Origin of the sequence: Chitinasiproducens palmae (assembly GCF_900095735.1) — a bacterium.
Lineage (GTDB): Bacteria > Pseudomonadota > Gammaproteobacteria > Burkholderiales > Burkholderiaceae > Chitinasiproducens > Chitinasiproducens palmae.
Genome location: NZ_FNLO01000004.1, coordinates 282,276 through 392,198 on the forward strand (window position 1 = coordinate 282,276; position 109,923 = coordinate 392,198).

Sequence of the window (109,923 nt, forward strand, 5' to 3'; positions counted from 1 at the left end):
CCGGCGTGACGCTGGTGCCGCACGTCGAAGCCGAAAACCCGGTGCTGGCCTCGGCCGCGATCCCGGCTGCCGTGGCATCGGAAGAAAACGCCGCCGACTCGGACGAGGGTGCTGCTTCCTGAGCGCAGTCATCCTGAAGGACGCAGCATCGACCCGCCCGGCCGCAATGCCGGGCGGGTTTTTCTTTTGAAGGAGGCAACGCCCATGATCAAGCTGATCGTCGGACTGGGCAATCCCGGTCCGGAATACGCAGCGACCCGGCACAACGCGGGCTTCTGGTTCGTCGATCGCGTCGCGGCGGACATCGGCGCGACACTGCGCCACGAGCAGCGCTTCCAGGGCATGGCCGGCCGGGGCAGGCTTGGCGGGCACGACGTGTATCTGCTCGAACCGCAGACCTTCATGAATCGCTCGGGACTGTCGGTGGTGTCGCTGGCGCGCTTCTACAAGATCCTGCCGGACGAGATCCTGGTCGCCCACGACGAGCTCGACCTCGCGCCCGGCGTCGCGCGCCTCAAGCGCGGCGGCGGCACCGGCGGTCACAACGGCTTGAAGGACATCGGCGCGCACCTGTCGACGCCGGACTACTGGCGCTTGCGCCTGGGCATCGGGCATCCGCGCGACGGCCTGCCGGCCGGCGCCAAGCCGGATGTCGCCAACTTTGTCCTCAAGCCGCCGCGGCGCGAGGAGCAGGACCAGATCGACGAGGCGATCGACCGCGCGTTGGCCGTGCTGGACGGCTTCGTGGCGGGTCAGGGCGAACGCGCGATGATGCAGCTGCATCGGCAGGGCTGAAGCCCTCGCGCAGTGGCGGCTGCGGCGGCTGCGCCGGCGCGCGGCAGCCGGACGCAGGCACCGGCGGCGGCCCGCCGGCCTGCCCGACCGCCACCCCGCCACACGCGCCTAACCGGCCGCCTTCAACGCCTTCAGGTGTTCGGCCTTGGCCAGCAGCTCGGCTTCCGTTTCGACGTGCGCCGGATCACGTGGAATGCATTCGACCGGGCACAGCATCTGGCACTGCGGCTCGTCGAAATGCCCGACACACTCGGTGCAGCGCGACGGCTCGATCACGTAGATTTCCACGCCCATCGAGATCGCATCGTTCGGACAGGCCGGCTCGCAGACGTCGCAATTGATGCATTCGTCGGTGATGATCAGCGCCATGATTCTCGCCGGAAGGTCAGGCGGCCGCGGCGACCTTCGCCTTCAGGCGCGCCTCGACCGACGGGAAGACGAACTTGCTGACGTCGCCGTGCAGCTGCGCGATTTCTCGCACCATCTGCCCCGAGATGAACTGGTATTGGTCGGACGGCGTCATGAACATCGTCTCGACGTCCGGCAACAGGTAGCGATTCATGCCCGCAAGCTGGAATTCGTACTCGAAATCCGACACGGCGCGCAAACCGCGCACGATGATGCGCGCGCCATGCTCGCGCACGAATTCCTTCAGCAGGCCGCTGAACCCTTCAACCTGCACGTTCGGATAGTGGGCGAGCACGTCGCGGGCAATCTCGAGGCGCTCCTCGAGCGAGAAGAACGGCCCCTTGTTGCGGCTCGCGGCGACGCCGACGACCAGCCTGTCGAACATGCTCGACGCGCGCCGGACGAGATCCTCGTGGCCGCGCGTGAACGGGTCGAACGTACCGGGATACACCGCAATAACCATGGCTGATATTCCTCTTGGCTTGCCTCTTGGGGATCGGTCACTGTCTCGGCCATCGGTCCCACTGCGGCCGGCAGCGGGCGTCTCCTGCCCGCGCGCGCATTATTGACTATTTTCGCAGCGCAGCAAATGGTAATGCACCGCGCCCGCCTTGTCCGAACGATCCACCCGCCAGCCGGTTTCCTCGGCCAGCGTCAACGACGCCGGCGCCTCGACATAGATCGCGCCGTCGGGGCGCGCCAGCCGCATGGCCAGCGGCAGCGCCGCCGCCAGCGCGTCGCCGCCGAACGGCGGATCGAGGAAGATCACGTCGAAACTGTGCGCAGCCAACCCTTGCGCGAAACGCAGCGCATCGGCCTCGACGATGCGCACCGCGCTCGCGTCGAGCTTTTGCCGATTGGCTTCCAGCTGTCGCGCCGCCTGCCGATTGCGTTCGACCAGCACCACCTCGCTCGCGCCGCGCGACGCCGACTCGAAGCCCAATGCGCCGCTGCCGGCAAACAGGTCCAGACAGCGTTGACCGTCCAGCCGCTGTCCCAGCCAGTTGAACAGCGTTTCGCGAACCCGGTCCGGCGTCGGGCGCAGGCCTTCGGCATCGAGCACGGGCAGGACGGTGCGCTTCCAGATGCCGCCGACAATGCGGACCTGGGCGGCGGTCGGACGACGCCGGGGCGTCGGGCGGCTGAGACGAGACATCGGGCGAAAAACGGCCGGTTGGCACCGACCGATCGTGTAGGGGAGACCGGCCGGCCATTATCGCAGGTTTGACAATCCGCTCCCGCGCGGGGGGTCTTTCCAGCGCGCCGGCGCGAGACCCGCGGGCGCACAGACGCGCGTAGACGCGCAGCGGCGCACGGCCGGCGCACGGCCGAAGCGCGGACCGGTGCGCTCAGCGCCCGCCGACGATCACCGAGACCCGCCTGGCCGGCGCCAGATGCGCGGCGAAGGCGCGCGACGCCTCGTCAAGCGCGACCGCGGCGGCACGAGCCGGCCAGCGTGCCAGCTCATCCGGCGGCAGGCCGTCGAAGCCCGTGTCGGCGACATGGCGCAACAGCTTGGCGTTGCTGTCGAGGCCGAGCGGATAGCCGCGCAGCATTTCGTTGCGCATCCGCTCGAAATCGTCGGCGTCGACCCCATCGCGCTGATACGCGTCCATGACCTCCAGCACGGCGCCCAGCGCCTGCTCGGCCTGGTCGGCGCGGGTCTTCAGCGCAACGCGCACGAAGCCGTAGCGGCTCGCCAGCAGCGTGCTCGACACATCGTAGGCCAGGCCGTCGCGCTCGCGCACCACCGCATGCAGCCGCCAATTCAACGCGCGGTTGGCCAGCGCCAGCGGGACCGCATCGGCATGGGTCGCCGGCACGGTCAACGCGCCCACCAGCACATGCGCCTGCGCGGCGTCATGGGCGACACGCTGCAGGGTTGCCTGCGCAGGCGCGAAGCGATAGTCGACTGACGTCGCAGCGCCCGGCGGCAGGCCGACGGTGAGGCGCGCCGCCAGATCCTCGGCCGCAGCCTGGGACAGGTCGCCGACGATGGTCAGAATCGCACCGGCGGCGCCGCAATGGCTTCGCCAGAACGCATCCAGGTCGGACAGCGCAATCCGCTGCAGGCTGTCCGCATCGGGTGTGCGGGCCAGCGGATGGTCGCCGAAGACGCCGGTCTCGAACGCGCGCTCGGCGACCCACTCGGTTTCGGTCTCCTGTTCCGCCAGCCACGCTTCGAGACGATCGCGCTCGCGTTCGAAAACGCGCACGCCGAAGCGCGGACGGCTCAGACCGCGGCCCAACAGCGCGATCGCCGGTTCGCGCCAGGCCGCCGCGGACAGCATGCGGAGGCCGACCGACAGGCACGACGGCCGAACGTCGACCGACAGTTCGGCGCCCAGTTCGTCAAACGCCGCTTCGATCGCTTCCTCGTCCAGCGCCGGGCCGGTGTCGCCGCGCGGTATCGCGGTGAACAGCAGACTGCGAACCAGCTCGGCGACGCCGGCACGGTCGGCCGGGTCGTGCACCGCACCCGCGTCGAAATCCAGATTCACGTCGACGATCGGCACCTCGTGCCGCGCGACGAAGCGCACTTCGACACCGTTGGCCGTATGCCAGCGCGCGACCGCCGGGGCGGCCGGCAGTGGCCGATGCTGTCTAGACATGTTCATCCTCTGGAAGCAGGGTCGCGACCGTCACGGTCTGGGTCGTGAAATATCGCTTCGCCGCCGCGCAGACCTGCTCCACGCTGACCGCGCAAAGACGCGCATCGATCTCGGCAAGATCGTCCGGACGGAAACCCAGCACGGCGAGCCGGCCCACCGCGCCGGCCTCGTCGAAGATCGAATCGCTGCGGTAGATGCGCGAGACGATCAGACGCGTCTTGACGCGTTCGAGCGCGGCACCGTCGACGTCGCCGGCGGCGATACGTGCAAGCAGCGCATGGATTTCCCGCTCGACCCGGGCCGGATCGACATCGGCCGCGGCAATCGCGCCGATCACGAACAATCCCGGTTCGCGGCTGTAGCAGTCGTACCAGGCCCACACCTCGTCGGCGACACGGCGCTTGCGCACCAGCGCCAGTTCCAGGACGCGCTGCGCGTCGAGCAGTTCGGCCAGGACCACCAGCGCGAACACGTCGTCCTGCTGCCGCGCCGTTGTGTCGCGCGCGTGCTGACCGTCGTCGGCCGGCGCGCTGGCCGTTGCCAGGCTGCTCAGGTTCGGCGCCTTGAAGCCGAGCGCAAGCTGCGGCGCCGGCACGCGCGCCAGGGTTTCGATACGCCGCGCGCCACGCTGTTCGGGCTCGCGCTGCGGCCGGCGCTGGGGCAGCGGCCGCGCGTCGATCGCGCCGTAGTAGCGTGCCGCCAGGTCGAAGGCGCCTTGCGGGTCGACGTCGCCCGCCACGATCAGCGTCGCGTTGTTCGGCGCATACCAGTCCCGATACCACGCGCGCGCGTCGTCGACGTGCATCGCCTCCAGGTCATCCATCCAGCCGACGATGGGCCAGCGCTGCGGCGACGCATGAAACGCGCTGGCAAACAGCCCCTCGTACAGCAGGCCGGTCGGATCGTCGTCATTGGTCTGACGCCGCTCTTCCATGATCACGCGCAGTTCGCGGACGAAGTCGGCCTCGCCGATGACCAGGTCGGTGATCCGTTCCGCCTCGATCGCCATGACCGCCTCGAGGGCGTCCGCCGGCGCCTCCACCGTGTAGGCGGTGTAGTCGGTCCAGGTCAGCGCGTTGGCGTAGCCGCCCAGGGCGCTGATCTGCCGGTCGTAATCGCCGACGCCATAGCGGTGCGTGCCGTTGAACATCAGATGCTCGACGATGTGCGCCAGGCCGGTGCGTCCGCTCTGTTCGTCGATCGACCCCACCCGGAACCACAGGCCGTGGGCAACCACCGGCGCGCGATGGTCCTCCATCACGATCAATCGCATGCCGTTTGCCAGCGTGCGTTCGTGGCACCGCGCGGGCACCGACGCCGGCAGCGCCCGCTGGCTCGCTTGCCGCGCCGATACTGCGTCAGCCATGCTTTCCTCTCTGCTAAAATGTGCCGGTTGTGCTGTCGGCGCCGCGCGAGCAATCGTCCCGCTCGCCGCGTACGGCAACGTCGAGGCCATGCCGCTCGCGATGCCGCCAATGCAGCACGGCGCCGACGCCAAGCTCATTTCCGCACGCCACTCGCCCGCCGCTGCGAGCGGCGCCTGCGGGTCTCGCACGATACACCGCCCGGCTCACCGACCGGGCCGGCCCGTACATAAATATGTTCAGTTTTTTCAAACGCTTCACCCGCTCTCAGAACGAAGCGGCGGCGCCAGAGAAGCGCGATGATACGCCGGCCGAGACGCCCGCGCCGGGCGAAGCCGACGTGGCGCGCGATGCGGCACCTGTTGCGCCGCTAGAGACGCCGCCAGGCACGCCGGCACCGATTCCGGCCCCCCCGTCTGCCCCGGTACCGACGGCTTCGCCGGTTCCGACGCCTACGCCGGTTCCGACGCCCGCGCCGGTTCCGACGCCCGCGCCGGTTCCGACGCCCGCGCCTGTTCGGACGCCCGCGCCTGTTCCGACGCCCGCGCCTGTTCCGACGCCCGCGCCTGTTCCGACGCCCGCGCCTGTTCCGACGCCCGCGCCTGTTCCGACGCCCGCGCCTGTTCCGACGCCTGCGCCTGCATCCGCTCCAGCCGCCACGCCTGCCACGACCGCGTCGTTTGCGCCGGCGCAGCAGCCGGCCCCGCAGCCGCAAGCCGGCTTCGAGATGCCTGGCAGCGTCTCGGCAACCACACCGGCGACGACGCCGCCCGAGCGCTCCGACGCACCGGAAGCCGCGTCCCAGGGCGGTTGGCTAGGCCGGATCTTCGGACGCGGTGGCGAGGCCGCACCGATCGAAACGCCGGTGCCGCCGCCCGTCGAGGTGCCGGCAGCGGCATCGTTCACGACGGTCGAGCGCACGGACGACTACGAGATCGTCGCGCCGCCGGCGCAGGCGCCCGCCGAGAAGCAATCGTGGCTGCGCCGGCTGCGCAGTGGCCTGTCGAAGACGAGCGCCGGCATCGCGGGCATCTTCGTCGGCGTCAAGGTCGACGAAGCATTGTTCGAAGACCTGGAAGCCGCGTTGCTGATGGCCGACGCCGGCATGGATGCGACGCAATATCTGATCGACGCGCTGCGCGACCGGGTGCGCTACGAGCGGCTGACCGACGGCGCCCAGGTCAAGGCGGCGCTGCGCGATCTGTTGGTCGAGTTGCTGCAGCCGCTGGAGCGCTCCCTGGTGCTGGGACGGGCGACGCCGCTCGTGATGATGATCGCGGGCGTGAACGGCGCGGGCAAGACCACCAGCATCGGCAAGCTCGCGCGTCATCTGCAGAACTACGGGCAATCGGTGCTGCTGGCGGCCGGCGATACGTTCCGTGCCGCCGCACGCGAACAGTTGGCGATCTGGGGCGAACGCAACAGCGTGACGGTGGTCGAGCAGGAAGGCGGCGATCCGGCCGCGGTGATCTTCGACGCCGTGAATGCGGCGCGCGCTCGCAAGATCGACGTGATGATGGCCGACACTGCCGGCCGCTTGCCGACGCAGCTGCACCTGATGGAAGAGCTGCGCAAGATCAAGCGCGTGATCGCCAAGGCCGATGCCGCGGCGCCACACGAAGTGCTGCTGGTGATCGACGCTAACAACGGCCAGAACGCGCTCGCCCAGGTCAAGGCCTTCGACGATGCGCTGGGCCTCACCGGGCTGATCGTCACCAAGCTCGACGGCAGCGCGAAGGGGGGCATCCTGGCCGCCATCGCCCGGCAGCGTCCGATTCCGGTCTATTTCATCGGCGTCGGCGAGAAGGTCGAGGATCTACAGCCGTTCTCGGCCCTTGAGTTCGCCAACGCCCTGCTCGGCGACGATTGACGCAAGCAAGACGGCCGGGGCGGCCGGGCAGCTAACGCGGGCGTGTCCGGTGCCGGCCCCCCAGGCCCCCAGGCCGGTATGGACCTGGGCGGCCTGGGGCCCGCGCCAGACGATCAGCGAACCTTCACCTCGAGGGTGTACAGCTCGTCCACGCCGAAACGCATCGTTTGTCCGCGCTTCACCGGCCCCACGCCGGCCGGCGTGCCGGTGAAGATCAGGTCGCCGGCCTTCAGCTCGAACAACGTCGAGAGCGACGCGATCGTGTCGGCCACCGGCCAGATCATTTCCTTCAGGTCGCCGCGCTGCCGCGTCTCGCCGTCGACTTCGAGCCAGATCGCGCCCGCGCTGGGATGCCCGGCCTTTGCGACTGGACGGATCGGGCCGATCGGGCCCGACTTGTCGAAACCCTTCGCCGCGTCCCAGGGCCGGCCAAGCTTCTTCGCCTGCGCCTGCAGATCGCGACGCGTCATGTCGAGTCCCAGCGCATAGCCATACACCTTGTCGAGTGCCTGCGCAGCCGGGATGTCACGGCCGCCGGCGGCCAACGCGACCACCAGCTCGACCTCGTAATGCAGATCGGCCGTTTGCGGCGGATACGGCAGTTCGCCGGCCGTGCCAATGGCCACCGGGAACACGGCGTCGGCCGGCTTCGAGAAGAAGAACGGCGGCTCGCGATCCGGATCGTGTCCCATCTCGCGCGCATGGTCGGCGTAGTTGCGTCCGACGCAGTACACGCGCCGCACCGGAAAGGTTGCCTGTTCGCCCTCGACCGGCAGGCTGGTCGCCGCCTGCGGCTCGATTACATAGCTCATGCAAATCACTCCTTGGAAAGTGGGGGCGGGCCCGAGGCGCCGCGTGCGTGCAACAATAGCACCTAGCGCGCGTGCCGGTTGCCGACGCAATGAAAGCAACGGCCTCCGGGCAACGCTTTCGTCCGGCGCAGCGATGCACTCGATTGCCACGCGCAGCGCCCCACGAGAACAGAAGGCAATGACAGAAGCAGCTTTTTCCTGCGCGCCGTACATCAAGGAGATCGGCCGTGGCGCACGTGGCGCGCGTGCCCTGTCGGGCGACGACGCGGCCCGGCTCTTCGACGCGATGCTGTCCGGCCAGGTCGGCCCGGTCGAGACTGGCGCCATCGTGATGGCCTATCGCATCAAGGGCGAGGCGCCAGAGGAACTGGCCGGCATGCTCCGCGCAGCCCATGCGCATTTGACGCCGGTCGCGGTGCCGGCGGGCGCTGGACGGGCCGTCGCGATCCCGAGCTACAACGGCGCGCGCAAGCAGCCGAACCTGACGCCGCTGCTCGCCCTGCTCCTCGCGCGCGAGGGCGTACCGGTGCTGGTCCACGGGGTCGGCACCGACCCCGGCCGGGTCACCAGTGCGGACATCTTCAGCGCGCTCGGCCATCCACCGGTCGCCAGCACGGCGGACGCGGCCGCCGCGCTGACCGGCGCGCGCCTCGCCTTCCTGCCGATCGAAGCCCTGTCGCCGGCGCTGGCGGGCCTGCTCGCGCTGCGCCGGACGCTCGGCGTGCGGAATTCGGCGCACACCATCGTCAAGCTGCTGCAGCCGTTCGATACACCCGGCCTGCGGCTGGTCAACTATACGCACCCGCCCTATCGCGACAGTCTCGCGGCCCTGTTCGCCGCCCATGCCGAGGTTGCGCAGGGCGACGTGCTGCTGGCGCGCGGCACGGAGGGCGAGGCGGTCGCCGACACGCGCCGGCAGGTGCAGGTCGACTGGTTCCGCGACGGCCAGCAACGGATCGTGGCCCAGGCGGCACGCGTCGCCGCCGATCCGACGGAAACGCTGCCGGCTTGCGATGCGCAGGCGACTGCCGGCTGGATTGCCGACGTGCTGGCGGGGCGCCAGCCGGTGCCGGCCTCGATCGCGCGCCAGGTCGAAGCCATTGTCAGGATCGTGCGGGATGCCGCCGTGGGAGACTCGCCAAGCCCCGCCCCCGTTGCGCGCACCGAGGCCATGCCGACCGGGCGGATTGCGCAAGCGCCGCCGCTTGCGGACGGCACCGCCGACGCGCCGGACAACGCAAGGCGCGACGCGCAATGACGGACTTCCTGTTCAATCTGCCAAACTGGCTGCTGTTCGTGGCCGCGATCGCCGGCCTGCTGCTGCTGACCTTCATCGCAGCGGGTCTGCGGGCGCTGGTGAACCGGCTGCTGCCGCCGCCCGCGCCGAGCCGGGTGGTGACGACCTTGTTGACGGGCCTGCTGGTGCCGACCGGTGTGCTGTTCGCGTCGATCGCCAACGACGTCTACCGCGTCGACCAGCGCGCCAACGACGTGGTCGCGCAGGAGGCGGTGGCGCTCGCCAACCTGATCCACGTGATGCAGCGCTCGCCGAACGGCCAGCCGGTCGTCGTCGCTGCGCGCGGCTATGCGCACGCGGCCGTGGTCGGCGAATGGCCGACGATGGACCGAGGCGGCGCGGATGCGGAGACAACCCGGGAGTTCGACGCACTCGGCGATGCCCTGCTCGCCCGTCTCGACGTGCCGGCCGGCCGCGAGCGGATCGACGCCGACGCCGCGCGCCGCTACTACATCCAGCTCGGCAATGCGCGCGACGAACGACTGCGCATCGCGCGCGAGCACGTCGGCGCGAAGAAGTGGCTGACGTTGCTCACCTTGCTGGCCGTCAGCGCCTATGTCGTCGCCGAGTTGCACCCGCACGGCCGGCGCGACCGCATCGTGGCCCTGGTGCTGTATGCGCTCGCCTTCGGCAGCTTGGCCTTCCTGATCCTGGTCTATGACCGGCCGTTCACCGGACGCACCATCGTCGAGCCGGTCGAATTGCACGCCCTGCTTGCCCGTCCAGCCGACCAGCCGGTGGGCGATCCGCGCGACCTGCGCTGAGGCAAACCGGCGCCGGGCCGATGCAGAACAATCGCAGGACCCTCGCAGGGCGATCGGCGGCCAGCGACGCGCCGTCGACCGGCCATCAACGGCCCAGCGACGGGCCATCCACGGGCCATCGACGGGCCATCGACGGGCCATCGACGAGCCATCGACGAGCCATTAATAGGCCGAAGCCGGCGGCACGCCCAACGGCCGTTTGACCTGCGGCGGTCGAGCTTGCTATAGTCGGTCCATGGTCTCCGCTCTCACCCCTTCCGTTTCTGTCGCGCAGCGCTGCGTTGCGCGTGCCGTTTCGTCGGACCATCGGAACGTGCATTCACTACGGAAGCTATCCGCGTCGCTATCGCGACTATCGGCACGACTATGTGACTAGGCGTCAGCCAGTCCAAGCCGCCTGCCGGATCCGCCCGAGCCATCGGGCCCCGGCAACCGCCCGCAGTACCGCGTTCCGTCTTGCCCCACCGCACTTCTCGAAGTCGCCTCGGCAATGACCGTCCAGCACCGGATAGCCATGCATTTCTCCTTTTCGATCGTTTGCCGCCCGCAAGACAGCGGCGCATCCAGCCGCTGCATCTACGCCCGCGCGCTCGCCCTGCTGCCGCTAAGAACCGGTTGACGGACCACGCGCATCAGGCCGTCCGTCAGCCCGTCGCCTGCCCTTTCATCGACGACGAGGTTCTCCATGCAAGCCCACCCGCACGGCAAATACAACGCCTTTCCCCCGGTCAAACTCGCTGACCGCCGCTGGCCCACGCGCGTCATCGAACGTGCCCCGATCTGGATGAGCACCGATCTGCGCGACGGCAACCAGGCGCTGTTCGAACCGATGGACGGCGCAACCAAGCTCGAGTTCTTCGAGATGCTCGTTGCGATCGGCGTCAAACAGATCGAGGTTGGCTTCCCGGCCGCCTCGCAAACGGATTTCGACTTCGTCCGGCGCCTGATCGACGAACGGCGCATCCCGGACGACGTGACCATCGAGGTGCTGGTGCAATCGCGGGAGGATCTGATCGCCCGGACCTTCGAGGCGCTCGACGGCGTGCCGCGCGCCATCGTGCACCTGTACAACGCGATCGCGCCAAGCTTCCGCCGCATCGTGTTCAATGCGGGCCGGGACGAGGTCAAGGCGCTGGCGGTGGATGGCACCCGCCGCATCAAGGCGCACGCGGCCCGTCATCCGGACACCGACTGGACGTTCCAATACTCGCCCGAGACCTTCAGCATGACCGAGCTGTCGTTCGCGCGCGAGGTTTGCGATGCGGTGGCCCAGGTGTGGCGGCCGACCCGCGAGGCCAAGATGATCGTCAACCTGCCGGCGACGGTGGAGGTAGCGACGCCAAACGTCTATGCGGACCAGATCGAATGGATGCATCGCAATCTTGCCTACCGGGACAGCCTCATTCTTTCGGTCCATCCGCACAACGATCGCGGTACCGCGGTGGCGGCGGCGGAACTGGCCTTGCTCGCTGGCGCCGACCGCATCGAAGGCTGTCTGTTCGGCAACGGCGAGCGCACCGGCAATGTCGACCTGGTGACGCTCGCGCTGAACCTGTACACGCAGGGCATCGATCCTGGCCTCGACTTTTCCGACATCGATCACGTCCGCAGCGTGGTCGAGCGGTGCAACCGCCTGCCGGTCCATCCGCGCCACCCGTATGCCGGCGACCTGGTCTACACCGCGTTCTCCGGTTCGCACCAGGACGCGATCCGCAAGGGCTTGAGCCAGCAACGCGCCGACCAGCCGTGGGCCGTGCCTTACCTGCCGATCGATCCGGCCGACGTTGGCCGCAGCTATGAAGCGGTGATCCGCGTCAACAGCCAGTCGGGCAAGGGCGGCGTGACCTTCCTGCTCGAACGGGCGTTGGGCGTGACGCCGCCACGCCGGGTGCAGATCGAGCTCGGCGCCTGCGTGCAGCAGATTGCGGACACGACCGGGCGGGAGATCAGCGAGGCCAGCGTGCGCAATGCATTCGAGACCGAATTCATCCGGGACGGCGGGCTGGCCTGTGCCGAGGCTGCCACGCACGAGGTGACGCTGACCTGGCGCGGTCAGGCGTATCGCGTCGCGTGCGGTCAGGACAGCGCGGTCGCCAGCGACGATGCTTTCGTACAGGCCCTGGCCCGCGCGACGGCCGCGCGCGTCGGTGACAACGTCGAGAGCCGGCATTGCGAAGTGAGCAGCACGCCGGACGGCACGGCCTTCGCGTTCGTGGCGGTGAAGGTCGGCGATGGCGGCGAGACGTTTGGCGCGGGACGTGGCCGCAGCCGTGTGCAGGCGACGGCGCAGGCGTTCGCTTCGGCGTGCAATCGCGCATTTACCGTATCGGAAGCGGAAGATGCCCTCGACGACACGGGTCGGACACCGGCAACACCGCAAATCGCCAATGCTCGGGAACTTGCCGCAGCCGACGCGGTCTGAGAATGACTGTACGTGCGCGCTTTAGCCTGGCTGAGCGCGCACCTGCCGGGTTTGCTGGTCGGCGGCGGTCCGCCCTGCTCAGAAGTTGTACTGCGCGTAGATCTGGTGGAAGTTGATACCCGGATTGGGGTGCTTGATGCCGGCGTTCGAGAGGTGCTGGAAGCGGTAGCCGACCTGATACTGCTGACGCTCACCGAACTTCGCACCGACGCCGACCATGTCGGCAAACTGGAAGCCAGACGACAGCGTGTAGTCGGAGGTGATGCGGGGATGCGAGATGAGCCGGACGCCCACGCCAGCTTCGACATAGGGCCGGATGGCGCCCGAGGATTTTTCGAACCGGAGGACCGGCGTCGCGCCGACTTCGTAAATGTTCTTGTTGACGTTGCCTTCGTCGGTGTGCCAGTAGGCCAGGTGTCCTTCACCGACCAGCGCGAAGTGCCAGCCGCCGATTTCCCACCACGTCAGATTCGGGTCCCAGACGATCCCGAGATCGACCTTGCGGACATGATGGTCGGCCGTACCGGCGGCAACCTGGAAGCCGAAACGGTCGGCGCGGGCCTGACCGGCTGTCAGTGCGAGGCATGCGCCGACGCTTACCGCAGCAAGCGTCCTGACGGACCTGCTCTTGTACATTGATGTTCCCCTCGGATGACCGGCCATGCCTTCGCGCTTTGCGCCCGACCGGTGTCCGTATTGTATTGACTTGCCTAGCTATCTGTCGCGGCAAAGTTCCGCGGAACTTTTTTTGATTTTCGCTATCAAACTTTCATATCGATAGCAAAAAGTGTTGAATCGGGTAGGGTTTCTTAGCAGTCAGGGTTTTCGAGTGCTAAGATGCTTTCTTGAAACTAGATGAGGAAATGCGTGAGCCAAGCCATGTCTTTCTCTTCGTCGGAACTTGCCGACGCCCGTCGTGAAGGTTCGCTGGTCCTGCCGGCGCGTGCCATGTTGCCTGGTCACATCGGCAACATCGACGCGTATATCCAGGCGGTCAACCGGATCCCGATGCTGACGCTGGCGCAGGAACAGACGTATGCGCGCAACCTGCGCGAAGACAACGATTTGGAATCGGCGCGTCACCTGATCCTGTCGCACCTGCGACTGGTGGTCTCGATTGCGCGCCATTATCTGGGCTACGGTCTGCCGCACGCCGACCTGATCCAGGAAGGTAACATTGGCCTGATGAAGGCGGTGCGGCGTTTCGACCCGGCGCAGAACGTTCGCCTGGTCTCGTACGCGATCCATTGGATCAAGGCCGAGATCCACGAGTACATCCTGCGTAACTGGCGCTCGGTAAAGGTCGCGACGACCAAGGCGCAGCGCAAGCTGTTCTTCAACCTGCGCAGCCACAAGCAGGGCCACCAGGCGATGACGCAGTCGGAGATCGAGGGCCTGGCCTCGGAGCTGTCCGTGAAGCGCGAGGAAGTTGCGGAGATGGAGCGGCGCCTGTCCGGCGGCGACATTGCGCTGGAAGGGCAGACCGATGACGGCGAGGAATCGTTTGCGCCGATCGCCTATTTGTCCGATACGCACAACGAGCCGAGTGAAGTGCTTGAAAACCGTCACTTCGACTGGCTGCAGTCGGATGGCCTGAAGGATGCGGTCGAGGAACTCGATCCCCGCAGCCGCCGCATCATCGAGGCGCGCTGGCTGAACGTCGCCGACGACGGATCGGGCGGCGCCACGCTGCACGAACTGGCGGCGGAGTTCGGCGTCTCGGCCGAGCGCATCCGGCAGATCGAGGTTGCCGCGATGAAGAAGATGCGGGCTTCGCTGGCGGAATACGCCTGACCGCATCAGGCCGCATGGTCGGCCGGCATGCCGCCGACGAGACCCGCTCCGAAACTCGCGCCTGAGCTAGCACCTAGCCAGCACCTGGCCAGCACCTGAGCCGGCGCCGAAACGAAAAACGGGCGACAGCCAAGCTGTCGCCCGTTTTTTTGTGCGCCCGCCGCACGCCGGACCTGGATCCGCGCTTGCGGGCCATCAAACCGGGCGCCCTCCTTCCTCTCTTTCGCTACTTCTTTTCGTCGACCAGCAGTTTGAGATCGTGGACCCACGGCCCGGCACCCTGCGCGTCGCGTGCGTATAAACGCAGCTTGCCCTCGGTGTCGAATACCAGGCTCGCGGCGGTATGGTCGACCGTATAGCCTCCCGCCTCGCCCGCGCTGCTGGCGCTAGTGGCGGTTGGCGCGGAGACAACGGTCCCGGGCGCAGCCGTCGCCGATGCGCCGGCTGTCGCTTTGGCAGCCTCGGGCGCGTTCTGCGAATAGTAGATCTTGAACGCCTTGGTGACCGCATCGAGCTGCGCACGGTCGGCGGGACGCAGTGCGACGAACGACGGATCGAAGGCATGGACGTACTGCGCCAGCACTGGCGCGGTGTCCCGCTCCGGATCGACGCTCACGAACACGACCTGAACCTGCTTGGCGTCATTGCCGAGTTGTTGAAGTGCCTGCGCCAGCTCGGCCAGCGTCGCCGGGCAGACGTCCGGGCAGTGGGTATAGCCGAAGACCATCACGACCACGCGCCCGCGATAGTCGGCAAGCGTGCGCGTCTTGCCGTCGGTGTCGGGCAACGCAAAGTCGGTGGCAAAACTCTGGTTGCCGCTGATGTCGAGATTGGTGAAGGCAGGCGGCGACTTCTGGCAAGCGGCGGTCAGCAGCGCCGTCCCGACCATCAGCGACAGCGTCGCGCGTCGCAGCCACGCTCGCGTCGTGCCCGACGCGAGGCGGCGCGATCCGAGCCAGCCCGCCGGCGCCGAGCGTGTAGGTCGGCGTGCGCCTGCGTGCGTCGCGCGGATGTCAGTCAGCCGATCCACGCTATCGCTGGCCACCGCTATGGTCGGCAGCAGTGCGCGCGCAAAGCGCGGCGAGCGCGGGACGGCGGAATCCGGCGCGGACTGGGACGGCATGGCGATCTCCTGGGGCAAATGCCGGTGCGCGCCAGCGGTCGACGCCGCGGCGCTGGCAGAAAGAAGGGATGCGGGAAAGATAACGCGGCAGGAGAACGGCCGCTCGCGACATTTCGCCCGAGGTCCTGTCGAACCCCGGCAACCATGCGGTCAGAACGTGTAGCGCAGGTAGTGATCGACCAACAGCGCGGCGAACAGCAGCGAGAGATAGACGATCGAGTAGCGGAACATCCGCTTGGCCAGATCGTCCGAGTACTCGCGCCACACCTTCCATGCATAGGCCAGGAAGATGGCGCCAAGCACCGTCGCGGACACCAGATAAATCAGCCCGCTCATGCGCGCGACGAACGGCAGCAGCGATACCGCCAGCAGCACGATCGAATAGAGCAGGATGTGCAGCCGGGTCATCTTTTCGCCGTGCGTGATCGGCAGCATCGGCAGGCCGGCGTCCGCGTAGTCCTGGCGCCGATAGAGCGCTAATGCCCAGAAGTGCGGCGGGGTCCAGACGAAGATGATCAGCACCAGCATCCACGCCTCGGCCGGCACGCTCCCCGTCACGGCAGCCCAGCCGAGGGCGGGCGGCATTGCGCCGGACGCGCCGCCGATGACGATGTTCTGCGGCGTCGCGGGCTTCAGCAGAATGGTATAGACCACCGCATAGCCGACGAAGGTGGCGAAGGTCAGCCACATCGTCAGCGCATTCGTGAAGGTGTACAGCGTCCACATGCCCAGGCCGCCGAGAATCGCGGAGAAGAGCAGGATCTGACGTTGGGTGAGTTCGCCACGCGCCGATGGGCGCCAGGCAGTTCGTCGCATCAGCGCATCGATGCGCTGTTCAACCAGGCAGTTGATCGCGAAGGCGGCGCCGGCCAGCAGCCAGATGCCAACAATGCCGCCGATCAGCACCTGCCAGGGCACCATGCCCGGCGTTGCCAGGAACATCCCGATCACCGCGCAAAACACGGCAAGCTGGGTGACGCGGGGCTTGGTCAGCGCGAAGTATTGGGCGAGGCGGTTGCCCGGAGTCTGCTGCAACGTAGTGGAGCTTTCCATGGCGGTCACGCGCCGGTCATGGCCGCAGCCTGCCGCCGGCTCGAAAGAATGCGGTAGTCTAGCATGACTAGGGTCAGCAACATCAGCGCAGCGCCGCCATTGTGCGCAACCGCGTTGAGCAGCGGCCACTGCAGGACGATGTTCGACAGGCCGGTCAGGAACTGCACGATCAGCAGGATCAGCAGCAGCGACGCGGGACGCCGCAGACTATCGAAACGCCTCAGCCGCAGTCCGAGCCAGGCGAGGTAGACGACCGTGACGATCGCGAAGACGCGGTGCGTCCAGTGGATCGCGACCAAGGCATCGGCGGTAATCATCTCGCCTCCGCTGGTCTTGCCCAGCGAGCGCCAGAGATGGAAGCCCTGGTGGAAGTCCATCGGCGGCACCCACTGGCCGTTGCAGAGCGGAAAGTCCGCGCACGCCAGCACCGCATAGTTGGTACTGACCCAGCCGCCGAGGGCAATCTGGACGAACAGCAGCACCAGCCCGAGCGTTGCCGCGGCGAAGTAAGGCCGCGTCTGTGGCTCGGGCCGGCCGGGCAACGGCGTCTGGCTGGCGGCGAACCAGCCGAGCGCGCCAAGCAGGATGACGCCGAGCAGCAGATGGATCGTGACGATCGCCGGCTGCAGCTTGAGCGTGACGGTCCATGCGCCGAACGCGCCCTGCACGCAGATCAACATCAGCAAGCCCAGGGGCCAGACGATCGGAATGCGCAGCGTGCGCCGCCGGAAGATCACCAGCAACAGCTGCGTGATGATCAGCACGCCCAGTGCCATCGCGAAATAGCGATGCAGCATTTCGATCCAGGCCTTCGCCATCGTGACCGGGCCGGTCGGCATTGCGGTTTCCGCCGCCCGGATCTCGGCGTGCGCGATGAATGGCGACGCCGTGCCGTAGCAGCCGGGCCAGTCCGGACAGCCGAGACCGGAATCGGTCAGGCGCGTGAAGCTGCCAAACATGACCAGGTCCAGCGTGAGGAAGGTCGAGACCCAGAGCAGCTTGCGGAATTTGGCCTGATTGCCCCGTACCCAGACCCAGCTGAGCGGCAGCACCGCGACGCAAAGGCCAATCGCGGCGAGTTGCAGGAAGTGTGAGGGAACCATGGCTTTCGGGTGGAGGACTGCGATCTGGCGGGCGGACCGGCGCTCATCGAGGCAGCGCATCGGCCTGGTTTGCCGGGCGCGCCCGGCGCGAGACGGTCGCCGGCGGCTGTGACGAAGCGTCGGCTGACGGCCGGGCGGTCAGCCCAGGCCGGACCACTTCAGCAGCTTGGCCAGGTCGCGTTTGATCTTGCTTGGGTCCGGGTTCTTCGGAAAGCGCATCATCAGATTGCCGTTCGGATCGACCAGGAAGATGTGATCCTCGAGCGTCGTCCCCGTGTCGACCGGCAACCAGTCGGCCAGCGCGCCGCGGTCGGCGACCAGGAACAACATGTCCTGGTGCGCGCCAGCGACGGCGGGCGGCACGGCCTTGTCGTCGGTGCGCAGCCAGACTGTCTGGATACGGTCGCGTTCAGGGCCCTGCGTGACGCGCAACTGGCGCATGAAGTAGAGCTTCGTCGCGCAGGCCTGGTCACACGCGCTGGGCGCGACGGCGAGCATCAGCCACTTGCCCTTGAACGATTGCATCGAGACGATTTCGCCATTCGGGGTGCGCACGGCCAGCGTGGCAGGTATCGGGCGCTGCGGCTCGACGAGCGCGCCGTAATTCGTCGAGCCGCCGCGCGGCTTGACAACGTAGTACGTGAAGTACGACAGCAGGACCGGCGACGCGCAGATCAGGACCAGGAACAGCAGCATCCACCGGCCACGATTCCAACTTGGCTTGCGTACCGCATCCGTCGCTTTCAACTGATTCATCCCTGTCGATCGTTTCGAGCACCGCCGCGCAGCACTCGTTCATTCTTCCGCCGCCATCCGATGGCGGCGCTCGTCGTGGCGGCTGCCGTCAAGCGCGTGTACACCGCCGGCCGGCCCCCAGCCGGCAACCCGGCCCTCCCCCCATCCGAGCGGCGCTGGCACTCGGACGCGCGTCTCTCGGCAGCAGAGCGGCGCGCTTCGGGCAAACGCCGCGTTGCTCGCACGGGCCATGGCGCTCGAAGCGCCTGTCCTGCCTGGCTCAAAGGCCGGTTCGGCGTGACGCCCGTGACCCCGGTCGCTCCGCTGTAGCGACCCGCCCCTGCCAATGCCAATCCCAGTACCACCCGAATGCCAGCCGATGCCAGCCAGCAAAGCTGCCGACAGCCGGCGCGCCCATCGTCACCAACGATCAGGACGGACAACGCCAGCGCTGCGCGCCGTCAAACCATACGGCCAACGCGCGCGCCGGCGGAACCGCGGTCCGATGACAACGTCTTGCAGTACCGCCAGCGGCCGCTCAGTCGGCAAGCTGGCGGGTCGACTTCCTGCCCGTCCGCCGGTCCGCTGGTCCCCTCATCCGCTGCGCCAGCCGGCCGCCGGAACCGGCGCAGGACCTAGCGTGTCTCCGGCGGCGGCGGCGGATCGCCGACGTGGTAGTTCGGGCGCTCGCCGCGTCCGGCACGACGCGCCGCGAACAAGCCAAACAACAACGCTGCCAAGGCCATGCCCCACCACTGCAGCATGTAGCCATAGTTGCGATCCACGTCGGCGGCCGGCCTGGGCCAGTCGCGCACCAGGCCGTCGTCGACCGCATTGGTCTGCATCAGCACATAGGGCAACAGCTTCAATCCCGTTTCACGCGCGTACTCGTCGATCGGCAGGTTCGGCCGGATCGCGCGCGCCTCGCCCGGCGTGCCGGCACGCGGTGCCTCGCCCAGTTCGTATATGCGCGTCGCGTCGGCACGTGCCACGCCTTCCAGACGCAGCGTGCCGGTCGGTGTCTGGTACGGCGCAATCGCCGAGCGCTGGGCGAGATTGCGCGGCAACCAGCCGCGATTGACCAGCAGCACGCGACCGTCGTCCAGTTGGAACGGCATCACGACATAGAAGCCGGGCTGGTCACGGTACGGCCGGTTGTCCAGATAGACGACGCGATCGGCAAGGAAACGCCCCTGCGCCAGCACGCGATGATACTCGACGTCGGCCAGGCGGGGCGACGGGACGGCTTGCGTCAGATCGATCGGCGGGGCCTGCTCGTACATCACGAGCTGGTGTTGGCGCGCTTCCTTCTGATGTGCGCGATCGCGTTGCCAGAAGCCCAGCGCGGTCGTCACCGCGATCACCACGGCGATCAGGAGAACGGGAACGAGGCGGAATTTCAAGACAGTCACCGCGGCAATACGCCGCCCGGAAGTGAGATAATGCCGGCTTACCTGCCGAGAGCCGAGTCGATGAGGATTGTCGTCGCCATTGCCTTCCTACTCATCATCGCCAGTCTTGGGTCGGCGCTGGTCTTCATGATGCGCGACCGGGGCAACAGCAAGCGAATGGTGTATTCGTTGACGGTCCGTATCGGACTGTCGGTGGCGCTGTTCCTTTTCATCCTGTTCGCGAACTGGATGGGCTGGATTCACAGCACCGGCCGACTGTATTGAGCGGCCTGGCGCCCGCCTCGCGGCGCCGGCGCATCGCCGGGCGGCTGCCGGGCGGCTGCCGGGCTAAGGCGAAGCGGATGAAAAAACGGGGCGCCTGGCGCCCCGTTCTGCTTTCGCCTTACAGCCAATACACGACGACGTACAGGCCCAGCCAGACGACGTCGACAAAGTGCCAATACCAGGCGGCACCCTCGAAAGCGAAGTGGTGGTCTGCCGTGAAATGGCCGCGGATCAGGCGGATCATCACGACGAACAGCATCAGCGCGCCGAGCGTCACGTGGAAACCGTGGAAACCGGTCAGCAGGAAGAACGTCGAGCCGTAGGCGCCCGAAGTCAGCCGCAGGTTCAGTTCATGGTACGCGTGGAAATACTCGTAGCCCTGGCAGAACAGGAAGATCAGGCCCAGCAGCACCGTCGCGGCCAACCAGATGATCGCCTTGCGACGATGATTGTCGCGCAGCGCATGGTGCGAGACCGTGAGCGTCACGCCCGAGGTCAGCAGCAGCGCCGTGTTGATCGTCGGCAGCGGCCACGGCGTCATCGAGCGGAACTGGGCAACCAGGTCGGCGGGACCGTTGTTCGGCCAGACCGCCGCGAAATCCGGCCAGAGCAGCTTGTTCTCGAGGTTGGCGAACGTGTCGGTCGCGAAGTGGCGGGCGTAGAACAGCGCGCCGAAGAACGCGAGGAAGAACATCACCTCGGAGAAGATGAACCAGCTCATGCTCCAGCGGTACGACTTGTCGACCCGCTTGCCATACTGACCGACCTCGGATTCGAAGATCGCGTCGCCGAACCAGTGGTAGAGCACCCAGAACAGGAACAGCAGGCCTGCCGCAAAAGTCAGCGGTGCCCAGCTGGCGCCGTTCAGCCAGGCAGCCAGCGAACCCATCATGACCAGCAGGCCGAGCGACGCGGTCAGCGGATGCCGGGACGGATTGGGTACGAAGTAATACGGCACTTGTTGATTCTGACCGCTCATCGTCGATTCTCCACTTCCTTCATTTCTGTTACTTCCGTTCTGTTCAGCTGCGCGCTCAGCGCGTCACCACCGACACGATCGCCACCAGCACGCCGACGAAGATCACCGCGCACAGCACGGCGGCAATGATCACGTGCAACGGCCGCAACTGCGCAAAGTCCTTCTCTCGATCCCGCCCTTTCCGTACCCCGAGAAAGGACCACAACACTGCGCGGAACGAATTGATGAAACTCGACATCGTCTTTCCCTGCTCCGTGACGCGCCGCAACGCGGTCTGTTCGCCGCCCTGCGATCCCGCCGCTGCACCGCCCACACCGGCACTGTGCCAGCACGGGCCGATCCGGGCCAGTCAGCCGAACAGCGTGTGCTGGACGATGACCCCGACGAAGAACACGGCGGCGATCGAGAGAAGGATCAGGCCCATCCTCAAGTTCTGTCCGCGCTTGCCGGCGGTCCGGCGATCATCCTGTGTCATGCGCCTATTCAAATAACGGCCCCGGCCTGAGCCGGGGCAAAGCCATGTTTGGCAACCCGACGCCGCGTCTTACTCGACCTTCGGCGGCGTTTCGAAGGTGTGGAACGGCGCCGGGCTCGGCAGCGTCCACTCCAACCCCTGCGCGCCTTCCCACGGCTTGTCGGCCGCTTCGACCAGGCCGGCTTCCTTGCTGCCGCGATACGTCGGCAACGCGATCAGGAACAGGAAGTACACCTGCGCCAGACCAAACGCAAAGGCGCCGTAGGTTGCCAACTGGTTGAAATCGGTGAACTGCGCCGGGTAGTCGGCATAGCGCCGCGGCATGCCCGCCAGCCCGAGGAAGTGCATCGGGAAGAAGGTCACGTTGAAGCTGATCAGCGAGACCCAGAAGTGGATCTTGCCACGCGTCTCGTTGTACATGCGCCCGGTCCACTTCGGCGCCCAGTAGTACCAGCCCGCGAACAGCGCGAACAGCGAGCCGGCCACCAGCACGTAATGGAAGTGCGCCACCACGTAGTAAGTCCCGTGCATCGGGATGTCGAGCGGCGCCATCGACAGGATCAGGCCGGTGAAGCCGCCGATCGTAAACACGAACAGGAAGCCGATCGCGAACAGCATCGGCGTTTCGAAGGTCAACGCGCCGCGCCACATGGTGGCCGTCCAGTTGAAGACCTTCACGCCGGTCGGCACCGCGATCAGCATCGTCGCGTACATGAAGAACAGCTGGCCCGTCACCGGCATGCCGGTCGCGAACATGTGGTGCGCCCAGACGATGAACGACAGGATGGCGATCGAGCCGGTCGCGTACACCATCGAGCTATAGCCGAACAGGGGCTTGCGCGAGAACGCCGGAATCACTTCCGAAATGATCCCGAACGCGGGCAGGATCATGATGTACACCTCGGGGTGCCCGAAGAACCAGAAGATGTGCTGGTACATGATCGGGTCGCCGCCGCCGGCCGCGTTGAAGAACGACGTACCGAAGTGGCGATCGAACAGCAGCATCGTGATCGCGCCCGCCAGCACCGGCATCACGGCGATCAGCAGGTAGGCGGTGATCAGCCACGTCCACACGAACATCGGCATCTTCATCAGCGTCATGCCGGGCGCGCGCAGATTCAGGATCGTCACGACGATGTTGATCGCGCCCATGATCGACGAAGCGCCCATCAAGTGGATCGCGAAGATGCCTAGATCCATGCCCGGGCCCATCTGCGTCGACAGCGGCGCATACAGGGTCCAGCCGGCGGCCGTCGAGCCGCCCGGCACGAAGTAGGCAAGCACCAGCAGCGCCGAGGCGATCGGCAGCAGCCAGAAGCTGAAGTTGTTCATCCGCGCGAAGGCCATGTCCGACGCGCCGATCTGCAGCGGAATCATCCAGTTCGCGAAGCCGACGAAGGCCGGCATGATCGCACCGAAGATCATGAACAGGCCGTGGCTGGTCACCAACTGGTTGAAGAACTCGGGGCGCATGATCTGCAGGCCCGGCTCGAACAGCTCGACGCGGATCAGCAGCGCCATGATGCCGCCGATCAGGAACATCGTGAACGAGAACGTCAGGTACAGCGTACCGATGTCCTTGTGATTGGTTGCCCACAACCAGCGACGCCATCCGGTCGGATGGTCATGTGCGTGATCGTGATCGTGTTCAGCGTCGTGCGCGACCGATGACATAACAATCTCCCTCTTCCTTTACGCGGCGGCGTCGCGAGCTGCTCGCGGGATGCCGCCTCGATCAATACGGCCTAGGCCGCCGTCTTGGTACGCGCCGCCAGCGGCGTCGCATTCGTCTGTTGCTGCGCCGGCCGGGCCGGCGCTGCCGCTTGCAGCGGCTGGCCCGCGCGCACCGCCGTCACGTCACGCGGCTGCACGGTTTCGCCCGTATGGTTGCCCCAGGCGTTGCGCTGATAGGTGATGACGGCAGCGATGTCGATGTCGTTCAACGCACGTTGCCACGATGGCATCTGTCCCTTGCCATGCAGCACCAGCTTGATCTGGTCGACAGCCGGACCGTTCACGACCTTCGAACCGTCGAGCGCCGGGAATGGCCCGACACCCTTGCCGTTCGCCTGATGGCAGACCGCGCAATTCGCAATATAGACCTTCTCGCCGCGCGCCTGCAGTTCCGCGGCGCTGAAATCGCGCTTCGGATCCTCGACGACCGCCACATTGGTCTTCATCGTCGCATCGACCCACTTGGCATAGTCCGCGTCAGATACGACGTTGACCACCACCGGCATGAAAGCATGTTCCTTGCCGCACAGCTCGGTGCAAAAGCCGCGGTAGACGCCGATCTTCTCGGCCTTGAACCAGGTGTCGCGCACCACGCCCGGGAAAGCGTCCTGCTTGACGCCGAAGGCCGGCACGTACCAGGAGTGGATCACGTCGGCGGCGGTGGTCAGGATGCGGATCTTGCGGTTGACCGGCACGACCAGCGGATGATCGACTTCCTGCAGATAGGTATCGGTCTTCGGCTCGCGGCCGTCGACCTGGGCTCGCGGGGTCGACAGCGTCGAGATCAGGCGGATGCCCTCGCCCGGCCCCTTCACGTAGTCATAGCCCCACTTCCACTGATAGCCGGTGACCTTGATCGTCAGGTCGGCGTTGGTCGTGTCCTTCATCGCGATGACCGCCTTGGTAGCAGGCAGCGCCATCATCACGACGATCAGGAACGGCACGACGGTCCAGACGATTTCGACGGTGGTGCTTTCGTGGAAGTTGGCCGGCTTGTAGCCCTTCGACTTGCGGTGGGCGATGATCGAATACAGCATCACCCCGAACACGCCGATGAAGATCAGCGTGCAGATGATCAGCATCAGGTTGTGCAGGCCCCACAGGTCGCGCGCCACCGCGGTGACCGGGTCCTGGAAATTGAGCTGGTTGACGCGGGGGCCGCCCGGCGCATCGCCGACCGCGTGGGCCGAGCCTGCCGCCAGCGTGGCGCCGATCGACAACGCAACGCAGGAGGCTCGTTTGATTGCTTTCATAAATTCTTTACCCAAAATTGCCATCCCAATGCCGTCCGCCAGGCGACGCGCGATCAGCCGCATCGCCCCAACCATTCCCGCAACTCACCCGCGAAGCAAGCCCGCGTCTCCAGCGGCAGGTGCAGCCCAACTTCGAACGTACGACCGGCGTACGACAAAGCGGCGCCTGCGCCCGGCGATGACTCCGGTTCGATCCTTACCCAACGCGGATTGAATTCAAAGTGACTCAGACGATCGGCTGACATCCGCTCGACGACGAGACGATTCGGACTGAGGCGGATGTATTCGTAGTCCACCGCATGGCGAGCGTAGATCAACAACGCCACGCCCAGGCCGAGCAGTTCCAGACCAGCGAATGGCAAGACGAGCCAGGCACCCCGGACTGCGAAAAACGCCGCTATCGTCAACGAAACAAGGACCAGCGACAGATAAAATCGCAGCAACTGACTCGGCGAGACGGAACAGTTGCGTTTGTGCAGCCATTCCTTGAGCGCCACCTCGGCCGGCTCGTGTCGTTCGACCCCTTCCATCGCGTTCCTCCCGCGCGCCACCCGCACATTGCTGTGTGGGCAAACACCAGGCTCCCGCCGATAAACTGCGGCATTATAGGCTCCCAGCCATCGCCCGACAAGCGAACCGCCGTCGAGTTCCCGGCGCCGCCACGGCATGGCGGCGTGGCGCGCGCGTCAATCCGCCGCGCGTCGACGCCGGCCAATTTGGTCCAGCCGGATCACCGCGTTGCCCTGCGCGTCGCGCGACGTATCGTCCGGGCGGCGCCAGGCATGGCCATAGGCGATCTCGAAGGTCAACGGCAGCGTGCCGCTCTGGAACCGCTCGTCGAGCGCTTCGCTGAGCGCGTCGCGCAGGCGTCGCGAGCCCAGCCCGCCGGACGGCGCATCGGCCTCGGCGTCCGAGCGGTGCATCGGCACATACGCGCCGAGGCGCCGCACGTCCGCGAGCAATGCCTCCGGACTGCGATAGGTAATGGTCAGCGTCTCCATGTCCATCACCGGCGTCTCGAAGCCGTTGGCCACCAGCATGTCGCCAAAGTCGTGCATGTCCACGAACGGCAGCACATGCTCCCGAGGCGGCAGGCCCAGCCGATCTTCGGCGACGCGCCACGCGGCGCGCACTTCCTTGAGGGTGTCCGGCCCGAACACGCTGAACATCAGCAGACCGCCCGCGCCGAGCACCCGACGCCATTCGGGAAACACGCGGTCCGGGCGCGGATGCCAATGCAGCGCGAGATTCGACCAGAGCAGGTCGAACGTGGCGTCGGCAAACGGTAGGCGGGCAAAGTCGGCCTGCACTACCTGGCGCGACGACGGTATGAAACGCTTGAGCCAGCCGGGCATGCGCGACAGGCCACGTTCGGCGGCGGCGCGCGATAGCATGCGCCGCGACAGATCAACGCCAATCACGCCGGCGTCGGCATAGCGCAGCTGCAGCGCGCTCAGGTCGGAGCCCGGCCCACAGCCCGCGTCGAGCACGCGCTGCGGCTCGACCTTGATGTAGTCGAGCCGGGACGCCATGCGCGTCGCGATCTCGCGCGGCAGGAAACTGACGTCGTCGAAGGTGGCGGCACGGCGTTCGAACACGCGCCGCACCTGCGCAATCGTCCGGTCCGCGCCAGCTTGCTGATGGCTATCGGTCATGGGAGATATCCTTCGCGGCGCTGTATGGGGCGGGTGCGGCAGTATACTCGGCGGGTCGGCCGTCCGGCGATCATCGTCGCCAGCCGGCGGCGCGTGTTCAGTCAGCCTGGCCGATGCAATGTGCGATTCCTCCAGCCGTTCGACGCAACTGGACAAGGGCGAACGGACGCGCGTCGCGGACCGGTCTGAAATGGGGGCGACAGCTTCCGGTCGCGCAGTGAGAGCAAGCCCGCCTCAGACGGATGGCGGGCCGTGCACGACCTGGCGCCGGGCGCTAAGCATCGTGCTCGACACAGCGCTGCCATCCGATTGCCTGCTATGCGGCCGTATGTCACATGGCGGCGCGGCGCTGTGCGTTCGCTGCCATGCCGGCATGATTGAGCCGGCGCCACGCCGGTGTCCACGCTGCGCGGCGTTCGTTGCATCATCGTCTTCGGCGGACGCGCGGCGCGTCCCGCTCTGTGGACGCTGCCAGACCGCGCCGCCCTCCTATGACGCGGCGGTCACGCTCGCCGACTATGCGTCGCCCTACGACGCGCTGATCCTTGCACTGAAGTTTGGCCGCCAGCTTGCCGTTGCAAACACACTGGGTGCGGCGCTGGCCGAACGCGTTGCCGAGGCGCGCGACGCCGCTCGGCTGCCCCCGGTCGACTGCGTGGCTGCCGTGCCGCTAGGCCCGCGGCGCCTGTTCGCGCGCGGCTTCAACCAGTCCGAGGAACTCGCGCGTGCGCTGGCGCGCGCGCTGAGCCTGCCGCGCCGGCGCGGCCTGCTCGCGCGTCAGCGCGAGACGCCGCCACAGGCCCGGCTCACGCTGGCGGAACGGCAGCGCAACGTGCAAGGCGTGTTCACCCTGTCCCGGCACGCACGGGCGCACGATCGGCCCGCGGGCCTGCATGTCATGCTGGTGGACGATGTGATGACCTCCGGCGCCACGCTCGAGGCTGCCGCACGGACGCTGAAGCGGGCCGGTGCGAGGGCCGTGACGCTGGCGGTCGCGTTCCGCACCCGACAGTAAAGCGCTTTACGCTCCGTGGACAGGGCCGGCCACCATGCCGAGCCGACGCCGAGCCGCTGCGGCGCTGGCGTGGCGCTGGCGTGGTGCTGGCGTGGTGACGGTACGGAGGGCGCGCAGCTCTTGTCATCGGGCCCGCAACGGTTCAATCTTGGCGCCCCGCCATGCGAACCCCGCCATGTTCAACGTCGTCCTGGTCCATCCTGAAATCCCGCCGAATACCGGCAACGTGATTCGGCTGTGCGCCAACACCGGCTGCACGCTGCACCTGATCGAACCGCTCGGTTTCCCGCTGGACGACGCGCGCATGCGGCGCGCCGGTCTCGACTACCACGAGTATGCGCAGATGCGCGTCCATGCCGACTGGCAGAGCTTCCTGGCCAGCGAAAATCCCGACCCGGCGCGCATGGTTGCGCTGAGCACCAAGGGCACGACGCCGTTTTCCGCGCTGCGTTTCGAGGCGGGCGACTGGCTGGTGTTCGGCTCGGAGACCAGCGGCCTGCCGGCGGCCATCGTCGATGCGCTACCCGACACATCGTTGACCCGACTGCCAATGCGGCCGGACAACCGTAGCCTCAACCTGTCGAACGCGGTCGCGGTCACGGTTTTCGAGGCATGGCGCCAGCACGGCTACGCCGGTGGCGCCTGAGCATGCAAGCGCGGGCCGTTCTCAGCCGACACGCGCCAGCTCGCGGCGGTAAAGCGCCAGCGCTTCCTCGGAAAAGCACGCGAAGATGACTTCTTCAACGACCGGAAACCGTGGCAGCGTGGCGGCGACCGTCGCCACCGCAACTTGCACGGCCTGCACGAGCGGGTAACCGTAGACGCCGCAGCTGATGCACGGAAACGCCAGCGTGCGGCAGCCAGCGCCGGCGGCCAACTCGATCGAGCGTCGATAGCAGGAGGCCAGCAACGCGGCTTCATTGTGCGTGCCGCCTTGCCAGACCGGTCCGACCGCATGAATCACGTGACGCGCGGGTAACGCGAAACCCGGCGTCAGCTTGGCGTCGCCTGTCCGGCAGCCGCCCAGCGGCCGGCACGCGGCGAGCAATGCCGGCCCCGCCGCGCGGTGGATCGCGCCATCGACGCCGCCGCCGCCAAGCAGCGAGGTGTTGGCCGCATTGACGATTGCATCGACATCGAGGGTCGTGATGTCGACCAGACGGGCAGAGAGCATGGCATCCTCCGGGTGAATGCGGCGCGCGTCACCGCATCATGCAAGCGCCGGACCCGGCGCGGCGCGTCAAGCGGTCAGCGCTCGGGCTTCGCGTCGCGCCCGAGCAGGGTCGCGACGGCGCCGCGCGCATCGGCCCCATCGAACAGCACCCGGCACACCGCCGCGGTGATCGGCATGTCCACGCCATGTTCCCGTGCGAGCGCATGCACCGCACGCGCGCACAGCACGCCTTCGGCAACATGACCGAGGCGCGCCAGGATCGTGTCGAGCGGCGCGCCCTCGGCCAGTTGCAGACCGACCCGGCGATTGCGCGACAGGTCGCCGGTCGCGGTAAGAATCAGGTCGCCGACGCCGGTCAGGCCGATGAACGTGTCGGCACGCGCGCCGAGCGCCACGCCGAGACGGCTCATCTCCGCCAGCCCCCGCGTCAGCAGCGCGGCGCGCGCGTTCAGGCCGAGACCGAGACCGTCGGCAATGCCCGCCGCGATCGCGAGCACGTTTTTCACGGCACCGCCGACTTCGACGCCGGTAATGTCGTCGCTGGTATAGATGCGGATCGACTCGTGATGGAAGGCCCGCACCGTGACCGCACGACAATCGGCGTCACGGCTCGCCGCGGTCAGCGCGGCGGGCAGATGCTGCGCGACCTCGCGTGCAAAGCTCGGTCCGGACAACGCCCCGTTGCCGCGATGGCCGGGCAGCACCTGTGCGACGACCTGATGGGGCAGCAGCATCGTGTCCGCTTCGAAGCCCTTGCAGAGCCAGACAAAACGTTCCGGGCACAGACTTTGTGCCGACAGCGTGCCGAGCAGGCCACGCAGTCCCGCCACCGGCGTCGCGACGACGGCAAGATCGGCCGCGGCGCCATCGCGCAGCGCGCGCGCCAAGTCCGCTTCGACGCGTAGCCCGGCGGGCAGCGCGCAGCCCGGCAGATAGCTGCGGTTCTCGCGATCGGCGCGCATGGCCGACACCAGGCCCGCGTCCCGAGCCCAGAGCACCACGTCATGCCGGCGTGCGAGATGCGCCGCGAGCGCCGTGCCCCAAGCGCCGGCGCCGAGCACGGTGACCTTCATCGGCGGCTCAGTGCGGCTTGATCGATGCGCTGTCGGCGACCAGGATGTCGGAATCGCCGCCCTGTTGCGCCTGTTGTGCGGCGTGCATCGCAAGCTGCTGCTCGTAGATCGCCTGGAAATTCATCTCGGCCAGATGGATCGGCGGGAAGCCCGAACGCGTGATCAGGTCGGCGACGTTGGCGCGCAGATACGGGAAGATGATCGACGGGCAGGCGATGCCGATCAGCGGCTCGAACTGCTCGACCGGAATATGCTGGATATCGAAGATGCCGGCCTGGCTGACTTCCACCAGGAAAGCGACCTTGTCCTTGATCTTCGCGGTGACCGTGGCCGTCACGACCGACTCATAGATCGTGTCGTTCAGCCGCTCGGCCTGCACCTTCACTTCGACTTCCACCGACGGCATCTCCTGCTCGAGGAAGATCGCCGGCGAGTTCGGCTGCTCGAACGACGCGTCCTTCAGGTACACGCGCTGGATGTTGAAGACGGGTTGTTGTTCACCCGCTGCGTTCGCGGAAGCGTCACTCATTTCAGGTCTCTGACTTTTGGAATGTAATGGAGGAAACGCGCCGGACGGGCCGGCGCGAGGAAAATCATTCGATGCCGAGCAACGGCTTCAGGCCGCCAGCACGATCGAGCGCGGCCAGGTCATCGTACCCGCCGACATGGGTCTCGCCGATATAGATCTGCGGGACCGTGCGACGGCCGGTGCGCGTCATCATTTCTTCGCGACGGCCCGGTTCCTTGTCGATCAGAACCTTTTCCAGCGTGTCGACGCCGCGCTGCTTGAGCAGACGCTCGGCCATCTGGCAGTACGGACAGACCTGCGTGCTGTACATCACGACCTTGTTCATTTGGCTACTCCTGACTTGACGATAGGCATGCCCGCCTGTCTCCAGCCGACCAGTCCGCCCTGCAGAACGAAGACCTCGGCGTAGCCGGCGTTCTTGAACAGCGCCTCGGCCTGGGCCGCGCGCCGGCCATTCTCGTCGACCAGCAAGACCGGATGATTCTTGTTCTTCGCGAACTGCGGCGCCTTGGCCGACACCTCCTCGAACGGCAGGTGCCGCGCCTGCGGCAGATGCCCGCTCTGGTAGGCGGCGGCGTCGCGCACGTCGACGATGAGGGCATTGCGCCGGTTGATCAGCTGGGTGGCTTCGGTAACCGCGATACCTCGCCCCCGGCGGCTCAACTTTGGCCACGCAAGGAGCAGGCCCGACACGATGGCGACGGCGAGCAGCAGCAGGTTGGTGTAATCGGTAAAAAACTTCACGTGGAGGCCGTCGGAAAAGAGAATCCGCGCATTATAGAATAAGCCTCAATGCGCACGGGCCATTGCCGGTGCCGCGGTGCCTGCCGACGCCGATCGCGCGGCGCGGGACCGCCGACGTTTTCCAACCATCGCAATCGACACAATGCATAAGCTCGTTCTCATTCGCCATGGCGAATCGACCTGGAACCAGGAAAACCGCTTCACCGGCTGGGTCGACGTCGACCTGACGGAGAAAGGCGCCGCCGAAGCCCGCCAGGCCGGCCAGCTGTTGAAGCAGGAAGGCTATGCCTTCGACATCGCCTACACGTCGGTGCTGCGCCGCGCGATCCGCACGCTGTGGCACGTTCAGGACGAAATGGACCTGATGTGGATTCCGACGGTCCATTCGTGGCGCTTGAACGAGCGGCACTATGGCGGCCTGGCCGGCCTGAACAAGGCGGAAACGGCCGCCAAGTACGGTGACGAACAGGTTCTCGTCTGGCGCCGCAGCTACGACACGCCGCCGCCGCCGCTGACCGGCGACGCACTCGACGCGTTCCGGCGCGATCCGCGCTACGCCAAGGTCGGTGCCGACGAACTGCCGGCCACCGAGTGCCTGAAGGACACGGTGGCGCGCGTACTGCCGCTCTGGAACGAATCGATCGCGCCGGCGCTCAAGTCCGGCAAGCGCATCGTGATCGCCGCGCACGGCAACTCGCTGCGCGCCCTGGTCAAGTACCTGGACGACATCGCCGACGACCAGATCGTCGGCCTGAACATTCCGAACGGCATCCCGCTGGTCTACGAGCTGGACGAATCGTTGAAGCCGATCCGTCACTATTATCTCGGCGACCAGCAGGCGATTGCCGCCGCCCAGGCCGCCGTGGCCAACCAAGGCAAACGCGCCTGACCCGGGGCGGCCGACGACGGCCGCCGTTATACTCGAAACTTTGTAGCGGGCGCCGCCGGCGCCGCCTCCTCTGCCCTTTATGCGCAAACAATTGAAATATACGGCCCTGGTCGTGGGCGGCGTCCTGACGGGCGCCTTCGCGACGCTGCAGTTCTCGTCTGCGGCGGCGCAGGGCACGGCGGCCGCGCCGTTGCCGCTCGAAGAACTCCGCACCCTGGCCGAGGTGTTCGGCCAGATCAAGCAGGAGTACGTCGAGCCGGTCGACGACAAGAAGCTGCTCACCGCCGCGATCAAGGGCATGGTGTCGAGCCTCGACCCGCATTCGTCGTATCTCGACAAGAAGGACTATCAGGAACTGCAGGAGATGACCGAGGGCCGCTTCGCCGGCCTTGGCATCGAGATCTCGCAGGAAGACGGGCTGATCAAGGTGATCAACCCGATCGAGGACACGCCTGCGTTCCGGGCCGGCATCCGTCCGGGCGACCTGATCACCCGCATCGACGACAAGCCGGTGCGCGGCATGAATCTCGACGCGGCCGTCAAACGCATGCGCGGCAAGCCGGGCACGAAGGTCACGCTGACCATCTTCCGCAAGTCCGAGGAGCGCACGTTCCCGATCACGGTGACGCGTGCCGAGATCCGCGTGCAGAGCGTGAAGACGAAAATCGTAGCGCCGGGTTACGCGTGGGTGCGGATCACGAGCTTCCAGCAGCAGACGGTGCCGGATCTCGCCACCAAGCTGCGCGACATCGTGCGCCAGGAGCCGAACCTGAAGGGCGTGGTGCTCGACCTCCGCAACAACGGCGGCGGCCTGCTGCAGAGCGCGGTCGGCGTTTCGGGCGCCTTCCTGCCGCCGGACGCGCTGGTGGTCTCGACCAACGGCCAGGTTGCCGAGGCCCATCAGGAATACAAGGACCGCTTCAGCGACTATCGTCTGCCGACGATGAGCAACGATCCGCTGCAGGGCCTGCCGCCGGTGCTGAAGACCGTGCCGATGATCGTGCTGGTCAACGCCTACTCGGCGTCGGCGTCGGAAATCGTCGCGGGCGCGCTGCAGGATCATCATCGCGCGATCGTGATGGGCAAGGCGACGTTCGGCAAGGGTTCGGTGCAGACGGTTCGTCCGCTCGGCCCGGATACCGCGCTGCGCCTGACGACTGCCTACTATTACACGCCGAGCGGCCGGTCGATCCAGAACAAGGGAATCCGACCGGATCTCGCAGTCGATCAGTACGCGGACGGCGATCCGGACGACGCACTCGTGACGCGCGAAGTCGATTATCAGAATCACCTGGCCAACACGCAGGATCCGAACGAGAAGGCCGAGGACCGCGACCGCGAGCAGCAGCGCATGGATCAGCTGCGCAAGCTCGAGGAGCGCACCGACAAGATGACGCCGGAGCAGCGCGCGAAGGAACGCAACCGGCCGATTCCGGAGTTCGGCAGCGACAGCGATTTCATGCTGAAGCAGGCCCTCAACAAGTTCGAGGGACAGCAGGTGCAGCTGACGAAGTCGGAAAGCGAACGCAAGCTCTCGGCCGCCAAGCCGCCGCGCGACGCGTCCGCCCCGACCGTCTCCAAGCCGGCACTGCCGGCGGTGCCGGGCGCCTCCAGTCCGAAGGGTGCCTCGGCGCCGGCCGCGCGCTGATCGGCTGGCAGTCGGCGGCCCGATGCGCTGCATCGGGCCGTTTTCATTTCCGGCGGCTGGTCGGGCCATCCGCGGCGCTCCGGCAAGGCGGACTGCTTTGCGACGAAAGTCATGAACGACGAGCAACTACTGCGCTATTCGCGCCACATCCTGCTGGATGAGTGGGGCATCGAGGCCCAGGAGAAGGTGTCGGCAGCGCACGCGCTGATCATCGGCGTCGGCGGCCTGGGCACGCCCGCGGCGATGTATCTGGCGGCGGCCGGCGTGGGACGCCTGACCCTGGTCGACGGCGACACGGTCGACCTGACCAATCTGCAGCGTCAGATCGCACACACCACCGAAACGGTCGGCATGCCGAAGACGGCATCGGCCCGCCTGACGCTCGCGCGTCTGAACCCGACCATCGTTGTCGAGACGGTCGCGCAGCGCGCCGACGATGCGCTGCTCGACCGTCTCGTGCCGACCGCCGACGTGGTGCTCGATTGTTGCGACAACTTTGACACGCGCCACGCGGTGAATCGCGCGTGCGTGCGTGCTGCCGTCCCGCTGGTCTCCGGCGCGGCGCTGCGCTTCGATGGGCAGTTGAGCGCGTTCGATACGCGCAATCCTGCGTCGCCGTGCTACGCCTGCCTGTTTCCGCCGGATCACGCGCCCGCCGAGACGGCCTGCGCCACGATGGGGGTGTTCGCGCCCGCGGTAGGCGTGATTGGCACGATGCAGGCCGCCGATGCGCTGCGCATCATCAGCGGCATCGGCCGCACGATGGTCGGCCGTTTGCTGATGCACGACGCGCTCGAAACACGCTGGAACGAACTGGCGATCGACCGCGATCCGGCCTGTCCCGTGTGCGCGACGCGCGGCAGCGGACAACGCGGCTGAAGAAGTCGACCACGCCAGTGCGCTCCGCCGGGCCGCAGCGCCCGTGGCAGGTGCGGCTGGCGAGGTCGGACGCCAGGCACTCGGCATCGCCTGACGGCGGCGCCGGATAACGACCGACCGGAGCGGCGTGCGGCCCGATCCACCCTCAGCGATTACCTCACCTCACCCTGCTCCGACCTGCCCCACCTGCCCGCCTCAGGCGGATTGCAGCTCGGCCAGTGCGGCCTGGATCGCGGCAGGCTCGTACAGCGAGCGCAGGCGGCGCACGATCGGCACCAGCCGACGGCAGTCGGCGCGCAGCACCTCCTGCTTGACGTGCAGCAGCTGGCTCGGATGCATCGAGAATTCGGTCAGTCCCATGCCCAGCAGCAGCCGGGTCAGCGAAGCATCGCCAGCCATTTCACCGCATACCGCGACCGGCACGCCCGCCGCCTTGGCCTGATCGATCACCGACGCGATCAGATGCAGCACGGCCGGATGCATCGGATCGTACAGATGCGCGACCGCGTTGTCGGCGCGGTCGATCGCCAGCGTGTACTGGATCAGGTCGTTGGTGCCGATCGACAGGAAGTCGACACGGTTCAGGAACAGCGGCAAGGCCAGCGCGGCGGCCGGAATCTCGATCATCGCGCCGACCTGCAGATGCCGGTCATAGGCGATGCCGGCGGCATCGCACTGGCTCTTCGCCTCGGCGATCAGCGCCAGCGTCTGGTCGATTTCGCTCGCATGCGCGAGCATCGGCACCAGGATCCGAACCGGCCCGTGCACCGACGCGCGCAGGATGGCGCGGAGTTGCGTCAGAAACATTTCGGGCTGGGACAGGCACCAGCGGATCGCGCGCAGGCCAAGCGCCGGATTGCCGTCCGCCTCGAGCAGGTTGTCGCCGCCCAGCCGGCCGTCGAGCGGCTTGTCGGCACCGACATCGATCGTGCGAATGGTGACCGGCAAGCCCTGCATCGCCTCCAGCGCGCGGCGATAGGCTTGCACCTGCTCTTCCTCGCCCGGCAGTTCCTGTCGATTCATGAACAGGAACTCGGTGCGAAACAGGCCGACGCCCGCCGCACCCGCGCGCGTCGCGGCGACCGCATCCTGCGGCAACTCGATGTTCGCCAGCAGCGCGACCGAATGACCGTCCTGCGTGGTCGCCGGCATCGTGCGCAGGCGCTGCAAACGGTTCTGTTCGAGGGCGCGCTCGCTGCGGCGGCACTCGTACTCCTTCAACACGCTGGGCGCGGGATCGACGATCACCACGCCCTGGTCGCCGTCGATGATCACGATGTCGTCGTGGCGGATCAGCGCGCAACCGCGCTTGACGCCCACCGCCGCGGGAATCCCGAAGCTGCGCGCGACGATCGCGGTGTGGGAGGTGCGCCCGCCAAGATCGGTGACGAAGCCGCTGAAGGCCTGTGTGCGGAATTGCAGCATGTCCGCCGGCGCAATGTCGTGCGCAACGACGATCATTTCGTGCTCGGAACTGCGGTTCGCCATCAGGCTCGCCGCGGTCGGCAGGCCGGCCAGCACCTTCAACACACGTTGCCCGACCTGCTCGATATCGGCGCGCCGTTCGCGCAGATACTCGTCCTCGATGTCGTTGAAATGCTTGAGCAGCGTCGTGACGTGCTGCGTCAGCGCCCACTCGGCGTTGTAGCGGCGCTCCCGGATCAATGCCGTGACGCCGTCGACCAGCATCGGATCGCGCAGCAGCAGTGCATGCAGGCTGAGGAAGGCGCTCATCTCGCCGGGTGCGTCGTCCGGCAGATCGGCGCGCAGCGTGTCCAGTTCCTCGATGACCGCGGCCTGTGCCGCGAAGAAACGCCCTATCTCCCGATCGATGTCGTCGGCCGACACCAGATAGTGGTCGACCTCGACGGCGGCGCTGCCGATCAGGTAGGCGCGCCCGATCGCCACGCCGCGCGATACCGAGATGCCGTGCAGAGTAAAAGACACGCACGCCTCCGAGAGCTTTATTGTTAGTAGAGTCGGCGTCGAGCGCCGGAACCGCAGGTCAGACCCTGCCGGCTCCGTTTGGTTCGGCCCATTTTCCGGATAGCTTGCGCCTTGGCGACATCGTTGGCAATGCGTCAAAGCCCCGCCCATCGCGCGGCGTCCGCACCAGGCGCCCTCATCCGGCGGACCGCGCCGGAGGCGCGCGTCGCTCTCTGTCTTATTGTCCCTCGCCGAATTTATCCGCGATCAATGCGAGCAAGGCATCCATCGCCTCCTGCTCGTCTTCCCCCTCGGCTTCGATGTCGACCGTGCTGCCGATCCCGGCGGCCAGCATCATTACCCCCATGATGCTTTTGGCGTTGATTCTTCGTCCATTGCGAGACATCCAGATCTCGCTCTTGTAGCGCCCGGCGAGTTGCGTGAGCTTCGCCGATGCACGTGCATGCAGTCCGAGCTTATTGATGATGGTGGCAGTTTGTCGCAGCATGGTGCTCGGTAGGACAGGAAAGAAGCGACGGGCTGGCCGCTTCGACGGTTTGTATTCCCTTCAGACCGCCGGCGATGGCCTTCTCCACCAGCAAGTCGAGCGGCGTCGCCCGGTAACAGACAGCACGTACGAGCATCGGCAGATTGACGCCGCACAGCACGCGCACGTCTGCCATGTCGGTCAGGCGCGCGGCGGTGTTGGCCGGCGTTGCGCCGACCACATCGCACAACACGAGCGCGCCGTTCTCGCCCTTGAGGCGGTCGATCTCGCGCCGCGCGCGCGCTTCGAGCGCGTCGACATCGCAGTCCGGCATGACGTCGATCGCACCGATGCGCGCCGGCAGGCCGCAGTAAATGTGTTCAAGGCAATCGCGCAGCGCGCCGGCGAGCGGCGCGTGCGCGATGATCAGGATTCCGGCCATATCGTTTTCGGAACACGTTCGCGCGAGCCCGCGCGAAGCGCATTCACCGTCCATGAAAATCGCCTGAGTCCGCAGGGGTGCGGGCCGCCGGCGATAGCGGCGTACAACAACGAACCAAAATAGCAACGAACCAAAACAGCAAGGCACATGACGTGCCATGGGCTCGCGCAGACGCGGCAAACCGCCGCGCGGCTGCATCCGCCCGGCACGATTGTAGCAGCGGCAACGACGGCGCAGGGTAGCCGGCCCCGCACAGCCAGGGGCGGACCGCCGGCGCTGCGCCACGGGTTCAGCGGGCGCGGGCTTCCAATGCGTCGATGAACATCGCGGCGACGTCGAAACCCGTCTGGGTCATGATTTCGCGGAAGCAGGTCGGGCTGGTCACGTTCACCTCGGTGAGCCAGTCGCCGATCACGTCCAGGCCGACCAGCAGCAGCCCGCGCGCCTTCATCGTCGGCCCCAGGGCCTCGGCGATCTCGCGATCGCGATCGCTCAGCGGCTGGGCTCGGCCCAGCCCGCCCGCCGCCAGGTTGCCGCGTACCTCGCCGCCCTGCGGAATGCGAGCCAGCGCATAGGGCACCGGCTGGCCGTCGATCAGCAGGATGCGCTTGTCGCCCGCGCTGATCTCGGGAATGAAACGCTGCGCCATGATCGTGCGCGCACCGTTGTGGCCCAACTGTTCGATCACCGCGCCGAGGTTCACTGCATCTTCCCGGATGCGGAAAATGCCCATCCCACCCATCCCGTCGAGCGGCTTGAAGATGACGTCGTGGTGCGCGGCATGAAACGCGCGCAGCCGGGCCGGATCGCGGGTCACGAGTGTCGGCGCGACGAAGCGCGGAAATTCGCCGATCGCGAGCTTCTCGGAGTGATCGCGGATCGACTGCGGCTTGTTGAAGACCTTTGCGCCGGCGCGCTCGGCAATCTCGAGCAGCCACGTCGACGTGACATATTCGAGATCGAACGGCGGGTCCTTGCGCATCAGCACCGCGTCGAAGCCGGTCAGCGGCTCGACCGCGGCCAGTTCGGCACGGTACCACTGCGGCGCGTCGTCGTCCGGTCCCGCCACGATCTCGAAACCGCGCACCGCCGCCTCGACCGCGCCCGCCTCGAAGGCGAGATGCTTCGGCTCACAGTGGAACAGCTGGTGACCGCGGCGCGCGGCCTCGGCCATCATCGCGTAAGTGGTGTCTTTGTAGATCTTGAATTCGTCGAGCGGGTCGGCGATGAAAAGAATCCGCATGGCTTGGTCTCGTACGTGAAGGGACTGGCCGACACCGGGCGGTCGGCCCTCGCGCCGTTCCGGCGCTCAGACCTGGATCGCTTCCGGATCGGTCTTTTCGAGCTCGATCGAGGCCGCGAGCAGCGCCAGCCGGGCCACCACACCGTACATGTAGAAACGGTTCGGCGGCGGTCCACCTGCCTTCGAGCGGCCGTCGGGCAGCACCGAGTGATCGTAGCTCAGCGGCACGAAACTCATGCCGGGCGCATTCAGGCTCTCGTCCCGCTCCCGTCCGTTATGGGTGCGGTAGAAACCGCCCACCACATAGCGGTCGATCATGTACACGACCGGCTCGGCGACCTTGTCCTCGACGCGCTCGAAGGTGTACACGCCCTCCTGCACGATCACGTCATGGACCTTCAGGCCTTCCTTGACGACGCTCATCTTGCTGCGTTCGCGTCGGGTCAGCGCCGCCACCTCGGACGCGTCGTGGACGGTCATCACGCCCATGCCGTACGTACCCGCGGCTGCCTTCACGACCACGTAGGGCTTCTCGGTGATGCCGTACTCGCGATACTTCTTCGCGATCTTCTTCAGCACCGCATCGATCGCGTCGGCCAGCTTTTCCTCGCCGATCCGCTCCTGGAAGTCCACGTCTTCGCAGCGGGCGAAATACGGGTTCAGCATCCATTGGTCGACGTCGATCAGCTTGGCGAACCGCTTCGCGACGTCGTCGTAGCACGAGAAATGGTTCGACTTGCGTCGCACCGGCCAGCCGGCGTGGAGCGGCGGCAACAGGAACTGCTCGTGCAGATTTTCGAGCACCGGCGGGATGCCCGCCGACAGGTCGTTGTTCAGCAGGATCGAGCAGGGGTCGAAATTGTGCAGGCCAAGCCGCCGCGGCGTGCGCACCAGCGGTTCGAGGACGATCTCCTGCCCGTCGCGCAGCGCGATGGTCACCGGATCGTCCAGGTCGTCGTTCAGCGTGCCGAGCCGCACGTTCAGGCCCGCCTGGCGCATGATCGACGACAGGCGCGCGAGGTTCTCCAGATATGCCTGGTTGCGGGTGTGCGCTTCCGGAATCAACAGCAGATTCTTCGCGTCCGGGCAGATCTTCTCGATCGAGGCCATCGCCGCCTGCACCGCGAGCGGCAGCACTTCGGCCGGCAAATGGTTGAAGCCGCCGGGGAACAGGTTGGTGTCGACCGGGGCGAGCTTGAAACCGGCGTTGCGCAGGTCCACCGAACAATAGAAAGGCGGGGTGTGTTCCTGCCACTCGAGGCGAAACCAGCGTTCGATCGCCGGCGTTGCGTCAAGAATTTTGCGCTCCAGGTCCAACAGCGGACCATTGAGCGCGGTGACGAGATGGGGAACCATATAGGCCTACGCAGGAAAAGATGCCGCCACGCCGCCGTGGCTGGCGGCGGCCGCGCCTGTCGTCGGGCGCCGGCCAAAGGCGAAATTGTAGAACAAATGCCTTGCTGCCTTCCTAAAAACCCCCGCTGGTCGCCGCAAGGCGCATGCCCGCGAGGGCTGGCGGTGCGCCCTAGCTGGGGATGAAATCTCAATAAAAAAGGCCCGCATTGCTGCGGGCCAATCTCGCTTCCTCGCTTCTTGCAGGACCAGACAGACGGGCGCGCCGCCTTGCCGGCGCCGCCGGCCTCGTCCGGCCGCCTTACTCGACGTGTTCGCCGTGCAGCACGATGTCCAGCCCTTCGCGCTCGCCTTCCTCGGTCACCCGCAAGCCGATCACCACGTCGATGATCTTCAACAGGATGAAGCTGACGACGCCGGTGTAGACGATGGTCACCACGATGCCCTTCAGCTGGGTCAGGAAGCTGCCGTCGACACCGCCGATCGCCGGCACCACGAACACGCCGGTGAGCAGTGCGCCGACAATGCCGCCGATGCCGTGCACGCCGAAGGCGTCCAGCGAATCGTCATAGCCGAGCTTGTGCTTGAGCCACGTTGCCGACCAGAAACAGACCGCGCCCGCGACGATGCCGATGATCAGCGCGCCCATCACGTTGACGAAGCCCGCGGCAGGCGTAATTGCCACCAGGCCGGCCACTGCGCCGGAGGCAATGCCCAGCACCGACGGCTTGCCGCGCGTGAGCCACTCCGCGAACATCCAGACCAGCGCGGCCGCGGCCGTCGCGATCTGGGTCGTCAGCATGGCCATGCCGGCACGACCGTCCGCCGCCAGCGCCGAGCCGGCGTTGAAGCCGAACCAGCCCACCCACAGCATGGCGGTACCCGCCACGGTCAACACCAGGTTGTGCGGCGCCATCACCTCGCGGCCATAGCCGATGCGCTTGCCGAGCACGATCGCGCAGACCAGGCCAGCCACGCCGGCGTTGATGTGCACCACCGTGCCGCCGGCGAAGTCGAGCACGCCGTCGCTGGCCAGCCAGCCGGTCGGCTCCCAGACCATGTGCGCGATCGGAGCGTAGACGATGATCGACCACAACACCATGAAAACCAGCATCGCCGAGAATTTCATGCGCTCCGCGAACGCGCCGGTGATCAGCGCGGGCGTGATGATCGCAAAGGTCATCTGGAACATCAGGAAGACCGTTTCCGGAATGGCCGGCGCGAGATGGCTCACGCTCAACATCGTCGGGTCGCCCTTCACGAACGACACGCCCGACAGGAAGGCGCGCGAGAAGCCGCCGATGAACGCGTTGCCCGGCGTGAACGCCAGCGAGTAGCCGATCACCATCCACACGATGGTCATCGCGCAGGTGATCGCGAAACTCTGCATCAGCGTGGACAGCACGTTCTTCTTGCGGACCATGCCGCCGTAGAACAGGGCCAGCCCGGGAATCGTCATGAACAGCACCAGCGCGACCGAGACCAGCATCCAGGCCGTGTCGCCACCGCTGATCTTCGACGCATCGACCATGGTCGGCTCGGTGGGCGCGGCGGCGGCCGGCGCCGCGGCACTGGCGCTGGTGGCGGCGCTCGCCGGCGCGGCCGCGCCGGCATCCGGCGTGGCGACGGTGGCGCTCGCCGTCGACGCCGGCAGCGTGGTCGCGCCGGTCGACGAAGCGTCCTGCGCGAAGCTCGAGGCTACGCCGCCCCCCAGCAGCGCCCCCGCGATGAAGATGCCCAGCAGAAATTTGCGCATTATCGTTGTCCTCGTTCTCTTCCCTTGCCGTTCCCGCTGTTTACAGCGCGTCCGAGCCGGTCTCGCCGGTGCGGATGCGGATGACCTGCTCGATGCCCGTGACGAAGATCTTGCCGTCGCCGATCTTGCCGGTGCGGGCGGCGCGTTCGATTGCCTCGATCGCCTGATCGGCCAGGGCGTCGTCCACCGCGACTTCCAGACGAACCTTGGGCAGGAAGTCGACGACGTATTCGGCGCCCCGATACAGTTCGGTGTGCCCTTTCTGTCGGCCGAAGCCCTTGACCTCGGTCACGGTGATGCCCGAGACGCCGAGCGCGGACAACGCCTCGCGTACTTCGTCGAGCTTGAATGGCTTGATGATGGCGATGATCAGTTTCATGGTGGCTCCATCGAAGTTGCGCCGCGGCCCCGCGTCCTTTCGAAGGACGAGCCGGTCCGCCGTCATGCGCGAGCGCAGACGTTCCTGATGGCCGGTTTCCCTCGGATCGCTTGTGTAGCCGTCCCGCCATGCCCGGTGCGCACGCCGTCGTGCACACCGTCCGCCAGGCGGCCAGCATTTCGCGGCACGCCTTGCGGGCGGGTGCCACATTCAGCAAGCGCTATGCCATTGGGCGCCACGCCCGAAGCGCCGCGTGGCCGGGCCCGTGCAACCTTGCAAGGCGTGCCGGCCACGCGACCGGGAAGGCCCGCCACGCCTGGGCTCCAGCGCGCGTCTGGCCGATCGGCCAGGGCCCTGCGCGCGTTGGGCACGTGCTACAGTGCGTTGCAGCAGTCCCCCGTCCAGCGCGCGCGACGCCCTGCCGCGGTGCGGCAGACGCACCATGACAGTGCACGCCAACGAAGGTACCGGCGCTGCCCCAACCTTTGTATCAATCCGCCCCGTTTCGGTGCGGCGTGGAGCTTTATATGAGACCCGACGAACTATTCAAGGATATGCAGGCCCGTATCGATGACCTGCTCCGCAACTCGCCGATCAAGGACGTCGAGCGCAACGTCAAGGCGGTGCTCAACCAAGGCATCAGCAAGCTGGACGTGGTGACGCGCGAGGACTTCGACGTGCAGGCACAGGTGCTGGCGCGAACCCGTCAGCGTCTGGAAGAACTCGAGCGCCGGGTGGCGTTGCTGGAGCAGCAAGCGGTGCAGACCGGCGCGGCGAACGCGGCCAACGACTGAGCGCACGGCCGCGCGTTCGAAACGCGCGGCGCCGCCTGAGCGCCGCGGCGCCAAGCGCACTGGCAGAGGCGTAAGGCCTAAGGCACCAGGCATCAGGCACCAGGCACCAGGCATCAGGCATCAGGCATCAGGCATCAGGCATAGGGCAGGGCGATGACAGTCGCGGTCGTCAACAGTCGAGCAATCTCGGCCGCGGAGGCGCCCGAGGTGCGCGTCGAAGTTCATCTGGCCAACGGTCTGCCGGCCTTCACCGTCGTCGGTCTCGCCGACACCGAGGTCCGGGAAAGCCGCGAGCGGGTTCGGGCGGCGTTGCAGACCTGCGGCTTCACCTTCCCGGCGCAACGGATCACGGTCAGCCTGGCGCCGGCGGACCTTCCCAAGGAGTCGGGCCGCTTCGATCTGCCGATCGCCCTCGGCGTGCTGTGCGCCAGCGGACAACTGCCGCCGACCGCTGTCGCCAATGCGGAATTCGCCGGCGAGCTGTCGCTCACGGGTGAACTGCGCCCGATCCGCGGCGCATTGGCGATGGCCTGCGCGATTGCCCGGCAATACCCGGGCGCCCAGCGCCCGACCCTGTTCCTGCCGTCGCCCAGTGCGGCCGAGGCAGCACTGGCATCGTCGGTCGCAGTCTTCGGTGCGTGCGGCCTGCTCGACCTGTGCGCACACCTGCGGCACGCCGGCAGCCCGGCCGCGACAGATTCTTCGCCTGTGACACGCGTCGACGCCGGCGCGGCACTGCTGGCAGCGCCCACTCCGCCGCCGGCCCCCGACCTTGCCGAAGTCGTCGGGCAGGCCGCGGTGCGCCGCGGCCTCGAAATCGCCGCCGCCGGCGGCCACCATGCATTGATGATGGGGCCGCCCGGCGCCGGTAAGTCGATGCTCGCCGCGCGGCTGCCCGGCATCCTGCCACCGATGACCGACGCCGAGGCGCTCGAAGCAGGTGCGTTGATCAGTCTGACGCGCCCCGGCGCGGTCGCCGAGCATTGGCGACGTCGTCCGTTTCGCGCGCCCCATCATTCGTCGAGTGCCGCCGCGCTCGTTGGCGGTGGCAATCCGCCCCGCCCGGGCGAAGTAACGCTCGCGCATCATGGCGTGCTGTTCCTCGACGAACTGCCGGAATTCGACCGTCGCGTCCTGGACATGCTGCGCGAGCCGCTCGAAAGAGGCTGCATCCAGATCGCGCGTGCGGGTCACAGCGCGACCTTCCCGGCATGCTGCCAACTGGTCGCCGCAATGAATCCCTGTCCCTGCGGCTGGTCTGGCGATCCAAGCGGCCGCTGCCGCTGTACACCCGAGAAAGCCGAACGCTATCGACGCCGCGTCTCCGGTCCGCTGCTCGATCGGATCGACCTGCACCTCGAAGTCAGTCCGGTGGCGGTGCGCGATTTGCGGCCCGGCGCCAGACACGCGGAATCGAGTGCGACCGTTGCGGCTCGGGTCAGGCACGCGCACCGCCGACAATTGGCGCGCCAGCCTGTCTGCAACGCCCGACTGTCACCGCCGGACCTGGACCGGCATGCTTGCCTCGATGCGGACGGTATGCGCCTGCTGGAAGCGGCTTGCGAACGAATGCATAGCTCGGCGCGCGGGCACGCGCAAATACGCAAGGTCGCGCGCAGCATCGCAGACCTTGCCGGCGCCGATGCCATCGGCGTTCAGCATCTGGCCGAGGCAATCCAATACCGAAGGTGGTGTTGACCACTGCCGCTGCAGTCGCCACGGTCTAGCGCAGAACGCGACATGGCGCCTGATGCCCGGCTCGGACGAATGGTCTTCTGAACGATGGCTGGCTCGCGGAGTGGCAGCCGACTATTTGTCCGAGGCGCCGGTAGATTCCGGAAAGCGGCGGCACAGCAAGTCGGCACACCAGGTCGGCACGCAGGGTGCGCGACTGCGTTGCGTCGGGGCATCGCGCCTGGGTTGCCGCGCGACCTGCCAACGCGTCGCTTCGTTGACCGACAGCGCGCCGCCGTGCATGCGGGACGTTCCGCAATATGCGTTTCGGGCCTATCGCAACGATAAATGCCTTGTCAAGACTTGACTTATACACATTTGCCTTGACCGGACCTTTCTGGCGCCGCTGCGACGATCAAGCCCGCCGCCCACCCGCGATCCATCTTCAAGTATTTGAAAACGCTCTATTTTTTGTTTCTGCCTAGAAAAATGGCAAAACAAAGAACGACCGGAAAATGCGGGGTAAAAAGCCGATAAGCAGCTTTTTTCAACAAGGTTATCCACAGCTTCTGTGGACAGCTGCAAATCATACGGAAGCGCCTGAAAATGCTGGTCTTTTTTCAGCGAAGCGAGCCGTACGGTTGGAAGGCAGCGAGGAACTGATCAGTCTCCGCAGCGGGTGGCGCCGCTTTCGAGAGCACGATGACCTGGTAGACGCGCTCTCTTGTCGCGACAAAACGTGCTCGCCACTGGCGTTTGACATTTTCGTGCGGCACCGTCCCGCTGGCTGCCCAATCATGAGTCGTCAGCACCGCCGTATTGGCCGATGGGGTACTGCTTAGCTGCGACGCATTGCCGCCAGCATTGCGCCGCAGTCCTTCTTCCAGATACTGCATCACGTGTTCGCGGAGCGTGGCGTCGTCGGCCGGCACGTCCACCGCACCGACTGCGAACACCGTGTCCGCAACGTCCGAAATGCGCATGTTCATGGTCAGCTCATGGCCATCGACCGAAATCGTGCGCGACTGAACCGCCATCTTTGCCGGAAACGAAGCAGTAAACCGCCCTTGTGCATCGCTGACCTCTCGCCAGTCGTAGCGCGGCGAACAGGCCGCGACCGCCGTCACGGCCAATGCCGCGACGCACGAACGCATGACCAGGGGGCCGCGGAGGCGATGAAAGAGGCGCAGTGACATGAGCTGACACAAAAGCGGGATCGACAAGCACGTCATGCTACGCGACAGCGCGCATTCACGCGCCCGCCCTCGAGCGCTTACAATTCCACCATTCGTCCCAAGCCCATCCAGGTAAAGCAATGGCCCCCTCTCCCGTCCGTTCCGGCCGATCGCGTTGGATCGTCATCGGCGCTCTCGTCGTCGCGGTTGCGCTCGCCGCCGCCGGGTGGGCCGCCTTTGCCGGCAAGCGGCATGTGCCGGATGCGTCCTTCACCTTGCTGTCGGGCGAGAAGATCAGCACCTCGACGCTGCGTGGCAAGGTCTACCTGGTGAATTTCTGGGCGACCAGTTGCACGACCTGCGTCAAGGAAATGCCGGAGATGGTGAAGACCTACCAGCAGTTCCACAAGGATGGGCTGGAGTTCGTCGCGGTAGCGATGAACTACGACGCGCCGATGTACGTCGCGAACTACGCGAAAACGCGCGAGCTGCCGTTCAAGGTGGCGCTCGACGACGGCTCCGCCGCCCACCAGTTCGGCGACGTCCAGCTGACGCCGACAACTTTCCTCGTCGACCGTGATGGCCGAATCCTGAAGCGCTACGTCGGCGAGCCGGAGTATGCCGAACTGCACCGATTGATCGAAGGCGCGCTCGCGAAGCAGGCCTGACCGCCACGGCGGAACTGGCCGTCGGACCAGCCAGCGCCGCGGTGGGCGCAGGGCGCGCACCGGCACTCCCCGTTCCCTCCGGGCGCACTCCTCCAAGCGGGCGCCATGACCGTCTGTCGGTCGCCGGCCGCTACCGCTCGCGGACTCTCGGTCCGCCTCCACCTGCCCTGTGCCCGCTGCGCTCCCAGTTCGTCACGCCGCGTGACGCCAGCATCGCGGCGGACCGCATCGATCCCGCAAGCCGGCGGCAGACGGTGTCGGCCTCGCCCGCGCCGCTGCGCCGACCGCGCCGGACGCCATCGCGGAGAGACGAACGAATCGCACCGGCGCCGCGGTCGACGAGCCGACGGCTTCGAACGCAGCGACAGGTCTGTTTGGCCGGACCACATCCAATCGCGAGGGCCGTGAGCGAAGGTCCGGGCGTCCGACGCAGGGGGTTTGAGCCCGAGCCCGAGTCCAAGTCGGGACTCTGCCCGCGCCAGCGCGGCGACCAACCCAGCGCCCGACGTAGCGCTCCAATCGAGACGTCGCACGCCGCCTGTCGAGAAGGCTAAGCGCATGTCGGCAACGGTGGCGGCGCTGGGCTAAGTGGCCGCGCTGCGCAAGCTACCCGCGCCTGGCTGCTCCGTCGTCCGTTCTCAGTGCTTCGTGGCTTGGCACGGACCAGCGTTGCGGAGCGGCGGCGCGCGCACCGGGCATTGCATCCAGACGCTCGGCCAGTGCCTTGTATTCGACCAGCCGTTTCAGGTGTATCGACTTGGACAGCCTCCTGCCGCCAACCTCTTCCAACGTTGCCCACTGCCGCTCGCTCAGCGTCTGCCCTTTCTTGTTCACCACGCGGCCATGCTCGGTCGGGTCGCACTCGATATAGCTGTCGAGGCGGACCGTTCCCTGCGAGTGTTTGAAAAAGACCGGTGGCAGGAATCGATCCGCGTCGCTGGCGCGCAGCCTGTCGCCCAGCGTCCCGGCCAGATTGGCTTTGTGTAGCGCCAGAATCTGATCGCGTTCCTTGAGCAGCTTTTTCGCCAGGGCCAGGCTGAACATGCCGCACTCCGCATTGCTCCTCTGAATGTCCAACGCGACCGAGACCACCTTGGCGTGCGGCAACGCTGTCCGCTTCACCGCGACCTTGATGAGCGCGGCAAGCAGACACGGCGTTGTGTGGTCGAAGGTGGTCGGCTCGAACAGCGCAACGGACACCTTGCCGTCGACAACCGCCACATCAAGCGCAACGAAGTGCGTTGCCGAGTTGCCGGAATTCACCACGTAACGCTTCGATTCGAGCCCATCTCGCCAGAACGCATCCAGCGAGTCGCACAGGTCCTTGGGAGCGGGCAGATAGCACAGATCGAGACCGGTTTTCTTGTCGTTGGCCATGGCAACCAGACCGGGCATCAGCGCTTCGTCGACTTCCGCGAAGTCCATTTCGGTCCAACTGCCGTCGTTCAGACTGCGTTCTATCTCCTCGATCTTTGCCGCAAGAAAAGACGGATCCGGCGCGGCCGCCGGCTCCAGTGACGCAGCCCGCGGCGGATCGGCTACGCCGCGCAAAGGTAATCCGGACATGGCAAATTTCAACTCCTGTAGCGGTGCCTCGAACAAATCGACAGCGATGGCACCGCACGGTTGCATGCCTGCGGCCACCTTGCTGCGGCCCGACAGCTCGGGCTTGCCCCATCCTGCCTGTCGAACAGAACGGCGCGAATGAAGCAGGCAAGAGTTATTTCTTATTCCTCGGCGAACGCAAACCGCGCTGGGCCGCACGCTGCCGCGCGGTAATCAGGCTGGGACGGTACGGTACGGTGCAAATATGCGCGCAACCATGCGGCCCGTACCTCGACGAACCTCGCGCCGAGGAGCGCACCTTGGACGAGTGCTACGAGTGCCGGGCTTGAGCGCGACTATCGGCGCCATGCCCGCGTGCCACCGTCACGACGATGAAAGCGTGGTAGCCGCTTGGTAACCGCTCAGCAGCCGCTCGGCAGCCGCCTCGGCTGATGGCCGCCATCGCGTGACCGTCATGCGTCTTGCCACGCTCGCGCTATCGCCGCAAGCCGTCGCCGCCCGGTTCAAGTCCGGAACGCAGCGGCTGCGCTCGGTGGCTTTCTGCCGTCTTCATGGCTTCGTGGTCGGCCCTGAATGCTTTCAGGTCGCGAAGTCGCGCTTCGATCTGCGCGGTTTCGTGCTCATGTATGAACGACTTGAGTTCGGCGTGGCGGCGCTCCAGTACGGCATCGTCTGCCGCGGCGCGGCGCGGGACGGATGGTTGTGCCGGCGCCGCGGCCTGTCGCCGGGGCCCTGCGTTAGCGGCCGGCGGTGTTCCGCTCACCACCGCGACGATCGGCACGGGTAAGGAAACTCGCGCTGGACGTGCAGCCGGCCGTTCGGCGCGAGCCTGCTCATAGACGGCGATCTTCCGCTCACGCGCCGCCGTGTGCAGCGCGTTGCCGACATCGAGCGCGTGTTCGGCCAGCGTTGCCGCGGCAAGCCGCTTCTGTTGCCTGGCAACGCGCTGCTGCGCATCGGCCGCTGCGAGGTGCGCGTTTGCGGCCTGTCGGCTGTCCGCCAGCGCTCGGGCCTGCTCGATCATCGCCGCGTGCGCGCGCGACACTTCCGGTGCGATCGTCTCGGTCAACGCGCTGTGCAGCGCCACATAATCCGTCGCCCCCCCGCAGGGCCGTGCCTGAGCATCCGCTGCGTGTCGGCTCAGCTCGCGGTCGTGCGGAATCAGCCCAGCCTGTCGCAATAATGCGATGGCCGTCGGATTCGGATTGAGGCGATTGGCGCGTTTCACCAGCTTGTAGAAATCGGCGGACTGCTGAAGCACAAGCTGTTTGAACGCGTATCCGGTTTGCGTCATCGAAAGGCGGCGCACGATTTCGTGACGTGTCCCGTCATCGTCAGCCAGCGCGGCGAGCAGCGCACAAAGGTGGTTCACGGCGTTCGACGGCCAGTTCGCGCCGGCCATCGCGTGGGCGAGACTGGCAACGGCGTCGCCCTTTTCGCGGGCAAGCAGCGCGGCAACGACTTCGGTCCTGGCGAGCCAGCCGTCGCGATGCAGAAGCTGGAACAGCGACACACAGGCCGCACCCAGCGACGAAAGATGGCCGCGTTGCAGCAGTTCCGCGAGGCGGCTGGCGAGATGACGGCCGTGCGCGTCACGGGCCACGGCATGTCGTGCGGCAGTTGCCGGATCGGCCGCCGCGAGCTCGGCCAGCGTGGACAGCGCGGCGGCCGCTCGCGGCGGTGAATCAATCCCGGCGAAGCCGCTGCCGTATGCCGCCAGATCACGTTGCAGGCGACTGGCAAGTGCATCCGAGCCATCGAGCGACTGCTGCAACGACCGGTATTCGGCAAGACGTTTCAGATGGATGGACTTCGACCGAAGTCCGCCCCCCACCGATACCAGCGTCCTCGCGGCACGCTGCCGAAGCGTCTCGCCCTTCTTGTTGACCGCAGCGGTCTCGGCCGCCGGCCTCGCCTGCAAATAGGCTTCCAGGCGCCGTTTCCCCTGCGCGTGCTTGAAGAACGTCGCTGGCAGCAAGGTGTCGATGACATCTTTGCCGACCACATCCGCCAGGTCCTTGGCGAGATTCGCCCGGTGCAAGACCTCGATCTCGTCCGACGCTTTGTGCACTTTCTTCGCGAGGAAAAGGCTGAAGACGCCGCACTCGCTGTGGCTCCTCTGCAGATCGAGTTCCAGCTTGCAGCACCTGACATTCGGTACGGCCGACGCGCCGATCGCCAGATCGGTCTGAAACGCCAGCATCCCGGGCGCATCCGCGTCCAGCGTCGCCGGCTCGAACAGCAGAACCGAGATGCCCCGTTCACTTTGCCGCACATCCAGCACCGCGAAGTGCATGCCGCCGTCGCCCAGGCCGACGATGTACCGGCTGGCTGGGATCTCGTCCCGCGCGATTCGGCTCAACTCGTCCGTGAATTCCGCCGGTCGCTGCAGGAACACGAGATCGAGGCCGTCCTTGCGCTGGTTGGCCCGTTCCACCAGGCGCGGCATCCAGTGCCGGTCGAGCCTGGCGAAATCCCGTTCGGCCCAACTCCCGTCCTCCAGGCTGCGCTCGATGCGCTCGAGCTGACTGTCCAACGCCGTCCGATCGAAGGACGCGTCGCGATCCGCGTTCGTCGCCTGGTGCGTGCCGGCGCTGCGCGCGTTGACTTCCAACATGTCTGCTTCCCCTGTCGCGACAGCGCGACGGTCGATGTCGCTGCTCACGGTCGAGATTTCCGGCATGTCGAGAGCCGTCTTCGCCATGCGGTGCGAGACGCTCGTGACTGAACGATGGGTCTGTCGATTCAGCCGATGGAGCGAACGCCTGTGCATCGTGCTGCAACCGTATGCCTTCCCGCGATGAACCCCACGTGAAGGTTTGTTCTTGTTCGCAATCGCCGCGGCAACACGGCGCCAGGGTCCGCGTCCGCGTGCGGGGCGGCGTCCGCAGCCCGGCCATCCGACGGCCTGCCCGGTGTCGCGCGGCGAGCGGTGAACACGGGGCAAGGCGAGGCATGCGCCCGGCGCCGCGCCGCTCAGCCGCCGCGGGCCGGCCTACTCGGGTTTTCGCGCCTATCGTTTCCCCGCGCCCCTTGCTACGCTGACTTGGTCCGCCCGGCCGTTGCGAGCGCGCCACCGACGGCCGCTCCGGTGCCGGTGACGGTACGCCTACGCCGACGGCCTATCCGGTTGCACGCGTAATCCGCCCGGCGATCCCGGGCCAAGGAGAACGATGAATGAATGCCCCCCGTGACGCCGGCGTCGATGCCGCGCTACAGGCATTGGCTTCTGCCAAGCTGGACGACAAGTACACCCTTGAACGCGGCCGGGTCTACATGAGCGGCATCCAGGCGCTGGTGCGACTGCCGATGCTGCAGGCCGCACGCGACCGCGCCGCCGGTCTCAATACCGCCGGCTTCATCTCCGGATATCGCGGCTCGCCACTCGGCGGGCTCGACCAGTCGCTTTGGAAAGCCAAGTCCCACCTCGCCAAGCAGCGCATCGTTTTCAAGGCGGGACTCAACGAGGATCTCGCCGCGACGGCCGTGTGGGGCTCCCAGCAAGTCAATCTCTTCCCGAAAGCCAACGTCGATGGCGTGTTCTCGATGTGGTACGGCAAGGGCCCGGGCGTCGACCGCACCGGCGACGTCTTCAAACACGCGAATTCGGCCGGCTCGTCGCGGTACGGCGGGGTGCTGGTCGTTGCGGGGGACGATCACGCGGCCAAGTCGTCCACGCTCGCGCACCAGTCCGAGCACGTCTTCAACGCCTGCGGCATTCCGGTGCTTTATCCGTCCGACGTGCAGGAATACATCGACTTCGGCCTGCATGGCTGGGCGATGAGCCGGTACTCCGGGCTGTGGGTCGCGCTCAAATGCGTCACCGACGTGGTCGAATCCTCGGCGTCCGTGGACGTGGAACCGGACCGTGTCCAGATCCGCCTGCCCGACGATTTCACACTGCCGCCCGAGGGGCTGAACATCCGCTGGCCAGACCCGCCGTTGGTCCAGGAAGCGCGGCTGGTCGATTACAAATGGTATGCGGCGCTCGCCTACGTGCGGGCCAATCGCTTGGACCGCGTCGTGATCGACTCGCCGACCGCGCGCTTCGGCATCGTCAGTGCCGGCAAGGCCTATCTCGACGTCCGGCAGGCGCTCGACGATCTCGGCCTGGACGAAACACTGTGCGCGCAGGTCGGCATCCGGCTCTACAAGGTCGGCTGCGTGTGGCCGCTCGAGGCGCAGGGCATGCGCGCCTTTGCGAACGGCCTCGAGGAAATCCTGGTGGTCGAGGAAAAGCGGCAGGTCCTCGAATATGCGATCAAGGAAGAGCTGTACAACTGGCGCGAGGACGTTCGTCCACGCGTGTTCGGCAAATTCGACGAGAACGAGGCCGGCGGCGGCGAATGGTCGGTGCCGCGCGGCGACTGGCTGCTGCCGCCGCATGCCGACCTGTCGCCGGCCGTGATCGCGCGCGCGATCGCCCGCCGCCTGTCGCGCTTCGAACTGAGCGACACCCTGCGCGCCTCGATCGACGCCCGCATGGCCGTCATCGACGCGCGGGAGCGCGCGCTTGCGCAGCCGCACCCGTCGGCCGAACGCAAGCCATGGTTCTGCTCGGGCTGTCCTCACAACACGTCGACCAAGGTACCCGAAGGCTCGCGCGCGATCGCCGGCATCGGCTGCCACTACATGACGACATGGATGGACCGATCGACCGACACCTTCAGCCAGATGGGCGGCGAAGGCGTCGCGTGGATTGGCCAGTCGTCGTTCTGCGACGACGGACACGTGTTCGCCAACCTCGGTGACGGCACGTACTTCCATTCGGGCCTGCTCGCCATCCGCGCCGCGGTGGCGGCGGGCGTCAACATCACTTACAAGATCCTGTTCAACGACGCGGTGGCGATGACCGGCGGCCAGCCGGTCGACGGCACGCTGAACGTGCCAATGCTGTCGCAGCAACTGGCCGCGGAAGGCTTGAGCAAGATCGTCATCGTCAGCGACGAGCCGGAGAAATACGAAGGTGTCACCGGCCTCGCCGACGGCGTGACGGTCCACCATCGCAAGGAACTCGATGCCATCCAGCGCATGCTGCGCGACACGGCCGGCACGACGGCGCTGATCTACGATCAGACCTGCGCAACCGAGAAGCGCCGCCGCCGCAAACGCGGTTCGTATCCGGACCCGGCGCGACGCGTGGTCATCAACGAGGCCGTCTGCGAAGGCTGCGGCGATTGCTCGGTACAGTCGAACTGCCTGTCCGTGGAACCGGTCGACACCGAGTTCGGCCGCAAGCGGCAGATCAACCAATCGTCCTGCAACAAGGACTTCAGTTGCCTGAACGGCTATTGCCCGAGCTTCGTGACGCTGGAAGGCGCGCAACTGAAGAAGCCGCGCGCCGCGCAACTCGATCACGACGACTGGCCCGCACTGCCCGAGCCTGCGTTGCCCGCGCTGGCGCGGCCGACGCGACTGCTGGTGGCCGGCATCGGCGGCACCGGCGTGGTGACGATCGGCGCGTTGCTCGGCATGGCCGGCCATCTGGAAGCGCGTGGCGTCTCGGTACTCGACGTCACCGGGCTCGCGCAGAAAGGCGGCGCGGTGATGAGCCACATCCAGATCGCGGCCAATCCCAGCGGACTGTTCGCGACGCGGATCGCGGTCGGCGAGGCGGACGTCGTGATCGGGGCCGACGCGTTGGTGGCCGCGAGCGACGAGGCGCTGTCGCGGATGCGGCCGGACACGACGCGCGTGGTGGTGAACCGCGCGAATGCACCGACTGCCGCGTTGATCAGCGATCCCGACTGGCGCTTCCCGGCACAAGCGGCCGAGGATGCGATCGCGGCGGCCGCGCGCGTGCTCGACACGATCAATGCGAATGCGCTCGCGGTCGGCCTGCTCGGCGACGCGATCTACGCAAATCCGCTGCTGCTCGGCTTTGCGTGGCAGCGCGGCTGGATTCCGCTGTCGGGCGCGGCGATCCGCCGGGCGATCGAACTGAACGACGTCGCCGTCGAGGCCAACCTGCGTGCGTTCGAATGGGGACGCCGCGCCGCGGAAGCGCCGGAGCGGGTAGCCGATGCAATCCGCAGCCAGTCCGGTGCGGATCGCGCGTCAGGCGAACGCGTGGTGACGCTGCACACGGCACGCAGCGTCGAGCTGCTGATCGAACGGCACGTTGCCGCCCTGACCGCGTATCAGGACGCACGCTACGCGGCGCGCTATCGCGAGCGCATCGAACGCGTGCGCGCCGCCGAGACTGCGCTTGGCGATGCCGGGCGCAAGGCGGCGTTGACCGAGGCGGTTGCGCGCAGCCTGCACAAGGTGATGGCCTACAAGGACGAGTACGAGGTGGCGCGCCTGCAGGCAGACCCTGCTTTCCTGGCCAGCCTGCGCGAGCGCTTCGAAGGCGACTGGAAGCCGAACTACCACATGGCGCCGCCGCTGTTCGCGAAAAAGGACGCCCAGGGTCGCCCGTTGAAGCAGCAGTACGGTGCGTGGATGCTGACCGCGATGCGCATGCTCGCCCGTTGCAAGGGATTGCGCGGCACCGCGCTCGACCCGTTCGGACGTACGCAGGAGCGACGTGACGAACGCGCGCTGATCGCCGATTACGAGGCGCTGGTCGACGAACTGGTCGCCGGCCTGAGCCTCGACAGGCTGCCGCTTGCGGTCGAACTGGCCGGTCTGCCGCAGGACGTGCGCGGTTACGGCCATATCAAGGAGCGCAACCTCGCGCAGGTCCGCACCCGTTGGCAGAGCCTGCTCGCGCGTTGGCGGCAATCGCCGCCCACCTCGCCGTCGCTGCGCGAAGTGGCCTGAGCGCGCGTGCCAGCGTCGCGGGCGGCGAGCCCGCGCCCCGCCGCCTGCCACTAATGAAAAACGCCCGGTTGAACCGGGCGTTTTTCATTCAGGCGCTGCTGCCGCGGCACCTCGAGGGGGTGCTCGCGAGCCGGCGCGATCGCTCAGACACCGGCTCAGACACCGGCTCAGGCCTCGGCTCAAGCATCGGCTCAAGCATCGGCTCAAGCATCGGCTCAGGCATCCGCGCGGGCCCTCAGGCCTGCTGCGCGGCGTTGGCCGAGGCAACGGCCGTCATGTTGATGATCCGGCGCACCGTCGCGGCGGGCGTCAGGATGTGCACCGGCTTGCTTGCGCCGAGCAGGAACGGACCGACCGTCACGCCTTCGCCACCGGTCATCTTCAACAGGTTGTACGCAATGTTCGCCGCTTCGACGTTCGGCATCAGCAGCAGGTTGGCTTCGCCCGTCAGTGCCGACTTCGGAAAGGCCTGGCGGCGGATCGTCTCCGACAGCGCGGCGTCGCCGTGCATTTCGCCATCGCACTCGAGGTCCGGCGCGCGTTCCGCGAGCAGCTCGCGGGCGCGTCCGAGACGCACCGAAGTCGGGCCCGGCACGCTGCCGAAGTTCGAGCTCGACAACAACGCGGCCTTCGGCGTGAGGCCGAAGCGCTCGATCTGTTGCGCGGCCAGGATGCCCATGTCGGCGAGCTGTTCGGCGCTCGGCACTTCGTTGACGTAGGTGTCGCAGATGAACAGATTGCGGCCCGGCAGCATCAGCAGGTTCATCGCGGCGAAGTTGCTCGCTTCCCGGGCACGGCCCAGCACCTGCTCGATGAAACGCAGGTGGCTGTGATACGTGTCGATCATGCCGCAGATCATGCCGTCCGCTTCGCCGAGGTGTACCAGCACCGCGCCGATCAACGTGTTCGACTTGCGCATCGCCGCCTTCGCGACCTCGGGCGTCACGCCGTGACGCGCACCGAGTTCCTGATAGGCCTGCCAGCATCGCTGGTAGCGCGGATCGTCTTCCGGATTGACGATCTCGAAATCGACGCCCGGACGCAGCTTCGAGCCCATCTTCTCCAGACGCATCTGCACGACCGGCGGACGCCCGACGATGATTGGCTTGGCGATCTTTTCGAGCAGCACGAACTGCGCGGCGCGCAGCACGCGCTCGTCCTCGCCTTCCGCAAACACGATGCGCGCCTGCTTGGCCTTGGCCGCGGCGAACACCGGACGCATCACCATGCCGGTGCGGTACACGGTGCTTTCGAGCTTCTGGCGATACGCATCCATGTCCGCGATCGGCTGCGTCGCCACACCGGAATCCATCGCCGCCTGCGCCACCGCGGGCGCGATCTTGACGATCAGGCGCGGGTCGAAGGGCTTCGGAATCAGGTACTCCGGCCCGAACTCGAGCGTGTGGCCTTCGTAGGCCTTCGCGACCTCGTCGCCCTGATCGGTTTCCTCGGCCAGTTCGGCGATCGCCTTCACGCAGGCCAGCTTCATCTCCTCGGTGATGCGCGTCGCGCCGACGTCAAGCGCGCCACGGAAGATGAACGGGAAGCACAGGACGTTGTTGACCTGGTTCGGATAGTCCGAGCGACCCGTGGCGATGATCACGTCGGGACGAGCGGCCTTCGCGACCTCGGGGCGAATTTCCGGTTCGGGATTGGCCAGCGCCAGGATCAACGGCCGGTCGGCCATCGACTTGACCATCTCCGGCTTGAGCACGCCGGCGGCCGAGCAACCCAGAAACACGTCGGCGCCGACGCTGGCGTCGGCCAGCGTGCGGGCCTCGGTCTGCGCCGCGTAGCGCGCCTTGCTCGGATCGAGATTCTCGCGACCGGCGTGGATCACGCCCTTCGAATCGATCACCAGGATGTTCTGCGGCGAAACGCCCAGATGGACGAGCAGGTCGAGACAGGCGATGGCGGCGGCACCGGCGCCGGAGCAGACCAGCTTGACCTCGCCGATCTGCTTGCCGACAACCTTCAGCCCGTTGATGATGGCCGCCGACGCGATGATCGCGGTGCCGTGCTGATCGTCATGGAACACGGGAATGTTCAGACGCTCGCGCAGCTTCTTCTCGATGTAGAAGCACTCGGGCGCCTTGATGTCTTCCAGGTTGATGCCGCCGAGCGTCGGCTCCAGCATCGCGATCGCATCGACCAGCTTGTCTGGATCGTTCTCCGCCATTTCGATGTCGAACACATCGATGTCGGCGAATTTCTTGAACAGACAGCCCTTGCCTTCCATCACCGGCTTGGCGGCCAGCGGTCCGATGTTGCCGAGGCCCAGCACCGCGGTACCGTTGGTGATCACCGCCACCAGGTTGGAACGCGACGTATAGCGGTTCGCGGCCAGCGGATCGGCATGGATCGCCTCGCACGCCGCTGCGACGCCCGGCGAATAGGCCAGCGCCAGGTCCAGGCCGTTCGACAGAGGCTTGGTTGGCGTGACCGAGATCTTCCCGGGACGCGGCGTTTCGTGATAACGCAGCGCACTTTGTTTGAGCTGTTCGTCCATGGTTTGAGACTTGATCGTGTTCGGTAAAAGCGCGGTCCGCCAGTTGCATCGCGCGGCGGCGCACTCCGCGCCGGCCGCCTGGGCAGCGTTGGAAAGCGGTGAGTGTACACCTGCATCCAACGCCACGGCTTGCGGCAACGCGCTGTCCGCGGGGCCCTGCGCCGCGAAAACGCGTCGCAAAACGCACAAATACGACGGAAAGCTGCAAGCTCGGCTGTTTCACCGGTGCTCGTCGCCGCAGTGCGTGCCTGCAAGACGCCGGAACAACGGCGAATGGCACGCGAACGCCGCCGATACGATCGTGCGCCGTTGCGCCATACACTGCGGTTCGCTGCCGAACACCCTGTATTCGCCACCCGCGGCCGCTGGCGCCACTGGCGACTACTCGAGACTACTCGCGACTACGCGCTGCCACCGGCCGCCGAACACTGCCGGCGGATGGCTAACGCGGCCGGGCCGTGCGCACACTTGCACCGCTGCACGCGACGCCGCTTGCCGGGCCTGTTTCGGGGCGGAATGGCATGGCACGATGGTGGCGCGGGCACTTCGGGTAAAATGGCGCGCCGTCGAAGTCGTCACCGGCGCCACCGCCAAGCCGCTCCACGCCGACCCTCCCGCCACGCCCGACGCGTGCGCGAATGGGCCGAGGCCGGTGCCGTGCCGACGTACCGACGCATCGCCGCCGCCCGCCGCTCACCGCACGTTGGCTTCGTCTCCGCCGATAGGTCCGCCATGAAAAACACTGATCGCCCGACGATCGCAGAAATCACCGCCCGCATCCTGCTCGAGACGCGCGCCATCCACTTCAATACCGCGCAACCGTTCAAACTGACGTCGGGCCGGATGAGCCCGACCTACATCGACTGTCGGAAGCTGATCTCGTTCCCGCGAGCACGCCGCGCGCTGATGGAAATGGCGCAGACGACCCTCAACGAGCAGGCCGGCTTCGAGCAGTTCGACGCGGTCGCCGGAGGCGAGACCGCCGGTATTCCGTTCGCGGCCTGGCTGGCCGACCGTTTCGACCTGCCGATGCAGTACGTGCGCAAGAAGCCGAAGGGCTTCGGCCGCAATGCCCAGATCGAAGGCGAGCTCAAGGAAGGCTCGCGCGTGCTGTTGGTCGAGGACCTGGCGTCCGAAGGCACCAGCAAGGTGAACTTCGTCCAGGCCCTGCGCACGGCGGGCGCGCAGGTCGACCACGTGTTCGTGCTGTTCTATTACGACATCTTCGCCGGCAGCCAGAAAGTGTTCGACGACATCGGCGTCAAGCTGCACTATCTCGCCACCTGGTGGGACGTGTTGCGGGTGGCGCGCGACGGCGATTATTTCGATGCCGCGACGCTCGACGGTGTCGAAAAATTCCTGCACGCCCCGGAATCCTGGGAAGGCTGAGTACCGTGGCGCAGGCCCGGCGGCCGGCGCCGTCCCTGCAAGGCGCACGGTCGTGCGCGACGCACGTGGTAAAGTGACGTTGAAGCGTGGCGTTACAGCGTGACGCCACAGTGTCGACCCGGACCTTGGCCCGGCGGCAGGCGGCACCCCTGCGTGGTCGCTCGACAATCGTGTGTATCCGCGTCACTGGGCGACGGGATGACGCGCTGTACTGTCGGGGCGCGCCGCACCGCGCCGCCCGTGACCGCTCGGCGCTTGCCTAGGTTATCGTCCAGTCGTCGCCCAGTCTTCGCACTTTTCCCGGATCGATCCGGCGCCGCACCGTGCGCCGAGCGGCCGGTTCGTGAAATCGCCCGCAAGAGCGTCACTGCCTTGATCGACCGCCGTCCAAGCACCTGCTCCATCCCTCGCGGCCCGCGCGAGCGACTGGGCGTGTGCGTGGCACGCTGTGCGGTATCGGCCAGCCTGATCGCGTCATCGACGATGGCGCTGGCCGACGGCACCTTCACGCTGCGCAGCGCTGCCTTCCACGAAGGCCAGTCGGTACCGCCCGCGCAGCGCTTCAACCGCGACGGCTGCACCGGCGGCAACGTCTCGCCGCCGCTTTCCTGGCAGCATGCGCCGCCCAATACGGCGTCGTTCGCGATCATGATGCACGACCCCGATGCGCCTGGACGTGGCTGGTGGCATTGGGCGGTGGCCAACATCCCGGCCACCGTGCATAGTCTGCCCGCCAACGCCAGCGCTTCCGGCGCGCTGACCCGCCTTGGCGCCCTGCAGGCGCGCAACGATTTCAGCGACGAGGGCTATGGCGGGCCGTGCCCGCCGCCGGGCAAGCGTCATCGCTACGTGATCACCATCTATGCGCTCAATGCGCCACTGACACGGTTGGTTGCGAACCGCCCCGCCCCGTTCTTCGAGCACGAAATACTCGGCGCGGCCATCGCGAAGGCCAGCCTGACGCTGACGGATCAGCGTTGACGTCGCATTACTACGTGTATTACCACGGGCATTACCACGCTCTCGACGCTTCAGTCATCACCTTGCCCGCTTCAGGCTATAAAATGGTTGGTTTCGACGCCTCGTGAGCGAGCGCTGCCCCCGGCAGCGGCAGGCCGCGCGACGCACACCACTTCAGGCGGACAGGCCGCCATCGCAGGGAGCACGATGATGCCTTTCAAGATATTCGTCGACGGCCAGGAAGGTACGACGGGCCTCCGGATCTTTGAATACCTCAGTGAGCGCGCCGATATCGAAGTGCTGCGCATCGACGAGGCTGCCCGCAAGGACCCGGCCGCCCGCCGCGAGTTGATCAACGCCTCGGACGTCACCTTCCTCTGCCTGCCGGACACCGCGTCGCGCGAATCCGTCGGTCTGGTCGACAACGACCGTACCTGCGTCATCGACGCGAGCACCGCTTTCCGGATCGATCCCGACTGGGCCTACGGCTTGCCCGAACTGGCGCGCGGCCAGCGCGAGCGCGTGCGCGACAGCAAGCGCATCGCGGTGCCGGGCTGCCATGCGTCCGCGCTGGTCCTGTCGGTGCGTCCGCTGGTCGATGCGGGCCTGGTCGCGCCCGAATACGCGGTCAGCGCCTATTCGCTCACCGGCTACTCCGGCGGCGGCAAGAAGATGATCGCCGACTACGAAGCTGGCGTGATCCCGGCGCTGACCAGCCCGCGTCCCTATGCGCTCGGTCTGACGCACAAGCACCTGCCCGAGATGCGTCACCACGGCGGGCTGGCACGCGAGCCGATCTTCACGCCGATCGTCGGCAACTTCCTGAAAGGGTTGTCGGTCACGACCTACTGGCATCCGGAGCAGTTCGCGAAGCAAGCCACGCCGGCCGACGTCCACGCATGTCTGACCGAGCATTACGCGAACGAGCGCTTTGTCCGCGTAATGCCGCTCGATGACGCGGCGAACCTGGACAACGGCTTCTTCGACGTGCAGGGCTGCAACGATACCAACCGTGTCGACCTTTTCGTGTTCGGCAATGCCGAGCGTATCGTGACCATCGCGCGGCTCGACAATCTGGGCAAGGGGGCGGCCGGCGCCGCCGTGCAGTGCATGAACCTGCACCTGGGCGTGGATGAAGCGACCGGCCTGAACGTGTAAGACACGCCAGCGACGCACCGGCCGGTGAGCGATCGGCGCCGGTGCGTTGCGTCGCTTCGTACCGCGTCTGTGCAACGCGGACACTGCCCCGCCTGACGGCGTACGCCGTCGCAAACACGGTGCGCAGGTATCGACCGTCGCGCAGTACCGTTCGATCGGTCCCGCGCATGGACTGTCCTTAGCGCTTCCCGCGCATTCCACACCGCGCCGGCTATCCGTCGCCGCGCAGTGCCGACCCTGCCGAGCCTGCCGATACCCCGTTGTACACGGTTCTCGGCCACGCCGTCGGAACCGGTCGCGCCGCCCGCCGCACGGGCTTCCCTTCTTCTCGTTTGCGCTCCGCTTCCCCGCGCGGTTGCAATGATCGCACGCTGAGTTGTCGGGAAGACCGTCAGTCGCTGTCCCGCCACAGCCACGCTCAGGGATAACACCGGATCGAAATAGCACGATCGTTCGCGTAATCTTGGTGATGGCGCTCATGCAGGCACGCGCCACCACCGACGCCACGCACACTCGGACGCAGCGCGGCTTTTCGCTTGCAATCAGGAGGACGGAATGATCAGGAGAATGGCGCTCGTCGCCGCCTTCGGCGGGGCTCTGAGCGGAGCGGCACAGGCGCAGAGCGCCGGCAGCTTCGTGGCGAATGTCGGCTGGTTCCACTTCGCGCCGCAGGACTCGAGCCGTCCGCTCGAAGTGACGCGGCCCGGTCAGGCGGCGGTGACGGTGCCCGGCACCGGCGCGACAGTCAGCAATGCCGACACGGTCGGCATCACCGGCACATACTTCATCACCGACAACATCGCGGCCGAAGCCGTGTTCGGCTACCCGCCACGCTTCAAGCTGTATGGCGAAGGCGGGCTCGGCAAGCTGGGGCAGTTGGGATCGGCCAGCGAGTGGAGCCCGACGCTGTTGCTCAAATACTATTTCGGGCAGGCCGGTAGCCGGTTCCGGCCGTATGTCGGTGCGGGCGCTTCGTATGTCTGGTACGGCAACGTCAAACTCAATGCGGCAATGGCGAACGGCAGCTTTCTCGCACCGGGCGCGGCACAGGGCGTGGTCGCGGTTGGCCCCACCAGTGCGGACCTGACCAGTTCGGTGGCGCCGGTCGTCAATGCGGGACTGGCGTACAACATCAACGATCGCTGGTCGATCAGCGCGTCGGTCTCGTACATGTGGCTGTCGACGCGCGCGACGCTGACCACGCGCCTGCCGAACGGGGCACAGATCACCAGCCAGACTCGGCTGAAGATCGACCCGATCATCACCTTCGTGTCGCTCGGCTACCGCTTCTGAGCGCCGCGATGCCGAAGTCCGCGCCGCCCGGCCCCGCCGTGGCGGCACACGCTCTCACGACAGGACGATCAACGCGGCGATGCCGCCGAACAGCGCCCATTTGACCAGATAGTAGACGCGACGATCCCAGGCCTTGAGCCGCTTGCCGACCAGCCGGATCTGATACACGTACTTGAACGCGCGGTTCAGGCCACCCGTGCGGTCGCCCGCCTCGTTCGGCGACGCCGCCGCCGCCAGCAGGTGCTTGGCAAACCAGTGGTTCACCGACGCCGCCCAGCGGTATTTGAGCGGGCGTTCAACGTCACAGAACAGGATCACGCGGTCGGCGTCGGTCTTGTTCTGCGCATAGTGGATGTAGGTCTCGTCGAACACCACCGCCTCGCCGTCGCGCCAATGATAGCGCTGACCATCGACATCGATGAAACAGTCGGGATCGTTGGGCGTGGCCAGACCGAGGTGATAGCGCAACGAGCCGGCATACGGATCACGATGCCGCACCAGATTGCTGCCCGGCGGCAGTTCGGCGAACATCGCCGCCTTCACCGTGCCGATGCCGCGCAGCAGCTCCGTCGTGCGGGGACAAAGCGTCGCAGCCGACGGATGCGCGTCGTCGTACCACTTCAGGTAGAAGCGCTTCCAGCCGCTCCGGAAGAACGAGTTGAAGCCGACATCGTTGTACTGGTTCGACGCCTTGATGCCGCCGAGCTCGCGCAGCTTCAGCGCTTCCTCGCGGATCGCCTCCCAATTGTCCTGCAGCACGCGCATTTCCGGAAACTGCGCCGGCGGCAGATAAGGCGTGTTCGGCACACCCGACAGCGCGTACATGAAGGTGTTCAGCGGCGCGAGGAAGGTCGAGTGGTCGGACAGCTGGCGGAAGAAACGGTGCCGCACACGGCCACGATAGTGCACGTAGATCGCGCAGACGATGAATATCGAAATGATGATCCACTTCATGGTGGCATTCCACAGATGAGGCGAGCGCCGAACGCGGGATTATAAGTCAGCGTTGCGCGCCCTACAGGAGGCCCCGGCCGCCCTGGCCCCGTGCGCCGCGCACCGTTCACGGGCACGCCATACGAGTCAGGCGCCGCGCGCGCCCGGCAGCCAGTCGACGCAGGCGCGATAATGCCGGCAGTGTCTGCCCATTGATGGAACGCGCATGTACCGCAAGAATGTCGTCGCCGAAATACAGTTCCCAGCCAGCCGTCTCAACGACGGCGCAGGCGAGCCGTTCTGGATCGATTTGACGCAGGACGAGGCGCGCCGCCTGCTCGATCTGCTGTCGCGCCGCTTCGCGCGCGACCCGTCCTCGACGCAGCCGGTCGACACCTTTGCGCTGGAATGACGTGCGACGCCGGGGACGGCGTCGCGCAGCGCAACGGAGCCCCAGGGCCGCTCAGGCGGCCGGCAGCCAGCTGCCTTCGGTGATCGGCGCCAGCGCCTCGAAGGCGGGCCGCGCGAACAGGTAACCCTGCATCAACGAGATGCCATTGTCGGCCAGACAATTGCGCTCGTCGGCCGTTTCCACGCCCTCGGCAATCACCTCGATCCCCAGGTCGTTGCACATCGCCACGACCCCGCCGACGATGGCGCGGCGCGCCCGGTCATGATCGATGCCACGGATCAACGCCATGTCCAGCTTGACGATGTCGGGCTGGAAATCGGCCAGCAGGCGCAGACCGGAGGCGCCGGCGCCGAAATCGTCGATCGCCGTCTTCAGGCCCAGCCGCTGGTACTCCCGGAAGATGCTGGCCAGATGAGCCTCGTCGTCGACGCGTTCGCTCTCCACCGTTTCGAAGATGATCCGGTCGATCGGGAAGCGATGCCGCGCGGCCGCCTCCAGCGTGCGTTGGATGCAGACCTCGGCACGGTAGACGGCATTGGGCAGGAAATTGATCGACAACCGCTCGGTCATGCCGAGGCGTGCCGCCCCCGCGATCGCCTTTTCGCGACATCGCTGGTCGAAACCGTACATCGATTCGCCGTCGATTTGCGACAGCACGGAATACGCGCTCTGGCCGGCCGGGCCGCGCACCAGGGCTTCGTGCGCGAACACGCGCCGGCCTGCCAGATCCACGATCGGCTGGTAGGCGAAGGTAAACGGGATGTCGCGCCCGCTTTCCTGCAGGCAGCCCTCGCAGCCTGCATTGCTTCGTCTGGCGCCAGCCAGATGTACCGGTATCATGAATCGTTATCCGCGGGAGAGTCGATCCAGATTAACCGAATGTCCGGCCGCGCGCTGAACGCGCCACAGCGCTTCCTGCCGAGGCAATGGAACCTGTCGCCGCCACGCCACGCCGACGCCTCGTTCATGCTGCCACGGTCGCGAAATGCGTCCCCGCGGCCATCATGACCGAGCGCCGCCACTCGCCCGACGCGCCAGACGCGCACGGCCGACGCGCGAACCATTCGGCCGCCCGATGGCGCGGCTGATGAAGTCCCCGGTATCGATCACGGCGTCGAGATCGATACCCGTGACGATGCCCAGACCTTCCATCAAATAAAGCACGTCTTCCGTTGCCACGTTGCCGGTCGCGCCCGGCGCATATGGGCAGCCGCCCAGGCCCGCAACCGAAGCGTGGAAAATCGACACGCCGGACTGCAGCGCGGCCAGGATGTTGGCCAGCGCCTGTCCGTAGGTGTCGTGGAAATGGCCCGACAGGCGCGACAGCGGCGTCACCGTCGCAAGCGCGTCGAACACGCCGGCCACCTGACGCGCGGTACCGACACCGATCGTATCCGCGACGTCAACCTCGTCGCAGCCCAGGTCGAGCATGCGACGCACCACGTCCTGCACCGCCTGTACCGGCACCTCACCCTCGAACGGGCAACCGAACGCGCACGACACGCTGCCACGCAACCTCAGCCCGGCAGCCTTCGCGGCGGCGGCCACCGGCCGGAAACGCTCGATCGATTCAGCGATCGAGCAGTTGATATTGCGCTGCGAGAAGCTTTCGCTGGCAGCGCCGAAGATCACCACCTCGTCCACCCGTGCCGCCTGCGCGGCTTCCAGCCCGCGCATGTTCGGCGTCAGCGCGGAATAGATCATGCCGTCGCGGCGCGTCACGGACGCCATCACGTCGGCGCCGTCCGCCATCTGCGGCACCCACTTGGGCGACACGAACGACGCGGCCTCGATATTCGCGAAACCGGCCGCCGCGAGCCGGTCGACCAATTCGATCTTGACCGGCGTCGGCACATGGGCCGCTTCGGCCTGCAGACCGTCGCGCGGTCCGACCTCGACGATCTTCACGCGCGCCGGCAGGGCCGCGCCGTCAGCTTCGAGCAGTGGATTCATCGTTGTCCTCTCTCCATGGCGCGCGGGCAACCATCGACCTCGGCATGTCGCGAATCAGGCCGACGCGTCGACCACCAGCAGCGCCGCACCATCGTCGACCTGGTCGCCAACCGCATAACGCAGTTCCGAAACGACGCCGGCGGCCGGTGCCAGGATCGTATGTTCCATCTTCATCGCTTCCAGCACCAGCAGTGGCGTGCCCTTCTCCACCGCTTGCCCGACTTCGACGAGCAGTGCGACCACCTTGCCCGGCATCGGCGCAGTCAAGCGCCCGCCCGCCAATTCGTCCTCGGTGGCCGCCGGCTTGTGCTCCGGCAGTTCCAGCGCCCAGTGGCCGCCGTCGGCAAAGACGTGGAACAGCGCACGCGCGGGCTCGTGGAACACGCTTCCGGAGAAGCGGTGCCCGTCCAACTCCACCGTCACCGTGCCCGACGAGCCGTCGTCGTGCCGGGTCTTGCCGTCGGAGACCACCGCGAACGCGTGGCGCCGTCCCTCGTACTCGATCGCGCCTTCGCCGGTGCGCGTATCGCGTTGCCAGATCACCTCGATCGGCGCCGGGTCCGCGCCGTCCTCGCTCAGCCGGAAGTGCCAGACGCGTCGAGCGTCGGCGTTGACGCGCCAGAACGCCAGCCGGGTCCACGGCGAATCACCCGGCGCCTCACCCTGTTCGCTCGCCAGCGCCGCGGCCAGCGCGAGCGCAAGTGCGGTCAGCGCGGGAACGCCGGCCTGCGCCAGCAGCGTCGCCTGGTTCCGCTCGATCAATCCGGTGTCGAGCCGTGCGGTGCGAAACGCTTCGCTGTCGACCAGGCGGCGCAGGAACGCAACGTTGGTGCGCGGTCCGACGATCTCGAAACGATCGAGCGCCTGCACGAGACGGTCGCACGCCTGCGCCCGCGTCGCGCCATGCACGATCAGCTTGGCGATCATCGGATCGTAATACGGCGTGATGCTGTCGCCGGCGCGCACGCCGCTGTCGATGCGGACGCCCGCCGCATCGGGCTGCGCGAATTCGCTGGCGGCGGGCACTTGTAGATGCGTGATCGCGCCGGTCGACGGCAGGAAGCCGCGCGACGGGTCTTCCGCGTAGATTCGCGCCTCGATCGCGTGTCCATCCGTGCGAAGGGCGGCCTGTTCGGTGAGCGGCAGCGGTTCGCCCGCCGCGACGCGCAACTGCCATTCGACCAGATCGAGCCCGGTGACCAGTTCGGTCACCGGATGCTCGACCTGCAGCCGCGTATTCATCTCCATGAAGTAGAACGCACCATCCGGCGAGACGATGAACTCGACCGTGCCGGCGCCCTCGTACGCGACCGCGCGCGCCGCGGCCACGGCCGCCTCGCCCATGGCGCGCCGCGTCGCTTCGGACAGCCCGGGCGCGGGCGCCTCTTCGATGACCTTCTGGTGACGGCGCTGCACCGAACAATCGCGGTCGAACAGATACAGCGCATGACCGTGACGGTCGGCAAACACCTGGACTTCGACGTGGCGCGGACGCAGCAGATACTTTTCGATCAGGATCCGATCGTCACCGAAGCTGGCCCTCGCCTCGCGTTGGCACGAGGCAAGCGCGGTCGCGAAGTCGTCGCCGCGCTCGACCACCCGCATGCCCTTGCCGCCGCCACCAGCGCTGGCTTTCAGCAGCACCGGATAGCCGATTGCATCGGCCTCGCGCCGCAGGCGCGCCGGCTCCTGGTCGGCGCCGTGGTAGCCCGGCACCAACGGCACGGCGGCTTCCTGCATCAGGGCCTTGGCGGCGGCCTTCGAGCCCATCGCGGCGATCGCCGCCACCGGCGGCCCCACGAAGACCAGCCCGGCTTCGGCGCAGGCCCGCGCAAAGGCTTCGTTTTCCGAAAGGAAGCCGTAGCCCGGGTGGATCGCCTGGGCGCCGGTGCGCCGCGCCGCGCCGATGATGCGTTCGTACTGCAGATAGCTGTCCGATACCGGCGCGGGGCCGATCAGCACCGCCTCGTCGGCGAGTGCGACATGCTTCGCATGACGATCGGCTTCGGAGAAGACCGCGACCGTCGCGATGCCCAGGCGGCGGCAGGTCGTCGCAACGCGGCACGCGATCTCGCCCCGGTTGGCAATCAATAGCTTGCTGAACATGGCCGTATGCCTGTCGTATTGAATGGAATGGCGGACGCCGGCACCTGCTGCCGGCCGGGCTCAGATGCGGAACACGCCGAAGCGGGTGTCCTCGATCGGCGCGTTGAGCGCCGCGCTCAGGCCGAGGCCCAGCACTTCGCGCGTGCTCGCCGGATCGATCACGCCGTCGTCCCACAGGCGCGCGCTGGCGTAGTACGGATGGCCCTGGCTCTCGTACTGCGCGCGAATCGGCGCCTTGAACGCTTCCTCGTCCTCGGCCGGCCACGCACCGCCCTTCGCCTCGATGCCGTCGCGGCGGACCGTCGACAGCACGGAGGCGGCCTGTTCGCCGCCCATTACCGAGATCCGCGCGTTCGGCCACATCCACAGGAAGCGCGGGTTGAACGCGCGGCCACACATGCCATAGTTGCCGGCACCGAAGGAGCCGCCGATGATCACCGTCAGCTTGGGCACGCGCGCCGTCGCCACCGCGGTGACCAGCTTCGCGCCGTGCCGCGCAATCCCTTCGTTCTCGTAGCGCCGGCCGACCATGAAGCCGGTGATGTTCTGCAGGAAGATCAACGGAATCTTGCGCTGGCAGCACAGCTCGATGAAATGCGCGCCTTTCTGCGACGACTCCGAGAACAGGATGCCGTTGTTGGCGATGATGCCGACCGGCCGGCCGTACAGATGCGCGAAACCGGTGACGAGCGTGTTGCCGAAGCGGGCCTTGAATTCGTCGAAGGCGGAATCGTCGACGATGCGCGCAATGACTTCGCGCACGTCGTACGGCTTGCGCGTGTCGGCCGGGATCACGCCATAGAGTTCCTGCGCGGCGTAGCGCGGTTCGACCGCCGGCCGCGCGGCCGGCGGCACGCTTGCCGGCCCGAGCGTGCCGACGATGCGACGCGTGATCTCGAGCGCGTGCGCGTCGTTGTGCGCCAGGTGATCGGCCACGCCGGACAGGCGCGTGTGCACGTCGCCACCGCCGAGATCCTCGGCGCTGACCACCTCGCCGGTCGCCGCCTTCACGAGCGGCGGCCCACCGAGGAAGATCGTGCCCTGCTCGCGCACGATCACCGACTCGTCGCTCATCGCCGGCACGTAGGCGCCGCCCGCCGTGCATGAGCCCATCACCACCGCGATCTGCGCAATGCCGTCCGCCGACATCGTCGCTTGGTTATAGAAGATGCGGCCGAAGTGGTCGCGGTCGGGAAACACTTCGTCCTGGCGCGGCAGGTAGGCGCCGCCGGAATCGACCAGATAGACGCACGGCAACCGGTTCTGCGCGGCGATCTCCTGCGCGCGCACATGCTTCTTCACCGTCATCGGATAGTAGCTGCCGCCCTTGACCGTGGCGTCGTTGCACACCACCAGGCATTCGCGCCCGGCAATGCGGCCAATGCCGGTGATCACGCCGGCGCCCGGCGCCTCGTCGTCGTACATGCCGTACGCGGCGAGTTGCGACAACTCCAGAAACGGCGAGCCTGGATCGAGCAGCCGCTCGATACGTTCGCGCGGCAGCAGCTTGCCGCGCGCCTGGTGCTTGGCTCGCGCGGCTTCCGGGCCGCCCCGGGCGATGCGCGCGACCGTGTCGCGCAGGTCGGCAACAACCGTTTGCAGTGCGTCGGCGTTCGCTCGAAAGGCGTCGTCGCGCGGGTTGAGACGGGATTCGATGACAGGCATCGGCGGCTCCTGGACGGGACGGGAAGCGGTATGACGCGTGCGCGTCAGGTCTGCGCGAACAGCTCGCGCCCAATCAGCATCCGCCGGATTTCGCTGGTTCCCGCGCCGATCTCGTAGAGCTTGGCGTCGCGCCACAGCCGACCGACCGGGTATTCGTTGATGTAGCCGTTGCCGCCGAGGATCTGGATCGCCTCGCCGGCCATCCAGGTTGCCTTCTCCGCCGTATAGAGGATCACGCCCGCGCAGTCCTTGCGCAACTGGCGCAGGTGCTCGCCCCCCGCATCCAGTTCCCGCCCGACTGCGTACAGGTAGGCACGACAGGCCTGCAGCGTGGTGTACATGTCGGCGATCTTGCCCTGAATCAACTGGAACTCGCCGATCGGCTGGCCGAACTGCTTGCGGTCGTGGATGTACGGAACCACCGCGTCGAGACAGGCGAGCATGATGCCGGTCGGGCCGCCCGCCAGCACCGCGCGCTCGTAGTCGAGGCCGCTCATCAGCACCTTGACCCCGCCGTTCAGTTCGCCCAGCACGTTCTCCGCGGGCACCTCGACGTCCTGGAACACCAGTTCGCCGGTGTGCGAGCCGCGCATGCCGAGCTTGTCGAGTTTTTGCGCGACGCTGAATCCGGCCATGCCCTTCTCGACGAGAAATGCCGTGATGCCGCGCGCGCCCGCCTCGGGGTCGGTTTTCGCGTAGACCACCAGCGTGTCGCAATCGGGACCGTTGGTGATCCACATCTTGGTACCGTTGAGCACATAGCGGTCGCCGCGCCGGTCGGCGCGCAGCCGCATCGAGACGACGTCGGAGCCGGCATTCGGCTCGCTCATCGCCAGTGCGCCGACATGCTCGCCGCTGACCAGCTTCGGCAGATAACGCGCTTTCTGCGCGGCCGTGCCATTGCGGTGGATCTGGTTCACGCAGAGGTTGGAGTGCGCGCCGTACGACAGGCCGACCGACGCCGAGGCGCGCGAAATCTCTTCCATCGCGACCATGTGCGCGGTATAGCCCATGTTGGCGCCGCCGTACTCCTCCGACACCGTCATGCCGAGCACGCCCAGTTCGCCGAACTTGCGCCACAGGTCCATCGGGAACTGGTCGCTGCGGTCGATCTCGCCGGCGCGCGGCGCGATCTCCTTCGCGGCAAACGCCGCGACGGTGTCGCGCAGCATGTCGATTTCCTCGCCCTGCGCGAAGCGCAGCCCTGGAATCGTGCTCATTGTCGTCTCCTGGTCCGGCCGGCGCCGATCGCACGGCCAGTGTCTCTCGCCGAGCCAGCGCTTGAGCCCGGCTCATTTATCGTTGTCTGCCCCATGTTTCGCGGCACCGCTCAGGCAGCGCGTCGCCGCGACGCGTCAACCTTGCATCCGCTCGGCACGGCATGGCTTGCATCAGATTGTGCACGCCTTCTAAAATGCCCGTCAATCGGGTTTTTTGAGAAACACTCACATTTCGTGTCGACGACGATGCCCAACCTTTCCCCTCCCGCCCTGCCGCCGACCGACGAGCGACCCCGGGCCCGCCGCGATGCACGGGGCAGCAAGTCGCAACAGCGCGTGCGAGACATCCTGCGCGTCGGCCGCGAGGTCTTCGTCGCGAAGGGTTTCGAGCGCGCCACGACAACGGAGATCGCACAACGGCTCGGCATCTCGGAGGGCACGATCTTCAGCTACTTCGCCGGCAAGCGGGAACTCTGCGTGCGGGTAATCGCCGACTGGTATGACGAGATCATCGCCGAGATCGAACAGGGACTGCCGGCCGGCGGCGTCCGGGCTCAGTTCGAGTTCATCGTGCGCGCCCACCTGCGCCTGTTCCTGCTGCACGGCACCGGCATGAGCGCGCTCGTGCTGTCGGAGGGGCGGGCCAAGCATCACGCGCTGGTCGCGACGCTGATCGAGCAACAGCGCCGCTACACCGCGCCGATGATGGCCGTGCTGGCGCGCGGGCAGGCGCAGGGCGAGATTCGGCGCGACGTGCCGCTACGCCTGCTGCGTTCGATGGTGTTCGGACCGATGGAGCACATTCTGTGGGATGCCGCGCTGTCGGACCATCCGGTCGATCTGGCCGCGATCGACGCGACCGCCGAGAAGCTGGTCGAGATGCTGTGGCGGACGCTGTCGCCCGACGTCGCGCCGGCACGCGCGGCCGCGCTGGCGGCCTTCCACGCGGACGTGGCGCAGGCGCTGCACCGGCTGCAGGCCGCGCTGCCCGACGCCAGCTGAGCCGGACGGACCGCTGCGCGGTGTTCGGCGCGCTGCTCCGGGGTGCCGACCGGGGGTGCTGCTCGGGGGTGCTGCTCGGGGGTGCCGCTCGGGGGTGCCGCTCGGGGGTGCGGCTGAGCCACGCCTCTAGAGTGTCCGCCTGCCTCCGACCGCGACAGTGCCGCGGCCAGCGGGCTGGTCGGTCAGCGGGAGATCACTTCGAGGGCCAGGTTGCGGGTACGCGGCCCGAGCAGCCCGATCGCGAAGATCACTACCAGCATTGCGCCCGCGATGAACACGAACACGCCGGTAGTGCCGAAGTGTCCGAGCACCGAGGCGATGATGAAGGCGCTGAAGATCGCCGAGAACCGGCTCCACGAGTAGACGAAGCCCACCGCGCGCGCCCGCATGCCGGTCGGAAACAGTTCGGTCTGATAGGCGTGATAGCTGTACGAGATGATGTTGCCGGCCAGCGTCAGGCACAGGCCCATCACGATCAGCCCGACCGAGTTGGTGATCTGGCTGAACGCCAGACCGCACACGATATTGACGATGGCCATCGTGACGATGACGGTCTTGCGCTCGAACCGGTCGGCAATGAACAGGCCGATGATCGGACCGAGCGGCGCCGCGATCGCGATGATGCTGGAGTACATCAGGCTGGTGGTGACCGTGATGCCCTGCTTGACCAGCAGGGTCGGCACCCAGTTCGCGAAGCCGTAATAGCCGACCGTCTGGAACACGTTGAACAGGATCATCATGATCGCGCGCTTGCGATACGGCGCAACCCACATGTCGGCGAAACGGCTGCGCTCGACGATCGGCTCGACGGCGGCAGGCGGCGGCAGCGGACGACCCGACTCTGCCTCCACCTTGCGCTCGAGCTCGCGCATCACCGCGTCCGCCTCGTCGAGACGTCCCTTCATGGCCAGCCAGCGCGGGCTTTCCGGCAGTGCACGGCGGATCCACCAGACGAAGATCGCACCATGCGCGCCGATCAGGACCACCCAGCGCCAACCGTCCAGCCCGAAGTAGCGGTTCGGCACCAGCTGGTAGGCCAGGAAGGCGACCACCGGCACCGCGGTGAAGCCCACCGCCTGCTCGCAGGCGAAGGCGCGGCCGCGAATCCGCTTCGGCACCAGTTCCGAGATGTAGGTGCCGATCGTGACCAGTTCGACCCCGATGCCGAGGCCGGCCATGAAGCGCCAGAAGTTCAGGCCGCTCGCGGTCTCCTGGAACGCCATGACCACGTTGGCGACCACGTACCACAGCAGCGAGTAGGTGAAGATCGCGCGCCGTCCGAAGCGGTCCGCCAGGAAGCCGCAGGCGATGGTGCCGATGAACAGTCCGGAGAACAGCGCGGCGATGAAGCTGGCGACCCCGGCCATGCCGAACAGGCCGGTGGTGGTCGGCGTCAGAATGCCCGCCCGCACCAGGCCCGGCGCCACGTAGCCGGTGTACAGCAGGTCGTACAGTTCGAAGAAGAAACCGAGGCTCAGCAGCACGACGAGCGTCCAGATCGAACGGGTCGCCGGCAGTCGGTCCAGCCGCGCCGAAATCTGCGCGGCGTGTTCGGCCGGCGTGAGCGTCTGTGCCGCGGACGCGGCGGCGGTTGTGGCACCGCTGTTCGGATAGGCCACCATCTCTGTCTCCCTGCGCCGGTCTGGATGCCGGCGATTTGTCGTGTTCTTGGGCGCCTCTGTGCCGAGGCGCCGTCGCTCAGGCGGGCATGTCGGCCGTCTGCGCGTCCAGCAGTGATTCGAACGTGGCGATGCGTCCCGCCAGCGCGCTGGCCGCCACCGTGTACGGGCTGGCCAGCCAGACGTCGCCCGGGCCGGAGCGTCCCGGGAAGTTGCGGTTGATCGCGCTGACCGTGACCTGGCCCTTCTCGGTCGACTGGCCCGGGCCGCAGTTCGCGCACGAGCCGCAGCCAGGCATCACCAGCGTGGCGCCGGCTGCCTCGAATGTAGCGAGATATCCCTGCTGTTCGCAATAGCGGCGCACGTCGATGGTGCCGAACTGCAAATAAAGCCGCGTCGACGGCGGCACGCTCAGGCCATGTTCGACGCCCCAGCGCAGAACCTCGTGGTACGCGTCGAAGTCGGCGCGCTTGCCGGCGGTGCAGGAACCGCCATAGGCAATGTCGACGCCGACCGGTGCGCCGGCGAGAATGGTGCGCGCCGCAACGCCGTTGCCGGGATCGCCGGGACGGGCCAGCATCGGGCCCAGCGACGCGGCATCGATGTGGATCACATCGCGGTAGGCCGCGTCCGCGTCGCTGTGCATCCACGGCTCGATCGCCACGTCGATGCCGCGCCGTTCCTTCAGGAAGGCGCTGACCTTCTCGTCCGGCTCGACGATGCCGGTGAAACCGCCGAGTTCGGCAACCATATTGGTCAGCGTCGCGCGCTCGTCGACGGACATCGCCGAGATCGCGCTGCCGCCGTATTCGAACACCAGACCGATCGCGCTGCCGGAGCGAATCGCCGGCATCTGCAGCAGATGCAGCACGATGTCCTTCGCGGTGACGCCGGGCGCGAGCTGGCCGTCGACCTGGATGCGAACCGTCTCGGGCACCTTGCAGCGGATGTAGCCGGTGACCCAGCTGTTCGCGATGTCGGTGGCGCCCGCGCCGAACGCCAGGCAGCCAAGCGCGCCGGCATGTGGCGTGTGCGAATCCGTGCCCGCCGCGATCTGGCCAGGCAACGCGTAGCGCTCGGCCATCAGCGCATGGCAGATGCCTTCGGAACCGCTCTCGCCGGCCAGTTGACCGTGCGCGCGCACCGGATACTCGGTGGAGAACGAACGATGGCCGGCCATCAGATTGGCCACGCCCGGCAGCAGTCCGCCGCGCACGTGCGGCACGCTTTCGCCCGCCAGGATCAGGTGATCCTGAAACGCGATGATGCCGTCCGGCGCGTGCAGCGGCGCCGGTTTGCCGAACGCGCCGTGCATCAGGTGCGCGCACATGCCGGTGAAATAGTCGTGGCTGAAGCGCCAATCGGCGGCCACGAACACGCCCTCGCCGCGCCGCGCGGTGGCGATGTCGGGATGCAGGTGGCGGTCGATGATCTTCTCGACCAGGGTCTTCGGCGCGCCGGTGTCGGCGGCCGCGTCCGCACGCAGCGACGGCAGCGGCCAGCGCGCCTGCTTGCTGTAGGCGAGCAGGCCGCCGGCGCGGATGATCTGCTGGGTCAGGGCGTCACGGCCTTCGAGGAAGGCTTCGATCGGAATCGTCTCGCCGGCCGCGATGCGGTCGAGGATGCCGAAATCCGTGGTCGTCAGAATGCCGATGTTGTCGCAGTTCTGCTGGTAGATACGCTCGAAGCTTTCCGCGACGATCAACCGGATGCCGGCGGAAAGTTCCGCCAGCGGACTCGATTCGCGCGACGAACCCTTGCCGTAGCGCTTGCCCGCCACGGTGACCTCGAAGCCACCGTTGCGCACCGCGTGCTCGCCGATCGGCAGGCGGTCACCCGCCTTGAAGCCGACATAGGGATACTGCCCGAGCCGTTCGTCGTAGGTCATCATGACGGTGACCGGCGTGATTTCGTCGGTCGAAACGTCGTCGCGCAGCGCGCCCGCCTCGTCCCGGCTCAGGTTGCGGCCGGCCAGCTGGGCCTCGACCTTGTCCGCTTCGCGCGCGAGATAAAGCACGCGCCCGGTGATCGCGATTGACTCTCTCATAACCCCTCCCCCATCGGGCGAATCATACGTATCGGGCGCGTGCGCGCGAAGTGCCGGCTGGGCATTGCAGCCATCTGTTTCCACGTTGACTGAGCCGGGGCCGAAGCGCGGCTTGCGCACGGGCTGAAGCGCCCCATTCCGGCACCGAGCCGACACCGATCCGGCACCGATCCGGCACCAAGCCGGCACCCAGGCTGGCACTCGCCCGGCATCCGCGCCTCATGCGCGGCGGCCTGCCCGCCGCTTCAACCCTGCGTCAGAAAGCGCACCAGCGTGCGCGCCGCGGAGCTGAGCTGGCCCGCATCGCGCGTCACGATCAGCAGGTGGCGCGTCGCCCAGGGGTCGGTCAGGGGAATCAGGTCCAGATCGAGCGCGCGCAGGTAGAGCGTGCCGACCTGCTGCGGCACGATCGCGATACCGAGACCGACATGCACCATCCGGCAAAGCGCATCGAGACTGCTGACCGCGATCTTCGTGTGCAGCGTGCGTTGCCGGCGCGCGGCCTCGTGCTGGAGCAACTGCGCGAGCGCGCTGTCGTAGCGCAGCCCGACGAACGGTTCGCCGACGATGTCGTCGAACGCGACCGCGGCACGGCCGCTCAGCCGGTGATGCTGCGGCACGATCAGCGCCAGCCGGTCGTCGCGGTAGGGTTGCGCGCTCAAGCCGCCGACGCCTTCCGGCGCGGTGCAGATGCCCACATCGGCGCCACGCTCTGCGACCGTGCGCAGGACGTGTGTCGAGGTCTGCTCCTCCAGGCTGATCGTGATCAACGGATAGAGCCGTTCGAACGCCGCCACGTCTTCGGGCAGGAATTGCACGACCGACGACAGGTTGGCGACCACGCGCACCGTGCCGCTGGCGCCCGCGTGCACGCGCGACAGCTCCGCGCCGAGCGCTTCGACCGTTGCCACGATCTGGTCGGCGTAGCGCAGCACCGTTTCGCCCGCGGCGGTGACCGTGACGCCACGCGACTTGCGCTCGATCAGCTTGACGCCGAGCAGGCTTTCGATCTCGGCGATACGCCGGCTGACCGCCGATGCGGCGATGATCTCCCGCTCGGCGGCACGCGCGATGTTGCGCTCGCGGCACACGGTCACGAAAAGGCGCAGCGAGGTGAGGTCGAGCTTGCGCAGCAGCTGTTCCATGAGCTTCGTCTAGGTCCGACTCAATAGCCCTGCTTGAGCTCGGCGGACATCGCGCCAAGCACCGTCTTGACCGGCGCATCGGGCTCCGCGCTGGCCCAATAACGCCGGCTCGGATCGCCGAACAGCTCGAGCGACCCCTCCACGCGATGCGAGACCGGCGCCGCGTCGAAGGCCTGCGCCGAGCGGCGCACCATGTCCGCATACTGACGGCCGTCGCTGGGCTTCGTGTCACCGTTGACGCCGGCGGCGTGCAGCGCGGCGCGCAGGTCCGGCACCATGCAGGTATAGCGCACGGTGGCCACCACGCGCGGATTCGTGGCCTGCTCGCGTATCTGGCTGCTGAGCGCCTGGCAACGCGAACGCCGTGATGCCGCGACGAAACGTTCCGCCATATCCTGCACCGGCCCCTTCAGACCCGCGCGCTCGGACGCCGGTACCGCGGCCAACATACGCTCGCCCATCATGCGCGCCATGCGCGCGTCGAGGGCCGCCAGCGCGCCGGTATCGAGCGCATCCTTGCCCGCGTAGGCGTCGCGCAGGCGCTCGTTGATCGCGCGAGCGCTGACCATGTCGGCGTTGACCAGCGCCTTCATATAGAGATTGGCGGTCTGCTCCGGCGTCAGGGCGCCGTCCGGGTTGGCCGCGCGGGCGCCGGGCGTCAGCGCCAGGCAGGCCGCGCCAAGCAGTGCGGCGAGGCCGGCACGGCCGCAATCTCGATACTTCGGGATGAAACGGGAAATACGCGACTCGGCTTGGATCATCAGCTACAGGGTCTCCGTGTCGTTGAACATGGCGCCTTGCGGCGCACCGCAGGCGCGGCTGGCGCACCGGCCGCCGCACGGGATGAACCGGTCAGTAGGCGGTGCCCGGGCGGGACGGACGCCATGGCGGGCGTCGCACGAACGCCGCACGAACGTCACCCGGCCCGCCACGGCACCGGTGCGCCGGTGCGTCAGGAAGGCGCGGGCGCACCTGGCATGCCGGCCTCGCGCCGGCTTCGGCAACGCCCTCGCGCGGCAGCGCGGGAGCGTCGGGCCAGGCATCTAGCGTAGCAGCCCATGCGCCGACGTGCAGGACCGGCGAACGGCGGACAGCGAGCGACCGGGCCCGGCAGCAGCGCCGGGCTGCCGCCCCGGCCGCCCTGCCTGGCCGGGCCAATGCCTGCGCCCCGATCCAGATCCGCTGGCGCCGGCACCGCGCTCGCGCGGCTGATCCCCGCCCCGCGGCAGGCGCGGACCGGGTGCGGACCGGGGCCAGCCGGGGGCGCACCGGGCGCGCGTCGAGCGCGGGTCGGGGACGCGCCAGTGCGGCAATTGGAAAAGCTAGAAGCGCTGGATCGAGAACGGCTTCAGATCGAGCGCGGGCTGCGTACCGGATGCCAGGTCGGCAAGCACCCGCGCGGTCGCAGCCGCCCCGGTCAGACCGACATGACCGTGCCCGAACCCGTATAACACATTCGGCACTCGCGACGCCCGCGAAATCACCGGCAGCGAATCCGGCGTGCTGGGCCGGAAACCCAGCCACTTGCCGACGCCCGGCGTGTCGAGGCCCAGTTGCGCGTCCAGCGCCGGGAACATCCGCTTCAATTGTTCCAGAAGCAGGGCCGCGCGACGCCAGGTGGGCGGTGCCTGCAGTCCGGCGAGCTCGACGGTGCCCGCCGCGCGCAGCCGTCCGGCCATCGGCGTCGCGAACATCTTGGCTTCCGCCCACATCACGGGCGCGGCGAGCAGATGTTCGGCCCCGGGCACTTCGACGTGATAGCCGCGCTCGGTATCGAGCAGCACGCGGTCGCCCAGCGAACGGGCCAGCTTCGCCGACCATGCCCCAGCCGACACCACGACGTCGAGGGCGGGCAGCGAGCCGAAGCGGGTGACGACTGCAACCGCGCGCCCGTCGCGAACCTCGACCCGCTCGGCCGGTGCGTCGACGAAGCTTCCGCCGTGCGACACGAAGTGTTCGCAGAAACGCCGCAGCAACTCGCCCGGATCGACGAAATGGCCGGTCTCGGCAATCCGTCGGCCGCGCACGAAACGGTCCGACAGCGCGGGCATCGCCTCGCGCAACTGCCCCGCATCGAGTTCCTCGATCGCGACACCGTTGTCGGCGCGCAAGCGCATGCCGGCCGCGTCGCCACGCCACCCGGCGTCGGTCGAATAGAGCACCGTATGACCGCGCTCGCGCAACAGGTCGGTGGCGCGCGCCCGTGCCAGCAGCGGGCGATAGGCCTCCAGCGCCGGCGCGAGCAGGCTGCGCAGCGCGCGTGCCTGCGCCGCCACGCGTGCCGGCCGGCTCGACGCCAGGAAGCGCAGCAGCCAGGGGGTCATGCCCGGCAGTCGCGACCAGCGCATGACCAACGGGCCGTCGGGGTCGCGAAGCCAGCCAGGTACTTGCCAAACGACGCCGGGCATCGCGACCGGAACGATCGACGAGCCGTTGACGCAACCGGCGTTGCCAAGCGAAGCCGCCTGCTTGAGGGAGCGCGGATCGACGACCGTCACCGCGCGGCCCTGCTGTTGCAGTTGCAGTGCCGTACACATGCCGACCAGGCCGCCGCCGATTACGATGGTCCTGGGTTGCAGGGAATGCATGATTGGGCGTGTAGAGGGAAGCCGCCGGAAATCCCGGACGAAGGCGCTGGATTGCGCCGGGCTGCGCATTGTCGCAGAAATGATGCCGGCCACCGCAGCCAGGTTTCGGCCCGTCGGCATCCAACGCGGCAAGGCGCCTGCACGCTTCCGTTGAAAAAGGGACAATTGCGCCCATTTCTTCAGCGCACCGTTGCTCGCAACCGTATTCCAATGGCCTCCTCGCATCCTCTCCGTACGCCGCCGGCTCCGCCGGTGGCGCTCAAACCGCTCACCGTCGCCCTGGCACTGCTGGCCGTCGGCGCGCTGTACCTCGGCAATGCCTTCGGCATCAAGCAGGGCGCGCTCTACGTGCTTGGCGCACTGCTCGGCCTGACGCTTTATCACGCGGCCTTCGGCTTCACGTCGGCCTGGCGGGTTTTCATCGCCGACGGGCGCGGCGCCGGTCTGCGCGCGCAGATGGTGATGCTGGCCCTCGGTTCGATCCTGTTCTTCCCGGTGCTCGCCTCGGGCAGCCTGTTCGGGCACCCGGTCACCGGCCTGGTTTCGCCGGCCGGTACGTCCGTGATCGTCGGCGCGTTCATGTTCGGTCTTGGCATGCAGTTGGGCGGCGGCTGCGCGTCGGGCACGCTATACACGGTGGGCGGCGGCAGCACGCGGATGATCGTGACATTGATCGCCTTCGTCGCGGGCTCGGTGATCGGCAGCGCGCACCTGCCCTTCTGGTCGTCGCTGCCGCAGTTGGCGCCGTTTTCGACGGTCAAGACCTTTGGCTGGCCGCTCGCGCTGGCGCTGAATCTCGCGCTGTTCGCCTTGATCGCCTGGCTGACGGTGCGAATCGAGAAACGCCGTCACGGCGGACTCGTCGCGGCGCACACGCAACCGCCGCACGCTTCGCCCTGGCTGCACGGCCCCTGGCCGCTGCTGGCCGGTGCTGTTGCACTGGCCGTGCTCAATTTCGCCACGCTTGCGCTGTCGGGCCGCCCTTGGGGCGTGACCTCGGCATTCGCGCTGTGGGGCGCCAAGGCGCTGGACGCGGTCGGCGTGGGCGTTGCGAACTGGACTTACTGGCGCGCACCGGCGAACGCCGCCGCGCTGCATGCGCCGCTGGGCAAGGACATCACGACGGTGATGGACATCGGCATCGTGTTCGGCGCCATGGCCGCGGCCGCCTTGGCCGGCCGTTACGCACCGGTATGGCGACTGCCGTTGCGCTCGCTGATTGCGGCCATCCTAGGCGGCCTGCTGCTCGGCTACGGCGCGCGACTCGCGTACGGCTGCAACATCGGCGCGTACTTCAGCGGCATCGTGTCGGGCAGCCTGCACGGCTGGCTGTGGATGGTGGCAGCGTTCTTCGGCAACGTGCTTGGCACCCGCCTGCGGCCGATGTTCGGCCTGGAAGTGGAGCGCATGCAACCCACCAGTTGCTGAGAGGTGCACTGCCGAGGGGCGCACTGCCAGGAGGCGTTGCCGAGGGGTGCGCTGCAGAAGGAAGTACAGCCGGATGGCGTACAGTCGCAGGATGCCCGGGCACGCGTCACGCTGCCGGACAACGGCGGTTGCCGCATCGGCGATTGCTGACAGACTGGTCGGCAACCGCGCGGTCCACACCGGCTGATCGCCTGGACCGCCGGCCGTCGCATCGTCGCGACCTCACCGGCGACGCGATCTGGCCGGGCAGTGCACCTTGGGCGGTCAATCTCAGAGGGCAACCTCGGGCGGTCCAGCGGCGGCGGCCTGGCGGAAGCGGCGGCCCGGCCCGGAACTGATCGCCGAAGCGCCGCGCTTCGGCGGTCATTCGCGCCCTTGCCGCCCTTGCCGCCCTTGCCGCCCTTGCCGCCCTTGGCGTCATCACGAGCGTCACCTCAGGAGTCACGCTCAGCGGCCCCTACAGTGTCGCACCTGGTGTCGCGCTCGGCGTAGCGCTCGGTGCCGCGCTTGGCCTCGCCCACGACCTTTCACCGTTCAGCGGGACGCGCCCACCCACTCGCGCCAGAACACCGTCAGCACGGTCATCAAGGCCGGGCCCACGAAAAGGCCCAATGGACCCAAGGTCTCCGCGCCGCCAAGAATGCCCAGCAGCACGAGCAGAAAGGGCAGGCGCGACGAGCCGCCGATCAGCGCCGGCCGTACGAAGTGCTCGGCAACGCCGACGATCAGGAGGCCCGCGCCGAGCAGACATGCGCCGGCGACAGGCGCGGCATTCAGAAACAGATAAAGCGCCGCACCGCAGAACAGTAGCGGCGCACAGAAAGGCAGCATCGCGGCCACCGCACTCACGCCGCCGAGCAGTGCCGCATGCGGCACGCCGGTCAGCGCATAGGCGATGCCCAGCAGCAGGCCCTCGCCGCAGCCGACCAGTACCAGTCCGCTGACCGTGCCGCGCACGGCCCCGACCATGCGGACCAGCAGGGTTGCGCCGTCCGCGCCGACGCCACGGCGCGCGGCGTCCAGCAACTGTGCCGGCAGTCGCGAGCCCGACGCGAATACGAAGAACAGGATTAGCAACGTGAAGCCGAATTGCACGATGGCATGCAAGACCCTACCACCGAAACGCCGCCCATAGAGCAGCAGCGTCGCGCGCGGCACACGCATCGCGAAATGGCCCGCCTTGCCGGGCTCGCTCAGGTTGGTGCGCCACCATGCGTCCACCTGTCGGGCGCCGACTGGCAGGCGTTGCACCCAGGCCGGCACGGCGATACCGCTTTGCTCGATGTCGCGGGCGGCGCCGTACAGCGCGCGCGCCTCGCCGGCTGCCTGCCCGACGCCGAGCCCGAGCGGCAGCACAAAGATCACCGTGACAAGCAGGGTGAGCAGCGCCGCCGTCGCCCGTGGCCGGTGCCGCAGCGCCGGCCACGCCTCCAGGCGCTGCAACAGTGGCCACAGCGCGATCGCGATGACACCGGCCCAGGCGACCGCCGGCAGGAAGTCGTGGATGATCCAGACCGCAAGCAGTGTCAGGACCGCGTACAGCGCGGCCAGCGCGATGCGCTGCCGCCGGACTGCCGAGGTCGCCGCGGTCCCCGCAATCCGCGCAGTCCCCGTAAAACGATCGCCGGTCGGCGCTGGCTGGTCGAAGTCCACTTCAGTGCTGCAGGCCGATGGTCAGCGTCCCGGCGCCGACCAGGACCGCACCGCCCAGCACGCCGACGCGCCGCTGTACCTTCTCGCCGGCCAGGCGACGCGCCGCCACGCGGGCGATCAATCCGTACACCGTCGAGTTGAGCGTCGACAGGCAGACGAAAGTGCACAACATGATCGCGGCCTGACTGGCGAACGATGCGTTGGGCGACACAAACTGCGGCACGAAGGCGACGAAGAAGACAATGCCCTTCGGGTTCAGCGCGGTCACCGCCCACGCCGACAGGAAACGGCGGACCGCGCTCTTCGGACTTGCCGACAGTTCGGCATGCCGGCCCGCGCGGCGGGCCTTTGCGATCGAGCGCAAACCGAGAAAGATCAGATAGGCGCCGCCCACCACCTTCAGCGCCACGAACGCGGTGGCCGACGCCGCGAGCAGCGCGCCCGCACCGGCCAGCGACACCGCCATCGCCGTGCAGTCACCCGCCGACACGCCGGCGATCGTGCTGACCGGCGAGCGGCCCTTGTTCGACAAGGCGTCGGAAATCACCAGCAGGATGGTCGGCCCCGGGATCAGCAACAGAAGAATGCTCGCGCCGACAAAGGCGAGCCAGGCATGTAACGACATCGTTTCGACTCCTACACAAGAAGGCCGATGTTACACCTCGGCACACGGGCCGCGCTGCCTGCCGTTTGTCCGTACACCGTCGTTCGCGATTGGCCCGCTGCAGCGCCGTGGCGCCGTGGCACCGTGGCGGTGCCGAGAGCGACAGTCTGCGCCGGCGTCACGCCCGACGCCCGCGTGCCACGCCCACCGCGCTCATGTGCCCGCCTCCCCGGCCCCGGTCTCGGCTCCGGTCTCGGCTCCGGTCTCGGCTCCGGTCTCGGCTCCGGTCTCGCGCTGCCAGTCCCGCGTGCGCGCCACCGCGTCGTGCCAGCGATGCCGGCGCGCGTGTCGTTCATCCTCGCCGATTGCGGGCTCGAAGCGGCGCTCCGGCCGCCATTGCGCCGCCACTTCCGCCGCCCCGTCCCAGAAGCCGACGCCGATGCCGGCCAGATAGGCGGCACCGAGCGCGGTCGTCTCGGTCACGTGCGGACGAACCACCGCCTGCCCGAGCAGGTCCGCCTGCAGCTGCATGAGCAAGTCGCAGCGCGACGCGCCGCCGTCCACCCGCAGTTCGCTCACCGGCATGCCCGCGTCGCGCTGCATCGCGTCGAGCACGTCGACACTTTGCAGGGCGATGGCTTCGAGCGCCGCCCGCGCGATGTGCGGCCGGCCCGTGCCGCGGGTCATGCCAAACAGTGCGCCGCGCGCGAACGGATCCCAATACGGCGCGCCCAGTCCGGCGAAAGCCGGTACCATCACGACGCCGCCGGTGTCGGCGCACTGGGCGGCGAGCGGACCGACCTCGGGCGCGCTGTCGATGATACCCAGACCGTCGCGCAGCCATTGGATCGTTGCGCCGCCCATGAATACCGACCCTTCCAGCGCATAGGCCGGCCCGGTGCCGGCCGCCCCCAGGTCCCATGCAACCGTGCTGATCAGCCGGTTGCGCGACACGGTCGGCGCGGCGTCGGTGTTCATCAGCAGGAACAGCCCGGTGCCGTAGGTGTTCTTGGCCATGCCCGGTTGCAGGCAGGCCTGCCCGAAGGTGGCCGCCTGCTGGTCGCCGGCGAGACCGGTGATCGGAATCGACGCGCCGAAGCAACCCTCGTCGCACAGCGCGACCGGGCCGCATGATGGCACGACGTCAGGCAGCACCGCCTTCGGGATGCCGAAGCAGTCGAGCAGCGACTCGTCCCAGGCCAGGCGCCGGATGTCGAACAGCATCGTACGCGCGGCATTGCTGACGTCGGTGGCGTGCCGCCGGCCGCCGCTCAGGCGCCAGACCAGCCAGCTGTCGATGGTGCCGAAGGCCAGTTCGCCGGCGTTCGCGCGCGCGCGTGCGCCCGGTACGTGGTCGAGCAGCCAGGCGAGCTTGGTTGCCGCGAAATACGGATCGATCACCAGTCCGGTGCGCTCGGTGACCAGCCGTGCCTGCTCGGTCCGGAGCAGCCGCGCGCACTGCGTCGCGGTGCGGCGGTCCTGCCAGACGATGGCCGGCGCAAGCGGGCGCCCGGTGGCCCGCTCCCACAGTACCGTGGTCTCCCGTTGATTGGCGATGCCGATCGCGGCGATCTGCGCCGGCGCCAGCCCCGCATGGCCCAGCGCTTCGCGCGCCACGGCAAGCTGGCTGCCCCAGATTTCCTCGGCATCGTGCTCGACCCAGCCCGCTTGCGGATAGTGCTGGGTGAATTCGCGCTGCGCGGCGGCGACGATCTGGCCGGCGCGATCGAAGATCAAGGCGCGCGAACTGCTCGTGCCCTGGTCGAGCGCGAGGATGAAGCGGTCTTTCGGCATCGGCGTGTCCTGGCTGGCGGGCGCTTTCCTGCCGCGGCGCAACGCCCGGCGAGCGCACATGATCGCACGCGGCGCGGCATCGGCCGGCGGGCCGGGCAGCCGCCGCCGGCCAGCGGTGCCAGGGCCCGCGACGACCTTCGGCCGACTCGCGGCTGCAGGAACCAACGCGCTCGCCGGATGCCGCCGCCCGGCGGCACCATCGTAGGTGCGGCCGGCCGTTGCGCAAAGCCGGGGAAACCCCGCATCGGCGCGCGCGCGAGGCAGCTTGCCGATACCGCAAACAGTGGATGCCAAACGCGGGCCTTTTGACTAAGCTTGCACCGATTGCGCCCGCCAGCCATCGTATCGCTGCCGGGACGCGTGTCTCGTGGTTCGCTTTCCTGGAGCGACTTCATGTCCACCGTCCTCGACGCACTGCTCAACACGCCGTGGTGGGTTTATGCGCTGCTTGCCTATCTGGTGGTGGTTGGACGCAAGGCCATGCGCGACAACGTCACGCCGGTCGGCAGGCTGTTCATTATGCCGATCGTGCTCGCACTGCTCAGCCTGTCGAGCCTGCTCACCGGCTTCACGCAGGCCGGCGCCGGCGCGTTCGCCTGGCTGATCGGCATCGCGGCCGGCAGCGTCGGCGGCTGGCTGCTGATGCCAAGGGATCAGTTCCAGGTGGATACGCGCGCCCACACGGTGTGGCGGCGCGGCAGCGTCGTGCCGCTGTGCCTGTTCCTCGCGATCTTCGTCGTCAAGTACGCGTTCGGCTACATGCTGGGCACGGACCCGTCGCTCGCCCACGACCTGGGTTTCGTCTGCATCGAACTGATCGTGTCGGGCGCGGTGACCGGGTTGTTCGTCGGCCGCGTGGCAAGGGTCGTTGCCGCCTACCGCCGCGCCGAATACGTGCCGGCCGGCGCCGCCGAAAGCCTGCCCGGCGATCGCGCGCCGACGCGCGACGAGCGCCGCTGAATGCGATGGCATCGTCGCGGGGAAAGAAGGCACGTCGCGATGAGCGGCCGATGCCCATGAAGGATACAAACCTGCGTTGCCGGGCCGGCCGCACGGACGTCACGGACCGCACGGACCGCGGAACCCGCAGAAGCCGCCCGCCACGGGGCAGGCCATGCAAACCCGGCAACGCGTCGAACCGCTACGAAGCATCTCAGAGACGATCCACATGACACTTTGCAACGGCGCGCGGCGCCGTTTTCTCGGCCGAGCCGGCGCGCTGTCGCTGTCCGCGGCGGGCATCCCAAGCGCGTTTGCGCAGGCCGACGGCATGCGGGCGACAATCGCGCCGCTGGTCCGGACCTACCTGCAGCGCTGGTCGTTGCCAGGGCTGTCGCTCGCAGTCGGGCGCGGCGGGCACATCGACTTCGCCGGTGCGTTCGGTACTGCAGACCGTGCCAACGACGAGCGGCTGACGCCCGCGGCGCGCATGCGGATCGCCAGTCTCAGCAAGGCCTTCACCTCGACCGCGATCCTGCGGCTGATCGAGGCGAAAGCGCTGTCGCTGGACACGGCCGTGTTCGGCGAGAGCGGCGTGCTCAATCAATTCAGCCTGGACGACGCACCGCACCGCGACTGGTTGCGCGCGATCACGGTCCATCACCTGCTCACCCATACCTGCGGGGGCTGGGACAATACGCGCAACGACCCGATGTTCGAGACCCCGCGCCTCGACCACGCGCAACTCATCGCGCACACGCTCGCCACCCACCCGCTGCAGGCGCCACCCGGTACCCGCTACGCGTATTCGAACTTCGGCTATTGCGTGCTCGGCCGGGTGATCGAGCGCATCGGCGCGCTGCCCTATCAGCAATACGTGAACCGGACGATGCTGCATCCGCTCGGCATCGCCGACATGCGCATCGCGACGCGCGAACCCGCGCCGGGCGAGACCCGCTACTTTGATGCGCAGCCGGCCAGTCCGTACGACATGCCGATTTTCCGTATGGATTCGCACGGCGGCTGGATCGCCACGCCAAGCGACCTGGTGCGCTTCGTGGCCAGCGTGTTCGCCGCGACCGACGGCAGCGATGCGACACCGCTGCTGACTCCGGCCAGCGTTGCAACCGCCCGTCAGGGCACGGCCGCGAATCCGCATTACGGCTGCGGCTGGGTCACCAACGCGATCGGCAACACCTGGCACAACGGCAGCCTGCCCGGCACGAGCAGCATCATGGTCCACACGCGCCATGGACTTTGCTGGGCCGCCATCGTCAACGCACGCCGGCCGGACACGCAGCAGGAAGCCGAACTCGACCGGCTGATGTGGGACATCGTGCGGACCCAGCCGCAATGGCAAGCCTAGCGCCCCCTCCAACCTCCACCGCGTCGCGAACACTGCCACGCCGCCGCCCCCGATGATGAAACCTTCCCCGCTGCACCATCCGCAAACCGGCGCGCCGCACCGCCCGCCGGCCGCGCCGGCAACCCGGCGACGCGGCCGGCATGGACCGGCCGCCCGTACCAGTGCGGGCGCCGCCCTGCTGGCCCTATGCCTGACCGCCTGCGGTGGCGACAGCCGTTCGATCGCTCCGGCCAACGTTGGCGTGAGTGCGCCGGAACCGGGCGGCGCGACCGCCGCGATTGTGCCGGTGGCCGCCTCGTGGCAATACGACCTCACCCCGCACGCGATTCCGAACAGCGAGGGCGGTCCGTGGATGCACATCGACATCACCAACCCGAAGACCAATTACCAGGCGATTTACGACGGGACACAACCGCAAGGCCAGAATCCGATGCCGTTGCCGGCGATGCGGATCGTACACGCCTATGTCTGCCTCGCGGATCCGACGCAACTGACCGCGTACGCCAAGTGCGGCGCAAGTGGCGAAGGCACCACGCAACCGCTCGGCGCCGCATTGCTGCAGAGCCTGGATCAGGCGCTGACCACCATCGGCAATGCCCGGCTGAAGGTCATCCTGCGTTTCATCTACAACTTCGGCGTCTCGAACAACGGCAGCAGCGATCCGGCGCAGCCGAACGACGCGGACGAAGCGACGATGCGCAGCCACATTGCGCAGCTCGCACCGATCGTCGCCGCACACAAGGACATCGTGTATGCGATGCAGGCCGGCTTCATCGGCAAATGGGGCGAATGGCACAACTCCAGCCAGAACAACGCCGCGAACGACACGGTGACGGTACACAACGCAGTCCTCGCGGCGGTCTCGCAAGCGTTCGCGAGCAACGTCAATCTGGAGGTTCGCTACCCGTATCTGTTGCTGGACTACCAGCCGCAGACCGCGCCGTCCGAGCTGCCGTTCGGCATCCATAACGATGCCTTCGCGTCGGTCCTGTGCCGGGACGGCAGCAAGTGCGACGAGGGCACGTACAACGCGCGTGGCGCCTACACTCAGGCGGCTCTGTATGCGGCGGCCAGGCAGGCCGCGTCGACGCACACCTTCAGCGCGGAGCCGGTGACACCGGAAGGCGCGGCCAGTGCTGCGCAGGCCAGCGACGCCGTCGCCCAGCAGTCATCGGACATGCAGTTGTCGACGATCAACGCGTCGTTCGATCCGAACAGCTGGCGTGCCTGGGTGAAAGCCGGCTATGCGACCACCCTGCTCGATTCGGTCGGTCCCCACCCGGTGCTGTACGGCGCAGCGTTGCAGGTGGCCAGCGACGGGAGGACGGTCAGCCTGACCCTCGATGCGGGCAATCGCGGCTGGGGACGGATTCCGCATCCGCGCGAGACATGGCTGGTGCTGACCGACGCTTCCGGCAACGTCAGCAGCTACCCATTGAGCAGCGTTTCGCCAGCGCAATGGGCGCCCGGCTCACGACAGACGGTGCAGGCCGCGCTGACCCTGCCGACGCCGCTTGCGGCCGGACAGTACACGGCAGCGCTGAAATTTCCGGCGACGAGCGCGAGCAGTCTGGCGTCGCAATCCTACGACTGGTTGCCGTTGGAAAGTCAGGGAGTTTTCGACGCGGCCACCGGACTGAACCGGCTTGGCCAGTTCAACGTCAAGCCGGCTTCCTGAGCGGCGGTGGCACAGGCCGGCGCCAGCGCAGCCGCGTTGCATGCGCGGGCGGCATCACGCCGCGCATGTTACGGCGCCGCCCCAACGGCCATTGGCTGAAGCCACATGCATCGCATGCCGAGGTGTGATGCGGTGAATGCGGTATTTCCATGTCTATAAAATGGTTTTATTCCGCTGCGCGTTTCCTTTATGCGAAAGGCTGAAAAAGCGTGGTCACGCGGCGATTAAAATCCGCAGCGTGTCATCTAAAGCACAGCGTGCTCGGCATCAATCCGGGGCGCTGGGATTGACGCGTTCCGCGCTGAACCGATTGCAGAACAGAATCGCTTGAATGGGCGTTCATTTCGCCGCCCGGGCTTGCCCTGAAATGGCGGCAGGCAGGTGCGTATTAGCTATCGGCACGATGCGCACATATCGCGGGCGCGGGCGCGCCCATCGCTTGCAGTGGACCGGTATCTCCGCCGCTGTAGTGCGATAAGTGCAACGCCATGCAGATGCGCGACGCGCGAGACGCCGTGTGCGCCGCGCCAGCTCCCGCCGCCGTTTGCAGGTCCGCCTGGACAGGCGGCGATGCGGCGCTTCCCATGAAAGATGTGACGACTGCGGCGTCGGCAGACCATTGCCTCGCTCCCGAGCGCGCCGCCCGTCGCCGACATTTCACGGCTTTCGTGACTATCTCGCAGCGTCCCGCTGCGATCTTGCCGTAGGTCCGGCGAGCTGATGCGCCGGGGGCGCCACCGCCGCGCGGCCGAACAGCCGGCTTCGCGAGGCAGTCGCGTTGCGTTTTTGCACACTTTATTGCAACGGTCACGCTGCCCTGCGCGGGGCCGACGCACGCGCGCGCGTCGCGATCCGGGCCGCGTTCGGCGCCATCGATGCATTATCGCGAATGCCGGCCCGGCAATGGCCGAGCGGTGCCGGACATGCCCGATATAACCCGCCGCACATCGCGATCGGCCTGCATGTGGGCCGTCGAACCGATTCGACCGGAATCAACCAGCAGTATTGCGATATTGAAAGGCCGATAGCATTAGTCGGAAATCTATGACATTATCCGCGCGTCTGACTTGAGAAACCATCACAAGAATGTTCAGAATATCGATAACAATTCTTGCGTCGGCGCTATCTGTTGCGGGGTGTGCAGCGAATAATACGGACGGTATGGGGAACACCATCCGGCTTTGCACACAGGACAGCGGCTGCTCGCAGCAGCCGCGCAATGTTGCGACGTTCCAGCCGCAACAGTCCAGTCCGGAAGACAGCCAGATCGCGGCGCTGGAAGAAAAAGCGAAACAGGATCCTCGCGCCGCATTCGACCTGGCCTTGCGTTATTTCCGGGGAGACGGAATCAGGCGCAACACCTACCAGGCCATCACATGGATGCGGGACGCAGCCGAACGTGGCTACCCGCAGGCCCAGCTCGCACTCGGCCGCTTCTATCTGTCCGGCATGGAGGAAATGGGGTCCGATCCGGCCGAAGCCGAATCGTGGCTGCTGCTCGCCGCCGAGCGCGGCGACCCCGAAGCCAAGACCTTGCTGGCACAGGCGCAGCAGGCGAAGAAGGACGAGGTCGCCTATCGCCGCTGGCTCAACGCGCACCGGGCTGCGTGGCTGGGTTACTGGAGCAGCGGCTATCACTACTACTCATACTGGCGCAACGGGGCCTGGTATTTCTATTGATTGTTCACGAGAAGAGGAAAATTCCCATGTTCGACAAGAAATTCGCGCTGTCTGCACTGCTCCTGTCCTCGGCCCTTGGCCTGGCCAGCTGCGCGATGCCCAGTGGCGGTCTGCTTTCCAAGGGGACCAGCGGGACCGATTCCACCGGCGCGGCGGCAGGCAGCACGAGCGTGAACGCCAACACCGGCCTCGAACGCTGCGATGCGCCGCTGGGCACGCTGGCGGTCGACGACGGTCGCGGCAAGGAATGGTTCACGAGCTTCGGCGCCGCCACCAAGGTGACGACCATCGAACCGCTGCTGCGTCTGTCGGTGCAGCAATCGAATTGCTTCGTGATCACGTCGATCGGCAACAACCGGACCGAGAGCAAGCTGTCCGCGATTACCGACAAGCAGCGCAACTCGGGCGAATTCCGCGCCGGCTCGCGGCAGCAGAAAGGCCAGCGTGTCGCGGCCGACTACTACCTCGAGCCGTCGATCGTCATCGACAACGACTCGACGGGCAAGGTGGTCGGCGGCCTGGGCAGCCTGCTCGGTTCGACCGTCGGCGCGCTGGCCGGCTCGCTTGAGTCGAAGGCGTCGGTCGTCACGCTGTCGCTGTTCGACATCCGCTCCGGTGTTCAGATCGGCATCTCCGAAGGCAACGCAACGGCGACCAACTTCGGCGCCGCGCTGGGCGCGTTCGGGGGCGGCTCGGCGGCTGGCCTGAGCGGCTTCTCGCGTACGCCGGAAGGCAAGGCCACGGTTGCGGCATTCATCGACGCCTACAACAAGATGGTCGTCTCGCTGCGCAACTACAAGGCGCAGGAAGTCCAGGGCGGTCTCGGCCGCGGCGGCCGGCTGGGCGTCGGCAAGTAAGTCGGCAACTAAGCCGGCAACTAAGCCGGCAAGTAAGTCAGGCGGGCACGCGTGAGCCGATTCGGCCAGCGCCTGCCCGGCCACGCCGACACGCAACGCCTATGCGCCGACGCCTGTCGGCTCGGCACGCTCCGGTCGCTACCTCCGTTCGCCAGCTCCCCTCATTAGCCCGGCTCGTCGCCTCGGAGCGGCGCCGCGCGGCCCATTGCCGGCCGTGCGACGCATGCCGCTGTGCGTGACGTGACCCGACGGCTTGCCAGCCCTGCCCAGCCGTGGCACGGTGACGGCTTCGTCACTCACGCTTGCCCATGGCGTCCGCCTCGTCCTCCTCCGCTGACAGTGCGCGTCCGGCGATTCGTCCGACATCGCCTGCCCACCACGCCGCAGGCCACGAAGGCGCCGCTCCGAGCGCGCCATCGCCGCGCGTCGGCCCCGGTCTCGCAGCGCCCGACGCACCGCACGCGGCAGATGCCGCCGCGAACGCCTCGGCAAATGACTTCGCCCGTCTGGTCAACAATCGTCATTCGTGCCGGGCCTTCCTGCCCGAGCCGCCGCCGGCGGGCACCATCGAACGGCTCGTGACGCTCGCGCGCGCCGCGCCCAGCGGCGCCAATCTGCAACCGGGCGAATTCATCCTCGTCGCGGAGGCCGCGCGCGAGCGGCTGTGCACCGCGCTGGTCGATGCCTGGCGCAGCGGCGCACGCGAAGCAGAGGACTACACTTACTTCCCGGAGCCGATGCCACTCGCCCTGCGCAAGCGTCAGGTCGCGGCGGCACGCGCGCTGTACGACGCGCTCGGTGTCGCGCGCGACGACCGCAAGGGCCGCGACGCGCAGTTCGAACGCAATTTCCGCTTCTTCGACGCGCCGCTGGCCCTGCTGGTCACCATCGATGCGAAACTCGGCGCCGGCGCCTACATGGACCTCGGCATGACGCTGCACGGGCTGCTGCTCGCCGCGGCGGCCGAAGGGCTGGGCGCCTGCGCCATCGGCGCGCTGGCGCTCTATCCCCGCCTCATCCGCCAGACCCTCGGTCTGGACCCGGCGCGCAACATCGTCTGCGGCGTCGCGCTCGGCTACGCCGACGAGCGCGCGCCGGTGAATCGCACACGCACCGCGCGCAGCACGCTGGACGACTTCTTCACGGTGCTCCGCTGACGCGGCAGCGCGTGCTTCATGCCGGCTGACCGGCGACCGCACTTTTGCTCGTGCTCGTCATCATCAGGCGTGCACGACGACGGCCGCCGCCCCTACGCCGCCAGCGCCTGCGACCGCGGCCAGCGCAGCGTCGCCGCTGTTGCCGGATGCCGCCAGATCGGCCAACGCGCGGACCAGCGCGATCGCCCCGGACGCACCGATCGGATGTCCTCGCGCCAGGCCTCCGCCGTGGCGATTGAGCGCCTCGGGTGCGATGCCGAGGGCCGCCGCGAACGCCAGCGCCTGCGCCGCAAACGCATCGTGCAGTTCGATCGCTGCCAGCGTGTCGGCCGTTCTGCCGGCGCGCTGCAAGGCCAGCCGCGCGGCATCGGCGGCGGCAAGCATCGGCGTCTCGGGGGCGGCGCCGAGCGACGCGCTCGCCTGCCAGAAAGCACGCGGCTGCAGTCCCAGACGATGCACGGCGGCGGCGCTGGCCAACAACACGAAAGCGGCGCCATCGGCCTTCGGCGAAACCGCCAGCCGGCCAACCGAACAGTCGCGCGGCGGCGTGCCGCCGTCATCGGCCGGCGCAACGCTGGGCATGCGCAACGCGCGTTCGAGCGACGCCGCACGCGGATAGGCATCGTGCGACAGTCCACCGACCGACACGATTTCGGGCGCAACCGTCGCCCGGCCCGCGAGCGCGCGTCGGTGCGCCTGCACCGCGTATGCGTCCTGGCTGGCACGCGTGCAGCCGATGCGGCCCGCGTGGCCGGCGGCCGCCTCGAACATGTCCGGATCGCGTGCCGGGTCCGGCGCAAAAGCAGGCCGTTCGTACGGTAGCGGGGCCTCGCCGTCGCAGCGTGGCCGGCGCGAGCGCAACGGCGCCCGACTCCAGGCCTCGACCCCACCGGCGACGACCAGCTCCGCGCTGCCGGCGCGCACCATCGCCGCCGCGAGCGACACCGCGTCGAGCCCCGCGCAACATTGCGTGTCCACCGAAAGCGCCGCGCAGCGGTCGGCCAGCCCCGCAGCCAGCGCGACCATGCGTGCCGGATTGCCGCCGGCGCCGAGCGCATTGCCGGCCACCAGCGCGTCCGGCGCGGCCAGCGGCAGCGATACGCGGGACAGCAAGGCCTGGACGACCGGCGCGGCCAGCGCATGCGGCTCGCGGTCCGAGAACGCTGCGCCGACCGGCGCAACGGCGCTGCGCGCCCAGCCGATGATCGCGACGTCCGTCGCCTTCACGCGGGAAACTCTTGCGGGCCGGGCGACGCTTCGCCGCTGCTGTCGGCAGTTTGGTGCGCGGCGGCCGCCAGCGACGCATGATCGGTCTTGCCGCTCGCGGTCAGCGGCAGGCTGTCGCGCACGATGAAACGCCGCGGCACCTTGTATGCTTCGAGCCGCTGACGGCACCATGCGGCCAGCGCCGCCGACGTCGGCGCGGCCGCGCCGCTGGCCGGCTGGATGAAGGCCAGCACCTGTCGGCCGCGCAGCGGATCGGCGATGCCGTGCACCGACGCGGCCGCCACCGACGGGTGGCGAAGCAGCGCGGTCTCGACTTCATCCGGAAAGAGGTTCTTGCCCTGCGTCACGATCATTCGCTTCTGGCGTCCGGCCAGGCATAGACGGCCAGCCGCATCGACGTGCCCGACGTCGCGCACGGACAGCCAGTCCCGGTCGCGCAGCGCGGCGGTGTCGTCCTCGACCGCCGCGGCCACGTAGCCGCTGAACAACATCGGACTGCGCACGAAGATCAGGCCCGGGACGCCCGCCTCGGCTTCGCGCTCGGGCTGGTCGAGCGCGCGAATGCTCACCTCGACATTGGCGAACGGGTGCCCCACGACGGCATCCGGCAACGCGGGGTCCGCCTCGGTCCACGCCATGAAGCTGGTTTCGGATGCGCCGTAGAACTCGATCAGGCGCGCATTCGGGAACAGCGCGCGCAGCTCGCCGGTACGGTGCCGCATCCAGCGCGCGCCGCTGATCATCACCAATTGCACGGCATGGCATCGCGCAGTGGCGCGCCGTGCCGAGCGTTCCAGCATCAATGCCAATTGGCTCGGCACCGCGACCAGCGCCTGCGCGGCGCCATCCGCCAGCACGTCGAGCGCGCGCTGCGTGGCAAAGCGGCGTTGCACGACGGCGCCCGCGCCGGTCCACACGCCCAGCAGCATGCCGAACAGGAAGAGCGAGTGCGACAACCGCCCGGGCGCCAGGACGCGTGTCGCGGCACCGTCGCCAAAGCTGTCGAGGCATACGCGAAAGCTCTCGGTCCACGAACGGTGGGTCCGCCGAAAGCCCTTCGGCAGGCCGGTGCTGCCGGATGTGAAGCCAACGTAGAAATCGGTCTCGGGGCCGGGCGGCGGCCGTGCCGCGGGCCGGTCGTCGATGGCCGCGGCCACGCGGGCGCGCACCGATGCGGGCCAGTCCGGGTCGCCTACCGCCGCGGCCCGGCCACTGGCGACGATGCCGAGGAAGTCGACCAGTTGTTCGACCGGCGACGCGTGTTCGCCCACCCAGACCGTGGCGGGCGCATCGCGCAGACCGGCGGCGCGCGCGGCGACGCCGGCCTGCAGCGCGCCGAACGTCAGCTGCGTAGCGCCGTCATCGAGTGCCACCGCGAGCGGCCGCCGCCCGGCCCAGTGGCGCAAGGCGGCGTCGAGCGTGGCAAAGAACGGCGCGGTCGCCATCAACGCGGCGCGTCGAAATCCCAGTCAGGCATGCCGCGCGCCACCGTGTGGACGATCATCGCGCACACCACGCACTTGATCGCGTCGCCGGGGATGAAGGCCATGCATGCGACGAACGCCTGCCCGACCGTCATGTGCGCGAGCCACGCCAGGCCGAGCACGCCAAACAGATAGACCACGCCGATGCCGCCGATCACTGAAGCCAGGAAGGCACGCACCGCCATGCCGCGCGGCCCGCTGCCGGGCAGCACGCGCATTGCCAGGCCGGTCGCCAACGCGCCGAACGCCCAGCCCGGCAGGAAACCGGCCGACGGCGCCATGAAGGCGCCGAGGCCGCCGCGGCCGCCGGACAGCAGCGGCAGGCCCAGCGCAACGGCGAGCAGGAACAGCAGCAGTGCCTGAAAGCCGCGGCGCGGCCCCAACAAACAGCCGGCCAGCATCACGCCGAGCGACTGGATCGTGATCGGTACGCCGAACGGCAGATCCACTTTCGGGATCAGCCCGAAGACGGCCATCAGCGCCGCGAACAGCGCGACGAAGGACAGGGAGCGGGTGGAAACGGCTGAGGTCATCGAAGCTCCTGCAAGATGTGGTCAGGCGGTGTGCGAAACGGCAGCGGCGCTCAGGCGCCGAGCCGAACGGCAAGCGCGTCGGCAACACGGCGCGCCGTCGACAAGGTGCGTATCGTCAACGGCGCGAGCAGCGCGAAGCCGCCCGCGCGGCCGCTGCGCGCCCGATGCGCATCGTCGAGACGCCGCCATTGCGCGAAGAAATTTTCGGTGAAACGCAGCATCAGGCCAAGCGCCAGGGCCAGCCGGGCGGTATCGACGCCAACGTGCCGCAACGGCCGCAAGACGGTCTCCAACACCGCCAGCAGGTCGTCGAAACGCGTGGTCAGCGTCAGCATCGCGCCGAGCAGCGATGCGCTGATCAGCCTTAGCGCGGTGATCGCGCCCAGTGCCGGCCGGCCGGTCCAGGCATGGAAAGCGACGATCAGCGCGCAACCGATCGCCACCGACACCAGCATCCGGCGCGCACCGCGTCCACTGCGGCCGAGCGATGCGAAAAGCAATCCAATCAGCGCGCTTGCCGCCGCCAGCCAGACCAACCGTTCGGTGAGGAACAGGCCGGTGCCCATGACCGCGAGGACGGCCAGCTTCAGCGAGGCCGGTACTGCATGCAGCCAGGTACGTCGCGCAGCGTAGAGACTGTCCATGGCGTCGTCAATAAGGCAGAGGAGGACGCTCGGCCAGCCGGCCGCGCACATCCGCTTCGTAGGCGGCGCAGACGCCAGGACCGTGGCCATCGGCACGCACGCGTCCGGCATCGAGCCAGATCACCCGTTCGAAGTCGCGCACGTGATCGAGCAGGTGCGTCGACACCACCAGTTGCTGCGCGGCCGCCGCGAGTTCCGCGGCCAGCAGCGACTGACCGGGCAGGTCCAGACTCGCGTACGGCTCGTCGAGCAGCAGCAGGCGCGGCGCCGAGATCAGCAGCGCAAGCAGGCAGACGCGCTGCCGCTGGCCCTGGCTCAGGCTGCCGACCGGGCGATCGGCCCACTCGCTCAAGCCGCGCGCGCCGAGGAAGTCACGCGCCCGCTCACGCGCCTCGCGGCGCGCAGTGCCGCGCGCCGTCAGGCCGAAGGCCAGTTCCTCGACCACGGTCGGATAGATGATCTGGTCGTCCGGATTCTGGAACATCAGGCCGACCAGCGCCGGCAAGGCGCCGCGCTCGCGCCGCACGTCGCGCCCATAGACATGCACCGTTCCGCTCTGCGGTGCATCCAGCCCGCAAAGGAGCCGGAACAGACTGCTCTTGCCGGCGCCGTTGTCACCGATCAGGCCGATGCGCCGTTCACCGAGTGTCAGCGACAGACGGTCGAAGACGGTCGTCGTGCCACGCAGCAGGGTCACGCCATCGAGGGCGACGCAGGATGCGTCGGAAGCTACGGTCATAGGGTCGATGCCCGGCGCCGACACGCCAGCGCGCCCCGACCTGCCGCGCCTGTTGCCAAGCGCGCGGCAGGTCGCGCGCCCTGTCGAGGCGCCGCGCCGACGCAGCCGGCGACGCCACGGGCCGGTTGCGGGCGCTCATTATAGAGCGCGCGGCGGCCAGCGGCAGGGGCGCCAGGCAGTAGGAAGCGCTGCGCCGCGATCGTCGACCTGCGTGGTGATGGCCGAGTGCGCACCGGCGTCGCTTCGACGCGACCATTGCCACGCCGACGCGCGCGATCTGCCCGCGCGGCTTAGCTTGCCGAGGCAAGACTGGCATAATCACGGCAAAGGCCGCGCCGCCCTGCGCGGCCTGTTCTACAGATGAACGGCGTCACGACAACGAAACGGCGACCTCGCGCCATCTTCGCGGCGTCCGCCGTCCTCGGTCGCGCGCTCTCCATGCAACTGGTCCAGAAGGCTTTCATCATCCCGTTCATCGTCGCCTGCGCGATGTTCATCGAGGCAGTCGACGCGAATATCGTCGTCACCGCACTACCGTCGATCGCCCGGGACTTCGGACGCGATCCGGTGGCCCTGCAGATTGCCGTCACCAGCTACGTCGTCGGGCTCGGCGTCTTCATCCCGATCTGCGGCTGGATGGCCGACCGCTTCGGCGCGCGGCGCATCTTCGGCACCGCGATCGGCCTGTTCATCGTGGCTTCCCTGCTGTGCGCGGTCGCGCAGTCGCTGGCCATGCTCACCGTGGCGCGTTTCATCCAGGGCATCGGCGGCGCGATGATGGTGCCGGTCGGACGGATCCTGATCTTCCGCGCGATGCCGCGTCACGAACTGGTGCGGGCGATGAACTACATCAGCCTGCCAGCGCTGCTCGGGCCGGCCTTCGGTCCGCTGCTCGGCGGCTTTCTCACCACCTACCTGCACTGGCGTCTGGTCTTCCTGATCAATCTGCCGATCGGCCTGTATGGGGTCTGGCTGACGCGGCGCTTCATCCCGTACACCCGCGAAGCACATCCGGGCCGGCTCGATTGGACCGGCTTCGTGCTGTCGGCGATCGGCGGCGCCGTGCTGCTGCTCGGCCTGTCGCTGATCGGCGGCGCCCTGGTGCCGACCCGCTACGCGCTGGTGCTGTGCGCGATCGGCGCGACGATGGTCGGAAGCTATGTGTTCTACGCGCGTCGCGTCGCGCTGCCACTGCTCGACCTGCGTTTCTTCCGCATTCCGACCTTCCAGGCCAGCGTCCTCGGCGGCTCGTTGTTTCGCATCGGGCTTGGCGCCTGGCCTTTCCTGCTGCCGCTGTCGATGCAGGAGGCGCATGGCATGACCGCCTTTCAGGCGGGCGGCATCGCCTGCGGCTCGGCGGTCGGCGGCATGTTCATGAAGTCGTTGGCGCCGCGTGCCCTGCGCCGCTTCGGTTTCCGAACCACCCTGCTCTACAACGCGGCTTTCGCCGGGGTCGCGATCGCGATCTGCGGCCTGCTGTTTCCCGGTACGCCAGTCTGGCTGATCTGGTTGGTGGTGCTGCTCGGCGGCTTCTTCCCGGCGCTGCAATTCACCGGCCTGAACACGCTCGCCTATGCCGAGATCAAGAGCACCGAAGTTGGACGGGCGACCAGCCTCGCCAGCGTCGTGCAACAGCTCTCGCTGGGCCTGGGCGTGACAATCGCCGGGATGGTCGTGCAGGCGACGCGCGCTTTGCATGGCAGCGCCACGCTCGGCTGGGAAGACTTTGCACCGGCATACTTCGTGGTCGGTCTGTTCAGCCTGATGTCGATTCCGGTCACGCGGCGCCTCGCGCCGGGCACCGGCGACGACATTGCGCGCGGGCACCGCGCCAAGGAATAGCCGCCCGGGCAGCGTGCGCTGCCAAGCGCCGTCCCGCTGGTCAGGCAGCCGCGACGCGGGTAGTGCCGGCCGGTGCGCCAGTGGCACGCCGGCCGCGCGACGACTTGACGGCGCGTGACGCATCCGTCAAGCCACTGGCAGGAAACAGCGTGTGCATGAAGCGGCGCATGCCATCGCGTTCCGCATAGGCGTCCGCCAGCAGCGCATCGGCGCGGCAGACGTGCAGCGACGCGCGTTGTCGCACACCCTCCACGCCCAGCAGCGCCACCAGCGTCGACTTGCCCGCGTCCAGCCCGACATCCTTGCCGGTGACCGCGCTGTCGTTGCCGGCGCCATCCTTCAGGTCGTCGTAGAGCTGGAAGGCCTGTCCCAGTTCATCGGCGAACGCACGCAGGCAGCCGCGCGTGCGGGCATCCGCTTGCGCGACGATGCCCGCCATCTCCATGGCCGCGCCAAACAGCATGCTGGTCTTCAGCGCGTTGGTCTGCGCGATCGTCTCCGCGGAACGCGGCGCCGCCCCGTCACGCAGGTCCTGATACTGGCCCTTGACCAGTCCCTGGGTGCCGATCGCGGCGGCGAGCTCGCCCGACAAGGTCGCGCGATCTTCCGCCGCCACGCCATCGAGCGAGGCGACGATACGGAATGCATGACTGAGCAATGCGACCGACGCCAGAATCGCCACGTCCTCGCCGAAGCGCCGGTGTGTGGTCGGCCGACCGCGCCGCAGTGCCGCGTTGTCCATGCACGGCATGTCGTCGAGGATCAGCGACGCGCTGTGCACCATCTCCAGCGCACAGGCCAGGTCGCACACAGCCGGTAGCGTGCAGCCGAGGTCGTGCGCCGCCACCATCAGCAGCAGCGGCCGCAGACGCTTGCCCGGCGCGAGCGAACAGTCGCGCATGGCCAGGCCGACCAGATCGCGTTCGTCCGACTGCGGCAGCAGCTCGGACAGCCTGCGCTCGCAGGCCTGCTTCAACGCCGGCAGGTCGCGGCTGTTCGGGTCGATCGATTTCGGCGGGGACGTCAAGGGCATGGCGGCGGCTTCGGCGATTCGTAACGTGGTTTGACCATCTTACGGACCACGGACGAAATCCGCTGCCCCGCGGCGCGCATGCCGCGAGCCGCCCCGCTCGCTTGCAGAGCAGGATGGCCGGAAGCCCGATACGATGGTTCCAACACCGTGAAGAAAGCCCGATGAACGCCGCCCACTCTCACTGCCTCGTCAAGCAACGTCCGACACGCAAACCCACCGGTCCGCGTCGATGAGCACGATCCGCGCCATGCGGCTCGGCATAATCGCGCCACCGTTCTTCAGCCATTTCAATGCGCTGGAGGCGCTGGCGGCCGAACTCGTCGCGCGCGGGCATCGGGTGACCTTCATTCATCAGGCCGATGCACGCGGATGGCTCCGCGACGGCGCGGTCGGCTTCGAAACAGTGGGTACGCGCAGCCACCCGCCAGGCTCGCTCGCCGCGACCTTGCGTCGCGCCGCCAATCCCGGCGGGCCGCTCGGCTTGCGCCGGGTGATCGTCGAAATGGCGCGGACGACCGCCATGCTGTGCGAAGCACTGCCCGAAGTTGCAACGGCGCTCCATCTCGACGGGCTGGTGTGCGACCAGATGGAGGCGGCAGGCGGTCTGGTGGCCGAGGCGCTCGGCCTGCCATTCGTCTCGGTGGCGTGCGCGCTGCCGGTCAACCGCGAGCCCGGCCTGCCGCTGCCGGTAATGCCCTTCTCTTACGGGGATGACGAACGATCGCTGGCCATCTGTCGTGGCAGTACGCAGGTCTATGACGTGCTGATGACACCGCACCGACGAACCATCGCGGCACAGGCCACCCGCCTTGGCTTGCCGGCTCGCGATGGTTTGCATGCCTGCCTTTCGCCGTACGCGCAACTCAGCCAGACCGTTGCTGCGTTCGATTTCCCACGCCGGCAGGCACCGGCCGGCTTCCATGCAGTCGGCCCGCTACGCGTCTCCCGCGCAATGCAACGCGCGTTGCCTTTCCCGGTCGCGGCCGACCGCCCGTTCGTGTTCGCCTCGCTCGGAACCCTGCAGGGCCATCGCCTGCCGATCTTCCGGCGTATCGCGCGCGCCTGCCGGGCGCTCGATGCCCAGTTGCTGATCGCGCATTGCGGCGGTCTCGATGCCGCCGCGGCCGACCGGCTGCGCGCGGACGGCGCAACCTGGGTCACCGATTTCGTCGACCAGTCGGCCGCCCTCGCGCGCGCCGACGCCGTGGTCTCGCACGGTGGCCTGAATACGGTGATGGACGCAGTGGCCGCGCGCACGCCGATCCTGGTCCTGCCGATCGCGTTCGACCAGGCCGGCGTCGCCGCCCGTGTCGTGCACGCCGGCATCGGTCTGCGCCTGTCGCGCCGGGCGAGCGCGCGAGCCTTGCGCGACAGGCTCGCGACGCTGCTCGACACCTCGTCCGCGGCAGCCGCGCAGCGGCGGCAGCGGCTGGCGGCGCTGGCCGAAGCACTCGACGAGGCCGGCGGCGTCGCCTATGCGGCGGACATTGTCGAAAGCGTGCTCGCGCAGCACGCGGCACGCACCTTGGCGCCGGCGGTCCCGGCCACGCCTTACGATCGGGCATCGCCGTCGCCGGGCCACGGCCCGGCAAGCGATGCGCGTCGCGCGGCGGCCTCTGCAGGCGCCGATCCCGGGGCGGTTCAATGAGTGACCTGGTGAGTGCTCCGAAACATGACACGATGAATGGGCCGATGAACGGGCCGATGACGGCGCGCAGCTACGACCTGATCCTGCTCGGCGGCGGCCTGGCCAACGCGTTGATTGCGTGGCGGCTCGCGACCGAGCGGCCGGACTTGCGCCTGCTGGTGATCGAGCAAGACGCGCTCGGCGGCAATCACACCTGGTCCTTTCATGAGCACGACCTCGATGCGGCCCAGCAACGGTGGCTTGCGCCATTGGTCGGTGCACGCTGGCCTGCCTACCGCGTACGCTTTCCCGCGCACGAGCGAACCCTGAACAGCGCGTATGCGAGCGTGCGCTCGCACGATCTGGCGCGCGTCGTCGGCGCGGCGCTCGGCGACGCGCTGCTGCCCCACACCTCGGCGTCGATCGTCGACGCGTCCACCGTGCGCCTGGCCGACGGCACCGAGTTGCAGGCGCGCGCGATTCTCGACGGCCGGGGGGCGACGCCAAGCGCCCATCTCGCCTTGGGCTATCAGACCTTCGTCGGGCAGGAGGTGCGCATCGCGCGTCCGCATGGACTGACCTTGCCGGTCATCATGGATGCGAGCGTCATGCAGGCAGGCGGCTATCGCTTCGTCTACGTACTGCCCTTCGACGCACACACGCTGTTGATCGAGGATACGCACTACGTCGACGACCAGTCGCTGCCGCTCGAACGATTGCGCGCGAACATCGCTGCCTACGCGGACGCGCAGGGCTGGCGGATCGAAGCCGTATTGCGCGAGGAGCGCGGCGCGTTGCCGATCGTGCTGGCTGGCGACTTCGACGCATTCTGGCGCGACGCTGGCGGCCAACCGCGCAGTGGCCTGCGTGCCGGCCTCTTTCATCCGACCACTGGCTATTCGTTGCCCCACGCAGTGCGTCTGGCCGAGCGCATCGCCGCGCGCTACCGGCGTGCCGGCGAGGGCTTGCGCGGCGGCAAGAGCGGCAGAGAGGACGTCAAGGAAGGCATGGCTGGCAGCATGGACGACAGCCTGCCCGACACCGCCGTGCTGTTCGACACAATTCACGCCGAGGCACATCGCGCATGGCGCGCGCAGGGCTTCTTCCGCTTGCTGAACCGCATGCTTTTCCTGGCCGGCGATGCCGATCAGCGCTGGCAGGTGATGCAGCGCTTCTATCGCTTGCCCGAACCATTGATTCAGCGTTTCTACGCTGGCCGCCTCACGTCGCTGGATAAATTGCGCATCGTCAGCGGCAAGCCGCCGGTCCCGGTCGGACAGGCGATCGATGCCGCGCGGCGCATTCATCCTCACCAGATCAGGACACACGCATGACCACTACGAGACGCGCCGTCGTCATCGGCGCCGGCTTCGGCGGCCTCGCACTGGCGATCCGGCTGCAGGCCGCCGGCGTGCGGACCACGCTGGTCGAGAAACGCGATAAACCCGGCGGCCGTGCCTATGTGTACGAAGACCACGGCTTCAAGTTCGATGCCGGTCCGACGGTGATCACCGACCCCTCGGCCATCGAGGCGCTGTTCGACACCGCCGGCCGACGCATGGCGGATTACGTGACGCTGCTGCCGGTGTCGCCGTTCTATCGGTTGTGCTGGGAAGATGGCAGCAGCTTCGACTACGTCAACGACCAGGACGCGCTGGACCGTCAGATCCACGCCCGCAATCCGGCCGACGTCGACGGGTATCGACGCTTTCTCGCCTATTCGAAAGCGGTGTTCGCGGAAGGCTACCTGAAGCTCGGCGCGGTGCCGTTCCTGTCGTTTCGGGACATGATGCGCGCCGGCCCGCAGCTCGCGCGTCTGCAGGCCTGGCGCAGCGTTTACGGCATGGTCTCGCGCTTCGTGCAGGACGAGCACCTGCGACAGGCGTTCTCGTTTCATTCGCTGCTCGTCGGCGGCAATCCATTTGCGACCTCCTCCATCTACACCTTGATCCACGCACTCGAACGGCAATGGGGCGTGTGGTTCCCGCGCGGCGGTACCGGCGCGCTGGTCGCGGGCATGGTTCGCCTGTTCGAGGACCTGGGCGGCACGGTGATGCTGAACGCGCCCGTCGCGCGTATCGAAATGGCTGACGGCCGCACCACCGGCGTACGCCTGGCGCAGGGACAAACGATCGAGGCCGACATGGTCGCGTCGAACGCGGATGTCATGCACACCTACGACGCCCTGCTCGGCCATCATCCGCGCGGCGTCGCGCAGTCGAACGCGCTGCGCGGCAAGCGTTTCAGCAATTCCTTGTTTGTCATCCATTTCGGACTGCGCCGCCGTCACACGCAGCTTCAGCACCACACCGTGTGCTTCGGTCCGCGCTATCGCGGCCTGATCGACGACATCTTCAAAAGCGAAACGCTGGCCGACGACTTCTCGCTCTATCTGCATGCACCGTGCGTGACCGACCCGTCGCTCGCGCCGCCGGACTGCGGCAGCCATTATGTGTTGGCGCCGGTGCCGCACCTGGGCAATGCGCCGCTGGACTGGTCGGTCGAAGGACCGCGTTACCGGGATCGCATCCTGGCCTACCTGGAAGCGCGCTACATGCCCAACCTGCGCGCCGATCTCGTCACCAGCCGCATCTTCACGCCGGCCGATTTCCGCGACGAACTCAATGCGCACGTTGGCTCGGCGTTCTCGCTCGAACCGGTCCTGACGCAGAGCGCCTGGTTCCGCCCGCACAATCGCGATGCCGCGGTGCCCAATCTCTATCTGGTCGGCGCGGGCACGCATCCGGGCGCCGGCGTGCCCGGCGTGATCGGTTCGGCGAGGGCCACCGCGGGCCTGATGCTGGCGGAGACGCACGCATGAGCGAAGCGCTGCTCGCCCATGCGAACGAAACGATCGCGGTCGGCTCCAAGAGCTTCGCTGCCGCCGCGCGCCTGTTCTCGCCGACGACGCGCCGTGGCGCGCTGATGCTGTATGCATGGTGTCGTCACTGCGACGACGTGATCGACGATCAGCATCATGGCTTCGCGTCGCAAGCACGCGCGCCGGACGACGACGCGCGAGCCAGCGCGGCCGCCGTCGGCGCACCTGACCCCGAAATGAGGCTCGCCGGGCTGTTCGACGCGACGCGCCGTGCGTACCGGGGCGAGCCGATGATCGAACCCGCGTTCGCGGCGTTCCAGGATGTCGCGCTCCGGCATCGCATCCCGCAGCGCTTCGCCTTCGACCATCTGGAAGGATTTGCGATGGACGTGCGCGGCACGCGTTATGAGACGCTCGACGACACCTTGCGCTACTGCTACCACGTCGCCGGCGTGGTGGGGCTGATGATGGCGGTGGTGATGGGCGTCGAAGACGAAGCGACGCTGGACCGCGCCTGCGATCTGGGCCTGGCCTTTCAGTTGACCAATATCGCGCGCGACATTGTCGAAGACGCTGCGATCGGACGCTGTTACCTGCCCGCGCAGTGGCTGCGCGAAGAAGGCTTGCCGAGCGATGCGCCCGGCGCGCTCGCCGCACCCGTTCATCGGGCCGCCCTGGCGCGACTTGCCGCGCGTCTGATCGAGCATGCGGAGCCCTACTATGAATCGGCCCGCGCCGGCATTCCGGCGCTGCCGTTGCGGTCGGCCTGGGCCATCGCCGCCGCGCGTGCCGTGTATCGGCAGATCGGTGTCAAGGTAAGGGCGCGCGGCGCGCGTGCCTGGGACGCGCGCGCCGCGACCTCGAAGCCGGAGAAGCTGCGCCTGCTGGCCGGCGCCACGGCTATGGCGCTTGCCGGGCGCGTGCGGCGTCCGGGGCGTGCGGTTCGGCCGCGTGCCGCGACCCTCTGGCTGCGGCCCGCGGCGGCCCGCCATGCAGACGCTGAAGACGGCGCTTGAGAACCGGCAGCGGCGGCGCGTAAAGGAACCCGAAGGATACGCAGCCGTCGCGGCCATGCACCGCATGATGCATGCGGTGCGCCTGATAGAGGCGCTTCAGGTAGCCACGCCGCGGGATGTAGCGGAACGGCCAGCGCTGATGCACCAGACCGTCATGCGCGACGAAATACAGCAGTCCATACAACGTCATGCCGGCGCCGATCCATTCCAGCGGATGATGGCCGGCGGTCCCCAGCGCAATCAACGCGATCGCGATGCCGGCGAAGAACACCGCATACAGGTCGTTCTTCTCGAACCAGCCTTGACGCGGTTCGTGGTGCGACCGATGCCAGCCCCATCCCCAGCCATGCATCACGTACTTGTGCGCGACGATGGAGAACACCTCCATCGCGGCGACGGTAGCCAGACAGACGGCAGTATTGAGCAGGATGGTCATCGGTGTGGGTGAACGATCGCGCGGCGCGGCGGACAAGGCAGGAAACGAGGCACCGCGAATTGGGAGAAAGGCTGGAAGAAGAGCCGGGCGGACCGCGCCGCCGACAGTGACGATGCACGATATTGCAATTGTCGTGCGCGCCGGCGCGCCGCCTCTGCAAGAAGCACGCGCGTGGCCGCCCTGCGTTGCCGTGTTTCATCATAACGATCATAGCCGCATTCGCCACATTCGCCATAGTCGGCGGGCCAGCACGCATTGCCGGCGCAGGCGCGACGGGAACGCGGTTTGCGGCGGCCGGCTTGCACACGCATCGAACGGCACGTATCGGGACGCCTGGTGGGGGGGCTGCGACGAATGCGAATCTGCCGACCGCACCGCGCAACGCGAACAAGGAGTGCATGATGAGTCTGATGACGGCCTACCGCGTGACCCGCTTCGGGGGTCCGGACAATCTGCATCCGGACGACATCGAGATACCGTCGCCCGGGCCCGGCGAATTCCTGATTCGAACCCGCGGCGCCAGCGTCAACCCCGTCGATTTCAAGATCCGTGAGGGCAAGTACCCGCCGATCGGTGCCGACCGTCTGCCGTTCACGCTGGGCCGTGATCTGGCGGGCGAGATCGTCTCGGCCGGTGACGGTGCAACGGGCTTTGTACCGGGCGACGCGGTGTTCGGCTTCGTCGGCCATGCGCAGGGCACCTTCGCGGACTACGTGACGCTGGCGGCCGAGGCACTTGCCCCCAGGCCCGCGCTGCTCGACTTCACGCAAGCGGGCGCCGTCCCGCTGGCGGCACTGACCGCTTGGCAAGGCTTGTTCGAATACGGTGGGCTGCTCGCCGGTCAGCGCGTGCTGATTCACGCAGGGGCGGGTGGCGTCGGCCATTTCGCGGTGCAGTTCGCGAAGGCGCGCGGCGCGGAGGTGTTCGCCACCGGCTCCGGTGATGGATTGGCGCTGATCGACTCGCTGGGCGCCGACCATGTGATCGACTACCGCCGGCAGCGCTTCGAGGAGGTCGCGCGCGACATCGATGTGGTGTTCGATCTGTTGGCGGGCGAAACCCAGGCGCGCTCGTGGCAAGTGCTGCGCGAAGGCGGTGCGTTGATTTCCACGTTGCAAGCGCCCTCGCCCGAGGTTGCGCAAGCACATCGGGCCCGCGCCGCACGCTTCACCGCGCGCCCCGACGGTGCGCAGCTACGCGAGATCGCTTCGCTGATCGACGCCCAGCGCGTTCGCGTATATCTCGACGAAACCTTCGGCAAGTCCGGCGTGAAAGCCGCCCTCGCACGGGTCGAGGACGGCCACGTTCACGGCAAGGTGGCGGTCGCCTGGTCCGAGGGCAGTTGACTGAACCATGCGCGCCCGCTCAGCCGAGTTCCGGCAGTTCGGTGGGACGCAGATCGAAGACCAGCACTTCGGCATCCTCGCCGTCCGTGAACGTCAGCGCCTGCGCCTCGCGCACGCGCGCGCCATCACCCTCGCCCATGCGTTGCCCGTTGACCGTCAGTGCGCCTCGGGCGAGATGCACATAGGCGTGACGCGCTGGCCCCAGCGTCAGCGTTGCATGCTCCGCGCCGTCGAACAGTCCCGCGTGCACGCGCACGTCCTGCCGCACTTCGAGCGACCCGTCCGCGCCATCCGGGGAAATGATCAAGCGCAGGCGTCCTCGCTTGTCCGATGGCGCGAAATGCTTCTGCTGATAGCGCGGCACGGCGTGCCGTACCGCGGGCACCAGCCACACCTGGAGGAAGTGCACCGGTTCGTCCGCCGACGGGTTGTATTCGCTGTGCGCGACGCCAGTGCCCGCACTCATCAATTGCACGTCGCCCGGACGGATCACCGAGCCGGTGCCCATCGAATCCTTGTGCTCGAGCGCGCCTTCAAGCACGTACGAAAAGATCTCCATGTCGCGATGCGGGTGCGTGCCGAACCCTTGGCCCGCGGCCACGCGATCGTCGTTGATGACGAGCAGATCCGAAAAACCGCGCTGAGCCGGATCGCGGTAGGACGCGAACGAGAATGTGTGGAACGATTTGAGCCAGCCATGGTTGGCGAAGCCGCGTTGGTCAGCCCTGCGAATGTCGAGCATGGGTCACCTCCAGTCGATATTGTCCGATGCACCGGCAGCGGCAATGCGCCGCCCGCTGTCATGGAATCAAGATACTGGAAACGCGATCGTGTCGTAAGCGGCTGGCGGACGCAACACTGTCCACTTTTTCGAGACAATCGCCGGGATCCGGCTGGCGCGACCGTGCGCGTCGCACGGTGGCAAGCATCGCGTGCGCGGCGCAACCGTCATCGTCCATTGGAGCGCGGCCGCGCCGCACGCAACGTCCAAGGCCGCCCGGCGAGTGCGCGGCGCGATCCGTCAGTCGTCGTCCAAGGCTTCGCGCAGGAAATCGACGAAGGCCTGCAACAGGCGCGAGCTTTGCCGATGCTGTGGGTAGACCGCATGCACCGCGCCGTCGGGGACGCGCCAACCGTCCAGCACCGGCAGCAGGTCGCCGCGCGCCAACGCTTCGTCGATGATGAAGGTCGGCAGCATCGCAATGCCCAGGCCCGCGATCGCGGCGTCCCGTATCACTTCGCCGTTGTTCGCGCGCAGCTGGCCGCGCAGCGGCACGACGACGCGGCGCCCGTCCCGCTGGAAAGGCCACTCGACGTGTTTTGCATGACCGTACAGCAGGCACGCGTGCTCGGCCAGCGCATCCGGGGCGGTGGGCGGGGCGTGGCGCGCCAGATAGGCGGGGCTGGCGCAACAGACGGTGCGGACCGCGCAGATGCGTCGGGCAATCAACGTGGAGTCGGGCAGTATGCCGATGCGGATCGCCATGTCGTACCCTTCCGCCACCAGGTCCACCGCGCGGTCGTTCAGGTCGAGTTCGATCTGGACCTGCGGGTGCCGCCGGAGGAATTCGGGCAGCCGCGGGCTGAGGTGCATCGTGCCGAAGGTCATCGGCGCGCTGATGCGCAAGATGCCGCGCGGCGTCGCGCCCTGGTTGGCCATCACCTCCTGGGTCTCGGCCACTTCCGCCAGGATTCGCATGGCTCGCCCATAGAAGGTCATGCCAAGCTCGGTCGCTTGCAGCCGGCGCGTGGTCCGGTTCAGCAAACGCGCGCCCATCTCTGCCTCGAGCGCCATGGTTCGACGGCTGACGTACTGCTTGGATAGACCGAGCTTCTCGGCCGCCGCGGTAAAGCTGCCGGCATCGACGGTCGCGACGAACAGTCTGAGGTCTTCGAGCTGCATCGCGATTCCCGGTCGCATTGAGACCGGCATCATAACTGTCGGAAGCGCACGACGTCCCACTGGCAGACCACGGCGCCCGCCGGCAACTCACGATGCCCGCCGGCAGGCGATCCGCGATAATCGGCGTCAGCGCGTGCCACCTTCGGTCAGCGCACATGCAGACCGCCGCTCCCTGCACCCCGCCCTGCAGCCGTTCCGTTCACATCGCAATTCGGAGCACCGCCGCCATGCCCCCTTCCTCAACGCTTGCGTCGCCCGCCGTGCCACCCACGCTCAATGTAGTCGGCCCCGGCCGCGTCGGTCAGACGCTGGCGCGCCTGTTTCACACGGCAGGTGTGTTTCGTGTCCAGCAAGTGTTCGGACGCGATCCGGCGCGCACGCGCGCGGCGTGCGCCTTCATCGGCGCAGGCCAGGCGTCGTGCGATCTGGCCGATGCGCGACACAGCGCGGCCTGGCTGCTGAGCGTACCCGACACGCAGCTCGCTGCCGTCGCCGCGATGGTCGCGTCCGTCACGACGATCGCGACGCCGCCGAGCGCGCCGCCATTGGCCTTCCACTGCAGCGGCTTCCTGTCGGCGTCGGTGCTGTCGCCGCTCGCCGAGCACGGCTGGCACACCGCCAGCGTGCATCCGGTCTACAGCTTCGCATCGCCCGCTGCGGCGGTCGCGGGCTTCGCCGGCACGCCGTGTGGTGTGGAGGGCGGTATCGAGACAACCGAACGCCTCAGGCAGGCCTTCGGCGCGATCGGTGGCGTCTGCTTCGAGGTCGACAGTCAGCGCAAGCCGCTGTATCACGCCGGCGCCGTGTTCGCGACCAACTTCCTGGTGGTGGCGCAGGCCGTTGCCCGCGATGCATGGCTCGCGGCGGGCGTGGCGCCAGCGCTCGTGCCACGACTGGCCGATGCGCTGCTCGACAACACGCTGGCCAACCTGCGCGCGCTCGGTCCGGAGCGCGCGCTGACGGGACCCGCGGCACGCGGCGACCAGGCAGTGGTCGATGCGCAGGCCAAGGTCGTGACCCAGTGGCATGCGGAGGCGGGCGATGCGTATCGCGCGCTCAGCACGCTTGCGGCGCAGATCGCGCGTCGACGCGACCTGCCGTGAGCGCATCCCGCTTCGGCCATGCATGCGTACGGCCCGGTTTCACTGATGGAACGGCGCGACCATCACCGGCACGCTTTGCATCAGTGCTCATAAGTTTTGGCTCGCTTGCGCAGAATCGGCCGTAATTTCGCCCTCCTACACTGAGTTGCCGATGCGAGCCGACAGAGTCGGCGTGCGTCGCAATCCATTCAACAGTGTCAGGTCATCATCATGACGACAACGAAACCCGTGGTGCCCTCAGACTCCCCGCATGTCGCCTCGACGGCGTCGAGCGCCTATGCCGCGTCCACGGTGGGCGCGACGACGCCGACGTGGCGCGTGGTCGTGGCAGCCTCGATCGGCAATGCGCTCGAGTGGTTCGATCTGGTCGTCTACGGCTTCTTCGCCGCGACCATCTCCAAGCTGTTCTTCCCGTCGGGCAACGAGACGGTCTCGTTGATGATCGCCCTGGGCACCTTCGGCGTGTCGTTCTTCATGCGCCCGCTTGGCGCCATCGTGTTCGGCATCTACGCCGACCGCGCCGGACGCAAGGCCGCGCTCACCCTCTCCATCGGCCTGATGATGCTCGGCACGCTACTCATCGCCTTCATGCCCACCTACGCGGCCATCGGCATCGCCGCGCCGATCGGGCTGACGCTCGCGCGCATGATCCAGGGCTTCTCCGCCGGCGGCGAGTTCGGCAGCGCCACCGCCTTCATGGCCGAGCACGCCCAGCACCGCCGCGGTTTCTTCTCCAGCTTCCAGGTCGCCAGCCAGGGCCTGACCACGCTGCTCGCCGCGCTCTTCGGCGTCACGCTCACCAGCAACCTCGACGCCGCGCAGATGGCCAGTTGGGGCTGGCGCGTGCCGTTCTTCTTCGGCCTGATCATCGGCCCGGTGGCGTACTACATCCGACGCCACACCACCGAGAC

At 67.6% G+C, this 109,923-nt stretch carries 95 protein-coding genes and 1 pseudogene (1 of these 96 cut by a window edge); 38 read left to right on the top strand and 58 right to left on the bottom strand.

Annotated elements, in window-relative coordinates; genetic code table 11:
- Both BLU54_RS08980 and pth read left to right on the top strand, forming a co-directional pair.
- Positions 1-122 carry the 3' portion of a 50S ribosomal protein L25/general stress protein Ctc gene (locus BLU54_RS08980; RefSeq protein ID WP_091907413.1) on the top strand. It extends 490 nt beyond the left edge of the window, so the window shows 122 of its 612 coding nt (coding positions 491-612); the start codon falls outside the window, past its left edge; it ends in the stop codon at positions 120-122.
- Between the two features lie 82 nt (positions 123-204).
- The gene (pth, locus tag BLU54_RS08985) at positions 205-795 is read left to right on the top strand and encodes an aminoacyl-tRNA hydrolase (RefSeq protein ID WP_091907415.1); all 591 of its coding nucleotides are present in this window, start codon (positions 205-207) and stop codon (positions 793-795) included.
- 108 nt (positions 796-903) lie between these two features.
- Here pth and BLU54_RS08990 read toward each other — a convergent pair whose 3' ends face one another.
- The 5 genes from BLU54_RS08990 to BLU54_RS09010 all read right to left on the bottom strand — a co-directional run bounded on the left by BLU54_RS08990 (position 904) and on the right by BLU54_RS09010 (position 5,181).
- On the bottom strand, positions 904-1,164 hold the full coding sequence (locus BLU54_RS08990) for a YfhL family 4Fe-4S dicluster ferredoxin (RefSeq protein WP_091907192.1): 261 nt from the start codon (positions 1,162-1,164) through the stop codon (positions 904-906).
- Positions 1,165-1,180: 16 nt separating this feature from the next.
- On the bottom strand, positions 1,181-1,666 hold the full coding sequence (gene coaD, locus BLU54_RS08995; protein WP_091907194.1) for a pantetheine-phosphate adenylyltransferase: 486 nt from the start codon (positions 1,664-1,666) through the stop codon (positions 1,181-1,183).
- 99 nt (positions 1,667-1,765) lie between these two features.
- Positions 1,766-2,392, bottom strand: coding sequence for a 16S rRNA (guanine(966)-N(2))-methyltransferase RsmD (gene rsmD / locus BLU54_RS09000; RefSeq protein WP_407919408.1), 627 nt, complete (start codon positions 2,390-2,392; stop codon positions 1,766-1,768).
- 160 nt (positions 2,393-2,552) lie between these two features.
- Entirely contained in the window at positions 2,553-3,815 is a 1,263-nt protein-coding gene (locus BLU54_RS09005; RefSeq protein ID WP_139169581.1) for a M16 family metallopeptidase, read from the bottom strand.
- The gene (locus tag BLU54_RS09010) at positions 3,808-5,181 is read right to left on the bottom strand and encodes a M16 family metallopeptidase (protein WP_170845085.1); all 1,374 of its coding nucleotides are present in this window, start codon (positions 5,179-5,181) and stop codon (positions 3,808-3,810) included. The genes BLU54_RS09005 and BLU54_RS09010 overlap by 8 nt, the downstream gene beginning before the upstream one ends.
- A 725-nt stretch (positions 5,182-5,906) precedes the next feature.
- On the opposite strand from BLU54_RS09010, the gene ftsY reads away from it, so the two are divergent.
- Positions 5,907-7,049: a signal recognition particle-docking protein FtsY gene (gene ftsY, locus BLU54_RS09015; protein ID WP_139169583.1), complete on the top strand. Its 1,143-nt coding sequence runs from the start codon at positions 5,907-5,909 to the stop codon at positions 7,047-7,049.
- A gap of 113 nt (positions 7,050-7,162) precedes the next feature.
- On the opposite strand, the gene BLU54_RS09020 is transcribed toward ftsY, so the two are convergent.
- Complete coding sequence (locus tag BLU54_RS09020; protein WP_091907201.1) at positions 7,163-7,861, bottom strand: fumarylacetoacetate hydrolase family protein; 699 nt, start codon at positions 7,859-7,861, stop codon at positions 7,163-7,165.
- A gap of 178 nt (positions 7,862-8,039) precedes the next feature.
- Here BLU54_RS09020 and ybiB point away from each other — a divergent pair, with 178 nt between their 5' ends.
- The 3 genes from ybiB (at position 8,040) to leuA (ending at position 12,344) form a co-directional block, all read left to right on the top strand.
- The gene (gene ybiB, locus BLU54_RS09025) at positions 8,040-9,119 is read left to right on the top strand and encodes a DNA-binding protein YbiB (protein WP_091907419.1); all 1,080 of its coding nucleotides are present in this window, start codon (positions 8,040-8,042) and stop codon (positions 9,117-9,119) included.
- Positions 9,116-9,922, top strand: coding sequence for a bestrophin-like domain (locus BLU54_RS09030; protein WP_091907203.1), 807 nt, complete (start codon positions 9,116-9,118; stop codon positions 9,920-9,922). The genes ybiB and BLU54_RS09030 overlap by 4 nt, the downstream gene beginning before the upstream one ends.
- 685 nt (positions 9,923-10,607) lie before the next feature.
- The gene (gene leuA / locus BLU54_RS09035; protein ID WP_091907205.1) at positions 10,608-12,344 is read left to right on the top strand and encodes a 2-isopropylmalate synthase; all 1,737 of its coding nucleotides are present in this window, start codon (positions 10,608-10,610) and stop codon (positions 12,342-12,344) included.
- Between the two features lie 78 nt (positions 12,345-12,422).
- Here the strand turns inward: leuA and BLU54_RS09040 are convergent, their stop codons facing one another.
- On the bottom strand, positions 12,423-12,980 hold the full coding sequence (locus BLU54_RS09040) for an acyloxyacyl hydrolase (protein WP_091907207.1): 558 nt from the start codon (positions 12,978-12,980) through the stop codon (positions 12,423-12,425).
- Positions 12,981-13,223: 243 nt separating this feature from the next.
- On the opposite strand from BLU54_RS09040, the gene rpoH reads away from it, so the two are divergent.
- The gene (gene rpoH, locus BLU54_RS09045) at positions 13,224-14,138 is read left to right on the top strand and encodes an RNA polymerase sigma factor RpoH (RefSeq protein ID WP_091907209.1); all 915 of its coding nucleotides are present in this window, start codon (positions 13,224-13,226) and stop codon (positions 14,136-14,138) included.
- Positions 14,139-14,364: 226 nt separating this feature from the next.
- Here the strand turns inward: rpoH and BLU54_RS09050 are convergent, their stop codons facing one another.
- The 5 genes from BLU54_RS09050 to BLU54_RS09070 all read right to left on the bottom strand — a co-directional run bounded on the left by BLU54_RS09050 (position 14,365) and on the right by BLU54_RS09070 (position 19,555).
- The gene (locus BLU54_RS09050; RefSeq protein ID WP_091907421.1) at positions 14,365-15,027 is read right to left on the bottom strand and encodes an SCO family protein; all 663 of its coding nucleotides are present in this window, start codon (positions 15,025-15,027) and stop codon (positions 14,365-14,367) included.
- A gap of 384 nt (positions 15,028-15,411) precedes the next feature.
- Entirely contained in the window at positions 15,412-16,314 is a 903-nt protein-coding gene (cyoE, locus tag BLU54_RS09055; RefSeq protein ID WP_091907423.1) for a heme o synthase, read from the bottom strand.
- Between the two features lie 5 nt (positions 16,315-16,319).
- On the bottom strand, positions 16,320-17,417 hold the full coding sequence (locus BLU54_RS09060) for a COX15/CtaA family protein (protein WP_091907211.1): 1,098 nt from the start codon (positions 17,415-17,417) through the stop codon (positions 16,320-16,322).
- Positions 17,418-17,555: 138 nt separating this feature from the next.
- Positions 17,556-18,173, bottom strand: a complete 618-nt coding sequence (locus BLU54_RS09065) for an SCO family protein (RefSeq protein WP_091907213.1) — start codon at positions 18,171-18,173, stop codon at positions 17,556-17,558.
- A gap of 614 nt (positions 18,174-18,787) precedes the next feature.
- Entirely contained in the window at positions 18,788-19,555 is a 768-nt protein-coding gene (locus tag BLU54_RS09070) for an SURF1 family protein (protein ID WP_091907215.1), read from the bottom strand.
- 69 nt (positions 19,556-19,624) lie between these two features.
- Here BLU54_RS09070 and BLU54_RS09075 point away from each other — a divergent pair, with 69 nt between their 5' ends.
- Entirely contained in the window at positions 19,625-19,828 is a 204-nt protein-coding gene (locus tag BLU54_RS09075; RefSeq protein WP_091907425.1) for a twin transmembrane helix small protein, read from the top strand.
- A 118-nt stretch (positions 19,829-19,946) separates the two neighbouring features.
- On the opposite strand, the gene BLU54_RS09080 is transcribed toward BLU54_RS09075, so the two are convergent.
- The 7 genes and pseudogenes from BLU54_RS09080 to BLU54_RS09105 all read right to left on the bottom strand — a co-directional run bounded on the left by BLU54_RS09080 (position 19,947) and on the right by BLU54_RS09105 (position 25,924).
- On the bottom strand, positions 19,947-20,807 hold the full coding sequence (locus tag BLU54_RS09080; RefSeq protein ID WP_091907217.1) for a cytochrome c oxidase subunit 3: 861 nt from the start codon (positions 20,805-20,807) through the stop codon (positions 19,947-19,949).
- A gap of 55 nt (positions 20,808-20,862) precedes the next feature.
- A complete protein-coding gene (locus BLU54_RS09085) occupies positions 20,863-21,045 on the bottom strand; it encodes a DUF2970 domain-containing protein (protein ID WP_091907427.1) in 183 nt (60 codons plus the stop codon).
- A gap of 111 nt (positions 21,046-21,156) precedes the next feature.
- Positions 21,157-21,282: a cytochrome oxidase small assembly protein gene (locus BLU54_RS23965; RefSeq protein WP_211435321.1), complete on the bottom strand. Its 126-nt coding sequence runs from the start codon at positions 21,280-21,282 to the stop codon at positions 21,157-21,159.
- Between the two features lie 69 nt (positions 21,283-21,351).
- A complete protein-coding gene (gene ctaD / locus BLU54_RS09090) occupies positions 21,352-22,956 on the bottom strand; it encodes a cytochrome c oxidase subunit I (protein WP_091907219.1) in 1,605 nt (534 codons plus the stop codon).
- 74 nt (positions 22,957-23,030) lie between these two features.
- Positions 23,031-24,293: pseudogene (coxB, locus tag BLU54_RS09095) on the bottom strand (cytochrome c oxidase subunit II); the annotation flags it as partial.
- A 29-nt stretch (positions 24,294-24,322) separates the two neighbouring features.
- Complete coding sequence (locus tag BLU54_RS09100) at positions 24,323-24,799, bottom strand: DUF2244 domain-containing protein (protein ID WP_091907221.1); 477 nt, start codon at positions 24,797-24,799, stop codon at positions 24,323-24,325.
- A 156-nt stretch (positions 24,800-24,955) separates the two neighbouring features.
- Positions 24,956-25,924: a methyltransferase domain-containing protein gene (locus BLU54_RS09105; protein WP_091907223.1), complete on the bottom strand. Its 969-nt coding sequence runs from the start codon at positions 25,922-25,924 to the stop codon at positions 24,956-24,958.
- Positions 25,925-26,114: 190 nt separating this feature from the next.
- On the opposite strand from BLU54_RS09105, the gene BLU54_RS09110 reads away from it, so the two are divergent.
- Together BLU54_RS09110 and trmL are read left to right on the top strand one after the other, a co-directional pair.
- Entirely contained in the window at positions 26,115-26,939 is an 825-nt protein-coding gene (locus tag BLU54_RS09110) for a ComF family protein (protein WP_268874516.1), read from the top strand.
- A 175-nt stretch (positions 26,940-27,114) separates the two neighbouring features.
- Entirely contained in the window at positions 27,115-27,585 is a 471-nt protein-coding gene (trmL, locus tag BLU54_RS09115; protein ID WP_091907227.1) for a tRNA (uridine(34)/cytosine(34)/5-carboxymethylaminomethyluridine(34)-2'-O)-methyltransferase TrmL, read from the top strand.
- A 21-nt stretch (positions 27,586-27,606) separates the two neighbouring features.
- On the opposite strand, the gene BLU54_RS09120 is transcribed toward trmL, so the two are convergent.
- The 5 genes from BLU54_RS09120 to BLU54_RS09140 all read right to left on the bottom strand — a co-directional run bounded on the left by BLU54_RS09120 (position 27,607) and on the right by BLU54_RS09140 (position 30,459).
- A complete protein-coding gene (locus BLU54_RS09120; RefSeq protein ID WP_091907229.1) occupies positions 27,607-28,113 on the bottom strand; it encodes an O-acetyl-ADP-ribose deacetylase in 507 nt (168 codons plus the stop codon).
- 74 nt (positions 28,114-28,187) lie between these two features.
- On the bottom strand, positions 28,188-29,186 hold the full coding sequence (locus BLU54_RS09125) for an NAD(P)H-dependent glycerol-3-phosphate dehydrogenase (protein WP_091907231.1): 999 nt from the start codon (positions 29,184-29,186) through the stop codon (positions 28,188-28,190).
- Positions 29,187-29,193: 7 nt separating this feature from the next.
- On the bottom strand, positions 29,194-29,715 hold the full coding sequence (gene secB, locus BLU54_RS09130; RefSeq protein ID WP_091907233.1) for a protein-export chaperone SecB: 522 nt from the start codon (positions 29,713-29,715) through the stop codon (positions 29,194-29,196).
- Between the two features lie 64 nt (positions 29,716-29,779).
- The gene (grxC, locus tag BLU54_RS09135; protein ID WP_091907236.1) at positions 29,780-30,040 is read right to left on the bottom strand and encodes a glutaredoxin 3; all 261 of its coding nucleotides are present in this window, start codon (positions 30,038-30,040) and stop codon (positions 29,780-29,782) included.
- The gene (locus BLU54_RS09140) at positions 30,037-30,459 is read right to left on the bottom strand and encodes a rhodanese-like domain-containing protein (protein ID WP_091907238.1); all 423 of its coding nucleotides are present in this window, start codon (positions 30,457-30,459) and stop codon (positions 30,037-30,039) included. The genes grxC and BLU54_RS09140 overlap by 4 nt, the downstream gene beginning before the upstream one ends.
- Positions 30,460-30,601: 142 nt before the next feature.
- Between BLU54_RS09140 and gpmA the strand changes: the two genes are divergently transcribed.
- The 3 genes from gpmA (at position 30,602) to BLU54_RS09155 (ending at position 33,875) form a co-directional block, all read left to right on the top strand.
- Positions 30,602-31,348, top strand: coding sequence for a 2,3-diphosphoglycerate-dependent phosphoglycerate mutase (gpmA, locus tag BLU54_RS09145; protein WP_091907431.1), 747 nt, complete (start codon positions 30,602-30,604; stop codon positions 31,346-31,348).
- Between the two features lie 79 nt (positions 31,349-31,427).
- Positions 31,428-32,996: a S41 family peptidase gene (locus tag BLU54_RS09150; protein ID WP_091907240.1), complete on the top strand. Its 1,569-nt coding sequence runs from the start codon at positions 31,428-31,430 to the stop codon at positions 32,994-32,996.
- A 111-nt stretch (positions 32,997-33,107) separates the two neighbouring features.
- Entirely contained in the window at positions 33,108-33,875 is a 768-nt protein-coding gene (locus tag BLU54_RS09155) for a HesA/MoeB/ThiF family protein (protein ID WP_091907242.1), read from the top strand.
- A gap of 195 nt (positions 33,876-34,070) precedes the next feature.
- Here the strand turns inward: BLU54_RS09155 and ptsP are convergent, their stop codons facing one another.
- From ptsP to BLU54_RS09190, 7 genes are all read right to left on the bottom strand, one after another.
- Positions 34,071-35,822, bottom strand: coding sequence for a phosphoenolpyruvate--protein phosphotransferase (gene ptsP, locus BLU54_RS09160; RefSeq protein ID WP_091907244.1), 1,752 nt, complete (start codon positions 35,820-35,822; stop codon positions 34,071-34,073).
- Positions 35,823-36,039: 217 nt separating this feature from the next.
- Complete coding sequence (locus BLU54_RS09165; protein WP_091907246.1) at positions 36,040-36,309, bottom strand: HPr family phosphocarrier protein; 270 nt, start codon at positions 36,307-36,309, stop codon at positions 36,040-36,042.
- Positions 36,278-36,730, bottom strand: coding sequence for a PTS sugar transporter subunit IIA (locus tag BLU54_RS24540; RefSeq protein ID WP_091907248.1), 453 nt, complete (start codon positions 36,728-36,730; stop codon positions 36,278-36,280). The genes BLU54_RS09165 and BLU54_RS24540 overlap by 32 nt, the downstream gene beginning before the upstream one ends.
- 289 nt (positions 36,731-37,019) lie before the next feature.
- Positions 37,020-37,973: a glutathione synthase gene (gene gshB / locus BLU54_RS09175; protein WP_091907250.1), complete on the bottom strand. Its 954-nt coding sequence runs from the start codon at positions 37,971-37,973 to the stop codon at positions 37,020-37,022.
- Between the two features lie 66 nt (positions 37,974-38,039).
- Entirely contained in the window at positions 38,040-39,329 is a 1,290-nt protein-coding gene (gene gshA / locus BLU54_RS09180) for a glutamate--cysteine ligase (RefSeq protein WP_091907252.1), read from the bottom strand.
- 298 nt (positions 39,330-39,627) lie between these two features.
- A complete protein-coding gene (locus BLU54_RS09185) occupies positions 39,628-41,082 on the bottom strand; it encodes an ammonium transporter (protein ID WP_091907254.1) in 1,455 nt (484 codons plus the stop codon).
- A gap of 40 nt (positions 41,083-41,122) precedes the next feature.
- The gene (locus BLU54_RS09190) at positions 41,123-41,461 is read right to left on the bottom strand and encodes a P-II family nitrogen regulator (RefSeq protein WP_091907256.1); all 339 of its coding nucleotides are present in this window, start codon (positions 41,459-41,461) and stop codon (positions 41,123-41,125) included.
- A gap of 527 nt (positions 41,462-41,988) precedes the next feature.
- Here BLU54_RS09190 and BLU54_RS09195 point away from each other — a divergent pair.
- Together BLU54_RS09195 and BLU54_RS09200 are read left to right on the top strand one after the other, a co-directional pair.
- Positions 41,989-42,255, top strand: coding sequence for an accessory factor UbiK family protein (locus BLU54_RS09195; protein ID WP_091907258.1), 267 nt, complete (start codon positions 41,989-41,991; stop codon positions 42,253-42,255).
- A gap of 153 nt (positions 42,256-42,408) precedes the next feature.
- Positions 42,409-43,953: a YifB family Mg chelatase-like AAA ATPase gene (locus BLU54_RS09200; protein WP_091907260.1), complete on the top strand. Its 1,545-nt coding sequence runs from the start codon at positions 42,409-42,411 to the stop codon at positions 43,951-43,953.
- A gap of 596 nt (positions 43,954-44,549) precedes the next feature.
- Here BLU54_RS09200 and BLU54_RS09205 read toward each other — a convergent pair.
- Positions 44,550-45,152 carry a hypothetical protein gene (locus tag BLU54_RS09205; RefSeq protein WP_139169586.1) on the bottom strand — a complete coding sequence of 201 codons (603 nt, stop codon included), beginning with the start codon at positions 45,150-45,152 and terminating at the stop codon, positions 44,550-44,552.
- Between the two features lie 92 nt (positions 45,153-45,244).
- Between BLU54_RS09205 and BLU54_RS09210 the strand changes: the two genes are divergently transcribed.
- Entirely contained in the window at positions 45,245-45,772 is a 528-nt protein-coding gene (locus tag BLU54_RS09210; protein WP_091907264.1) for a TlpA disulfide reductase family protein, read from the top strand.
- Positions 45,773-46,378: 606 nt separating this feature from the next.
- On the opposite strand, the gene BLU54_RS09215 is transcribed toward BLU54_RS09210, so the two are convergent.
- Positions 46,379-47,536 carry a YopJ family acetyltransferase gene (locus BLU54_RS09215; RefSeq protein ID WP_139169588.1) on the bottom strand — a complete coding sequence of 386 codons (1,158 nt, stop codon included), beginning with the start codon at positions 47,534-47,536 and terminating at the stop codon, positions 46,379-46,381.
- Positions 47,537-47,813: 277 nt separating this feature from the next.
- Complete coding sequence (locus tag BLU54_RS09220; protein WP_170845087.1) at positions 47,814-50,042, bottom strand: YopJ family acetyltransferase; 2,229 nt, start codon at positions 50,040-50,042, stop codon at positions 47,814-47,816.
- 473 nt (positions 50,043-50,515) lie between these two features.
- On the opposite strand from BLU54_RS09220, the gene BLU54_RS09225 reads away from it, so the two are divergent.
- Complete coding sequence (locus tag BLU54_RS09225; protein ID WP_091907271.1) at positions 50,516-54,103, top strand: indolepyruvate ferredoxin oxidoreductase family protein; 3,588 nt, start codon at positions 50,516-50,518, stop codon at positions 54,101-54,103.
- 235 nt (positions 54,104-54,338) lie between these two features.
- On the opposite strand, the gene BLU54_RS09230 is transcribed toward BLU54_RS09225, so the two are convergent.
- Positions 54,339-56,612, bottom strand: coding sequence for an NADP-dependent malic enzyme (locus BLU54_RS09230; RefSeq protein ID WP_091907273.1), 2,274 nt, complete (start codon positions 56,610-56,612; stop codon positions 54,339-54,341).
- 732 nt (positions 56,613-57,344) lie between these two features.
- Here BLU54_RS09230 and BLU54_RS09235 point away from each other — a divergent pair.
- From BLU54_RS09235 to BLU54_RS09250, 4 genes are all read left to right on the top strand, one after another.
- Positions 57,345-58,001, top strand: a complete 657-nt coding sequence (locus tag BLU54_RS09235; RefSeq protein WP_091907275.1) for an orotate phosphoribosyltransferase — start codon at positions 57,345-57,347, stop codon at positions 57,999-58,001.
- Positions 58,002-58,403: 402 nt separating this feature from the next.
- Positions 58,404-58,982, top strand: coding sequence for a YbhB/YbcL family Raf kinase inhibitor-like protein (locus tag BLU54_RS09240; protein ID WP_235837874.1), 579 nt, complete (start codon positions 58,404-58,406; stop codon positions 58,980-58,982).
- 189 nt (positions 58,983-59,171) lie between these two features.
- Positions 59,172-60,119, top strand: a complete 948-nt coding sequence (gene argC, locus BLU54_RS09245) for an N-acetyl-gamma-glutamyl-phosphate reductase (RefSeq protein ID WP_091907434.1) — start codon at positions 59,172-59,174, stop codon at positions 60,117-60,119.
- Between the two features lie 555 nt (positions 60,120-60,674).
- The gene (locus BLU54_RS09250; RefSeq protein ID WP_235837864.1) at positions 60,675-61,412 is read left to right on the top strand and encodes an OmpW/AlkL family protein; all 738 of its coding nucleotides are present in this window, start codon (positions 60,675-60,677) and stop codon (positions 61,410-61,412) included.
- Positions 61,413-61,466: 54 nt separating this feature from the next.
- On the opposite strand, the gene lpxO is transcribed toward BLU54_RS09250, so the two are convergent.
- Positions 61,467-62,366: a lipid A hydroxylase LpxO gene (gene lpxO, locus BLU54_RS09255; RefSeq protein WP_091907279.1), complete on the bottom strand. Its 900-nt coding sequence runs from the start codon at positions 62,364-62,366 to the stop codon at positions 61,467-61,469.
- Positions 62,367-62,571: 205 nt separating this feature from the next.
- Between lpxO and BLU54_RS09260 the strand changes: the two genes are divergently transcribed.
- Positions 62,572-62,757 (top strand): hypothetical protein, encoded by a 186-nt coding sequence (locus BLU54_RS09260; protein WP_091907281.1) that lies wholly within the window; start codon positions 62,572-62,574, stop codon positions 62,755-62,757.
- Positions 62,758-62,808: 51 nt separating this feature from the next.
- Here BLU54_RS09260 and BLU54_RS09265 read toward each other — a convergent pair whose 3' ends face one another.
- The 5 genes from BLU54_RS09265 to BLU54_RS09285 form a co-directional block, all read right to left on the bottom strand.
- Positions 62,809-63,597 (bottom strand): EAL domain-containing protein, encoded by a 789-nt coding sequence (locus tag BLU54_RS09265; RefSeq protein ID WP_091907284.1) that lies wholly within the window; start codon positions 63,595-63,597, stop codon positions 62,809-62,811.
- Positions 63,598-63,759: 162 nt separating this feature from the next.
- The gene (locus tag BLU54_RS09270; protein ID WP_091907285.1) at positions 63,760-64,710 is read right to left on the bottom strand and encodes a hydroxymethylglutaryl-CoA lyase; all 951 of its coding nucleotides are present in this window, start codon (positions 64,708-64,710) and stop codon (positions 63,760-63,762) included.
- Between the two features lie 54 nt (positions 64,711-64,764).
- Positions 64,765-66,816 (bottom strand): acetyl/propionyl/methylcrotonyl-CoA carboxylase subunit alpha, encoded by a 2,052-nt coding sequence (locus BLU54_RS09275; RefSeq protein WP_091907287.1) that lies wholly within the window; start codon positions 66,814-66,816, stop codon positions 64,765-64,767.
- A 60-nt stretch (positions 66,817-66,876) separates the two neighbouring features.
- Positions 66,877-68,481 carry a carboxyl transferase domain-containing protein gene (locus BLU54_RS09280; protein WP_091907289.1) on the bottom strand — a complete coding sequence of 535 codons (1,605 nt, stop codon included), beginning with the start codon at positions 68,479-68,481 and terminating at the stop codon, positions 66,877-66,879.
- A gap of 44 nt (positions 68,482-68,525) precedes the next feature.
- Positions 68,526-69,701 carry an isovaleryl-CoA dehydrogenase gene (locus BLU54_RS09285; RefSeq protein ID WP_091907292.1) on the bottom strand — a complete coding sequence of 392 codons (1,176 nt, stop codon included), beginning with the start codon at positions 69,699-69,701 and terminating at the stop codon, positions 68,526-68,528.
- A gap of 246 nt (positions 69,702-69,947) precedes the next feature.
- On the opposite strand from BLU54_RS09285, the gene BLU54_RS09290 reads away from it, so the two are divergent.
- Entirely contained in the window at positions 69,948-70,703 is a 756-nt protein-coding gene (locus BLU54_RS09290) for a TetR/AcrR family transcriptional regulator (protein ID WP_091907294.1), read from the top strand.
- 182 nt (positions 70,704-70,885) lie between these two features.
- On the opposite strand, the gene BLU54_RS09295 is transcribed toward BLU54_RS09290, so the two are convergent.
- From BLU54_RS09295 to BLU54_RS09315, 5 genes are all read right to left on the bottom strand, one after another.
- Complete coding sequence (locus BLU54_RS09295) at positions 70,886-72,325, bottom strand: MFS transporter (RefSeq protein WP_091907296.1); 1,440 nt, start codon at positions 72,323-72,325, stop codon at positions 70,886-70,888.
- Positions 72,326-72,401: 76 nt separating this feature from the next.
- The gene (locus BLU54_RS09300) at positions 72,402-74,369 is read right to left on the bottom strand and encodes an aconitase family protein (protein WP_091907298.1); all 1,968 of its coding nucleotides are present in this window, start codon (positions 74,367-74,369) and stop codon (positions 72,402-72,404) included.
- A gap of 245 nt (positions 74,370-74,614) precedes the next feature.
- Positions 74,615-75,514, bottom strand: coding sequence for a LysR family transcriptional regulator (locus tag BLU54_RS09305; RefSeq protein ID WP_091907300.1), 900 nt, complete (start codon positions 75,512-75,514; stop codon positions 74,615-74,617).
- A 20-nt stretch (positions 75,515-75,534) separates the two neighbouring features.
- The gene (locus BLU54_RS09310; protein ID WP_091907302.1) at positions 75,535-76,275 is read right to left on the bottom strand and encodes a hypothetical protein; all 741 of its coding nucleotides are present in this window, start codon (positions 76,273-76,275) and stop codon (positions 75,535-75,537) included.
- Positions 76,276-76,836: 561 nt separating this feature from the next.
- Positions 76,837-78,102 carry an NAD(P)/FAD-dependent oxidoreductase gene (locus BLU54_RS09315; protein ID WP_170845088.1) on the bottom strand — a complete coding sequence of 422 codons (1,266 nt, stop codon included), beginning with the start codon at positions 78,100-78,102 and terminating at the stop codon, positions 76,837-76,839.
- Positions 78,103-78,312: 210 nt separating this feature from the next.
- Between BLU54_RS09315 and BLU54_RS09320 the strand changes: the two genes are divergently transcribed.
- Positions 78,313-79,530, top strand: a complete 1,218-nt coding sequence (locus BLU54_RS09320) for a YeeE/YedE family protein (RefSeq protein ID WP_091907307.1) — start codon at positions 78,313-78,315, stop codon at positions 79,528-79,530.
- Positions 79,531-80,064: 534 nt separating this feature from the next.
- On the opposite strand, the gene BLU54_RS09325 is transcribed toward BLU54_RS09320, so the two are convergent.
- From BLU54_RS09325 to glpK, 3 genes are all read right to left on the bottom strand, one after another.
- Positions 80,065-81,129 (bottom strand): AI-2E family transporter, encoded by a 1,065-nt coding sequence (locus BLU54_RS09325; protein ID WP_091907436.1) that lies wholly within the window; start codon positions 81,127-81,129, stop codon positions 80,065-80,067.
- 55 nt (positions 81,130-81,184) lie between these two features.
- Positions 81,185-81,808 (bottom strand): LysE family translocator, encoded by a 624-nt coding sequence (locus BLU54_RS09330; protein ID WP_091907309.1) that lies wholly within the window; start codon positions 81,806-81,808, stop codon positions 81,185-81,187.
- Between the two features lie 192 nt (positions 81,809-82,000).
- A complete protein-coding gene (gene glpK / locus BLU54_RS09335; protein WP_091907438.1) occupies positions 82,001-83,581 on the bottom strand; it encodes a glycerol kinase GlpK in 1,581 nt (526 codons plus the stop codon).
- 393 nt (positions 83,582-83,974) lie between these two features.
- Between glpK and BLU54_RS09340 the strand changes: the two genes are divergently transcribed.
- From BLU54_RS09340 to BLU54_RS09365, 6 genes are all read left to right on the top strand, one after another.
- Positions 83,975-84,541: a DUF6622 family protein gene (locus BLU54_RS09340; protein WP_091907311.1), complete on the top strand. Its 567-nt coding sequence runs from the start codon at positions 83,975-83,977 to the stop codon at positions 84,539-84,541.
- Between the two features lie 208 nt (positions 84,542-84,749).
- Positions 84,750-85,886 carry a serine hydrolase domain-containing protein gene (locus BLU54_RS09345; protein WP_170845089.1) on the top strand — a complete coding sequence of 379 codons (1,137 nt, stop codon included), beginning with the start codon at positions 84,750-84,752 and terminating at the stop codon, positions 85,884-85,886.
- A 52-nt stretch (positions 85,887-85,938) separates the two neighbouring features.
- Positions 85,939-87,564 (top strand): DUF4874 domain-containing protein, encoded by a 1,626-nt coding sequence (locus BLU54_RS09350; RefSeq protein WP_091907315.1) that lies wholly within the window; start codon positions 85,939-85,941, stop codon positions 87,562-87,564.
- Between the two features lie 1,161 nt (positions 87,565-88,725).
- Positions 88,726-89,244 carry a tetratricopeptide repeat protein gene (locus tag BLU54_RS09355; protein WP_235837865.1) on the top strand — a complete coding sequence of 173 codons (519 nt, stop codon included), beginning with the start codon at positions 88,726-88,728 and terminating at the stop codon, positions 89,242-89,244.
- Positions 89,245-89,270: 26 nt separating this feature from the next.
- Positions 89,271-90,101, top strand: a complete 831-nt coding sequence (locus tag BLU54_RS09360) for a hypothetical protein (protein WP_091907319.1) — start codon at positions 89,271-89,273, stop codon at positions 90,099-90,101.
- A gap of 506 nt (positions 90,102-90,607) precedes the next feature.
- A complete protein-coding gene (locus BLU54_RS09365; RefSeq protein ID WP_235837876.1) occupies positions 90,608-91,258 on the top strand; it encodes a nitroreductase family protein in 651 nt (216 codons plus the stop codon).
- A gap of 63 nt (positions 91,259-91,321) precedes the next feature.
- Here BLU54_RS09365 and BLU54_RS09370 read toward each other — a convergent pair whose 3' ends face one another.
- The 5 genes from BLU54_RS09370 to BLU54_RS09390 are packed head-to-tail and all read right to left on the bottom strand — an operon-like array spanning position 91,322 to position 95,885.
- Positions 91,322-92,485, bottom strand: coding sequence for a thiolase family protein (locus tag BLU54_RS09370; protein ID WP_170845068.1), 1,164 nt, complete (start codon positions 92,483-92,485; stop codon positions 91,322-91,324).
- Entirely contained in the window at positions 92,482-93,930 is a 1,449-nt protein-coding gene (locus tag BLU54_RS09375; RefSeq protein WP_091907326.1) for an AMP-binding protein, read from the bottom strand. Before BLU54_RS09375 ends, BLU54_RS09370 begins: the two co-directional genes overlap by 4 nt.
- Positions 93,930-94,502, bottom strand: coding sequence for a biotin transporter BioY (locus BLU54_RS09380; protein ID WP_091907328.1), 573 nt, complete (start codon positions 94,500-94,502; stop codon positions 93,930-93,932). The genes BLU54_RS09375 and BLU54_RS09380 overlap by 1 nt, the downstream gene beginning before the upstream one ends.
- A 50-nt stretch (positions 94,503-94,552) precedes the next feature.
- Positions 94,553-95,146 carry an energy-coupling factor transporter transmembrane component T family protein gene (locus BLU54_RS09385; RefSeq protein ID WP_091907329.1) on the bottom strand — a complete coding sequence of 198 codons (594 nt, stop codon included), beginning with the start codon at positions 95,144-95,146 and terminating at the stop codon, positions 94,553-94,555.
- Between the two features lie 7 nt (positions 95,147-95,153).
- A complete protein-coding gene (locus BLU54_RS09390) occupies positions 95,154-95,885 on the bottom strand; it encodes an energy-coupling factor ABC transporter ATP-binding protein (RefSeq protein ID WP_091907331.1) in 732 nt (243 codons plus the stop codon).
- A 438-nt stretch (positions 95,886-96,323) separates the two neighbouring features.
- Between BLU54_RS09390 and BLU54_RS09395 the strand changes: the two genes are divergently transcribed.
- Positions 96,324-97,727 carry an MFS transporter gene (locus BLU54_RS09395; protein ID WP_091907440.1) on the top strand — a complete coding sequence of 468 codons (1,404 nt, stop codon included), beginning with the start codon at positions 96,324-96,326 and terminating at the stop codon, positions 97,725-97,727.
- A gap of 40 nt (positions 97,728-97,767) precedes the next feature.
- On the opposite strand, the gene BLU54_RS09400 is transcribed toward BLU54_RS09395, so the two are convergent.
- On the bottom strand, positions 97,768-98,760 hold the full coding sequence (locus BLU54_RS09400; protein WP_091907333.1) for a polyprenyl synthetase family protein: 993 nt from the start codon (positions 98,758-98,760) through the stop codon (positions 97,768-97,770).
- A gap of 229 nt (positions 98,761-98,989) precedes the next feature.
- On the opposite strand from BLU54_RS09400, the gene BLU54_RS09405 reads away from it, so the two are divergent.
- The 4 genes from BLU54_RS09405 to crtB are packed head-to-tail and all read left to right on the top strand — an operon-like array spanning position 98,990 to position 104,224.
- On the top strand, positions 98,990-100,408 hold the full coding sequence (locus tag BLU54_RS09405; RefSeq protein ID WP_235837866.1) for a glycosyltransferase: 1,419 nt from the start codon (positions 98,990-98,992) through the stop codon (positions 100,406-100,408).
- A gap of 8 nt (positions 100,409-100,416) precedes the next feature.
- Complete coding sequence (gene crtY / locus BLU54_RS09410; RefSeq protein WP_235837867.1) at positions 100,417-101,721, top strand: lycopene beta-cyclase CrtY; 1,305 nt, start codon at positions 100,417-100,419, stop codon at positions 101,719-101,721.
- Complete coding sequence (locus BLU54_RS09415; RefSeq protein ID WP_091907335.1) at positions 101,718-103,208, top strand: phytoene desaturase; 1,491 nt, start codon at positions 101,718-101,720, stop codon at positions 103,206-103,208. Before crtY ends, BLU54_RS09415 begins: the two co-directional genes overlap by 4 nt.
- The gene (crtB, locus tag BLU54_RS09420) at positions 103,205-104,224 is read left to right on the top strand and encodes a 15-cis-phytoene synthase CrtB (RefSeq protein WP_091907338.1); all 1,020 of its coding nucleotides are present in this window, start codon (positions 103,205-103,207) and stop codon (positions 104,222-104,224) included. Before BLU54_RS09415 ends, crtB begins: the two co-directional genes overlap by 4 nt.
- Here crtB and BLU54_RS09425 read toward each other — a convergent pair.
- A complete protein-coding gene (locus tag BLU54_RS09425) occupies positions 104,109-104,660 on the bottom strand; it encodes a sterol desaturase family protein (RefSeq protein WP_139169590.1) in 552 nt (183 codons plus the stop codon). The genes crtB and BLU54_RS09425 overlap by 116 nt on opposite strands.
- 401 nt (positions 104,661-105,061) lie before the next feature.
- Between BLU54_RS09425 and BLU54_RS09430 the strand changes: the two genes are divergently transcribed.
- A complete protein-coding gene (locus tag BLU54_RS09430) occupies positions 105,062-106,006 on the top strand; it encodes an NADP-dependent oxidoreductase (protein WP_091907446.1) in 945 nt (314 codons plus the stop codon).
- 19 nt (positions 106,007-106,025) lie between these two features.
- Here BLU54_RS09430 and BLU54_RS09435 read toward each other — a convergent pair whose 3' ends face one another.
- Both BLU54_RS09435 and BLU54_RS09440 read right to left on the bottom strand, forming a co-directional pair.
- Positions 106,026-106,748, bottom strand: coding sequence for a pirin family protein (locus BLU54_RS09435; protein WP_091907340.1), 723 nt, complete (start codon positions 106,746-106,748; stop codon positions 106,026-106,028).
- Between the two features lie 279 nt (positions 106,749-107,027).
- Positions 107,028-107,909 (bottom strand): LysR family transcriptional regulator, encoded by an 882-nt coding sequence (locus tag BLU54_RS09440; protein ID WP_091907448.1) that lies wholly within the window; start codon positions 107,907-107,909, stop codon positions 107,028-107,030.
- A gap of 227 nt (positions 107,910-108,136) precedes the next feature.
- Between BLU54_RS09440 and BLU54_RS09445 the strand changes: the two genes are divergently transcribed.
- Together BLU54_RS09445 and BLU54_RS09450 are read left to right on the top strand one after the other, a co-directional pair.
- Positions 108,137-109,012: a Rossmann-like and DUF2520 domain-containing protein gene (locus BLU54_RS09445; protein ID WP_170845091.1), complete on the top strand. Its 876-nt coding sequence runs from the start codon at positions 108,137-108,139 to the stop codon at positions 109,010-109,012.
- A gap of 210 nt (positions 109,013-109,222) precedes the next feature.
- The coding region (locus BLU54_RS09450) for an MFS transporter (protein ID WP_139169592.1) at positions 109,223-109,923 on the top strand (701 nt) is incomplete at its 3' end.

What these genes read in the sequence shown, in the direction of transcription:
- pth (WP_091907415.1), top strand. Translation starts at nt 205, where the DNA reads ATGATCAAGCTGATCGTCGGACTGGGCAATCCCGGTCCGGAATACGCA.
- BLU54_RS08990 (WP_091907192.1), bottom strand. Translation starts at nt 1,164, where the DNA reads ATGGCGCTGATCATCACCGACGAATGCATCAATTGCGACGTCTGCGAG.
- coaD (WP_091907194.1), bottom strand. Translation starts at nt 1,666, where the DNA reads ATGGTTATTGCGGTGTATCCCGGTACGTTCGACCCGTTCACGCGCGGC.
- BLU54_RS09005 (WP_139169581.1), bottom strand. Translation starts at nt 3,815, where the DNA reads ATGTCTAGACAGCATCGGCCACTGCCGGCCGCCCCGGCGGTCGCGCGC.
- BLU54_RS09010 (WP_170845085.1), bottom strand. Translation starts at nt 5,181, where the DNA reads ATGGCTGACGCAGTATCGGCGCGGCAAGCGAGCCAGCGGGCGCTGCCG.
- ftsY (WP_139169583.1), top strand. Translation starts at nt 5,907, where the DNA reads ATGCCTGGCAGCGTCTCGGCAACCACACCGGCGACGACGCCGCCCGAG.
- BLU54_RS09020 (WP_091907201.1), bottom strand. Translation starts at nt 7,861, where the DNA reads ATGAGCTATGTAATCGAGCCGCAGGCGGCGACCAGCCTGCCGGTCGAG.
- ybiB (WP_091907419.1), top strand. Translation starts at nt 8,040, where the DNA reads ATGACAGAAGCAGCTTTTTCCTGCGCGCCGTACATCAAGGAGATCGGC.
- BLU54_RS09030 (WP_091907203.1), top strand. Translation starts at nt 9,116, where the DNA reads ATGACGGACTTCCTGTTCAATCTGCCAAACTGGCTGCTGTTCGTGGCC.
- leuA (WP_091907205.1), top strand. Translation starts at nt 10,608, where the DNA reads ATGCAAGCCCACCCGCACGGCAAATACAACGCCTTTCCCCCGGTCAAA.
- BLU54_RS09040 (WP_091907207.1), bottom strand. Translation starts at nt 12,980, where the DNA reads ATGTACAAGAGCAGGTCCGTCAGGACGCTTGCTGCGGTAAGCGTCGGC.
- rpoH (WP_091907209.1), top strand. Translation starts at nt 13,224, where the DNA reads ATGTCTTTCTCTTCGTCGGAACTTGCCGACGCCCGTCGTGAAGGTTCG.
- BLU54_RS09050 (WP_091907421.1), bottom strand. Translation starts at nt 15,027, where the DNA reads ATGGTCGGGACGGCGCTGCTGACCGCCGCTTGCCAGAAGTCGCCGCCT.
- cyoE (WP_091907423.1), bottom strand. Translation starts at nt 16,314, where the DNA reads ATGGAAAGCTCCACTACGTTGCAGCAGACTCCGGGCAACCGCCTCGCC.
- BLU54_RS09060 (WP_091907211.1), bottom strand. Translation starts at nt 17,417, where the DNA reads ATGGTTCCCTCACACTTCCTGCAACTCGCCGCGATTGGCCTTTGCGTC.
- BLU54_RS09065 (WP_091907213.1), bottom strand. Translation starts at nt 18,173, where the DNA reads ATGAATCAGTTGAAAGCGACGGATGCGGTACGCAAGCCAAGTTGGAAT.
- BLU54_RS09075 (WP_091907425.1), top strand. Translation starts at nt 19,625, where the DNA reads ATGAGGATTGTCGTCGCCATTGCCTTCCTACTCATCATCGCCAGTCTT.
- BLU54_RS09080 (WP_091907217.1), bottom strand. Translation starts at nt 20,807, where the DNA reads ATGAGCGGTCAGAATCAACAAGTGCCGTATTACTTCGTACCCAATCCG.
- BLU54_RS09085 (WP_091907427.1), bottom strand. Translation starts at nt 21,045, where the DNA reads ATGTCGAGTTTCATCAATTCGTTCCGCGCAGTGTTGTGGTCCTTTCTC.
- BLU54_RS23965 (WP_211435321.1), bottom strand. Translation starts at nt 21,282, where the DNA reads ATGACACAGGATGATCGCCGGACCGCCGGCAAGCGCGGACAGAACTTG.
- ctaD (WP_091907219.1), bottom strand. Translation starts at nt 22,956, where the DNA reads ATGTCATCGGTCGCGCACGACGCTGAACACGATCACGATCACGCACAT.
- BLU54_RS09100 (WP_091907221.1), bottom strand. Translation starts at nt 24,799, where the DNA reads ATGGAAGGGGTCGAACGACACGAGCCGGCCGAGGTGGCGCTCAAGGAA.
- BLU54_RS09105 (WP_091907223.1), bottom strand. Translation starts at nt 25,924, where the DNA reads ATGACCGATAGCCATCAGCAAGCTGGCGCGGACCGGACGATTGCGCAG.
- BLU54_RS09110 (WP_268874516.1), top strand. Translation starts at nt 26,115, where the DNA reads ATGGGGGCGACAGCTTCCGGTCGCGCAGTGAGAGCAAGCCCGCCTCAG.
- trmL (WP_091907227.1), top strand. Translation starts at nt 27,115, where the DNA reads ATGTTCAACGTCGTCCTGGTCCATCCTGAAATCCCGCCGAATACCGGC.
- BLU54_RS09120 (WP_091907229.1), bottom strand. Translation starts at nt 28,113, where the DNA reads ATGCTCTCTGCCCGTCTGGTCGACATCACGACCCTCGATGTCGATGCA.
- BLU54_RS09125 (WP_091907231.1), bottom strand. Translation starts at nt 29,186, where the DNA reads ATGAAGGTCACCGTGCTCGGCGCCGGCGCTTGGGGCACGGCGCTCGCG.
- secB (WP_091907233.1), bottom strand. Translation starts at nt 29,715, where the DNA reads ATGAGTGACGCTTCCGCGAACGCAGCGGGTGAACAACAACCCGTCTTC.
- grxC (WP_091907236.1), bottom strand. Translation starts at nt 30,040, where the DNA reads ATGAACAAGGTCGTGATGTACAGCACGCAGGTCTGTCCGTACTGCCAG.
- gpmA (WP_091907431.1), top strand. Translation starts at nt 30,602, where the DNA reads ATGCATAAGCTCGTTCTCATTCGCCATGGCGAATCGACCTGGAACCAG.
- BLU54_RS09150 (WP_091907240.1), top strand. Translation starts at nt 31,428, where the DNA reads ATGCGCAAACAATTGAAATATACGGCCCTGGTCGTGGGCGGCGTCCTG.
- BLU54_RS09155 (WP_091907242.1), top strand. Translation starts at nt 33,108, where the DNA reads ATGAACGACGAGCAACTACTGCGCTATTCGCGCCACATCCTGCTGGAT.
- BLU54_RS09165 (WP_091907246.1), bottom strand. Translation starts at nt 36,309, where the DNA reads ATGCTGCGACAAACTGCCACCATCATCAATAAGCTCGGACTGCATGCA.
- BLU54_RS24540 (WP_091907248.1), bottom strand. Translation starts at nt 36,730, where the DNA reads ATGGCCGGAATCCTGATCATCGCGCACGCGCCGCTCGCCGGCGCGCTG.
- gshB (WP_091907250.1), bottom strand. Translation starts at nt 37,973, where the DNA reads ATGCGGATTCTTTTCATCGCCGACCCGCTCGACGAATTCAAGATCTAC.
- gshA (WP_091907252.1), bottom strand. Translation starts at nt 39,329, where the DNA reads ATGGTTCCCCATCTCGTCACCGCGCTCAATGGTCCGCTGTTGGACCTG.
- BLU54_RS09185 (WP_091907254.1), bottom strand. Translation starts at nt 41,082, where the DNA reads ATGCGCAAATTTCTGCTGGGCATCTTCATCGCGGGGGCGCTGCTGGGG.
- BLU54_RS09190 (WP_091907256.1), bottom strand. Translation starts at nt 41,461, where the DNA reads ATGAAACTGATCATCGCCATCATCAAGCCATTCAAGCTCGACGAAGTA.
- BLU54_RS09195 (WP_091907258.1), top strand. Translation starts at nt 41,989, where the DNA reads ATGAGACCCGACGAACTATTCAAGGATATGCAGGCCCGTATCGATGAC.
- BLU54_RS09200 (WP_091907260.1), top strand. Translation starts at nt 42,409, where the DNA reads ATGACAGTCGCGGTCGTCAACAGTCGAGCAATCTCGGCCGCGGAGGCG.
- BLU54_RS09210 (WP_091907264.1), top strand. Translation starts at nt 45,245, where the DNA reads ATGGCCCCCTCTCCCGTCCGTTCCGGCCGATCGCGTTGGATCGTCATC.
- BLU54_RS09220 (WP_170845087.1), bottom strand. Translation starts at nt 50,042, where the DNA reads ATGGCGAAGACGGCTCTCGACATGCCGGAAATCTCGACCGTGAGCAGC.
- BLU54_RS09225 (WP_091907271.1), top strand. Translation starts at nt 50,516, where the DNA reads ATGAATGCCCCCCGTGACGCCGGCGTCGATGCCGCGCTACAGGCATTG.
- BLU54_RS09230 (WP_091907273.1), bottom strand. Translation starts at nt 56,612, where the DNA reads ATGGACGAACAGCTCAAACAAAGTGCGCTGCGTTATCACGAAACGCCG.
- BLU54_RS09235 (WP_091907275.1), top strand. Translation starts at nt 57,345, where the DNA reads ATGAAAAACACTGATCGCCCGACGATCGCAGAAATCACCGCCCGCATC.
- argC (WP_091907434.1), top strand. Translation starts at nt 59,172, where the DNA reads ATGCCTTTCAAGATATTCGTCGACGGCCAGGAAGGTACGACGGGCCTC.
- BLU54_RS09250 (WP_235837864.1), top strand. Translation starts at nt 60,675, where the DNA reads ATGATCAGGAGAATGGCGCTCGTCGCCGCCTTCGGCGGGGCTCTGAGC.
- lpxO (WP_091907279.1), bottom strand. Translation starts at nt 62,366, where the DNA reads ATGAAGTGGATCATCATTTCGATATTCATCGTCTGCGCGATCTACGTG.
- BLU54_RS09260 (WP_091907281.1), top strand. Translation starts at nt 62,572, where the DNA reads ATGTACCGCAAGAATGTCGTCGCCGAAATACAGTTCCCAGCCAGCCGT.
- BLU54_RS09265 (WP_091907284.1), bottom strand. Translation starts at nt 63,597, where the DNA reads ATGATACCGGTACATCTGGCTGGCGCCAGACGAAGCAATGCAGGCTGC.
- BLU54_RS09270 (WP_091907285.1), bottom strand. Translation starts at nt 64,710, where the DNA reads ATGAATCCACTGCTCGAAGCTGACGGCGCGGCCCTGCCGGCGCGCGTG.
- BLU54_RS09275 (WP_091907287.1), bottom strand. Translation starts at nt 66,816, where the DNA reads ATGTTCAGCAAGCTATTGATTGCCAACCGGGGCGAGATCGCGTGCCGC.
- BLU54_RS09280 (WP_091907289.1), bottom strand. Translation starts at nt 68,481, where the DNA reads ATGCCTGTCATCGAATCCCGTCTCAACCCGCGCGACGACGCCTTTCGA.
- BLU54_RS09285 (WP_091907292.1), bottom strand. Translation starts at nt 69,701, where the DNA reads ATGAGCACGATTCCAGGGCTGCGCTTCGCGCAGGGCGAGGAAATCGAC.
- BLU54_RS09290 (WP_091907294.1), top strand. Translation starts at nt 69,948, where the DNA reads ATGCCCAACCTTTCCCCTCCCGCCCTGCCGCCGACCGACGAGCGACCC.
- BLU54_RS09295 (WP_091907296.1), bottom strand. Translation starts at nt 72,325, where the DNA reads ATGGTGGCCTATCCGAACAGCGGTGCCACAACCGCCGCCGCGTCCGCG.
- BLU54_RS09300 (WP_091907298.1), bottom strand. Translation starts at nt 74,369, where the DNA reads ATGAGAGAGTCAATCGCGATCACCGGGCGCGTGCTTTATCTCGCGCGC.
- BLU54_RS09305 (WP_091907300.1), bottom strand. Translation starts at nt 75,514, where the DNA reads ATGGAACAGCTGCTGCGCAAGCTCGACCTCACCTCGCTGCGCCTTTTC.
- BLU54_RS09310 (WP_091907302.1), bottom strand. Translation starts at nt 76,275, where the DNA reads ATGATCCAAGCCGAGTCGCGTATTTCCCGTTTCATCCCGAAGTATCGA.
- BLU54_RS09315 (WP_170845088.1), bottom strand. Translation starts at nt 78,102, where the DNA reads ATGCATTCCCTGCAACCCAGGACCATCGTAATCGGCGGCGGCCTGGTC.
- BLU54_RS09320 (WP_091907307.1), top strand. Translation starts at nt 78,313, where the DNA reads ATGGCCTCCTCGCATCCTCTCCGTACGCCGCCGGCTCCGCCGGTGGCG.
- BLU54_RS09330 (WP_091907309.1), bottom strand. Translation starts at nt 81,808, where the DNA reads ATGTCGTTACATGCCTGGCTCGCCTTTGTCGGCGCGAGCATTCTTCTG.
- glpK (WP_091907438.1), bottom strand. Translation starts at nt 83,581, where the DNA reads ATGCCGAAAGACCGCTTCATCCTCGCGCTCGACCAGGGCACGAGCAGT.
- BLU54_RS09340 (WP_091907311.1), top strand. Translation starts at nt 83,975, where the DNA reads ATGTCCACCGTCCTCGACGCACTGCTCAACACGCCGTGGTGGGTTTAT.
- BLU54_RS09345 (WP_170845089.1), top strand. Translation starts at nt 84,750, where the DNA reads ATGACACTTTGCAACGGCGCGCGGCGCCGTTTTCTCGGCCGAGCCGGC.
- BLU54_RS09350 (WP_091907315.1), top strand. Translation starts at nt 85,939, where the DNA reads ATGATGAAACCTTCCCCGCTGCACCATCCGCAAACCGGCGCGCCGCAC.
- BLU54_RS09355 (WP_235837865.1), top strand. Translation starts at nt 88,726, where the DNA reads ATGGGGAACACCATCCGGCTTTGCACACAGGACAGCGGCTGCTCGCAG.
- BLU54_RS09360 (WP_091907319.1), top strand. Translation starts at nt 89,271, where the DNA reads ATGTTCGACAAGAAATTCGCGCTGTCTGCACTGCTCCTGTCCTCGGCC.
- BLU54_RS09375 (WP_091907326.1), bottom strand. Translation starts at nt 93,930, where the DNA reads ATGGCGACCGCGCCGTTCTTTGCCACGCTCGACGCCGCCTTGCGCCAC.
- BLU54_RS09380 (WP_091907328.1), bottom strand. Translation starts at nt 94,502, where the DNA reads ATGACCTCAGCCGTTTCCACCCGCTCCCTGTCCTTCGTCGCGCTGTTC.
- BLU54_RS09385 (WP_091907329.1), bottom strand. Translation starts at nt 95,146, where the DNA reads ATGGACAGTCTCTACGCTGCGCGACGTACCTGGCTGCATGCAGTACCG.
- BLU54_RS09390 (WP_091907331.1), bottom strand. Translation starts at nt 95,885, where the DNA reads ATGACCGTAGCTTCCGACGCATCCTGCGTCGCCCTCGATGGCGTGACC.
- BLU54_RS09395 (WP_091907440.1), top strand. Translation starts at nt 96,324, where the DNA reads ATGCAACTGGTCCAGAAGGCTTTCATCATCCCGTTCATCGTCGCCTGC.
- BLU54_RS09400 (WP_091907333.1), bottom strand. Translation starts at nt 98,760, where the DNA reads ATGCCCTTGACGTCCCCGCCGAAATCGATCGACCCGAACAGCCGCGAC.
- BLU54_RS09405 (WP_235837866.1), top strand. Translation starts at nt 98,990, where the DNA reads ATGAGCACGATCCGCGCCATGCGGCTCGGCATAATCGCGCCACCGTTC.
- BLU54_RS09415 (WP_091907335.1), top strand. Translation starts at nt 101,718, where the DNA reads ATGACCACTACGAGACGCGCCGTCGTCATCGGCGCCGGCTTCGGCGGC.
- crtB (WP_091907338.1), top strand. Translation starts at nt 103,205, where the DNA reads ATGAGCGAAGCGCTGCTCGCCCATGCGAACGAAACGATCGCGGTCGGC.
- BLU54_RS09425 (WP_139169590.1), bottom strand. Translation starts at nt 104,660, where the DNA reads ATGACCATCCTGCTCAATACTGCCGTCTGTCTGGCTACCGTCGCCGCG.
- BLU54_RS09430 (WP_091907446.1), top strand. Translation starts at nt 105,062, where the DNA reads ATGAGTCTGATGACGGCCTACCGCGTGACCCGCTTCGGGGGTCCGGAC.
- BLU54_RS09435 (WP_091907340.1), bottom strand. Translation starts at nt 106,748, where the DNA reads ATGCTCGACATTCGCAGGGCTGACCAACGCGGCTTCGCCAACCATGGC.
- BLU54_RS09440 (WP_091907448.1), bottom strand. Translation starts at nt 107,909, where the DNA reads ATGCAGCTCGAAGACCTCAGACTGTTCGTCGCGACCGTCGATGCCGGC.
- BLU54_RS09445 (WP_170845091.1), top strand. Translation starts at nt 108,137, where the DNA reads ATGCCCCCTTCCTCAACGCTTGCGTCGCCCGCCGTGCCACCCACGCTC.